We start from the raw sequence: 112914 nt of genomic DNA on the forward strand, positions 1-112914 counted from the left end.
GTAGGTGCCGCCCCGCACAGGGGCAACGCTAATAGACCACTAACAAATCAAGGAACGGCACGAAAGCCAGAACAAGGAAAAGCCAAAGCCCCAGGCAACCGAACAAACAAGCGCCGCGAAGGCAAATCAAAACCTTCAATTCCGGCTAGCAATAGCGCGCCGATCATTAGCAGCCCCAGCTGCCGACGAAGAACCAGAATCCGCCGTCTGCGAAGACCCCTTCCCCCATACAACGGAGTTGTCAACGGCATACAACCGGCAAGGCGCCGAACTCTGCTTCTGGCAATTAGCAATGGCAACAGACATCGGATTATCACCACCTTCCGCCCACGACCAGGCCCCCGAATCCGACACAGCAAAAGCCCGGCTAGGATACTGATGCAAGAAGTTGCGATAACCGTTACGCCCAGCTTCATCAACAAACGGAACAGAGTCGACCGCATCGACAGCAGCAAAACCGCTCGCCTTCGGCGCCGAAGGATCATCGACCCGATACTGCACGCCCGTAGGCATCCCAACGCGCGCAAGAAACGCCTCGACAGCAGGCCACCAGATCTGCACGCCATCGCGATCGCCCACCAGCCGATGTGCATCGTTCTTGTAATTGCCGAAATCCACCATCTTCGCGCTCGCGCCATGCGCGGCATACGCGGCATACATGCCGGCCACCAGCGGCGCGGTCCACACCGAATCGTTATCGCCGTACAACCACAGCGACGGCACCTTTGTCTTCTCGCCATAGGCGCCAAATGCATGCGTCAGATTGCCCTGCCAGTCGGTGCACGCGTCCTGCCGCAAGCCGCCCGAGAAATTGATCAAGGCTCGCACGCCCGATGCAGCCTCGGGGCCGTAAGCAATCGTCGCGAGACCGCCGTGCGAGGTGCCGGCCACGACGATGTGCGTGGCATCCACGTACGGCTGCTTCGACATGAAATCGATCGTCGCGGCCACGTCGCCAGCCTGGCCGATACCGTTGCGTTCGACGTCGCAGCCGTCCTGCTGATACGTGCCGTCCGAATGGCCGAAGCCCTGGCGGTTCGGCGCCACCACCACGTAGCCGCGGCGCACGAATTCGCGCGCGAACGGCCGCGGGTCGCTGCGTTCCTGCGTGCGTGGGTCGCCGGGAATCTTGCCGTGGTTGAAAACGATCATCGGAAACGGGCCTGCGCCGTCCGGTTTGTAGATCGTGGTTTCGAGTGTGACGGTGCCGGCAGCGTTAACCGGCACGCGGATGATCTGTTCGTTGAGGCCCGCGGTGGGCAGATAGACATCGTCGTCGAGTGCGATGCGCGGCACGTGCGCGCGAGTGAGAGGCCCCGCCTGGGTGTCGGCGAGCGGCTCGGCATGCGCGAGTGCGATGGCGCACATCGCTGCTGCACAAGTCACCGCGCACTTCGTCAGAACCTTGCTGAACACCATTGACGCACCTGCCTCAAAAACCTGCCCTTAACACCGTGACGTTTTGTCTGTCGAATATCGTCGCTGACAATTGCCTTTCATCGGCGTTTTCGACAAACAAAAACACACTCGCGTACGTAGTGCGGCAAGCGCACGCACGCTGATCGAGATCGCACGGGATGAACCCAAACGGCCGACGCGACCCCACGCGCCGATGATGAGCGTCACACATGCTGCCCGGAACCGCCGCCGAACCCTTGCTGGTGGGCTATCGGCAGCTGCCTGCGCATTTTGCGGAATCGGTATGGACCTGTTCTCGCAACGTGACGTCACAAACCTACGGCCTCATCCTGGCACGACAATTTTGTTTTGTGCAATAAAGGAGAACCCGCGACGCAATAATTGCCGGGTGCGGATCAGGGCGTGTTCGCCCCGACGGAAGGCCGAAACCGCCTGCCTCGCAGCGCTTGGCTGCCCGAAGTAATTTGTCGAAATATGCGCGCTGTGGTGTCGAGCCAACACGAAAAAAAGGCCCTCGTTTGAGGGCCATATGTGATGACGGTTTTATTGCGCACCGCCAAGCCGTGTAAGGCTTTCGAAGGTGCAGCTTATTCGTTTACGTCGCCGTCGACATAGCGCCAGCGTCCGTCCTCACCGCGTATGAAGCGGCTCAGTTCGTGCAGCCGGTGGGCGCGGCCACCCACCTTATATCGTGCGACGAATTCGACTGTCGCATGATCGGCGCTGGTTTCAGCGAAGGCTTTGATCTGCAGTCCGAGCCAACGTGGCGCGTCGGGGGCGGCAGGGTCGGCGTCGAGATCCGTGGGGCAGGTGTGCGGTGCCCAGGTCGCGCGCAAATAATCCGTTGCGCCCACAACATACGCGCTGTAACGCGAGCGCATCAGTTCGAGCGCGCGTGGCGCTGTTTCACCGCCATCGATATAGCGGCCACAGCATTGCGCAAAGCGCGGCGGTTTGGCGCCGCTGCGCTGATCGGGCGCGGCGCCGCCGCAGGGGCAGTCGGACGGTCGTTGCGTTGGCAACAATGGCTTATTCATCAGACTTTCAGGCAAGGCCGCGTGCGATCAAAATTTTCTGGATGTCACTGGTGCCTTCGTAGATCTGGCACACGCGTACATCGCGGTAGATGCGTTCTACAGGAAAGTCGCTCAGATAGCCGTAGCCGCCATGAATCTGCAAGGCGGCCGAGCAGATCCGCTCAGCGGCTTCGGATGCAAACAGCTTGGCCATTGCGGCTTCCGTCAGACAAGGTTGCCCGGCGTCTTTCAACGAAGCCGCGTGCCAGATCAACTGGCGCGCGGCTTCGAGCTGGGTCGCCATATCGGCGAGGCGGAATTGCACGGCCTGATGCGAGAACAACGGCTGGCCGAAGCTCTCGCGCTCCTTCGCATAGCCCAACGCCGCTTCGAACGCGGCGCGCGCCATGCCGACGCTTTGCGCGGCGATACCGATGCGCCCGCCTTCGAGCCCTGATAGCGCAATCCGATAACCTTCGCCCTCCGCGCCGATCAGGTTCGCGGCCGGCACGCGGCAATCTTCGAAAATAATCTGCGCGGTGTCCGACGAATGCTGACCGAGCTTTTCTTCAACGCGCGCGACGACATATCCCTTCGTATCGGTGGGCACGATGAACGCGCTGATGCCGCGCTTACCCGCCGCCTTGTCGGTCACGGCCATCACGATCGCGACGTTGCCGTTCTTGCCGCTCGTGATGAACTGTTTGACGCCGTTCAACACGTAGCTGTCGCCATCGCGTGTCGCGGTGGTGCGCAGCGCGGAGGCGTCCGAGCCCGCTTGCGGTTCGGTCAGGCAAAACGCGCCGAGCATCTCGCCGCGCGCGAGCGGCGTGAGCCAGTCGCGTTTCTGCGCGTCGTTGCCATAGGTCAGCAGAATGCTGCACACCGGGCAGTTGTTGACCGAGATCGCGGTCGAAGTGCCGCCGTCGCCCGCAGCGATTTCTTCGAGGATCAGCGCGAGCGCCAGCGCGTCCATGCCGGCGCCGCCGTAGGCTTCGGGCACCAGCACGCCATACGCGCCGAGCTCGGCGAGCTGGCGATGCACGTCCTTCGGAAAGGTGCGCTCGCGGTCCCATTGCGCCGCGTACGGCGTAACGGCTTCGCGCACGAACGTGCGCACCGCGTCGCGGACCATCTGATGATCCTGATCAAGCACCATGGCTCGGTCTCCTCATTAGTCTCCCCACTTGTCTCTTCACTCGCTTCTTCACCAGTCGAGCGCCGTGCCGTCGTATTGGTAGAAGCGGCCGTTGAATGCTTCATGTGCGGCCGCGGCCTGCGCAAGCACTTCACGCATGCCGGTGACGCTGCGCACCGGATCGATCGCCGCTTGCGCGCCACCCATATCGGTGCGCACCCAGCCAGGATGCAGCGAAATACAGGTTGCGCGCGTGGCGTCCAGTGACGCGATCTTCAGCGCGTCATTCAGCGCAGCCTTACTCGCCCGATACAGCCAGCCGGTCGTGCCGCTTGCGTCGCCGATGCTACCCATCTTGCTCGAGATCACCGCGAACACACCGCCTGCTTCTTCGACGAGGGGCAGCAGGATCGGCATCAACTGCATCGGACCGCGCACGTTGGTATGCATGACCTGGTCGAAGTCTTCCGCCGTAATCGTCTCGATGTCCTCGGTGCGCGGGCCGTACACGCCGGACACCAGTACCGCTGCGTCGAGCCGCTCGCCGTCGAGCTTCCAGCCGAGCGCGGCGATTTCTTCGGGTGCGGTGACGTCGAGTGAAAACGTCTCCGCGCCGAGCGCCTTCAGCGCGTCGAGAGCGGCGCCATCGCGCGCGGTGGCGAGCACGCGCCAGCCGCTCTTTATGTATTGCCGCACGAACTCCTGGCCGATGCCGCGCGATGCACCGACGATCAACACTGTCTTCATCGAATCACCTCAAGCTTGCAAACACCCGGTAACAGCGCGTCAAACCAGTTCTATGCCCATCGCGGTCGCTTCGCCGCCGCCGATGCACAGCGTCGCGACACCGCGCTTCAGACCGCGATTTTTCAACGCGCCGATCAGCGTGACGAGAATCCGCGCGCCCGATGCGCCGATCGGATGGCCGAGTGCGCAGGCGCCGCCGTTCACGTTGACCTTGTCGTGCGGCAGGTGATGTTCCTTCATCGCGGCCATCGTGACCACCGCGAACGCCTCGTTGACCTCGTACAGATCCACTTCGTCGGCGCGCCAGCCGTTCTTCTCGAACAGCTTGCGAATCGCGCCGACCGGCGCGGTGGTGAACTTCGCGGGTTCCTGAGCGAAGGTGGAGTGGCCGACCACGCGAGCAAGCGGCTCGACGCCGAGACGCTTCGCGGTCGATTCACGCATCATCACGAGCGCCGCGGCACCGTCGGAAATCGATGATGAATTCGCTGCCGTCACCGTGCCGGTTTTGCTGAACGCGGGCTTGAGCGTCGGAATCTTGTCGAGGTTCGCCTTGAACGGCTGCTCGTCGTGATCGATGGTCACGTCGCCCTTGCGGCTTTCCACCTTCACCGGCGCGATTTCCCACGTGAACGAACCGTCTTCATTCGCACGCTTTGCACGATTCAGTGACTCGACGGCGAATGCATCCTGCGCTTCGCGTGTGAAGTCGAACGAGGCCGCGCATTCCTCGGCGAAGGTGCCCATCAGACGGCCTTTTTCGTAGGCATCTTCGAGACCGTCGTAGAACATGTGGTCGATCACCTGGCCGTGACCCATGCGCATGCCGTTACGCGCTTTCGGCAACAGATACGGCGCGTTCGTCATGCTCTCCATGCCACCCGCGACGATTACGTCGACCGAGCCAGCGGCCAGCATGTCGTGCGCGAACATCGCCGCGCGCATACCGGAGCCGCACATCTTGTTGACGGTGGTGCTGCCGGTGCTCAAAGGCAAGCCTGCGCCCAGCGCGGCCTGACGCGCGGGCGCCTGGCCGAGGCCGGCGGGCAGCACGCAACCCATCACCACTTCATCGATCTGCTCGGGCTTCAACCCGGCGCGTTGCACGGCGGCTTCGATTGCAACCGAACCCAACTGCGGCGCGGTTAGCGTTGCGAAATCGCCCTGAAATGCCGCCATCGGCGTACGGGCCACACCTACGATTACGATCGGATCAGACTTTGTCTCGCTCATGTTTGTCTCACTCATGTGGGTTTCATTCATGCTTAAGTTGTTTGATCACACCTTCGACGATGGCCGGCACGTCGCCGAGCTGGGCCGCTTCGGCGGCCGCCGCATCGTTGTCTTCCTGGTACGCACCGCCGGCCGATACGGCCGCGATGCAGCGCTTATAGGTTGCATCGAGCGCCGTGGGGTCGTTGATTGTCATGCCGAGGTCGCGCACCTTGCCGTCATGCACGCCATACACCCAGCCGTGCACCGTGAGTTCCTGGCCACGTGCCCACGCGTCATTGATGATGGTGGTCCGGCATACGTTCATGACCTGTTCGATCGCATTCAGTTCGACCAGCCGCCGATGGCGCGCCTCGCCGAGCGGCCATTCTTCGATCAGCGCAGCATGCTTGGTGCGCACGTCCTGCACGTGATGCAGCCAGTTATCCGCGAGACCCACACGCCGGCCGTGCAGCGCCGCGCCGACGCCCGAGCAGCCATAGTGACCCACCACCATGATGTGTTTGACCTTCAGCAGATCGACGGCGAACTGGATCACCGACAGGCAGTTCAGATCCGTATGCACCACCACGTTGGCGATGTTTCTGTGTACGAACACTTCGCCCGGCGGCAGGCCGATGATCTGGTTGGCCGGCACGCGCGAATCGGAGCAGCCGATCCACAGATATTCGGGTGTCTGCTGGTGCGCGAGACGCGAGAAGTACTCCGGGTCTTCGGACAGCTTGCGGGCCACCCACGCGTCGTTATTGTCGAACAGATGGGCAAGCGGATTGGCAGCGGGAGAAGCGTTCGTGTTCATGTTGAGTCTTGGCGGTTGCTCGACCGATTGACCGGTCGATGTCGTTGCATAAGGTTCGGACGATGCATTCAACGATGCGGGCGGCGCATAGTGCTTACGCCACGCGCACGGTGCGTTCATCTGCCTGGTTCTCCGCTGGTCCGGACGCCGTATCGGCGAATCGTTCCGGATAGCGGATGCAGAAGCGCACGCTGCTGTCGTACGGGAAAACGTCGGGCAGTTCGCCTTTCAATAGATGATCCTTGTGCCGTTGCCACAGCGCTGGATCGAAGAAGTCCGCGTGATGTTGCATGAAGGACCGGCGCACGCGTGGATCGCCGAGCAGAAAGGTGCCGTATGTCTCCGGGAAAATGTCGTGCGGGCCGACCGAGTACCATGGCTCGCCCGACATTTCGTCTTCCTCGTAACGTGGCGCCGGCACTGCGCGCACGTTGCATTCCGTCAGGTATTCGATTTCATCGTAGTCGTAGAACACGACGCGGCCGTGACGCGTCACGCCGAAGTTCTTGTACAGCATGTCGCCAGGGAAGATGTTCGCCTGCATCAATTCCTTGATCGCGTTGCCGTATTCCTTGATGCCGTGCTCGACGTCCTCGTCGCTGCCGTTTTGCAGGAACAGATTGAGCGGCACCATCCGGCGTTCGATATACATGTGACGAATCACCAGGTTGTCGCCGTCGTATTCGATCAGGGACGGCACTTCCTTTTCGAGTTCGCGCAGCAGCGCTTCGTCGAGCCGCGAAATGGGCAGCGCGACGCTCGAATATTCGAGCGTGTCGGCCATGCGGCCCAAACGGTCATGACGCTTGACGAGCTGATACTTTCGCTTGATCTGCTCGCGCGTGGTTTCCTTCGGCGGCGGAAAGTGGTCCTTGATCAGCTTGAATACGTACGGAAACGACGGCAGCGTGAACACCAGCATCACGAGCCCCTTGATGCCGGGCGCGATGATGAACGGATCGCTGGAATGCTTCAGATGGTGCAGCAGATCGCGATAGAAGAGATTCTTGCCCTGCTTCTGCAAACCCACCGAGGTATAGATTTCCGCCTTCGGTTTGCCCTGCATGATCGTGCCGAGAAATTCGACGTACGCGGACGGCACTTCCATGTCCACCAGGAAGTACGAATGCGAGAAGCTGAAGATGATCAGCAACTGGTCGCGTTTGAGCAGCACCGTATCGAGTGCGAGTACGCCGGGCTTCACATGGCGCAGCGGCACCGCGAATGGCAGCAACAGATCGCCGTTGATGATCCGTCCAACGATATACGCCGACTTGTTCCGAAAAAACAGCGACGAAAGCACGTGAATCTGGAAGTTGGGCGCTTCATCGAACACGCCGAACGCATCGTGGATCGCTTGCATCACGCATTCGACGTCGCGCGTCAGATCCTCAAACGGAGGCTCCAGCTGGAAGTTCGTGACGATGCGCTCGAGCGTCGCGGCAAGACCGTCCTTGCCGGGGTAATACGCACGATAGGTCGGCTTCGCCGCCGGTTCGTCGTTCTCGATGTATTCGGTCGAGATCGCCGGGCGCACGAAAATGAAGTCGTTGTTGAAATACGAACGGTGCAGGATCTTGCAGCACACCGAATTGAAGAACGTCTCCGCGCACTCGGGCTGGCGGTGCGTGGTCAGGAGGCCGATGTAGTGGAGCTTGATCTGCTGCCACACTTCGTCGTCGATATTCTCGGCGTCGTATTCGTCTTCGAGCAGTTCGACGCATTCCTCGACACGATCGTCATACGAGGTGATGCGCTCGCGCGCCAGCGTTTGCAGCCCATGCCAGTCGGCAGCTTCGAACAGCGTTTTGGCATGGATCGCGGCGTCACGGAAGATGCGGTAGTGCCGATCGAATCCTTCGAGCATCGTCTGGGCGACGTCAAAGCCGATCTGTGACGACAGCAGTTTGGGAAAGTGATTCATGTCGGCCGTGCATTCATCCCATGTCGTGAAGACACCCGTGATTGTATCGTCCGGGTGCACTCGCGGCGCGTCGCGCCGTTCTCCGCTCAGGCGGACCTGGTCTCGCGTGAACCGCCTTCCAGCAACGCGCGCGCCTGAGTTTCGTATTGCGCGAGGTCTTCGAGCGTTGCGTTCAGATCTTCCAGTTGACGTTCGAGCACGTCGCGATGGCGCGCCACCGTAGCAAGGAAGGCCTGCAATTGCGGCACGGTGTCGGTCGGCGACTCGTAGACGTCGAGCAGATCGCGGATCTCCGACAATGTGAAGCCAAGCCGTTTGCCGCGCAGCGTGAGCTTCAGGCGGGTTCGATCGCGGCCCGAATAAACGCGCCGCAAGCCGCTCGATCCCTCACGGCTGGGCGAGAGTAAACCCTGGTCTTCGTAGAAGCGGATCGCCCGCGGCGTGACGTCGAATTCCCGCGCGAGCTCGGTGATCGTGTATTGCGTGTTCATCGGGGCATCCCGTAGCCGGGCAGAAAATCGGATTGAACGATAGAATCGACGTTTACGTTATCGTCAACTTGATCGAAACGCAACTACGGCGCAATACGGTACCGGCATGTCCCGGCCGGGCCGCAACCACGCCGTCCGGCATCGCATACCTCGCCATGCCGGATGGCCGACGGAGGAAGACAAGCACAATGAATGCACTCGAACATCAACTCGACTACCCGTTCAAGGACACCTTGCCCGAGGCGGGCCAGACGATGGAAGTCGCGCCCGGCGTCTTCTGGCTGCGCATGCCGCTGCCGTTTGCACTTGACCACATCAATTTGTGGCTGCTACGCGATGAGATCGATGGTCAACAAGGTTGGACGGTAGTGGACTGCGGTATTACGTCGGACACGATCAAGGAGAACTGGGAGAAAGTGTTCGACTCGATGCTCGACGGCCTGCCGGTGCTGCGCGTGATCGTCACGCATTGCCACCCGGATCACATCGGCCTTGCGCACTGGATCTGCAGCGGCGGCGACAAGAAACGCTGGGACGTGCGCTTGTGGATGACGCTTGGCGAATACATGCAGGCCCGCGTGATGGCGGCCGGCGACGGATCGAATGCGGGCGGCGAGGGCGCGGCGCGCCACTTCGCACGTCACGGCTTGAACGACGAGGCGTCGCTCGAGAAGCTGCGCAATCGCACGAGCTACTACTCGAGCCTCGTGCCGGCGATTCCTGGGCAGTACCGCCGCCTGCGCGAAGCCGATGGCGTGAAGATCGGCGGCAAGACGTGGCGCGTGGTAACGGGCTTCGGCCATTCGCCGGAACACTGCGCGTTGCATTGCGAAGAGACGGGCACGCTGATCTCCGGCGACATGGTGCTGCCGCGTATTTCGACCAACGTCTCGGTGTTCGACATGGAGCCCGAAAGCACGCCGCTCGCGCTGTATCTGGAATCGCTAGGTCGCTACGAGACGATGCCTGAAGACACGCTCGTGCTGCCGTCGCATGGCAAGCCGTTTCGCGGCGTGCGTACGCGGATCAAGCAATTGCGTGAGCATCATGACGCGCGTCTGGCTGAAGTGCGCGAGGCCTGTGCGGAGAAGCCGCAGAGCGCTGCGGATATCGTGCCGCTGATGTTCAAGCGCCAACTCGACATCCATCAGATGACATTCGCGATGGGCGAGGCGTTAGCGCACTTGCATCTGCTGTGGCTGGCCGGCGAGTTGAAGCGCACGCAGGACGCAGATGGGGTGATCCGGTTCTCGGCGTGATCGCGTCGACAGCTTGATATGTCGATAAAAAAGCCCGGTTGCGAAAAGCAACCGGGGTTTTTTTAATCGGCGAGACAGAGTCTTACTGCACCGCCACCGTCGCAAAGTTCTGCCGTCCGAACGGACTCACGTGATAGCCGCTCACGTTCGTACGCGTGATGGCCGCTGCGGTCGGGTAACCCAGCGGAATCCACAGCGCCTGATCGTGGATGATCTGCTGCGCCTGCTCATACGCCTTCGCGCGTTTGGCCTGATCGGGCGTGGTCTTGCCGTCGGCGATCAGCTTGTCCAGATCCTGATCGCAGAAGCGCGCGAAATTGATCCCAGACTTCACCGCATTGCAGCTGAAGAGCGGTGACAGATAGTTGTCCGGATCGCCGTTATCGCCGGCCCAGCCCATGAACAACGTGTCATGCTGGCCTTGTTTGGCCTGCTTGATCAGCTCGCCCCATTCGATCACCTTCACTTCCGCCTTCACGCCGATCTTCGCGAAGTCGGCTTGCAGCAGTTCGGCGCCGGCCTTCGGATTCGGGTTCAGCACGCTGCCGTTCGGACGCACCCAGATCGTCGTTTCGAAGCCGTTCGGATAGCCCGCGTCCGCGAGCAGTTTCTTTGCCTTCACCGGATCGTACGGCCACGCCTTGACGGCCTTGTCGTAGCTCCATGTGTTCGGCGGATACGGATTGACGGCCGGCGTCGCGGTGTTGTCGAAGATCGCCTTCAGGTAGGTGGTGCGGTCGAACGCCATGTTCAGAGCCGCGCGCACCTTCTGGTTGTCGAGCGGCTTCTTCTGCGTGTTCAGCGCGACGAAGGCGGTCATGAACGCGGGCGTCTGCACGATGGCGAGCGATTTGTCGCCCTTCGCTTCGGCGAGATCCTGCGGCTTCGGCGACAGCGCGATCTGGCATTCGCCGGCCTTCACCTTTTGCGCGCGCACCGTGGCGTCCGGCGTGATCGCGTAGATCAGGCGGTCGATCTTCGGTTTCGTGCCCCAGTACGTCGGGTTCACGTCGTAGCGGATCACCGCGTCTTTGGTATAGCTCTTCAATTCGAACGGACCGGTGCCGATCGGCTTCGCATTCAGGTCGACCTGTTTGCCGGCCTTGAGCAACTGGTCGGCGTATTCGGCCGAATAGATCGAGGCGAAACCCATCGTCAGGATCGACACGAAGGTGGCGTCCGGTGCGTTCAGTTCGAACTTGACGGTGTTGTCGTCAACCTTGCTGATCGACTTGATGAGCTTCGGCAAGCCCATCGACTGCGCGTGCGGGAAGCCGCTCGCGCCCGCCACCTTGTGCCACGGATTGCTGTCGTTGAGCATGCGGTCGAACGTGAAGACGACGTCGTCGGCATTCAGCGCGCGGGTGGGCTTGAAGTAGTCGGTGGTCTGGAATTGCACGTTCGGGCGCAGATGGAACGTGTAGGTGAGGCCGTCGGCGCTTACGTCCCATTTGTCGGCCAGTGCGGGCACGACTTTCTTCGCGGCCTCGTCGTACGAGACCAGCGAATTGAAGATCACGTCGGCCGACGCATTGGTCGTCACGAGCGAATTGAACTGCACGACATCGAAGCCGTCGGGGCTCGACTCGGTGCAGACGGTCAGCGGTTTGGCGAGCACGAGCGCGGGCGCCGTGAACAGTACGGCGGCTGCGAGCAGTTTGAAGCGCATAGGATCTCCCATAACAAGCGCAGTCAGGCAGTGCGTCTGGTTGTGTGGTTATGTTCCGTTGACGGGTGGCGACCGGTCTGGCCGTCGTCTTTATTGTGATACGTTTCCGGCGCTGGCGCATGCTTTGGCTGCTGCGCTACATGCACGTCCTCGCCTTCGCGAAAGCTTATCGAAGGGTGGTTGCGGCGACAACAATTTAATCCGCATATCCATATGGGTTGGCCGCGTTGCCGCTCATGACGCCGCCGCGCGCTGCATCAGGTAGCCGATGCCTTCGATCGCGCGCACGCCGTACCACGACACCAACTCCCCATCGATCAACTCAATGCGCTTGCCGGTCAGACGCGGATCACGCTTCAGCGTGTCGCAATGCGCTTGTGTGAAGCGATAGGGCTCGCTGGAGAGCAGTATGCGATCCACGCCGGCAAGCCACGGCGCGTGGTCGAAGTCGAGCACGGGATAACGAGCAGCACTGGTCGCGCCGCCTTCCACGTCGGGTAGCGTCTGCCAGTTCACGAGCCTCAGCATCGAGGCGATATAAGTGTCGCGCGCCACCGTCATCCATGGTTCTCGCCAGATCAGATACAACACGTTTTGCCTGGGAAACGGCTGCGCTGCGGCCTCGTGCAGACGTATTTCGAGCGCCTCGCTCAGGCGCTGAGCTTCCTGCTCGCGGTCGAAGATCGCGCCCAGCAACGCGTACAGCGAGAGATTGTCTTGCGGCGTCTGCGGATGGGTCACGACGATATGCGGCACGAACGCACGCAATTGCTCGACGGTATCGCGCTCGTTTTCGTCGATATTGACGATCAGATGGGTGGGGCGCAAAGCACGGATCGCATCGACATTCACAGCCTTGGTGCCGCCGACCTTGCGCACCTGCCGGACCTTGTCGTGGGGATGCACGCAAAAACCGGTGCGTCCGACGATCTGCCTGTCGAGCCCGAGAGCGAACAGCAATTCGGTGATGCTGGGCACCAGCGAGACGATGCGGGTATTGGCGCCGCCCATTTCGTGCGCGACGCCAGCTGCATCGACCGCACGCGGCTGCATGACTTACTCGGTGGCGGCGCGCGGTTTGCGCGGCGCGCGTTCGAAGGCGCGGTCGTAGAGCCAGCGCGGCAGCACGTGCAGCAGCATGGCCACGATGCGCATCTGCCATGGAAACACGGCAAACGCGGTTTGACGCTCGACCGCCCCGGCGACCTTCACCGCGAAGCGGTCGGCGTCCATCAGGAACGGCATGGTGTACGGGTTGTGCTCGGTCATCGGCGTGCGGATATAGCCGGGAGCGATCGTGACCACGCCGACGCCAAGCGGCCGCATCTCGACGCGCAACGCTTCCAGATACTTGAGCGCCGCCGACTTAGACGCGCTGTACGCGCCCGACCCCGGCAAGCCACGTACGCTGGCCACGCTGGCGATCCCGACCAGCGTGCCTTTCTTTGCCGCGACCATCGCGGCGGCGAACGGCTCAAAGGTGGCGACCATGCCGAAATAGTTGATATCCATCACTTCGCGGAACGTGCGCAGATCGCCGTGCCCGGTGAGCGCACCGCGGCTGATGCCGGCATTGGCGATCACCACGTCCGGCAAACCGTGCTGCGCGATGAACTGTGCGGCCGCTTCAGCGAGCGCCTCGGCGTCGCGGACGTCGACGGAATAGGTGGAGATGGAATTCTGTGGATGGGACTGCTGGAAGGCGGTGAGGGCGTCGCCGCGGCGGGCGACCAGGCCGAGAATCGCGCCGCGCCGCGCATATTCGGCGGCGAGCGCGAGGCCGATGCCACTCGAGGCGCCGGTAATGAAGACCTTCAGGGGGGAGCTCATTCCGGCGCCTTCGACATCACATCTTCTTGGCGCGGACCTGCTGCACCAGATAGTCGAGCACCTGGATCGTGCCCGGCAGGCTGTTGGTCGCAGCCGGACCGGTTTCATACTTGCCTTGCACGGCCAGCGTCGGCACGCCGTCGATCTTGTAGTCGTCCATCAACTTCTTGTCTTTTTGCAGCGCGCTTTGCGTCGAGAACGAGTTGTACGCGTCCATGTACTTCTTCGGATCGACGCCGTTCTTCGCGAGGAACTTGGCCTGATCTTCCGGCGTCAGCAGGTAGTTCTTGTTGACGTGGATTTCGTTGAAGACCTTCGGCGTGAGTTGCGTGGCGAGGCCGAGTGCGTCAAGCGCGTGGTACATCTTCGAGTGCGGAATGAAGTCGTCGCGGAAGGCAACCGGCACGCGCTTGAACACCACGTCCGGACCTTGCTTCTTCACCCATGCTTCGAGGTACGGGTTGAATTCATTGCAGTGCGGGCAGCCGTACCAGAAGAATTCGGTTACTTCGATCTTGCCGGCCGGCACGTCCGTAGGTTGCGGCGTGGACAGCACGGTGTAGTCCTTGCCGGAAACCGGTGCGGCCGGCGATGCATGCGCCGTGGCGGCAACCAGGCCCAGCGAGAGGAACAGAATGCTCAGCAGTTTTTTCATGTTGTGATAACCCAAGTAGGCGGTAAAACGGTGGCGCCACGCAAATGCCCGTCACCGTTTTTAATGTCGGCGTTAGACGCTCTAGTCGTCCGTTGTGCTTGTCGGTTGTGTTTGCCGGTTGAGCTTGTGACTCGCGCCGCACGCCGATAGTTCGGCGGCGGCGCGTTCCGGTAAATCACGGTTTGTTTATTGTTGGCTTATTGCTTCGTAAAGCGGATCACGGCTGTATCCACGCCCGCGTCGGACAGACGCTGACGGCTCGAATTCATGTCCTCGAACTTCGAGAACGGGCCGATCCGCACACGGTAGTACGTCACGCCGCCTGCATCGCGCTGCGTGACCTTCGATTCAAAGCCCTGGAAGGCGAGCCGCGCGCGCTGCTGCTCGGCGTCGGCCGAGGTCTTGTAGGCGCCCACTTGCAGGAAGTAACCGGTGTTCGCGTCGCCCGCTGTCGGCGCCGCGCCTGAACCCGGCTTGGCGTTGGCAGCCGTGGCGGACGACGTACCCTTCGGCGCGGAGCCTGCCGCGGTGGCGGCCGGTGCGCTTGCGCCTTGCGGCTTTTTCACCGTACCGGTGGCCGTGCCGTTGCCGTTGTCCTGCGCGGGTTTCGGTGCGACTGCCGTGCCGTTCGCATTGCCATTCGACGGCGGCACTTCAACGATCTGCGGCTCTTCCAGCATGCCCGACTGCGTCTGCGCATTGGTCTGGCCCGGCGCGGTGTTCGGCGGCGCCGGTTGCGCGGCTTGCGGCACCGGCTGGCCCGGCGTCTTGCCTTGCAGCGGACGGTTCGGGTCGTATTGCTGCGCCTGGCTCGCGCCGGTGTCGGGCGCCGCGGGCGGCGCGACCTTCGAGACGAACGGCGTAGGCGCACGGGTGATATACAGCGCCACCACTACCGCGATCGCGAGACCGACGATCAGGCCTAGCACGATGCCGAGAAAAGTCCCCCCGGTTTGTTTCGATTGCGATTGCTTTGTTGTGCGGCGTGGTTTTGCCATCGTATGAATCACCTGCAAAAAGAATCCTGGAACGGCCGTCGATTATAACGACGGCCGCATGCATGTTACGCCGGAGGACTTACATCTTGACGGGAGCGGAGACGCCGATCGTCGCGAGACCGTTGGCCAGCACCTGACGTGTGGCCGCAAGCAGCGCGACGCGTGCATTGCGCTCGGCGGCGTCGTCGACCAGCACGCGTTCGGCTCTGTCATTGTAGAACGAGTGGAATTCCCCGGCGAGGTCGCGCAGATAGAACGCGACCGCGTGCGGCGCGAGTTCGCCGGCGGCGTGCTCCAGCATGTCCGGGAATTCGGCGAGCTTGTTCAGCAGGGCCATGGCGCGTTCGCTGGTGAGCGGCGACACGTCCACCGTGGCCAGCGTGCTTTCGTCCGTGTTGTAGCGCGCCTTGCATTCCGCGATGACCGAGCAGATCCGCGCATGCGCATACTGCACGTAATGCACCGGATTTTCGTCGTTCTGTTTCAACGCCAGGTCGATGTCGAACACGAATTCCGTATCGGCCTTGCGCGAGATCAGGAAGAAGCGCACGGCGTCGCGGCCGCGGCGAATCGTCTCTTCGTCGATCAGGTCGACGGCGGCTTCCGAACCCGGCGTCGCGCCGCCCGACCATTCGATCAGGTCTCGCACGGTCACATAGCTGCCCGCGCGCTTCGAGATCTTCACCTCTTCACCGTTGCGCATCACCGTGACCATCTTGTGCAGGATATAGTCGGGATAGCCCTTTGGAATGCCGATGCCGAGACCTTGCAGGCCGGCGCGCACCCGCGCGATCGTGCCGTGGTGGTCCGAGCCCTGAATGTTGATGACCTTGGTGAAGCCGCGTTCCCACTTGGCGACGTGGTAGGCGACGTCCGGCACGAAGTACGTGTAGGTGCCGTCGGTCTTGCGCATCACGCGGTCTTTGTCGTCGCCGTCGTCGGTGGTGCGCAGCCACAGCGCGCCTTCCTGTTCGTAGGTTTTGCCGGCGGCGATCAGCGCCGCCACGGTCTTCTCGACCCGGCCTTCCTTGTACAGCGACGACTCCAGGTAGTACTCGTCGAACTTCACGCCGAAGGCCTGCAAGTCCATGTCCTGCTCGCGGCGCAGGTAGGCGACCGCGAAGCGGCGGATTGCTTCGAGGTCTTCGACGTCAGCCGCGCCCGTGACGGGTTCGCCGTCGCTCGCGGCAACCGTGACGCCGTTCAGATAGTCTTTGGCGATGTCGGCGATGTACTCGCCGTTGTACGCCGAGGCGGGCCAGCCTTCATCGCCCGGGGCGAGGCCGCGGGCGCGCGCCTGGGTCGACAGGGCGAGCGTCTGGATCTGCACGCCGGCGTCGTTGTAGTAGAACTCGCGGTGCACGTCCCAGCCTTGCGAGGCCAGCACGTTCGAGAGCGCGTCGCCGAGTGCGGCCTGGCGGCCGTGGCCGACGTGCAGCGGGCCGGTCGGGTTGGCCGAGACGAATTCGATCAGCACATGCTTGCCGGCTTCGCGCTGCGAACGGCCGAAGGCGTCCTTTTCAGCGAACACCGCGGCGATCACCGCCTGCTTGGCGGCGGCCGCGAGGCGCAGGTTGATGAAGCCGGGGCCAGCCACTTCGGCGGCTTCCACGAGACCCTTGGCTTGCGGTTGCGCGAGCAGCGCGTCGACAATCTGTTGCGCCAGCTGGCGCGGGTTGGCGCGCAGCGGCTTGGCGAGTTGCATCGCCACATTGCAGGCGACGTCGCCGTGCGCGGCGACCTTGGGGCGCTCCAGCGTGATCGTGGGCGACACGAAGGCGGCTTCGCTCGCGCCCTGGGTTGCGTCAGCAACCTGCTTCACCGTGTCGGCGAGCAGTGTTTCGAGGGTATGTTTATGTGCAGGCAGCATGCTTGTTGCGAGTCCAGTGAGGCAATCCGGTGATGCGGAAGAAGCGGCGGCCGCGCGCGAGGCGCAGCCGATTCGTCAGAAGCGTGGAAAGCGGCGCTGCACCGGCCGGGATGCGCCGGGCACGTCGGGGCGTCATCGGGCACGTAGCGTGCAACGCGTCTGGCGCGGTGTGCGGCGCGCTTTTCCGTCCAGACGGATTTTAGCAGGTGCTAATATGTTCAATGAGATGCCCACCAAGGGCCGTGGCCGCCGTGCCTGATCGGCGTGTCAACGTAACGCGCGCCGACGGTCGGCTTACAGCCGTTCGCGCGTCAATCCAACATAACGAAAAAGGGAACAGTCATGCTGATTACTTTCAAATGTCGCGCCGCGCCGGACGTGATGATGCTGGAAAATCTCGCTCAGTACCTGGTCGGCATTGTCGGCAAGCGCCTGGGTGAGCGTGGTGTCATCACCCACGACGAACTGAGCGTCGCGATCACGAAACTCGAATCGGCGATCAGCGTCGACAAACAGGAACGTGCCGAGCACGACGGCCATTTTCACGAAGGCGAAGACGGCCACGAGCATCATGAGATCCCGCCGGGACTCGCCCAGCGTGCGTATCCGTTCCTCGACATGCTGCGCGCCGCGCAGAAGGAAAACGCGGATATCGTCTGGGGTATCTGATCCCGCGGCGGTCCGCTGGCGGTGGAGTTCGCCGCGCTCGCGGCGCTGGTCGTGACGTGTCAATGAAAAGAGCCCGCATCTGCGGGCTCTTTGTTTTTCACGGGTCTTGCGGCCCGCCTGCCGAAACGGCTTACTGGCTGGCGGCGTCCGCCGGGGCAGCCGCCGGTGCCGACGCACCCTTCTTGGCTTTTTGCTTCTTGGGCTTCTTGACGTGCTTCACGGTGGGCGGCGAATACGAACTGACCGCGCTGGAGCCGGCCGGAGCGGCGGGCTGGGCCAGCGCCACCGAGGCGCCTGCGGCGAGCGAAACAGCAGTCAATAACAGCGTCAGCTTCTTCATACGATTTTCTCCGTTGACGATTGCAATTTGATAAGCCGACGCGTTTTGGCCGCGTCTGGCGGGTTGATGCCGTTTCAGTCTACAAAGCCGAAAATTACACTGCCGCAAATATTCAGCCTAGCGTGCCCGATATAGTAGGTCGCCCGCCCCGCAAGGCTTACAGCAAAGGCGCGAGCGCCCGCTCAGCGTCTGTTTTCGACAACGACATGCGTTTTGCGTAGTCTTCCAGCTGGTCCTGGCCGATCTTGCCAACCGAGAAATAGGTGCTGTCCGGGTGCGCCAGATAGAAGCCGGAGACGCTGGCCGCCGGCAGCATGGCCAGCGATTCGGTCACGCTCATGCCGATTTCAGTGGCTTGCAGCACGTCGAACATGTCGCGTTTCACGAGGTGGTCCGGACAGGCCGGGTAGCCCGGCGCCGGGCGGATGCCGTGGTACTTTTCGGCGATCAGGTCTTCGTTGGAAAGGGTTTCGGCGTTCGCGTAGCCCCACAGATCGCGCCGCACGCGAGCATGCAGTCCTTCAGCGAAGGCTTCGGCGAAGCGGTCGGCGAGCGCTTTGAGCATGATCGCGCTGTAGTCGTCGTGATCCTTTTCGAACTGCTTTTCCTTCACGTCCACACCCAGACCCGCTGTGACCGCGAACATGCCGATATAGTCGGCCACGCCCGAGTCCTTCGGCGCGATAAAGTCGGCCAGCGACCGGTTCGGGCGCATCACGCCGTCCACCACTGGCCGCACGCTTTGCTGGCGCAGGTTACGCCACGTGAGCGCGACTTCCGAGCGCGATTCGTCCGTGTAGATTTCGATGTCGTCGTCGTTCACCGTGTTGGCCGGCAGCAGCGCGATCACGCCGTTGGCCTGCAGCCAGCGGCCCTGAATCAGGCGCGCGAGCATCGACTTGCCGTCCGAGAACACGCGGCGGGCCGATTCGCCGACGATCTCGTCGTTCAGGATCGCCGGATACGGGCCGGCCAGGTCCCAGGTCTGGAAGAACGGACCCCAGTCGATGTAGTTCGCCAGCTCGTTCAGATCGTAGTTCTTGAACACGCGGCGGCCGATGAACTTCGGCTTGACCGGCTTGTAGCCGGCCCAATCGACCTTGGTCTTGTTCGCGCGGGCTTCGGCGAGCGTGACCATGGGCAGCGCTTTCTTGTTGGCGTGCTGGTCACGGATGCGGTCGTAGTCGGCTTTGAGGTCGTCGACGTATTTCGCTGCGCCTTCATCGGACAGCAGGCTCGACGCCACGGAGACTGAGCGGGAAGCGTCCGGCACATACACCACCGGTCCCTCATAGTGCGGCGCGATCTTGACCGCGGTGTGCACGCGCGAGGTAGTTGCGCCGCCGATCAGCAACGGGATCTTCTTCACGCGGAAATAGTCGTCGCGCTGCATTTCCGAGGCGACGTAGGCCATCTCTTCGAGGCTAGGCGTAATCAGTCCGGACAAGCCGATGATGTCCGCGCCTTCGACCTTCGCCTTGGCGAGAATGTCGTTGCACGACACCATCACGCCCATGTTGACCACTTCGAAGTTATTGCACTGAAGCACCACCGAGACGATGTTCTTGCCGATGTCGTGCACGTCGCCCTTCACCGTAGCGATGACGATCTTGCCCTTCGCGCGCACATCGGCGCCGGCTTCGGCCATCAGCTTCTTTTCTTCTTCGATGTACGGGATCAGATGCGCGACCGCCTGCTTCATCACGCGCGCCGACTTCACGACTTGCGGCAGGAACATCTTGCCCTGACCGAACAGGTCGCCGACGACGTTCATGCCATCCATCAGCGGGCCTTCGATCACATTGATCGGACGACCGCCGGCTGCGGTGATCTTCGCGCGCACTTCCTCGGTATCTTCGACGATGAAGTTGGTGATGCCGTGCACCAACGCATGCGACAGGCGCTTCTCGACGGGCTGGTTACGCCACTCGAGGTTCTCTTCCTTCTTCGCGGCGCCGGTCTTGAACTTGTCGGCGATTTCCAGCAGACGATCAGTGCCGTCTTCACGGCGGTTCAGCACGACGTCTTCAACCCGCTCGCGCAGCTCCGGGTCGAGGTCGGCATACACGCCGAGCTGACCGGCGTTGACGATGCCCATGTCCATCCCCGCCTGAATCGCGTGATAGAGGAACACGGTGTGGATCGCTTCGCGCACCGGATCGTTGCCGCGGAACGAGAACGACACGTTCGACACGCCGCCGCTGATCTTTGCGTAGGGCAGGTTTTCCTTGATCCAGCGCGTTGCGTTGATGAAGTCGACGGCATAGTTGTTGTGCTCTTCGATGCCGGTCGCAATCGCGAAGATGTTCGGATCGAAGATGATGTCTTCCGGCGGGAAGCCGACTTCGTTCACAAGGAAATCGTAGGAGCGTTTGCAGATCTGCGTCTTGCGTTCGAACGTATCGGCCTGGCCTTGCTCGTCGAAGGCCATCACGACCGCAGCCGCGCCGTAACGGCGAATCAGGTTCGCGTGGTGACGGAACGCTTCTTCGCCTTCCTTCAGCGAGATCGAATTGACGATTGCCTTGCCTTGCACACATTTCAGACCGGCTTCGATCACGTCCCACTTCGACGAGTCGATCATGATCGGCACGCGCGCGATGTCCGGTTCCGAGGCGATCAGATTCATGAAGCGGACCATCGCCGCTTTCGAATCAAGCATCGCCTCGTCCATGTTGACGTCGATGATCTGCGCGCCGTTTTCGACCTGCTGCCGCGCGACTGCGATTGCGTCGTCGAACTGGTCGTTCAGGATCATTCGCGCGAACGCCTTCGAGCCGGTCACGTTGGTGCGTTCACCGACGTTGATGAAGAGCGTCCCGGACGTAACGTTGAACGGCTCGAGGCCGGAAAGGCGCATGGTGTGATCGGTCATGGCGTAGGTGCGGTTCGGTTGCGTACGATTACTTGCGTCGGGTTCGATAGCGGACGTGCAGCGGATCAGGATCGAGTCGCCAGGCTCAGGCCGCGTCGCGGTATTGCGTCGGCCATTGACGCGGCTTCACTTCAGCCAGCGCTTTGGCAATCGCCGCAATATGCTCCGGCGTCGTGCCGCAGCAGCCGCCGGCGATATTCACGAGGCCTGCCTGCGCGAACTCCTTCAGCAATCCCGACGTATCCGCCGGCAATTCGTCGAAGCCCGTATCGCTCATCGGATTCGGCAAACCGGCGTTCGGATAGCACGACACATAGGTGTCGCACAGCTTGGCCAGTTCGGCGACGTACGGGCGCATCAGCGCCGCGCCCAGTGCGCAGTTCAAACCAAAGGTGAGCGGCTTGGCGTGACGCAGCGAGTTCCAGAAGGCCTCGACGGTTTGTCCCGAGAGAATCCGGCCCGATGCATCCGTGACGGTGCCCGAAATCATGATCGGCAGACGCTCGCCGGTGTCTTCGAACAGCTCGTCCAGCGCGAACAGCGCGGCCTTGGCGTTGAGCGTGTCGAAGATCGTTTCAACGAGGAACAGATCGCAGCCGCCGTCGAGCAAAGCCTTTGCCTGCTGGTAATACGCCGTGCGCAGTTCGTCGAATGTCACGTTGCGTGCGCCCGGATCGTTCACGTCAGGAGAAATGCTCGCTGTTTTCGGCGTCGGTCCGATCGCGCCGGCGACGAAGCGTGGCTTGTCGGGCGTCGAGTATTTGTCGCAGGCGGCGCGCGCCAGCTTCGCCGATTCGAGATTCATCTCGATGGCGAGGTCTTCCATTCCGTAGTCGGCTTGCGCAACCGTGGTCGCACCGAACGTGTTGGTTTCGATGATATCCGCGCCCGCCGCGAGGTACTGCTCGTGAATCTCGCCGATGATCTGCGGCTGCGTGATCGACAGCAACTCATTGTTGCCCTTGATGTCGCGTCCATAGTCCTTGAAGCGCTCGCCACGATAGCGGGCTTCGTCGAGCTTGTAGCGCTGGATCATCGTGCCCATTGCGCCGTCCAGAATCAGGATGCGCGACTTGAGCAGCGCGGGCAGCGCCGTGCCGCGTGTGTAGGCGGCGTCGGGACGGACTGGCGTGGCGGATTGAGCAGGCTGGTTCATGGCGGACGAGGGCTTGCGCCGGCTTTTTCGGGAAACCTGTCATTGTAGCCGCTGCGGGGCAGTCCCGCCCGGCGTGCGCTCAGCAGGCGGATGCGCGTGCCGCGGCAACGGTGGCATGGGCTGTGGTCGCAGCGGAAACAAACAGAGGAAATGACAAAGGAAACTACAAGGGAAACAAAACGGCCCAGCGAGGTGAAAGCCTGCTGGGCCGCGTTACTTCAACTGACCGCCTTATAAAGGCCGCCGGCTAAGCCGGTCGGCGCGGTCGATATATGTCGCCAAACCGTTACGTTTAACCCTTCAGTTAGTGAAGAATCACCGGTTGATGCATCAGGCTGTCGAATTGCCCGAGGAATTCGTCTACTTCATCCAGCGACGGTTCCTCTTCGATCAGCTTTTGCACATGCTCGCGGAAACGCGCTGCCATTGCACCATCAATGTAGATTTCGCGCTGCATGTTCTTGTCGACGATCTCGTAGCCGCCTGATTTCATGGCCAGCGGGCCTTCCTGCGGCGGAAACTCGACGACACAATAGTTGGGGCTGTTATAGATCATTTGCATGGCGACACTCCTTATTTCCGTTGGCTCCTGGCCATTCCTGCGCCATAGGTGGAGCTTGTGGTGTGGAATTCAAGGGGTGGGTCCGGATTGACGCTTGTACAGTTCCGAACCTACCGGTTAGACCGGCTTTCCAAGAAACGTTTCAAGCAGTGCAGCAAAACGGTGAGATTGCTCGATGGGCGCGAGATGAGCGGCATCGAGTAGTTCGAACTGCGCGCCTTGGATGGCGTCTGCTATTGCCTGCGGAGCAGCAGGTAGCGTGCCCGTGTCATGGCGGCCTCCCACGGCCAACGTCGGGCAACGAATTGTTCCCAGCTTACCGCGTAGATCGAAATCGCGCAGGGCTTCGCACGCCATGGCGTAGCCTTCTGGCAACGTATGGCTCAGCACGTCGCGAATCTGCTCGACTGCTTCGGGATGTGCTGCCTGGAAATCAGGCGTCAGCCAGCGGCTCAACGTCGCGGGCACGAGGGACGCCATGCCCTCCGTGCGCGCCGTTGCCGCACGTTGATCCCATATCGCGCGGCCTTCGGGCGGCGTGCCGCTCGTGGTGTCGGCAGCGGTCAGCGTGTCGACGCGCGACGGGTAGTCTAGCGTGAATTGCTGCGCGATCATGCCACCCATCGACATGCCGACGAGATGCGTGGTGGGTGCGCCGAGCGCATCGAGCAGCGCGGCGAGATCGCGGGACAGATCGGCGACGCTGAACGGTTCGCTCGATACCGCAGTCTTGCCGTGGCCGCGCAGGTCGTAGCGCAACACGGTGTACTCGTCGCGGAAATAGCCGGCGAGCTGGTCCCAGACAGACAGATCGCCGCCGAGCTGATGAATGAACGTCAGCCACGGGCCGCCGCCCTCATTGCTCAGGACATAGCGCGTCTCGATACCGTTGATTTTCACTTGCATGCAGGCTCCTTGAAGGGAACGCGGTGGAAAGAGCCGTTTGCGCGCTTCTCCCGCCTTCACTATACCTACGTGGCGGCCGCGCGAACGGTTGCGGTTCACGTGCGAGTGAGCCGCGTCGCGGAAGTTTCAGCGATCTGTTCGAGACCCTGCTCGGGTTCAGGGTTTTTCGGGCGCGTTGCCGGGCACGGTCGTATCGACCGAGGGGGTAGTTTCGGGCGTTGGTGCGGGTGGGTTGGCGGGTGATTGGTTTGCCGAATTGTCAGGCGAGGTATTGCCGGCGCCGCTGGTGCCATTAGAACCACTCGTGCTGTCAACGCCGCTGCCCGTACCGTCCGCATTGAGCTTGCCGCGCCACACCAGTTCGAATTGCGTGCCATTCGGCTCGGTCTGCATGATTCGCGCGGGCAGCCAGCCAAGCGAAGGCGCGAGCCAAACGTCGATGCGGCGCAGATCGCCGTCATGGCGAGGCAAGCGTTTGAAGTGGCGCGTCTCGAGGTAGCCCTGCGCGGTGCGGATGGTTTCGTCGCCGATCGTCTCGACTGGCCAGTTCTCGCCGCTGTTGTTATCGACCACAAAGAATTGCCGCGTCACGCCCGGCTTATAGGCGGCCGGGTCGCCGCGCACGAGGCTGGCGAGTTGCATCACCATGCTGAAACGGTCTTGCGCGCCGTCGGGCAGCGGCAGCGTGGTCGGGGTACGCGTGAAGGCGATATTTTTGTCGGTCCGATTGAAGATCGCCACGTCTTCCGGACGACGGCCGCGCTTTTCGATGTATTGATCCGGCGCGAGGCCGAATGCGTCGATGCGGCCATGGCTCGAATACACGAACGTGCCGACGAACGGCAACGGCACGGAGACGACCATTTCGTAACTCTGCGCGTTGCTGGTCCAGTGGATGGTGCCGGGCTGGTTGCGCACGCCGTTGTAGAACGTGTCGTACTGCAGTTCGCCTGATGGCGGAACGGAGAATTTCACGCCCGCGGCAGCGTGAGGCGCGCTCGCAGCAGCGGGTGCGCTGGCCGTGCCGGCGGCGGTTGCGCCCGCCTTGGCGTTGGTATCGGGTTGACTCGCTGCAGCCGATGCGCTCGCCGCGGCATCCGATGCGGCCGCGACCGCAGGTGCCTGCTTTGCCGGTTGCGTCGCCGTCAACACGTGTTCACGCGGCTTGCTTGCAACGGCCTTGTGCGCCGGAGCCGGCGTTACTGCTTGCTGCGCGTCGGTAGCGGGTTTGCGTTCGACACGCTCTGGTGTCAGCAGTGCGACCTGCACGGGAACATGCTCGTTGTCTGATGGATTCAGCGACGCGCGGTTGCGCTCGACCCATTGCGCCGCAATCCAGTGCAGAACGGCCACCGCCAGCAGAACCGCAAGCCATCGCCCCACCCGCAAACCGGCGCGCGGCCCGACGGGCGGCGTGCGATCAGAGCGTTGTGCGGTGGAAGGTGAGGACATAGGCGAATCGTCAGCGTGGCGTCGCACTATACCCGAGCTCATACGAGAGCTTTTGCGCACATTCGCGCAGCGCCGTATCGATCTCGCCGCCCCAGCGGATATCGAATGCACCCTCATGACCGAGCGCGACCAGGCCCAGCGCGAGATCACCGGTCGAGTCGAAGACCGGCATGCAGAACGCGTGGATGGTCGGCAGCAACATGCCTTCCACACGCGCTGCTTCGTGCTGCCGCACGTCCGTCAGCGCCCGTTCGACCTCGTCCCGCGTGCGCGGCCCGCCCATGTGTGACGAGCGGCGTGAATCGGCCAGTTCGCGCTCCAGCATCGCTGCGGTCTTGCTCGACGGCAGATAGGCGGCAAACAGCAGGCCGGTGGCGGAACTGAGCAGCGGCATCACATCGCCGAGCTTGAGCGAGGCCTTGGCCGGATGACTCGATTCCATCCAGTGGACCATCGTCGGCCCCTGATTGCCCCACACCGCGATGCCCACGGTCAGATCGAGCCGGTCGCGCAGTTCGGCAAGCGCAATGCGCGCGAGCTTCACGCCATCGACGCGCGCAAGCCGCGCGAGCCCCAATTGCAACGCAAAGCCGCCCAGTTCGTAGCGGCCCGACAGCGGATCCTGCGCCACCACGCCGAGGCGCAGGAAGCTCACCAGATAGCGGTGCGCTTTCGCCGGGCTCATACCGGCACGCTGCGCCAGATCGCGCAGCATCATCGCGCGCGGTTCGTGGGTGAGCACCTCGAGCAATCTGAAACCGACTTCGATCGACTGGATGCCCGAGCGCAGTTTTTCCTCGCCGGTCTCGACGCTTTCGTCGTCGGATTCGGGCGCGTCGAGCGGTTCCTGCGGTTCAGCGGAAGCGGAGTCGGTATCGGTGCGGATCGCGCCGGAGCGGGCAATTGGAGGCATGAGCGAGGCGCATCGAGCGCGTTCAAAAGACAGTGAGAGAGGCGTTAGACGCAAGGGCGCTTGGGCCGCGCCGATTCACCATCGTAGAATAGATTCCTTCTATCGTCACTAACGGTTCACTCCCCTATGAAACTTGCCACGCTGAAGGACGGCACGCGCGACGGTCAGCTGATCGTCGTGTCCCGCGACCTGCACACCGCGGCCGTCGCCGACGCGATCGCGCCCACCATGCAGCGCGTGCTCGACGACTGGGCCTTCTACGCGCCGCAATTGCAGGATCTGTACGATGCGCTCAACCAGGGCCGGGCGCGCAACACCTTCCCGTTCGACGCCAAAGAATGCATGGCGCCGTTGCCGCGAGCGTTCCAGTGGGCTGACGGTTCATCGTACGTGAATCATGTGGAGCTGGTGCGCCGCGCGCGTGGCGCGGAAATGCCGCCGGAATTCTGGACCGATCCGCTGATGTACCAGGGCGGCAGTGACGACTTCATCGGCCCGAAAGACGACGTGCTGTGCGCATCTGAAGAATTCGGCATCGACTTCGAAGCGGAAGTCGCCGTGATCACCACCGACGTGCCGATGGGTGCCACGCCCGACCAGGCGCTCAGGAGCGTGCGTCTGGTGACGCTCGTCAACGACGTCTCGCTGCGCAATCTGATCCCCGCCGAACTCGCGAAGGGCTTCGGCTTTTTCCAGAGCAAGCCGGCCACGTCGTTCGCGCCGGTCGCGGTGACGCCGGATGAACTCGGCGAAAGCTGGCGCGAAGGGCGCCTGCACCGGCCGATGATCGTGCACTGGAACAACAAGAAGGTCGGCCAGCCCGATGCCGGCACCGACATGGTGTTCCATTTCGGCCAACTGATCTCGCACGCGGCGAAAACGCGCAACCTGCGCGCCGGTGCGATTGTCGGCTCGGGCACGGTGTCGAACAAGGACGCTAAGCGCGGCTATTGCTGTATCGCTGAAAAGCGCTGCCTCGAGACCATCGAGCACGGCGCGCCGCAAACCGAGTTCATGAAGTTCGGCGATACCGTGAAGATCGAGATGTTCGACGAAGCCGGCAAGTCGATTTTCGGTTCAATCGATCAGGGCATCGCGCCGCTGGATTGATGCGCCGGTTTGGTGCGGACCGCGGCAATCAGGACCGCGCCACGTGCGCTTCATTGCTTACGAAAGGGTTTCGCCCGATGCCGCCGTCACGACGCGCCGCTACACTGACTGGCGCGGCGGCGGCCCCGGGATAGCGGCTGTCCGTTGATCGCGAAACCAATGCAAAACCATCGCGAAGCCGCACGTGAGCAGGACATAAGCAACGCATAAGTAACACCCAGCAGCACATCGGCGCTACATCAAAACGAAAAACCGAGGTGAGGAGACAGCATGCCGCCATTTGAAACCACCGAACGAGGAATCCAGGGCGCTCGCGTATTGAGCGTACGCGCAACACCATCGTGCCGCGGACTCGCCCGTCTTGCCGCCGCGCTGTGTGCCGCGTTGCCCGCCATCGCCATTGCGCAGGTGAAGATCGGCCTCGTGCTGTCGCTGACCGGGCCAGCAGCTTCGCTCGGTATTCCCGCGCGCGACACAGTCACACTGCTGCCCAAACAGATCGGCGGTCAGAGCGTCGAATACATCGTGCTCGACGACGCGTCCGACACCACGCAAGCCGTGCAGGACACGAAGAAGCTGATCTCCGAGAATCATGTCGACGCGATAATCGGCTCGTCGATCACGCCGAATTCGCTCGCGATGATCGACGTGGTGGCCGATGGCGAAACACCCATGATCTCGCTGGCCTCGTCGGCGAAAATCATCGACCCTGTGGATGCGAAACGCCACTGGGTATTCAAGACCCCGCAGACCGATGCGATGATGGCCTCGGCGATTGCCGCTCACGCCAGTACGCACGGCGTCAAAACGATCGCGTTCATCGGCCAGGGCGACGCGCTCGGCGAAACCTTCTACACCGAAGTCGCGAAGTTCGCGCAACTGCATCACATCAACGTGGTGGCGAGCGAGCGCTTCAATCGCACCGATCCGAGCGTGACCGGCCAGGTTCTGAAGATTCTTGCGACTCATCCGGATGCAGTGGTGGTCGGCGCGGCCGGCACGCCCGCCGCGCTGCCGCCGAAAACCCTCAGGGAACGCGGCTACAAAGGGCTGATTTATCACAATCACGGCGTGGGCAATAACGACTTCCTGCGGGTGTGCGGCGCCGACTGCAACGGCACGTTCCTGCCCGCGAGCCCGGTGCTGGTCGCCGCGCAACTGCCGGCGGACCATCCGGCCAAACGTCTCGCGCTCGACTACATCGCGCGCTTCGAGGCGTTGCGTGGACCGGGCAGCGTGTCGGCGTTCGGCTCGTACACCTGGGACGCCGGCATGCTGCTCAGCAACGCGGTGCCGATCGCGCTCAAGGTGGCCGCCCCCGGCACGCCGGAATTTCGCGGTGCGTTACGCGATGCGCTGGAAGCGACGCGTGGTCTTGCGGATACCAACGGCGTGGTCAACATGAGCGCCACTGATCACCTCGGACTCGATCAACGGGCGCGTGTAATGGTCGAGATCATGAATGCGAAGTGGGTTTATCAGCCGCATTGAAATTTTGCTGGGTTTGCGCGGGTCTAGCGCGGAATATGGCAAATGTGCCCTTAGCTTAGGGCGACGGTTTCAACCGACATACCGATAGACGGATTGCTCATCATGTCTCAGGCAACACACAGTAACGACGCGTTTTACGCGCACTACCACTCGCTGCAATTGCACCGCCATCCGCATGGCGTGCTCGAAGTCGTGATGAGCGGCGAGGGTGCGAACAAGAGCGGCCTCGCCACCGCTAATGCGCGAATGCACTTCGAACTCGCCGAAATCTGGCGCGATATCGATCGGGATCCCGACACGCGTGTCGCGATCATTCGCGGCGAGGGCAAGGGCTTTTCGGCCGGCGGCGACCTGCAACTGGTCGAAGACATGGCGACCGATTTCGACGTCCGCGCACGCGTGTGGCGCGAGGCGCGCGACCTGGTCTACAACGTGATCAACTGCAGCAAGCCGATCGTTTCGGCAATGCACGGTCCTGCGGTCGGCGCGGGGCTCGTGGCCGGGCTGCTCGCAGACATCTCGATCGCGACGAAGTCGGCGCGCATTATCGACGGCCATACGCGTTTGGGCGTGGCAGCCGGTGATCACGCGGCCATCGTCTGGCCACTCCTGTGCGGCATGGCCAAGGCCAAGTACTACCTGCTGCTGTGTGAGCCGGTGAGCGGGGAGGAGGCTGAGCGGATCGGCCTCGTGTCGCTCGCCGTCGACGAAAACGATCTGCGGCCCAAAGCCTTCGAAGTCGCGCAAAAACTCGCCAACGGCTCGCAAACGGCGATTCGCTGGACCAAGTACGCGCTGAACAACTGGCTGCGCTCGGCGGGGCCGGCGTTCGATACGTCGCTGGCACTGGAATTCATGGGCTTCGCCGGGCCGGATGTGCGCGAGGGCGTGAACTCGCTGCGTGAGCGGCGCGCGCCGGATTTTGGCGGCGCGGACCCGTGGAATGGGCAGCCGCGGCACACACCGGGCGGCGGCGCATCGGGCGGTGGGCGCTCCTGAAACAGGAGGCCGGCGCGTATTGCGCAAAGCCCCGCCGGTCGGCACTTGAGGTGCTGCGCGAGCGGGGCAAACATGGGGCAAGCAGCAGCCCAAACTAAGCGCGATTCGCAGCACCGCGCGCGGTATGATCGAATTCGAATCAAACGCGCGCGGGACGGCGCTATTTCCTTCCCTTTATGCAGCGAGGCGACAAGCATGACTGATACATCTGGCACCACGCCGCCCTTTCCGGGCTTTCCCGGTTTCCCGCCCGCTGAAATGCTCGAACGCATGTGGGGCATGATGCGTCTCTCGCCGTTCGGCTCGGCGTTTTCGGGCGCGCAGCCTGGCAGCAACCTCGGGCCGTCGCTGTCGATGATGTCCGACATGATGGCGCCGCTTACCAACGTCGAAGAACTCGATAAGCGCATCACCGATATGCGCGCGGTCGAGCAGTGGCTCAAGCTGAACCTGAACATGCTGCAGTCCGCCATTCAGGCGCTCGAAGTGCAGCGCGCCACGCTCGCGACGCTGCGTGCGTTCGGTGCGTTCGCGCAGTCGTCGATGGCGCAGCCGGCTTCCGCGGCTGCCGCGCCGAGTCCCTCGCCGACCGGCTGGCCGCACCCGGAAGCCACCGTGGCTTCGGCCAGTGCAAGCTCATCGGCCGCGCCCGAACCGGCAGCCGAAGAAGGCGAAGCCGCCGCGGCACCGCCGTTCGATGCCTCCGGCTGGTGGAATCTGCTGCAATCGCAGTTCAATCAGATTGCCCAGTTTGCGATGACGCAGCCAGGCGCCGCAGCGGAAGGTTCGGTAATGGACTCGCCAGAAGGCGCGGCGAGCGCTTCAGCATCGGCCGGCGAAGGGGCTGACGTGCCGGAGGGAACCGCAGCCAAAAAGCCTGCAGCGAAACGGGCAACGACGTCGGCTTCAACGGCCGCGAAGCGCGCAGGCAGCGCGAGCGCCGCTCCCCGAGCGACGAAAAAGGACATTTGACGGCGGGAGTGAAACGGGTCGGCGCGATCTGTGCGCCGACAGCGTGCACAGCCGTGCCGACCGGCGGCGCCAACGAAGTGAATTCGCCGCCTGTCATGGTTTTGACCCCGATCGTCCGCCACACTCCGTGAATCGGGCTGTTTATTGAGAGAAGTCAATCAGGCGCGGGAATTGCGTCTGCTAAGGCACGGGAACCGTAAAGTCAGCGTGCTATCATTGTGTAAGCTTCATTTGGCTTTTGGGCGTGCGCTGAAAACAACCCATGCGACCCGTCCTTGCGCCATTCGCCGCCGGTACCACCGGCGCAGAGCTGGACGGTGCGGATTCATCGCAGACTGGCTCGACCTCAGGCATAGGGTATCCCTCACCCACGGTTGGCCGCGCAGCGCGTAACTTCTGGTTAGCAGCGCCGCGCAAACGCCGGACTTCTTTGCTGCCCGGTGCATCTAGGCGGCCGATTACCGCGTAAAATTGAATGCTTGGCCGATAAACGGTGCACAAAACGGTGCGTTTCGTTCGTCATAAGCAAAAGTGCTACACGTAGTAGTTACAGACACAGACAGTATGCGCAGAACAGGGGTGGGACTATGAACACCATGCTTTATCCGGAACTTTATAAATCGCTCGAATCCGTTCGATGGGACATGGAGAAAGACATTCCCTGGGACAAGTTCGATGCATCGCTATTGACCGACGAGCAGGCAGCGACGATCAAGATGAACGCGATCACCGAATGGTCGGCGTTGCCCGCCACGGAAATGTTCCTCCGTGACAACCATCACGACAGCGATTTTTCCGCGTTCATGAGCGTGTGGTTCTTCGAAGAACAGAAGCATTCGCTGGTGCTGATGGAATATCTGCGCCGTTTCAAGCCGGAAATGTGCCCGACCGAAGAAGAACTGCACGCCGTGCGCTTCGAATTCGATCCGGCGCCGCCGCTCGAAACGCTGATGCTGCACTTCTGCGGCGAAATCCGCCTGAATCACTGGTATCGCCGTGCTGCCGAATGGCACACCGAGCCGGTCATCAAGGCCATCTACGAAACCATTTCGCGCGACGAAGCGCGTCATGGCGGCGCATACCTGCGCTACATGAAGAAAGCGATGGTGCAAACCGGCGACATCGCGCGTGCTGCGTTCGCCAAGATCGGCGTCCTGATGGCATCGGCGCGCCGCACGGAAAAGCCGCTGCATCCCACCAACCTGCACGTGAATCAGGCGCTGTTCCCGCGCGACACGATTCAATCGCGTCTGCCGGATCCGGAATGGCTCGAACGCTGGCTCGACGAGCAGATCCGTTTTGACGACGGTTGGGAAAAGAAGGTAGTCGAGCGGATTCTGCATAACCTGTCGATTCTGTTCGAGCGCACGTTCAACACGGCGCAGGAACTGAACCGTTATCGCAAGGAAGTCGTGCTGCGCCTGCAGGCCGATCAGAAATCGGCTGAACAGCCGGCTTGATGGGTTCAGGTTCGCGGTTTTAAAGTTTCAGGAACGGCCCGGCAGGCGTGAGCTTGCTGGGCCGTTTTGCTTCATGCCGTCCGGCGTGTATCGTGGCGGCACTTCTTTTTTCTTTTGCGACTCCGTCATGGCCGCTACTTTTGAACGCAAGATTTTTACGCGCGATGCGCTGGTGAAGCTCCGCGCTTCGATGTCCGCACCGGTTGTATTTACCAATGGTGTGTTCGACATCCTGCATCGCGGGCATGTGACATATCTGGCCGACGCCAAAGCACTCGGCGCTTGCCTGATTGTCGGCGTCAATAGCGATGCCTCCGTGCGCATGCTAGGCAAAGGCGATGACCGGCCGATCAATAACGAGGCTGACCGGATGGCTTTGCTGGCGGCGCTGGAGAGCGTCGATTATGTGGTTTGTTTTGGCGAGAAGACGCCCGTGGAGCTGATTTCGGCGCTGCGTCCGGATGTGCTCGTCAAAGGCGGCGACTACGACATGGATGTGTTGCCGGAGTCGGCCATTGTGCGGGGCTGGGGAGGCAAGGCTTTAGCGATTCCGTTCGAGCATGAACGCTCGACTACCGCGTTATTGAAGAAGGTTCGCGCGCAAGGGTGATCTTTACTGCGGCAGCGCAGATGCCGCGATCGGCGCCGTCGGCGCTGGGCCGCCTACCACGGCCTGGTCGGCGGCTTCGGCTGCCGTGACGGGCCGCACCTTCAACCACTCCGCATGGAGCTGGCGGTTCAGGTGGTTCGGCTCGCGGCCGCCGGCTGTGGGCGTCGGGCCGAATACGCCGCGCATCGCGACGAATGCCAGCATATTGGCAAGAAACAGGATGGCGATCAGCCAGCGCAGCATCGTTAGTATTCCCCGTTAATAAGTTCAGCCGCCGTTCTCGCGCTGCTATCCCGCCGTTGTCCGGAAGGTCGCGGCTCAGGCGTCGCGTTCCATCGCGTGCTCGGCCGCAATCAGCGCAAGCCCCGACAGCACCAGCGAATCGTGGCGAGTATGCGGCACTTTTAGCGCACTTGTCACTTCGTCCACGGCGCCGCCGCTTACCACCAGGCGCACCGGCACCTGCCATTCGTCCTGCAAGTCACGCCACATGCGTTCGATCAGACCGGCTTGCGCCAACGTGCATCCGGCCGACAACGAGCGCGGCGTGTCTGTCGCGAAGAATGGGCCGCGACGCTCGCGCTCAGACGGGGCGTCCTCATCGAGCAGGCCGCGCGCAGCATGGGCGTCGAGTGTCGGCAGTTGCGCCGTGTGCTCGCCGAGCGAGCGCATCATAAGAGTCCAGCCCGGCGCAATCAGGCCGCCGACAAAGCTACCGTCCGCACGCAGCGCTTCAAGCGTGGTTGCCGTGCCGAACGTTGCAATGAGCAGGTTCTCGCCGGGAAACGCCGCGTGCGCGCCGATCAGGCCCGCCCAGCGATCGCTGCCGAGCGCATGCGGCGTCGTGTAGCTATTGATCACGCCGCACTGCTGCGCAGAGGCGCGGATCGTCGTGCGCGGCAGTTGCGGCCAGTGAGCGTCGAGTAGCGCGGCAATCCGTGCCGCGACGCTTTCGCCCGCCACGTTGGATAACCATGCGCCGCTCGGTGTCGGCAACGTCGACCAGTCCGGCAGGTCAACGCCGCCGTGCGCGAGCGCGCCGGCTGCGATTTGCGTACCGTCCGGCTGCACCAGCGCCCACTTGACGCGGCTATTGCCCGCGTCGATCAACAGATAAGGCGCGCCGCTCGTCATGCCGTATCGTCGGCCAGACGCAGCGAGACGTCACCGGTCGCGACGGCGAGACGCCCGGCCGCCGTATTGAGCAGCAGTTGTCCGCGTTCGTCGACACCTGTGGCTACGCCGCGCGCCAGCTCTTTACCTTGCTCCAACAGCACGACTTCACGGCCTGCGTAGGCGTGCACCGCGTTCCAGCGCGTCTGGAACGGTGCGAAGCCTTCCGCGCCGAAGCGCTGCAGCGCGGGTTCGAGCGCGTTCAGTTCCGCGGCCAGCGTATCGGTGAGGTTCGCATTCGGCAGCGCGCGTTGCAGTGCGGTCGGTGTGGCGCCGCGCGCTTGCGCCGGCACGTTCGCGTTGAGTGCGCCGACCTTGGCGGCGAGATCGTCGGCACCCTTCACATTGGTGCCGATACCGATCACCACGGCGCTCGCTTCGTCCGTGCTCCATGCAGTTTCGATCAGGATGCCGGCCAGCTTGTCGCCTTCGAGCAGCACGTCGTTGGGCCACTTCAGCGCGATCTGCCCAGGACCCGCGACTGGTAACGAACGCAGCCCGTCAATCAGCGCCACGCCCACCGCGAGACTCAAACCCACCAGCCCTTCAAGCGGGCGCGGCAGCACACATGCCACCGAAAACAACAACGCATTGCCCGGTTCCGCATACCATGGGCGGCCACGACGGCCGCGGCCCGCGGTTTGCAGATACGCGACCCGCACGATCGGTCGCGGCAGTGCGCCGGCCTTGCGCGGCAATGCCTTGACGCGCGTCATCAGGTCGGCGTTGGTCGAGCCGGTTTCCTCGACGATTTCGATCGGCCAGTCGTGCGCATGCGCACCGAACAGCGCGACAGCGCGCTCACGGTCGATGCGCCAGTCGGAGGCCGCAGCGGCTTGGGGTGGGGTCTTGGAGGCGTTCATGTCTCATATTGTAGCCACTGCGAACGCCAGGAGTCCGTGAGCACGGTTCAAGCGCCGCGCCTTCGTTACAATGACCCCTAATCCGATAACCAGATTCCAGCGATCCTTGAACTACGACACTCCGCCCGGCCTTGAAGTCGCGGCCGGCAGCCAAGGCAAGATCGTCCGGCTTTCGGGCCAGTGGACGGCGCTCGCGCTCGCACGGGACAAGGCCACTGGCCACGTGATCCCGCTGTTGCACTCGCTGGCTGGCGCTACGGGCATCCGCCAGTGGGACCTGTCGCGTATCGACCGGATGGATCACGTCGGCGGTCAGGCGCTGTGGCGCGTGTGGGGCCACAAGATGCCCCCGGACACCACGCTCACCGATACGCAACGCGACATTTTCGAGCGCATCGCGCTGCTCGACACGGCGCGCGAAAAAGTCGAGCCGGTGGTCAAGTTCGATCCGTTCACCCGGCTGGGCCTCTCGATCTTCTCGTTCTTCGAGCACCTGTACGGCGGGTTCGGCATGCTCGGGCAGGTCGTGCTCGATCTTCTCGCGATCGCGCGCAAACCGAAAATCACGCCGTGGACCGAGATCTCCGCGAACATCTATAACGCCGGCGCCAAGGCGTTGCCGATCACCGCGCTGGTCGCGTTCCTGATCGGCATCGTGTTGAGCTATCTGTCGGCGCAGCAGCTGCGGCTTTTTGGCGCGAATCAGTACATCGTCAATATTCTTGGACTGTCGGTGATTCGCGAACTGGGGCCGGTGCTGTCGGCGATTCTGGTGGCGGGCCGCTCGGGCTCGGCGATTACCGCGCAGATCGGCGTGATGCGCGTCACCGAAGAACTCGACGCGATGCGTGTGATGGGCATCCCGCACGGCCTGCGGCTGATTTTGCCGCGCGTGGTCGCGCTCGGCGTCGCCATGCCACTCCTCGTGATGTGGACTAACATCATCGCGTTGACGGGCGGCGCGCTCGCCGCGAAGATCGTCCTTGGCATCGACATGAGCTACTTCGCGCGCGCCTTGCCGGGCGTGGTGCCGGTCGCGAACTTGTGGATCGGCCTTGGCAAGGGCGTTGCGTTCGGCATGCTGATCGCGATCGTCGGCTGTCACTTCGGCTTCCGTATCAAAGCCAATTCGCAAAGCCTCGGCGAAGGCACGACGACCTCGGTGGTGACCTCGATCACCATCGTGATTCTCGCGGACGCGGTGTTCGCGATCCTCTTCCAGAATGTGGGGCTAGGATGATCGCGCCACTCACCCAGGCCGTACGCGGCCAACCGATGCCCGAGATCGCGGAGCCGGTGATCGAGGTGATCGACATCACCAAGCGCTACGGCCGCAACATCGTGCATCAGCATCTGAATTTCGACGTGCGGCGCGGCGAGATCGTCTCGATCGTGGGCGGTTCGGGCTCGGGCAAGACCACGCTGGTGCGGCAGATTCTCGGCCTGGAGCGGCCGTCGTCGGGAACCATCAAGCTGTTTGGTCAGGACATTGCGACCATTTCGCCCGAAGACGCGCTGCTCACGCGCAGCCGCTCCGGGATGCTGTTTCAGCGCGGCGCGCTGTTCTCGTCGCTCTCGGTGTTCGACAACGTCGCGCAGCCCTTGCGCGAACTCGGCAAGGTGCCCAGCGACCTGCTGCGCGACATCGTGATGCTCAAGCTCGAAATGGTCGGCCTGCCGTGCAAGCACGCGTCGAAGATGCCGTCGGCGCTTTCGGGCGGGATGATCAAGCGCGTGGGCATTGCGCGCGCCATCGCGCTCGAGCCCGAGTTGCTGTTTCTCGACGAACCGACCGCCGGCCTCGATCCGCAGGCGTCGGATGAATTCGTCGAACTGATTTCCGCGCTGCATCGCGCGCTCGGTCTGACGGTGGTGATGGTCACGCACGATCTCGACACGATGATCGCGCTGTCCACCCGCGTCGCCGTGCTGGCGGATCGCAAGGTGCTGGTCGCCGCGCCGGTCGAAGAGGCGGCGGGCGTCGATCATCCTTTTATCCGGGAATATTTCCTCGGCCTGCGCGGGCGTCGCGCGCTGCAGGCGCTGCCGCCGGAACGCCGCGCGAAATTGCCGCGCGCCGCGCTCGAATCGGCATCGTCCGAATTGCCGCTGTGAACCAGGGAACCTGACAATGGAAAACAAATCACATGCCTTCTGGGCAGGGATCTTCACGGTGGCCTTGCTGGCTGCGATCGCAGTGGCGGCTTTTTTGTTCAACGTCGACCGTTCCGTGCGGGTGCCGTACGATCTGATTGCGCGCACCAACGTCACGGGGCTCTATACCGACGCGGCGGTGCGCTATCGCGGGCTCGACGTCGGCAAGGTGCAGTCGATCAAATTCGATCGGGATCATCCTGGGCAAATCCTGATCCGCATCCTCGTCGACACGCACGCGCCGATTACGCATTCCACGTTCGGCAGCCTCGGGTTCCAGGGCGTGACGGGTATCGCCTTCATCCAGCTGGATGACAGTGGGCGCGATCCGACGCCGCTCGCGTCGTCGGCGAAAGCGGTGGCGCAATTGCCGATGCGTCCGGGCTTGCTCGATCAATTGCAGCAACGCGGCGACGTTTTGCTGCGCAAACTCGAAAGAGTCACCGACGACGTCGACAATCTGTTGTCGCCGGAAATGGTCAGCCAGTTGCAGGGCACGGTAGCGAGCCTTCAGAAGGCCGCCGACGGCGTCGCCACGCTGACCCAGCAGATGGCGCCGGCAGCCGGCAAGCTGCCCGGCACGATCAACGCACTGGATCGCACGCTGGCGTCGACCAATCAGTTGATCACCAGTCTGAACCGTCCCGACGGGCCGTTCGAGACCAACCTGAACAAGGTCGGGACGGCGGCGCAGCAAGCGGGCGACGCACTGGTGTCGATGGACAGTTCGATCCAGGAGTTGTCGGCGCGCGTCGGTTACGACACGCTGCCGCGCGTCAATTCGCTCGCCGAAGACGTGCGCTCGGCGGCCCGTTCCGTGGACCGCGCTGCCGATACGTTCAGCACCAATCCGCGCAGCGTGCTGTTCGGTGCGCCGCGTTCGGCGCCGGGTCCTGGAGAGGCCGGTTTCTCATGGCCCGCCGCGCGCGCTGCTGCGCCCGGGGTTACACCCGCCGCCAAATGAAATGATTTGCAGGTTTTGAAGAAGGAAGATTGTCATGTCACGCTTGACCCACCGATTGTTGTCCTCTGGCGCCACGCTTGCGATGCTGCTCGCGTTCGGCGTGCTGGCCGCGGGTTGCGCCGGCACCCCCGCGGCGATCTCGGACATCCGCTACGACCTCGGGCCGCCGAACCCGGCGGCCTCGGCCGGCACGCAGCCGGCGGTGAAGGTGCTCGATGTCACCGCGCCCGACAACCTCGAATCCGACAAGCTGATTTACCGGCTCAGCTACGCCGACGCGCAGCAAACGGCGTCGTACGCGAATAGCCACTGGACCATGGCGCCGTCGCAACTGCTGACCCAGCGGCTGCGCGGTGCGCTCAGTTCGCGTGGCACCGTGCTGACCGGGGCCGACGGCGTGCACGCAGCGGTTCTGAAAGTCGATCTGAGCGAGTTCGAACAGGTCTTCGATAGCCAGTCGGAAAGCCACGCCGCGGTGACCGCGCGCGCCACGTTGACGCAAAACGGCAAAGTGATCGGCCAGCGCACCTTCCTCGCACGCGCGCCGTCCAGTTCGGCGGACGCCGCCGGCGGCGCTCAGGCGCTCGCCACGGCCAGCGACGACCTCGTCGCGCAGATCGGTGCATGGCTCGGCGTGCAGGCGCTGGTCGCCGCGCAATGACCGGCTCGCAGCGCAAAGAACGGAGCGCTGCATGAGCGTTAAGCCCTGGCAGCGCCGCCCGTCGGCGCTCGCCCGGCAGACGTTGGGGCTGTATACGGCGCTGATCGTCTACGGTTCGTGGTATCCGTTTTCCGGCTGGCGTTCGCTCGGCCTCGCTCCGTTTTCCTATCTGTCCGATCCCATGCCGCAGTACCTGACGGCGTTCGACGTCGTCACGAACGTGCTCGGCTATATGCCGTTCGGCGCGCTGGTGGTGCTCGCGGTGTATCCGCGCTGGCGGGGCACGCTGGCGGTCGCGTTGGCTTTCGTGCTCGGTGGCTTGCTGTCGGGCGTGATGGAAGCGGTGCAAACCTATCTGCCGACGCGCGTGGCCTCCAACCTCGACCTGGCCGCCAATGCGCTCGGTGCGCTGCTCGGCGCGGCGATCATGTCGCCGGCCACCGGCGCGTTGCTCGATCGCGGTTTGCTGCGGCGTGCGCGGCTCCTCTGGTTCGAGCGCGAAACGGCAGCGCTTGCCTGTCTCGTCGCCTTGTGGCCGTTCGCGACCATGTACCCGGCGCCGCGGCTTTTCGGTCTAGGCAACTGGCCGCGCGAGCTGTGGCTGCGTTTCGATTCGACGACGCAAGATGCCTTGCTCGCGTGGACGCCGACGGCCTGGCACGTCGGCGCGTGGCCGGCGCTGGTGGCCGCCTGGCTGCCGGACGACGCCTGGGAAGCCGTCATCACCACGCTCAATCTGTTCGCCGCACTGGCTCTCGCCTCGCTGCCGGTGCGCCGCCATGCGCCGCTCGTGCGCCTGTTGATCGTGTTTATCGTCATGACCTTGTGCGTGAAGGCGGGCGCGACCTTTCTGCAATCGCAATCCGGTCTTGCGTTCGACTGGGCGACGCCCGGCGCACTGATGGGGCTCGTGTGCGGCACCGTCGCCGCATTGCTGGCGCTGCGCTTGCGGCGCAGGTCGCGGGCGGCGCTCGCGGGATGCGCGCTGACGGTCGCGCTGGTGTTCGTCAATCTGCTGCCGGTCAATCCGTACTTCGATGCCGTACTGGCGGACTGGCGCCAGGGACGGTATCTGCACTTCAACGGTCTCGCGCACTGGATCGCGTGGATCTGGCCGTATGCGGCGCTGGTGTGGCTCGCCTATCTGGTTGAACAGGTGTGGCTCAAGCGGCGCGTGAGGGGCGCATGAAGCGCGCATGAAGCAGCGGCGGCGCATGCGTGCGGCCGTGCGTCAGCCGCTCAGCGACCGTCAGCCTCGCTCGCTATAATCGTCCGCACAACAGGCGCGCTGCGGCGCTTCCAGCGCCATTCCCACTCTTACAGTCTCGCCTCTCCGGACATCATGGATTCCTACTACAAGTACCACGTCTTCTTCTGTCTCAATCAGCGCGATCCCGGCGCGGAGCGTCCGAGCTGCGCGAATTGCAACGCGCAGGCGATGCAGGAACACGCGAAAAAGCGCGTGAAGCAACTCGGCCTTGCAGGCCCGGGCCAGGTGCGTATCAACAAGGCCGGCTGTCTCGAGCGTTGCGAACTCGGCCCGGCGCTCGTCGTGTATCCGGAAGGCGTCTGGTACACGTATGTCGACGAGAGCGACATCGATGAAATCGTCGATTCGCATCTTGTGAACGGCAAAGTCGTCGAGCGTCTGAAAATCGATCAATAAACCGCGCCATGAATGTACATACGAAGAAGTATCTGATCGACGGCCCGGTCGGCAAGATCGAAGTCGCGCTGGATCTGCCCGACGAGATGCGTGAGAACGGCGCCGCGCCGCGCGGCATCGCGCTGGTTGCGCACCCACATCCGCTGTTTGGCGGCACGATGGACAACAAGGTCGCGCAGACGCTCGCCCGCACGCTCGTGCAGTTGAACTACGTGACATACCGCTCGAATTTCCGCGGTGTCGGCGAAACGCAAGGCGAGCATGACGCCGGTATCGGCGAGCGCGACGATCTGCGCGCCGTGCTCGACCACATGCGCGCCCAGGCAGGGCAGCGTGATCTGCCCCTCGTACTGGCGGGTTTTTCGTTCGGCACCTTCGTGCTCTCGCACGTGGCCGCGAAGCTGCGCGAAGAAGGCCAGGCGATCGAGCGGATCGTGTTCGTGGGCACCGCGGCGAGCCGGTGGGAAGTCGCGCCTGTGCCGGAAAACACGCTCGTGATTCACGGCGAAATCGACGATACCGTTCCCATCCAGTCGGTTTTCGACTGGGCGCGGCCGCAGGAATTGCCGGTGGTCGTGATTCCGGGGGCAGAGCATTTTCTGCATCGCAAGCTGCACGTTCTGAAGCGGATCATCGTCGACGCGTGGCGCTAAGGGACACACGCGGGCACACGCGGGGACACACGCCGAGGGCGCCGCGCGTGTTTTCCGGGGTACAGGTATGGGCAAACGCAAATTAATCGCCGACCTTTGCTCAAAGATACCAGGATAGCGCGCGTATAATGAGCGCTCTTTTTTGGGCGCAGCATTGCCCACCCGGCAGTTCGCGCGACGCGTAGCTTCTTGCTCGTGCGCAGCGGTGCCGGATGCGAGGCGTGCTGCGCGAACCGATCGCGTCGCCGGAAGTCCAATGGGCGCCGCGCCGTTTTTACGGCCTGACGCTCGCCGACCGGCTCCTCCAATCTGTGCGCCCTGCGCGCGATGTATTTTTCCGCACGAATCGACCCTATGCGTTTCTCCACCTCCGGCCGCACGTCATTCCCGTCAGTTTCTTCTTTCGTTCCCACTACGCTTAGCCGTGCCGTGACCCTCGGCATCGTGCTGCCGGCAACGCTCGTTGCCAGCACGGCGTTCGCGCAGGTGCCGCCGCCCGCGGTGAATGCGCGCTCGTGGGTGCTTGTCGACGCCACCAGCAATCAGGTGCTCGCCTCGGGCAATGCCGACGAACGCGTCGAACCGGCCTCGCTGACCAAGCTGATGACCGCGTACCTCGTCTTCGAAGCACTGCAGACGAAGAAGATCACGATGGACCAGACGGTGATGCCGAGCGAAGCGGTACGCCGTGTGCGCACCGACGAATCGCGCATGTTCATCGAAGCGAACAAGCCGGTGACCGTGCACGATCTGGTGTACGGCATGATCATCCAGTCGGGTAACGACGCGGCGATCGCGCTGGCCGAACTGGTGGGCGGCAGCGAAGCGCAGTTCGTCAACATGATGAACACCGAAGCGCAGAAACTCGGCATGAAGAACACGCATTTCGCCGATGTGAACGGCATGCCCGACGCGCAGCACTACACGACCGCGGGCGACCTCGCGGTGCTGTCGGCGCGCCTGATTCGTGACTTCCCCGACTACTACAACATCTTTTCGGTCAAGGAATTCACGTACAACAAGATCAAGCAGCCGAACCGCAACCGTCTGCTGTGGATCGACCCGACGGTGGATGGCCTGAAGACCGGTCATACGCAAGCGGCCGGCTATTGCCTGATCGCCAGCGCGAAGCGTCCGCTGCCGGGTGCGGCCGACGGCTCGCGCCGTCTCGTCTCGGTGATGATGGGCGAGGTCAAGGAACACGACCGCGTGCAGGACAGCTTGAAGATGCTGAACTACGGCTACACCGCGTACGACACGGTGCGTCTGTACAAGGCGAACCAGGTGCTGGGCACGCCGCGCGTCTACAAGGGTGCGCAGGACACCGTGCAGATCGGCGTGAAGGGCGATCAGTACATCACCGTGCCGAAGGGCATGGGCGACAAGGTGAAGCCGCAGATCGAGCAGATCGATCCGCTGATCGCACCGATCGCGAACGGTCAGCAGGTCGGCACCGCGAAGCTCGTGGCCGACGGCAAGGTGCTGGCGCAATTCCCGATCGTCGCGTTGCAGGCTGTTCCGCAAGCCGGTGTGGTCGGTCGCGTGTGGGATTCGCTGATGCTGATGTTCAACAAGAAGAAGTAAGAGCTCGATTGCGATGACCGCTGTTTCCGATGTTTCGCTCGACCCGATCGTTTATCTGAACGGCGAGCTGGTGCCCTTGTCCGAAGCGCGCGTGCCGGTTCTCGACCGCGGCTTTATTTTCGGCGACGGCATTTACGAAGTCGCGCCGCTGTATCCGCATGCGAGCGGCCGTACGGCGTTTCGCTTCCGGCATCATCTGGCGCGCCTCGCGCGTTCGCTGGACAAGATCGGCATCGTCAATCCGTTCGACGACGCCGGCTGGCGCGAGCTGATCGACCGCGTAGTCGCGGCCAATGAAGCAGACGCCGGCCTGCGCGCCGATCAGGACGCGATTGCCTACGTTCAGATCACGCGGGGCGTGGCGAAGCGCGGTCACGCGTTCCCGGCCGGCATCCAGCCGACCGTGTTCGTGATGGTCACGCCGCTGAATCTGCCGGACGCTGCCCAGCGCGCGCAGGGCGTGCGCTGCGTTACCGCCGAAGACCGTCGCTGGCTCAATTGCGATATCAAATCGGTCTCGCTGCTCGGCAATGTTCTGATGGCGCAATACGCAGCTGAAAACGACGCGTTTGAGACGATCCAGTTTCGCGACGGCATGCTGACCGAAGGTTCGTCTTCGAATATCTGGATGGCGAAGGACGGCGTGTTGTATGCGCCGCCGCGCAGCCACAAGATTCTCGAAGGGATTCGCTACAGCCTGATCGAAGAGCTGACGGGCGAATGCGGCATTCGCTTCGAAGCGCGCGAGATCGCCGAAGCCGAGTTGCGTGCCGCCGACGAGATTCTGGTCAGCTCCGCCACCAAGGAAGTGCTGCCGGTCACGCAGCTGGACGGCCAGTCGGTCGGTAACGGCAAGCCGGGCGCGGTGTTTGCGGCGTTGTACGCGGCCTATCAGCGCGCCAAGGCCAAGGAAGCGCAAGAAGCGCAGCAAGGAGTAGAAAGTGAATCCAGCGAAAGAATCATTGCTTGAGTTTCCGTGCGACTTTCCCATCAAGATCATGGGCAAGTCGCATCCCGAGTTCGCCGAGACGATCGTCACGGTGGTTCGGCAGTTCGATAACGAAGTCGATCCTGCTCGCGTGGAAACGCGGCCGTCGAGCGGCGGCAATTACACCGGTTTGACGGTTACTGTGCGCGCGACCAGCCAGGCGCAACTCGACGATATTTATCGCGCGCTTACTGGTCATCCGATGGTGAAGGTGGTGCTTTAAGGCCAGCCAGGTCTGTGCCTACGGATGCCTTTGGATTACGGCGTGACGCGCAATGCGTCCGCCGGGAGATCGGCGCTTGCAGCAGAGCCCACCTCGCAAGCCTGCTCGAAAAGCTGTTTGAACCGTCCCACTTCTTCGAATACCCAAGCCCGGAACGCCTTGACACGCGCGGTTTCGAGCATCTGCGGCGGGCAGATGAAGTAGTACTGCCACGGGCTCGGTCCATCCACATCGAATAGCCGCACAAGGCGGCCTGCCGCGATCTCGTGCATCGCCAGAGAACGGCGCGTGAGCGCGACTCCCTGGCCGTCGATGGCCGCCTGCAGCAGGTTCGACGAATCCTGATACAACACACCGCGTTTCGGCTCAGGCCAGTCTGTGAGGCCGGCGGCGTCGAACCACGGGCGCCAGAGTTCGTCGTCCGAGCGCAGCAACTGAACCTTGGCCAGATCGGCCGGCGTTTGCGGCAGCTTGCCGCCGTTGAAATTCGGCGCGCAAGCCGGAAAGAAGATCTCCTCCAGCAGCAACTCCGCGTGCAGCCCCGAATATTTGCCGTAGCCGAAGCGGATCGCCACGTCGACGTCGTCGCGCGCGAAGTCCGTCAGCGCGTTGGTGGACAGCAGTTCGAGGTCCCACTGGGGATGCGCCTCGATAAAGCTGCCGATGCGCGGCGTCACCCAGCGCGCCGCAAACGAGGACAGCATGGACACGACGAGGCGCCGTTCGCGGTCGCCGGCGCGGACTTCACGGGTGGCGTCAGCCAGCGCCATTAACGCGGTGCGCACGCGCGTGGCATAGCGGCGGCCCGTATCCGTGAGCCGCACGCGCTTGCCGTCGCGGGCGAACAGTGCGATGCCCAATTCCTCCTCCAGCGCGCGAATCTGGTGACTGACGGCGCCGTGCGTGACGAACAGCTCGTCGGCGGCGCGCGAGAAGCTCTCGTGGCGGGCGGCGGCTTCGAACGCCTTGATGGCGTTCAGCGGAGGCAATTGCCGGAGATCCATCGCAATATTTCTCACATAGAGGTGAAAATAGATCGTTTTGCGTAAACCCTTGCTACGCCTAGGATTGTAGTCACGAAACGAATTTTGGCGAGGGCATCATGCGAGAAATTTCCTCTAGTATCGGCTTTGAAATCCGCAATGGCGAAACCATTCCTATGAAGGTAGCACGCAGCACCAAGCTGGTCGTGCATGGTGGTGCGGTGTGGGTCACGCGCAGCGACGATACCGAAGACTACTGGCTGCAGCCCGGCCACACGCTGCGGCTGCGGCGCGGTGAACGGCTGTGGTTGAGCGCCGAGGGCAGCACGCATGCGAAGGTCGCGTTTTCAGTGCCGACACGCTGCGATGAACGTGCGCTCAACTGGCTCGCGCGGGTGGGCGAACGGCTGGCGGCCCGCATGCGGGGGGGCTGGCGCACGGTGTGAGCGCTGGCGGCGCCGTGACGCGATGGCGGAGCGGCGCTGAAGTTGAACGGCGCTCAGGCGCGAAACGAAGCGCCCCGAGTCCCAAAGTGGGCGCGTCCGGCGGGGATGCCCAGATTTCGGTAAACTGTCGGGATCATGTGCACCACCCCGGTTTCCCCGTCTCCCTTGCCCGTCACGGCGCCGCTTACGCTGCGCTGGCTCGGCAACGAACCTTACGAAGCCAGTTTCGAAGCGATGCGCGCGTTCACCGACGCGCGCACCGCCGATACACCCGACGAGATCTGGCTGGTCGAACACCCCCCCGTCTTCACGCTTGGCCAGGCCGGCGACCCGGCGCATCTGCTGGCCGCCGACAGCGGCATTCCGCTTGTGAAAGTCGACCGGGGCGGGCAGATCACGTATCACGGCCCCGGACAGGTGGTTGCCTACCTGTTGCTGGACCTGCGCCGACGCAAGCTGATGGTGCGCGAGATGGTCACCCGGATCGAGCAGGCCGTGATCGACACCCTCGCGGCGTATAATCTCGCCGGAGAACGCAAGGCGGGCGCCCCCGGTATCTACGTGGCGCCCGGGCCGGACGCCGGGTTGCATGCCGGCGCCAAGATCGCCGCGCTGGGTCTGAAAATCCGCAACGGCTGCAGCTATCACGGCGCGAGCCTGAATGTGAACATGGACTTGCGGCCGTTTCTGGCCATCAACCCGTGTGGCTACGCGGGGCTCGAAACAGTCGATATGGCAACGCTGGGCGTTGCCGCCGGCTGGGACGACGTGGCCCGTACCTTTGCAGCACGCCTCACCGCAAACCTCGACGGCAGTCCCGCGGCCGTCGCCCAACCGCAGGCCGGTGCCCTCACCGCCTGACTGGACCGAACGAATGACTGACGTTACCGCGAACCTCGCAGCTTCTCCCGCTCCTGATGCCGTGCCGGCTCCCGCCGCTGCCTACGACGCCACCGCGAAGCAGAAAGCCCAAGCCAAAACCGCCCGTATTCCGATCAAAATCATCCCGATCGAAAAGCTGAAAAAACCGGACTGGATCCGCGTCAAAGCGGCCACCGGCAATTCGCGCTTTTCTGAAATCAAGCAGATCCTGCGCGAACACAATCTGCACACGGTGTGTGAAGAAGCGAGCTGCCCGAACATCGGTGAATGCTTTGGCAAGGGCACTGCGACGTTCATGATCATGGGTGACAAGTGCACGCGCCGCTGCCCGTTCTGCGACGTCGGCCACGGCCGCCCCGATCCGCTCGACGTGGATGAGCCGGGCAACCTGGCACGCACCATCGCCGCCCTGAAGCTGAAGTACGTGGTGATCACCAGCGTCGACCGTGACGATCTGCGCGATGGTGGCGCTGCTCACTTCGTGGAATGTATCCGTCAGACGCGAGAACTGTCGCCGGAGACGCGTATTGAAATTCTGACGCCGGACTTCCGCGGCCGTCTGGATCGCGCGCTCGGCATTCTGAATGCCGCACCGCCTGATGTGATGAACCACAACCTCGAAACGGTGCCGCGTCTGTACAAGGAAGCGCGCCCCGGTTCGGACTATGCGCATTCGCTGAAGCTGCTGAAGGATTTCAAGGCGCTGCATCCGGACGTCGCGACCAAGTCCGGCCTGATGGTCGGCCTCGGCGAGACCGAAGAAGAAATTTTGCAAGTGATGCGCGATCTGCGCGAGCACGACGTGGACATGCTGACGATCGGCCAGTATCTGCAGCCGTCGGAACACCATCTGCCGGTGCGCTCGTATGTGCATCCGGACACGTTCAAGATGTACGAGGAAGAAGCGTACAAGATGGGCTTTACGCACGCCGCTGTGGGCGCGATGGTTCGCTCGAGCTACCACGCCGATCTGCAGGCGCATGGAGCCGGGGTGGTTTGAATGGTTTAGTGTGTTGCCAGTTTGAAAATGCAAAGCCCGCACATGTTGCGGGCTTTGTTTTTTGGGCGCGGAAGTGGGTGGTTCAGCAGTTCTGCCCTGAGATCTGCCTGCGTTGCCTAGCGGTAGTAACGTGCGAGCAGACTGCAAGTAACGGATATCATTCCGCCGATGATCGTGAACGGGTAAAGAAAGAGGATGAAGCGATGGCGCAGTGCGCGGTCTTCGATGAGGCGGTCGATCAAATTGGGCATACTGGATCTCCGTGAGACTAGGATGAAAATTATAGATCAGAGCGCCGAATTTAGTTAGGTAAACGAATAATGAGATGCGGAAAAGGAGACTGCGACGACAACGGTTATGAGCAGCGAAAACCACATCAACCAACCATCACGCTCCTGTTCTCCCGCGTGACGCGCTGGGCGAGCCGCTGCATCGGCCGCACCCAGGCACACTAGTATTGACGCTGCGACGATAAAGAGCACGTGCCAGAGAAGTGCGGCCAACATGAGCGCTAACCTGCTGCGCGTCGGCGCTTCGCTCAACGCACCTCCAATCTCGTAGCATGCGCTGGCACACATCGAAATGACGACCCAGAAAAGCTGGCCATCCTGAATGGATCGCCGTGTAATACCTTTCGCCGCGTGCCGGTAGTAGCGCGAAAAGTTCAACAGAGGAAGTAATGCAATCGGCGCAAAAACAGGCACGCCGATATTGAAAAACAACCAGCTCAAGCGGCTAAGAAAATCGACCATAGGAATGCGAATTGAAGGCAATTCGCTGATCATGCCGTTGCCGCGGAAGCACGACAATCCGCCGAACGGCCAGCTTGCGCAAAGGCATCCCAATCCGTAACCCTTCGCTAGAACCCATCTACTGGCCACCGCAGCAGTCGCGCCGATCCAACTCAGCGTGAAAAGCAATGCTCGAACAGCGTCATTAGCAATCGTGGATTAATTGGAACCGTCCGCGGACAAACTCCCTATAGTCGAAAGCCTCCCAGACAACACACACTAAAGGGGTTTCTCGATGAACCGCTTGCTTCGTCCGCTCGCCGCGTTCGCTACGCTGCTCGCACTGTCCGCGCCGTTTTCTTCCGTTGCACACGCCGACACCAAAGAAGTCGTGATCGCGTATCAGGACATGGTCGTGCCTTGGCGTTATGCGCAGGCCACGGGCGAAGTCGAGAAAGCCACCGGCTACAAGGTCACCTATCGCAAGCTCGGTAGCGGCGCCGACGTGATCCGCGCGCTGGCTTCGGGCTCGGTACAACTCGGCGAAGCGGGGTCGAGTCCGATTGCCGCCGGACTGTCGCAGGGCGTCGATATTTCGCTGTTCTGGATTCTCGACAACATCAACGACGCCGAAGCGCTGGTCGCGCGAGACGGTTCCAATGTCACCAGTGTCGCGGGCCTGAAGGGCAAGAAGATTGGCGTGCCGTTCGTGTCGACTTCGCACTTTCATACGCTGGTTGCACTGCAGAGCGCCGGCGTGAATCCGTCGGATGTGAAGATCGTTAATCTGCGCCCGCCTGAAGTCGCAGCGGCGTGGGAGCGCGGCGACATCGACGCGACTTACATCTGGGACCCGGTGCTGGCGAAGGTGAAGAAGAACGGCAAGGTGTTGATCACGTCCGGGCAGGTCGCGCAGCAAACCGGCAAGGCGACGTTCGACGGCTTCGTCGTCGATCGCAAGTTCGCGAGCCAGAACGCCGAGTTCGTCGCGCGCTTCGTGAAGGTGCTGGCCGCGACCGATGCGAGCTATCGCGATCACACGTCGGCATGGACCGCGACGTCGCCGCAGGTCGAGGCGGTTGCGAAGGAGTCCGGCGCCACCGCGCAGGAAGTGCCGGCGAGCCTCGCACTGTATGCATTCCCGACGCCGGCTCAGCAGGCCTCGAATGCATGGCTTGGCGGCGGTGCACAATCCGGCGCGGCTAAATCGCTCGCCGCAACCGCTGCATTCCTGAAGACGCAAGGCACGATTCAGAACGTGCTGGCCGATTACTCGACCGGCGTCGATCCGCAATTCGTGCAGCGCACGGCGCATTAACTTTTTAAACGTGCTGACCCATCAGCATCATGGAGCATGGCGATGAGCGGTCTTGAGATACGGCGGCTGCACGTCGCCTACGAAGGCGCACGTGGCGCGGCGCCGCACATCGCGCTCGCTGACGTCGATCTGCACATTGAACCGGGTGAGTTCGTCGTCGCGCTGGGTGCGTCCGGTTGCGGCAAGACGACTTTGTTGAACTGCATCGCCGGTTTCATTCAACCGACCGAAGGCGAGGTGCGTCTGAACGGTGAACCCGTGCTTGGACCGGGCGCGGATCGCGGTGTCGTGTTTCAGAAATACGCGCTGATGCCCTGGCTCGACGTACTCGACAATGTCGCGCTCGGCCTGCGTTTTCAGCGCGTGCCGAAGGCGCAGCGCGAGCGTGTCGCGCTGGAGATGCTGGCGCTGGTTGGGCTTGAGAAGCATGCGCGCTCGCGGGTCTACGCGCTTTCGGGCGGCATGCAGCAGCGCGTGGGTATTGCACGCGCGCTGGCAAGCGATCCGCAAGTGCTGCTGATGGACGAACCGATGGGCGCGCTCGACGCGATGACGCGCGAGTCGATGCAGGAACTCGTGCTCGACGTTTGGGGCCGCACACGCAAGACGGTGTTCTTCATTACGCATAGCGTGGAGGAGGCGCTGTTTCTGGCGACACGCCTCGTTGTGATGACACCGGGACCCGGGCGCATCGCCGAGAGCTACGACCTGCCATTCGCGCAGCGTTTTCTCGAGACACGCGACGCGCGTGCGGTGAAGTCGTCGCCGGATTTCATCGAGTGGCGCGAACGGCTGGTGCGCCGTCTGCACGAACGGGGTGAGCGCAACCAGGACCAGGAAGAGGTGCTGTCGTGACGGTCTCACGTGAATCGTTGGGCACCGTGCCCCTGACCCAGACAAGCGAGCCGCCGCGGCGTAAAACACGGGCGGTACGTGGCTGGCGTTTGCCGGGCGAAGGCCCGACTGCGGCGTTGAGCGCGGTCTCGGTCACGACGCTCGCGGCGCTATGGTGGCTTGCCACGCATCTGCACTGGCTGCCGCCACTCTTCCTGCCGACGCCCGAGTCGGTTTGGGGCGCATTTCTGGACGCCTGGCACGGCCGTATTCAAGGCGGCTTGCCACTCTCGGAGCATCTCGCATGGAGTGCGCTGCGCGTGTTCGGTGCGTTCGCGCTGGCGGCGGTCACGGCGGTGCCGGTCGGAATCCTGATGGGCGTAAGCCGGGTTGCACGTGGCTTGCTCGATCCGCCTCTTGAGTTCTACCGACCGTTGCCGCCGCTTGCGTATTTGCCGCTGGTGGTGATCTGGTTCGGCATCGACGAGACCGCGAAGATCGTCGTGATCTATCTCGCCTGCTTTGCACCGATTGCAATGGCGGCGCGTGCCGGTGTGCGCAGCGCGACCATCGAGCAGATTCATGCGGCGTATTCGCTGGGTGGCCGCTTCGGGCAGATCGTGCAACATGTGGTTCTGCCCGCAGCGTTGCCCGAGATTCTGACCGGCTTGCGGATTGCCATCGGCTTTGGCTGGACCACCCTGGTTGCCGCCGAGATGGTCGCTGCCACTGCCGGCTTGGGTCAGATGGTGCTCAATGCGTCGAGCTTTCTGCGTACCGATGTGGTGGTGATGGGCATCGTGCTGATCGGACTGATCGCGTGGCTGTTCGATCTCGGCATGCGTGCTTTGGAGCGGCGGCTGGTGCCGTGGAAGGGCCGTGTGTAGCCGCCGCCCGCGCCGAGAGTCCGCGCAGTCTCAAGCAAACAGCTCAATCACCGGCCAGCCGCGTTCCGTGGCAATGGCGCGCAGGCGCGGGTCGGGATTGGTCGCGACCGGATGCGTGACGAGCTCGAGCAAAGGCACATCGTTGATCGAATCGCTATAGAACCAGCTCTGCGGAAAATCCTGCAGACGATGACCGAGCGAAGCCAGCCAGCTCTCGGTGCGCGTGATTTTGCCTTCACGGAAGGTCGGCACGCCGACGGCGGTTCCGGTAAAGCGCGCCAAAGGATCGCCGCCTTCGGTGCCGAGATCGATCCCCAGCAGATGTTCGAAGCCGAGTGCCTTGCCGATCGGTTTCGTAATGAACACGTTGGTGGCGGTGACGATGCAGCACAGGTCGCCCGCTTCAATATGACGTTGCACGAGTTCCCGTGCAGCCGGCAGGATCGCCGGCGCAATCACATCCCTCATGAACTGCGCATGCCACGCGTCGAGCTGTTCGCGCGAGTGGCGAGCGAGGGGCGCCAATGTGTAGTTCAGATAGGCGGCCATATCGAGCGTGCCGGCCACATACTGCCGGTAGTAATCGTCGATTTCTTCCGCGTGCTGCGCAGCGCCTTCTATGCCCAGTCCGGCGATGAAATGGGCCCACGCCTGATCGCTATCGAGCGGCAGCAGCGTATGGTCCAGGTCGAACAGCGCAAGGTTGCGGCTCATCCAGAGTCCTTGTGATGAAGTGGGCAAACGAAGTGATCGAGTGAATTGCGGTCCGGACGACGAGCCGGTACACAGCAATCCACGGTTCGGCACGAGCGTATATTTAAAAGCACAAAATTACAATAAGGCAAAAATGTGCAACACTACTGTCATAAACGCCCCGGGTGCCGGTTCACGCGGCATGCGGTTCGGGTCATGGCAGCAGGAACGGATGCGCAGTGCCTTATGTTGATTCTCCTTAACCTTCTGGCTGGTGTGGCGCTCCTCGTGTGGGGCTCGCACATCGTACGTACCGGCATCCTGCGCGTGCTCGGCGCCGATCTGCGTACTGTCCTCGGGCGCAGCACCAGTAGCCGCTGGCGCGCCTTCCTTTCTGGCGTTGGCGTCACAAGCCTCGTGCAAAGCAGCAATGCAACGGCGGTGATCGTCACCTCGTTCGCCGCGCAAGGTCTTCTGCCGCTCACCAGCGGCCTCGCCATCATGCTTGGCGCCGACGTCGGCACCGCACTGATGGCGCGGCTGCTGACTCTCGATCTGACATGGCTGTCGCCGATCCTGATTCTGTTCGGCGTGCCGCTCTTTTTGTCGCGCAAGCAAACCCGCACGGGCCAGGTCGGGCGTACGCTGATCGGGCTTGGCTTGATCCTGCTGGCGCTGCACCTGATCGTTGAAGCCGCCCAGCCGATGATGCAAGGCGCCGGCGTACGCGTGATGTTCGGCGCGCTGACCGGCGACACCATGCTCGACGCGCTGGTCGGTGCGGCATTTGCCATGCTGTCTTATTCGAGTCTCGCGGCGGTCCTGCTGACAGCAACGCTTGCCTCGTCGGGCGTGATCTCGCTCAAGGTGGCGCTGTGTCTCGTGATCGGTGCGAATCTCGGCAGCGGCTTGCTGGCGCTGATGGGCACCCTCGCGCAGAACGCGGCGGCGCGGCGTCTGGCCCTGGGTAGTCTGGCGTTCAAACTGGCCGGCGCGTTGCTGATCCTGCCGTTCGCGCCGCTGCTTGCACGCGGGCTGCCGGTGCTGATCGCGAATCCACGCGAAGCCGTGGTCGGCTTTCACGTGATCTACAACACACTGCGTTGCTGCGCATGTCTCTCGCTGATCGATCCGGTGGCGCGCATCTGCACGCGGGTGTTGCCGGACCGGCCGCAGCCCAACGGCGAACTGCGGCCACTGCATCTGGATGCCGCCGCGCTTTCCACGCCCACGCTCGCACTCGCGAACGCCGCACGCGAGGTGCTGCGCATTGGCGACATTGTGCGCACCATGCTCGATAACGTTGCGGGTCTGATCCATGAAAACAGCCTCGACAAGGCGCGCGAAACGGTCCGGATGGACGACGACGTCGACCAGCTCTACGCCGCGGTCAAAACCTATCTGACGCTGATCTCGCGCGAGCAACTCGACGAAGCCGATAGCCGCCGCTGGACCGACATCATCTCGTTGACGATTAACCTGGAGCATGCGGGCGACATCATCGAGCGGATCGTCGGCGATATCGAGGAAAAGAAGATCGCGCACCGGCTGTCGTTTTCGGAGGAGGGGCTGGGCGAACTGGACGACCTTCAGGCACGGCTCGTCAGCAATCTGCAGCTTGGCCTCTCGGTGTTTCTGAATAACGATCTGCGTTGCGCCGAGCGCTTGCTGGCGGAGAAAGAGCGCTTTCGGGATCTGGAGCGCGCGTATTCATACAAACATCTGGACAGACTCGCCGGACAAACCTTGCGCAGCATCGAGACCAGCGCGTTGCATCTGGATCTGATCAGCGACATGAAGCGGCTCAATTCGCTGTTCTGCTCGACGGCCTATCCGGTGCTCGAAGCTGCCGGCGCGCTGCGCGACACGCGCTTGCGCAAGCGCGTGCTCGACACGATGCATGTGAAGGAATAAGCGGCTTGCGCGGCGCGCTTGCGGCGCCCTAAGCCAGAACGATCTCTTCCAGCTTCTTTTTCAGCGCGGCAAAGTCGGCGGCTTCGGCCGCCTTTTTGTTGGTGACCAGCACATCGATCCGATCGACCGGACAGTACGAAATCCGGCTGCGTTGACCGATCTTGCTGTAGTCGGCGAGGATCACGACGCGGTCTGCGTTGGCGACCATGGCGCGCGCCACTTCGGTTTCAGCGTGATCGTAGTTGGTCGCGCCGTGCCGGTGATCGATGCCGACCGGCGAGAGCAGGGCCATGTCCGCACGATAGCGCTGGATGTCGAGCACAGTGGTCGCGCCGGTGGTCGCCATCGCCCGATCGCTGATCGAGCCGCCCAGCAGGATCACTTCGTTGGCCGTTTCCGTTTGATCCACGGCGCCACGCATTTTCAGCGCGACGTCGATGGAATTGGTGACGATCGTCAGGTTCGCCAGTTTGGCCAGTTCTTCAGCGAGCGCTGCGGTGGTCGTGCCCGCGTCGATGAAAAGTGTCTGGCCGCTCGCGATCAAACCGATGGCCGCCTTGGCAATCGCCGTTTTGGATTTGACGCGCGTGTGGGCGCGCTCGGCGATCGGCGCTTCGTCGGCGGGTTTGATCGCGCCGCCATGCACGCGCCGCAATTCACCGAGCGCCTCCAGGTCGAGCAGATCGCGCCGCACCGTTTCGCGCGATACCCCGAGGTCCGCCATGATCCGTTCGGTCGACACGCGTTGAAGCGTGGACAGCAACGCGCGAATTCTCTGATGACGGTCTTCCTGCCACATGCATTATTCCTTGGATGCGAACGCGCGTTCACACAGCTTGTTTTAATAGTGTCATCGTGGACATGGATGTGTGTCCGGACAATGACAAGCGTACTACTTTAGTCGAATTGTGTTGTATTTTTTTGGCAGCTTGCAAGTTTGTGTATTTAACCTTAGCCTTCGCAGATCGAAGCGCGGCGCATATTTCGAACATCAAATGTTCGAAAAGGAATTGAAATGTCCGATTTCGAGCATTTCGCGGCGTTTTTTGGCAATTTGATGGACACATGTCATTGCCATAATGGACCTTGGGATCTGCCGTCTGAACCATTTGCTGCTGAATGCGGCGCTGCCGGGACGCCGCACGGTTCGGCATCCTGACAATAAGATTGCAGCAGTGCGCGGCGTTGGCCGTGCGGCCAGCTATCGCAGCGTCGCCCATTGGCGCGATACTACGCGCGGGGCTCACGCGTAAAGGCTGCATGGCGCAGGTGTGGCATGACGGCAGTGGCAGCTGGGAACGTGTCGAGAGCATATTTAACCCGCTCTATCTGGAAGGTAACGAGACGTGGGAAACGGGATTGATCGCACCTTATCCGCAGACTGGCCGTATCCGAGGCTGGTTGCGCATCGCTGCGGCGGCACGCTGGCGCCGGAGAACACGCTGGCCGGTTTCGACGCATGCGTGCGCTACGGCTACCGCATGGTTGAGTTCGACGCCAAACTCTCTGCTGACAACCAGCTCTTTCTGTTGCACGACGACACGCTGGAACGCACCACCAACGGCCATGGCGCCGCTGCTGAACATACGTGGAACCAGCTGGCTGCGCTCGACGCCGGCGCCTGGTTCGGGCCGCAGTTCGTCGGCACGCATCTGCCGACGCTCGCCGAGGCCGCCGCGCGCTGTGCACAAGATGACATCGCCGCCAACATCGAAATCAAACCCTGCCCAGGGCGCGACGAGATCACCGGGCGCCTCGTCGCAAGCGGCGCGCTGACTTTGTGGCAAGGGCAAACGCCGCCACTGCTGTCATCGTTTTCGTTCGAGGCGCTGGCTGCTGCGCGCGAGGCGGCACCCTCGCTGCTGCGCGGCATGCTGTTCGAAGAGGTGCCGGCTGACTGGCTGCGCATCGTGCGGGAACTGGACTGCGTGTCGCTGCATGCGAGCCACCGGTACCTGACCGAGCCGCTCGTCACCGAGATCAAGGCGGCCGGATTGCGCGTGCTGGCCTACACGGTAAACGATCCCGAGCGTGCGCAGGTGCTCGCGCAATGGGGCGTCGACATGATTTGTACAGATCGCATCGATAAACTGGAACACGACATGTTTTCGGCGCCGGTGAATCCAGACTGAGCCGGACCGGGCATGGCGCGGGTGCGCGAGTGCGAGCTTGCACAGGTGTGCGCCCATAGAGCTAGAAATTAGAAATTTTCCAAACGTAGCAATTTCGGCAGAGGATGGGGATAACTATGAAGCGCACCGCGTTAGCTCGTTTACTTTCGATGTCGGCCGCTGCGGGTGTCGCCGCAGCCGGCGTGAGCAGCGCCTCGGCCGCGCCGCTCGACGCACTGGTCGCAGCCGCCAAGCAGGAAGGCCAACTCACCGTGATCGCGTTGCCGCACGACTGGTGCAACTACGGTGCACTGGTGGCCGGCTTTCAGAAGAAATACGGCATCAAGATCAACGAGCTGAATCCGGATGCGGGTTCGGGCGACGAAGTCGAAGCCATCAAGGCGAACAAGGGCAACAAGGGTCCGCAAGCGCCTGACGTTATCGACGTGGGTCTGTCGTTCGGTCCGACCGCGAAGGCCGAGGGTTTGCTGCAGCCGTACAAGGTCGCTTCGTGGAACTCGATTCCCAAAGAGTCGAAAGACGCCGATGGCTATTGGTATGGCGATTACTACGGCGTGCTGTCGTTTGAAGTGAACGCCGACATGATCGACAAGGCGCCGTCCGACTGGAGCGATCTGCTCAAGTCAGACTATAAGAACGCCGTCTCGCTGGCCGGCGACCCGCGCACGGCCAATCAGGCGATCCAGGCCGTGTTCGCAGCAGGTCTGTCGCAAAGCAAGGGCGATGTGAGCAAGGCGGACAAGGCCGGCCTCAAGTATTTCGCCGACCTGAACAAGAACGGCAACTTCGTGCCGGTGATCGGCAAGGCCGCATCGCTCGCGCAAGGCACCACGCCGATCGTCGTGCGTTGGGACTACAACGCGCTAGCCGATCGCGACACGCTGAAGGGCAATCCGAAGGTGCAGGTGGTGATTCCGAAGACGGGTGTGGTCGCTGGTGTGTACGTTCAGGCGATCAGCGCCTACGCACCGCATCCGAACGCCGCCAAGCTGTGGATGGAATACCTGTACTCCGACGAAGGCCAGATCGGCTGGCTGACCGGCTATTGCCACCCGATGCGCTATAACGAATTGGTGGCAGCGAAGAAAGTCCCGCAAGCGCTGCTCGACAAGCTGCCGCCGCCGTCGTCGTACAAGAACGTGGTGTTCCCGACGCTGTCCCAACAGGACGCCTACAAGGACACCATCACGAAGCACTGGGACGAAACGGTCGGCGCGAACGTCAAGTAATCGCCGCGGCGCACGCGGTTGCGGCGGCCATGCAGCAGCGAGCAATCGCAGGCTGCACACGCCGCCGCTTCTAACCGCAACGCGCAGTTTCAAAGATAGCGCGCCGCTCCATGAGAGCGGCGCGCCACGCGTTAGCCAGATTGCCTAAGGGTGAGCTATGAGCGCTTCATCGGATGCTGGATCGGTGCAGCCGGAATTGCTGGTTCCGCCTGTGCCCACGCCAACGCCTCGCGTCAACGGTCCGGGCCGCGCGTCGCAGTTTCTCGCCTGGATCGGCGTGGTGCCGTTTTTCACGTTCGCACTGCTGTTCCTGATTCTGCCGACCGGCTTTCTGATGGTTGGCGCATTTCAGGATCCACAGGGCCACTTCACGCTCGGCAACTTTCGCGACCTGCTCCAGCCCACGGTGCTGGACGCCTACTGGATCAGCTTCAAGGTGAGCGCCGCTTCCGCGCTCGGCGGCGCGTTGATCGGCTCGCTGCTCGCGTGGGCGGCGGTGCAAGGCAAATTGCCGGGCTGGATTCGTCCTACGTTGATGACGTTCTCCGGTGTCGCCTCGAATTTTGCCGGTGTGCCGCTCGCGTTCGCCTTCATCTGTACGCTGGGGCGCGTCGGCCTCGTGACCGTATTGCTGAAGAAGTACCTCGGCTTCAATCTGTACTCGACGGGCTTTAGCGTTCTGAGCTTCTCGGGGTTGACGCTGACTTACCTGTACTTCCAGATTCCCTTGATGGTGCTGATCGTCACGCCCGCGCTCGACGGCCTGAAGCGCGAGTGGCGCGAAGCCTGTGACTGCCTCGGCGGTACGGCCTTCCAATACTGGCGTCACGTGGCGTTGCCGGTGTTGTGGCCGAGCGTGCTTGGCGCGACGTTGCTGCTGTTCGCCAATTCGTTCGGCGCGGTCGCCACGGCTTACGCACTGACCGGCAGTTCGCTGAACATCGTCACGATTCTGCTGTACGCGCAGATTCGCGGCGACGTGATGCACAACCAGAACCTCGGCTACGCGCTCGCGCTCGGCATGGTGCTCGTGACGGGCTTGTCGAATGGCGGCTACATCTGGCTGCGTTCACGCGCTGAAAGGGGCCGTCGATGAAAAGCCAGTCGCGTGTGGGTGCATGGACCGCGATGATCGTCGGTTCGCTGTACTTTCTGATTCCGTTGCTCGCCACTTTCGAATTCAGCCTGCGCATGAAGCGCGGCGTGTACAGCTTCGAGGCGTATAGCGTCGTGCTGAGCGATCCGCGCTTTCAGGCCTCGTTCGGCTATTCGATCCTGATGGCGGTGCTGACGATCATTGTCGGCGTATTGCTGGTGGTGCCGACTGCGTACTACGTGCAGTTGCGGCTGCCGAAACTGCGGCCGGTCGTCGAATTCATCACGCTGTTGCCGCTGGTGGTGCCGGCGATCGTGATCGTGTTCGGTTATCTGCGCATCTACAACAGCAGTTCGATTCTGCCGCTCACGGCCAACGAGCGCGCGACCGACCTGTTGCTGGTGTTCGGTTACGTGACGCTCTCGCTGCCGTATATGTATCGCGCGGTCGACGCCGGTTTGCGCGCGGTCGATGTGCGCTCGCTCACCGAGGCCGCCGAATGCCTCGGGGCGAACTGGCCGACGATTCTGTTCAAGGTGATCTTCCCGAATATCCGCTCGGGCATTCTGTCCGGCGCGTTTCTCACCTTTGCGGTGGTGATCGGCGAGTTCACGCTGGCAAGTCTGCTCGACCGCCCCGCGTTCGGCCCGTATCTGCAATTGATCGGCGCGAACCGCGCGTATGAACCATCGGCGCTTGCGATCATCGCGTTTGTGATCACATGGGCGTCGATGGGTTTGATTCAGGTATTCGGCTCGGCACGCGCGCTTAGCGGCCAGAAAATTTGACGGACTAATTTGACCGACTAAGGCAGCGAATCATGGCATTCCTTGAGATCGAAAATCTGCATAAGTCCTTCGGGGCGAACACGGCGCTGCATCACTTCGACATGAAGATCGAGCGCGGCGAATTCATCACGTTTCTTGGGCCGTCCGGCTGTGGCAAGACCACGGTGCTGCGCATGATCGCCGGCTTCGAAACGCCGACGCGCGGCATCATCCGGCTGGATAACAAGGACGTGACGCACCTGCGTACCCGGCAGCGCAAGGTCGGCATGGTGTTCCAGTCGTATGCGCTGTTTCCGAACATGACGGTGGCCGATAACATCGGCTTCGGTTTGAAGATCACGCACCGTCCGCAGGCGGAGATCAAGAAGCGCGTCGAGGAGATGCTGCAACTGATCAAGCTGCCGCATCTCGGTGAACGCTATCCGTGGCAATTGTCGGGTGGCCAGCAGCAGCGCGTGGCGCTGGCGCGCGCGCTTGCCGGCAAGCCGCAGGTGCTGTTACTCGACGAACCGCTATCGGCACTCGACGCGAAGATCCGCATTTCCTTGCGGCAAGACATCCGTGCGTTGCAGCGCGAGTTGGGCATCACGTCGATTTTCGTCACGCACGATCAGGAAGAGGCGCTGTCCATTTCCGACCGCATCGTGGTGATGAACGAGGGGCGCGTCGAACAGATCGGCTCGCCCTCGGAGATCTACAACTATCCGCGCACGCGCTTTGTCGCGTCGTTCGTCGGCACGCTGAACATTCTGGCGGGGCATGTGATCGACCCGAAAACCGGCAAGATGGCCGTCGACGGTCAGGAGCTGACCACCACGCAAGAATTGCCGGCAGACGACGCGGGCAAAAAGCGCATGCTCGCCCTGCGCCCCGAAGCGATTGTGCTGGAACCGGCCGCGCCGGGTCGCAATACGCTGAACGCGACTGTCGAAGAAGTGAATTTCCTCGGCGCGGTGGTGCGCATCAGAACGCGCGTGAAAGACGCGGTGATTTCACTCGACGTGTTCAACGACCCGAATCGCGGCTTGCCCGAACGGGGTCAACCGGTATCGCTGGGTTTCTCGCACGAGAACTTGCTGGTGCTGGAAGAGGGTGGTGCATAGAAGCCGAACAGCCGTGTCTGAGGTGGGCGAAAACCCCGCGTACAGACCAGGTGGTTTCGGCTGAAACAGGCGAAAGCCGCAGCCCCAAAGGCTCTCCGGGTTTTCCCGGACTCGCGGCCCGTACGGATTCCGGATTCCCCGACACCCCTCGTCCGGATTTCCGGAATCCCGGACGGCGGGTGCTGTAACACGCCAAAAAACCTATAAAAATCAAAGCGATTCGCTTTGCATCAAGCTGGCATCGACCTTGCAATTTAGAAACCGCGGCCGCAACGGTCCGACAACTAAAGCAAGGAGACAACGATGTCTGATTTCCCCTCCCGGTATTTCTGAATTCGTCGTCTTGTCGCGGCCTAATGCCGTGCACAGGCGTGACGACTATTCGTTCGCATGATGCGCAGCGTGGCAGGCCTTGAGCTCACCCATATCGCAGGAAACATCGTGAAGAAACCTATCCACAAAGTGCTGTACGTCCAGGTGATCGTGGCGATCATCATCGGCATTGCGCTCGGCCATTTTTCGCCGGACTTCGCCGTCGACATGAAGCCGCTCGGCGACGGCTTCATCAAGCTGATCAAGATGGTGATCGGGCCGATCATCTTCTGTACGGTGGTGACGGGTATCGCCGGTATGGAAGACATGAAGAAGGTCGGGCGCGTCGGCGGTAAGGCGCTGCTGTACTTCGAAATCGTCTCGACGTTCGCGCTGGTGCTCGGCCTGATCGCGACCCACGTGCTGAAGCCCGGTGTCGGCTTTAACATCGATCCGGCCACGCTCGACGGCAAGGCGGTCGCCTCGTATGCCGCGAAGGCGCACGGCCAGACCACGGTCGATTTCCTGATGCACCTGATCCCGGACACGCTGGTATCGGCGTTCGCACAGGGCGAAATCCTGCAGATCCTGCTGATCGCGCTGCTGTTCGGCGCGGTGCTGGCCACGGCTGGTGAGAAGGGCAAGGTCGTCACGAACTTCATCGACGGGCTCTCGCATGTTCTGTTCGGCATTGTGCGCATCATCACGAAGCTGGCGCCGATCGGCGCCTTCGGCGCGATGGCGTTCACCATCGGCAAGTACGGCATCGGCTCGCTGCTGCCGATGCTCAAGCTGATCGGCACGTTCTATCTGACTTCGATCGTGTTCGTGGTGGTCGTGCTCGGCATCATCGCGCGTGCGGTGGGCTTCAACATCCTGCGCTTTGTCGCCTACATCAAGGAAGAGATGCTGATCGTGCTCGGCACGAGCTCGTCGGAAGCCGCGCTGCCGCAACTGATGCTGAAGCTCGAAAAGCTCGGCTGCTCGCGCTCGGTGGTGGGCCTCGTGGTGCCGACCGGTTACTCGTTCAACCTCGACGGCACCAACATCTACATGACGATGGCCGTGTTGTTCATCGCTCAGGCGACCAACACCGACCTCACGTGGACGCAGCAGCTCACGCTGCTGGCGGTGACGATGCTGACGTCGAAGGGCGCGAGCGGTGTGACGGGCGCAGGCTTCATCACGCTGGCCGCCACGCTCGCTGTGGTGCCGACCATTCCGTTGTCGGGCATGGTGCTGATTCTCGGTATCGACCGCTTCATGAGCGAATGCCGCGCGCTGACGAACATTGTCGGCAACGGTGTGGCGACGGTGGTGGTGTCGGCATGGGAAAAGGAACTGGACCGCAACAAGCTGAACGCTGCGTTGCGGGGTGACGTGGCGGTCAAAGAGCCGGCCGAGGCGTAAGCCAGGCAACCGTCACGAGCACGACTTCGGCCGCGGACGCCCACCTATGAAAGCGGCGACCGCGAGCCCGGACCCCGCGCCGTCAGCCGACGAAGCTTACGCCGGCGACGCGGCGCCTTATGCCACAATATCCGATCCTTACCGATCGGATATTGCCAACGTGACGCGCCGCCTGCTGATCCTCTTCGCGCTCGTCGCCGGGCTCGTGGTGGCGTGCGGGCTGACTTACACCATCGCGTGGCAGAGCGGGATCGACAATTTGCGGCGCAACGCCGCGGTGCGGGTCGATCGCACGACCAGCGCGCTGAAAAGCACGCTCGAGCGCTACGAATCGCTGCCTTATCTGCTGGCCGAGCATCCCATTGTGCAAGACGTGCTGGTCGATCCCAGCCCTGCCAACGTCGAACGCGCCAATCTCTATCTCGAAGACCTCAACCGTCACGCGCGGGCAACGGTCACCTACATCATTCCGCTCGACGGCTATTGCGTCGCCGCGAGCAACTGGCACGGGCCGGGCAGCTTCATCGGCGCCGGCTATCAATTCCGGCCGTATTTTCTCGATGCGGTGAAGGGTGGCGTGGGCCGCTTCTTTGGTATCGGCACGGTTTCGCAGGCGCCGGGTTATTACATCTCCCAGCCGGTGCGGCGCGACGGCAAGATCGTCGGCGTGGCCGTCGTCAAACTCGATCTCGAATGGTTTCAGGGCGCGGATGCGTCCGAGCCTCTGGTTGTCGCCGACGATCACGGCGTGATCTTTCTGTCGTCGGTGCCGGCGTGGAAATATCACACGATCCGCCCGTTATCGGGGCAAGTCGCCGATTCGATCTATCAGGCGCGCCAGTATGCGCAGCAACCGATCGCGCCACTGCCGGTGACGATCGAGCGCACGCTCGAAGGCAATGCGCAGATCGTGCGGATCGGCGGTGGCCGCTATGCACCGCGTTATCTGGCGTCGCGGCGCGGCATGGGCGAGCCGGACTGGCATCTGATTACGATGTCGCCCGTCGGTCCTGTCGACGCCGATGCGCGCAAGGCGACCATCGTGACGGGTTTCGGCTACGTGTCGCTGGTGTTGCTCGCGTTCTACTGGAGAATGCGTCGCGCCCGGGTGCGCGAAGTGATGCGCAGCCGTTCGCTGCTGCAAAAGGCCTACGCCGAACTGAACCGGCGAGTGGCGGAGCGCACCGCGGATCTCTCGCAGGCGAATGAGCAGTTGCAGAAAGAAGTCGCCGAGCGGACGCGCGCCGAGCAGGAACTGCGCGACGCGCACGACGAACTGATTCAGGCCAGCAAGCTCGCCGCGCTCGGTCAGATGGCGGCGGGCATCACGCATGAATTGAATCAGCCGCTTGCCGCGCTGCGCGGTTTCTCGGACAACACACGCGTGCTGCTCGAACGCGGCGATCAGGCGTCGGCGTTCGAAAATCTCGAAGCGATCGCGGCGCTCACCGAGCGCATGGGCAAGATCACCAATCAGTTGAAGTTGTTTGTCGGCCGCGCGCGGCCGCGCAGTGCGCGTGCGCCGGTCATGCGAGCGTTGCGCAACGTCATCGCGCTGCTGCAGAAACGCCTGCAAGGCGTGGAAGTCGAGTTCGCCTTGCTCGATGCCGGCACCGGCGTGCGCACGCCGCTGAATCTCGCCGACGATCCCGCCGATCTAGTTGCCAATTGCGACGATCTGCGACTTGAGCAGGTGTTGATCAATCTGCTCGGCAACGCGCTGGATGCAACGGCGGGGCTGATGCCGCCGCGCATTTCGATCGAGATCGAAACCGCTGAGTCGAGCGTGTCGTTCGCTGTGCATGACAACGGCCCAGGCATTCCGGACGACGTGTTGCCGCGTCTGTTCGAACCGTTCTTCACTACGAAAGAAATGGGTCAGGGGCTGGGGCTCGGCCTCGCGATTTCGTCGTCGATTGCGCGCGACTGCGGCGGCACACTGGTGGCGCGCAACGCGCCGGATGGCGGTGCATTATTCGTATTGACGCTGCGCCGCGCGCGCGTGCAGACGAGCTACACATCGGACCCGCTCACCACGGGTTCCTGAATCAGACGAGAACAACATGCTGAACGACGGCCTACAAGTGCTGTATATCGAAGACGACGAACTGGTGCGGCGCGCCAGCGTGCAGAGTCTGCAACTGGCGGGCTTCGAGGTGATCGGCCATGCGTCGGCGGAATCCGCGGCGAAGATGATTAGCGCGGACTTCTCCGGGGTGATCGTCAGCGATATTCGCTTGCCTGGCGCGAGTGGACTCGAATTGCTTGCGCAGTGCCACGAACGCGCGCCCGACGTGCCGGTGATTCTGGTTACCGGCCATGGCGATATTTCGATGGCCGTACAGGCGATGCGCGACGGCGCGTATGACTTCATCGAAAAGCCCTTCGCATCCGAGCGTCTGATCGAAACCGTGCGACGTGCGCTGGAGCGCCGCAAGCTGGTGCTGGAGAACCTCGCGCTGCGGCGTGAACTGGCCGGACAGAACACGGTGGCGCCGCGCATCATCGGCCGTAGTCCGGCGATCGAGCAGGTGCGGCGGCTGATCGCGAATATCGCGCCGACCGACGCCTCGGTGCTGATCAACGGCGACACCGGCGCGGGTAAGGAGTTGATCGCGCGCAGCTTGCATGAACTGTCGCCGCGCCGTGACAAACCGTTTATCGCGGTGAACTGCGGCGCGCTGCCGGAGCCGATGTTCGAGTCGGAAATGTTCGGCTATGAACCCGGTGCTTTCACCGGCGCGGCAAAACGCCGGATCGGCAAGCTCGAACACGCTTCGGGCGGCACGCTGTTCCTTGACGAAATCGAGAGCATGCCGCTCGCGTTACAGGTCAAGCTGCTGCGCGTGTTGCAGGACGGCGTGCTGGAGCGGCTCGGCTCGAATCAGCCGATTCGCGTGAATTGCCGCGTGGTGGCTGCCGCGAAGGGCGACATGGCCGAGCACGTCGCGGACGGCTCGTTCCGTCGCGATTTGCTGTACCGGTTGAACGTGGTGACGATTGCGCTGCCGCCGTTGGGTGAACGCCGCGAGGACATCGTGCCGCTCTTCGAACACTTCCTGCTGGATGCGGCCGTGCGTTATCAGCGCCCCGCGCCGATTCTCACCGACCGGCAGCGTGCCAGCCTGATGCAACGGGAATGGCCGGGGAATGTGCGCGAACTGCGCAATGCCGCTGACCGTTTCGTGCTCGGCGTCGCCGACGACCCCGTCATGTCTTTCGCCGACGACGGTGTAGCGACGCAACCCTTGAAGGAACGTGTCGAGCAATTCGAGCGGGCGGTGATCGCGGAGGCGTTGGAGCAGGCGGGCGGCGTAGTGGCGGTCGCGGCAGACAAGCTGCAGCTTGGAAAGGCAACGCTCTACGAGAAGATCAAGCGATATGGCCTCGCGGCCAAAGGCGAAGGGGAGCGGTGAGGATTTGAAGCGCCGGCGGCGAGGCGGTATGACCTCGGCGCCGGCGTGTTTGAATCTGGATGTTTTACTTCAGGCTTTTCGTGCGGCGATCAGGCAGCAATCAAGCCGCGTTCAGCGCTTTTTCCAGCAACTGGTCGAGTTCCGCGAATTGCGGTTCGCCGACATAGCGCTTCAGAATCTTGCCGTCCTTGTCGACCAGGAAGGTCGTCGGCGTGAGCTGCACGTTGCCGAACTGCTTGGCGGCCGAGCCGTCGTCCATGGCAACCTTGAACGGCAACTGGCGGGTTTGCGTGTAATTGGCCACGTACATCGGCGCGTCGTAGTTCATTGCGACGGCGACGAATTCGAGCCCTTTGCCCTTGAAGCGGTTATAGGTCTGGACCATCTGCGGCATTTCCTTCATGCAGGTGTCGCAGCTGGTCGCCCAGAAGTTGACCAGGTAGACCTTGCCTTTCAGATCGGCAGTGGAGACTTTCTGGCCCGAGAGCAACGTGAAGGTCGCATCGGGCACGCGCTGCTGGCCGGCGAACGCGAAATAGCCGGCAGTCGCAATCGCGATGGCCACGACGGCGATGATGATGGCGCGAAGCGGATTCGCGCGCCGTGCGGCAGTGGACGGGGTGGAGCTCATGAACGGAACCTCGAGAGTCGCGCAGAACGCGCGGAACAGTACGTGGATTTGGCCTGTTAAATCCGGTATTGCTTGGCCTTGCTATTGTAGCCCCATTCCGGCAACGCGGCAGCGGGCGGCCCGGGAGGCGATAATAGGACTTCACGTTCCTGTCAGTCCGATTTTCTGTCCCCATGCTCCGAACTGCTTTTCGCTTCCTCGCCCGAGTCTCGATCATCCCGTTTGGCCGCCCCTTTAGCCGTTCTCCACGTTTCGCCCTGACAGACGGTCGCCCGGCCGGCGTCGCTTTCCCCTTGCAGCGAGCGCGAGCAGTTCTCCGCACGGTGGCCTGCACGCTGGCGTTGGGCGGCGCGTTGGCAGCGTGTTCGCCGACCTTCGACTGGCGCACCATCATGAATAACGACAACGGCTACACGGTCGACTTGCCGGCCAAGCCGGACAACGATCAGCGCGCGGTCCAGATCGACGGCAAGCCGATGCAGATGGCGATGCAGACAGCCGAAGCCGGCGACGCCGTGTTCGCGGTCGGCACCGTGATGCTGCCGAGCGATGACGAAGCGACGCAACGCGCCGCCCTCGAATTCCTGCGCACGGGTCTCGCCCGTAACGTCGGCGCCGCGCCGGATGCGCACGCGGTGCAAATCCCGTTGGCCGCAGGCGGCAAGGTGCTGGGTCTGGAAATGAAACTGAGCGGCGAGGCTGGGTCGCAGCACGAAACGCGCACCGTCTATGCGCGGCTGGTCGCGCGTGGCCGGCATGTGTATCAGGCCGCGATCATTGCTTCCAAGCCCGTGCAGCAGGAACAGGTCGACCAGTTTTTTTCGTCGTTCCAGCTCTACTGAACGTTTAAAGCGGCATGTTTTTTGGCCGACTCGGTGCGCGACAAGTTTGTGGAAGACAGTGAAAGTTCCTTCGTAGCATCGCGTGCTAATTCCCGGTTTACGTTGAAGTTTTCCGGTTACTCACAGGTCCTGTGGATAACTCTGTTGAGAACTTCGCTTTTTTTGCCGTAGATGCCCATCCCGTGGGCATTCTGTCAGAGCGAGTCCGCTCCGGTCGTTCAAAAAAGTCCAATCGAATCAATGCCTTTTGGATGCATGCTTCCGTGCGCCTTTCAGATGTTTCAAAATCTATCTGGATCGCGTACATGTGCATAAGTCAAGTCTTGACAGCCGATTTTTCGCCTTATACCGACCCAAAAGCCCGGCGATATTGGATGGCTTCACCGACTTGTGCAGCGCTCGGCATGGCGGTGCCGGCGAGGTCGGCGATGGTCCGCGCTACCTTCAGAACTCTGTAGTAAGCACGCGCCGACCAGCCGAAGCGCTCGCCGGCCTGGCGCAGCAAAGCTTCTCCTTCCGCGTCGGGCCGACAGACCTCGTCCACTTCCCGTCCGCCCAGTTCCCGATTGGTTTTGCCTTGCCGGGCGAGTTGCCGCTCACGCGCGGCATTCACCCGCAGTGCGATCGCCGCACTGGACTCACCGGTGGTGGCGGAACGCGCCGACAGTTCCGCCGGCGTGAGCGCAGGAATCTCGAGCTGGATGTCGATCCGGTCGAGCAGCGGCCCGGACAGCTTGCGCAGATAGCGCGCCGCGATCTCAGGCGTGCAGCGGCAGCGGCCGTTGGGGTCACCGCGCCATCCGCAGGGGCAGGGGTTCATCGCCGCGATTAGCTGGCAAGCGGCTGGAAAATCCGCTTGCAAGGCGGCGCGCGAGATGGTGATGCGGCCGGCCTCGAGGGGCTCGCGCAAGGTCTCCAGTACATGGCGGTCGAACTCAGGCAATTCGTCCAAAAACAGCACGCCCAGATGCGCCAGGGTGATTTCGCCGGGTTGCGGCGGATTGCGCCCGCCGACCAGCGCCGGCCCGCTCGACGAATGATGCGGCGCGCGAAACGGCCGCTGCCGCCATTGCGAGGGCGTAAAGCCGGCCCGGCTGGCGGACAGCAACGCGGCCGAGCTGAGCGCTTCGTCATCGGTCATGGGAGGGAGCAGGCCTGGCAGGCGGGCGGCGAGCATCGATTTGCCCGCGCCAGGCGGCCCGACCAGCAAGACGTGGTGTCCGCCGGCCGCGGCCACTTCAAGTGCGCGGCGCGCGCCGCGCTGGCCGATCACGTCGGCCATGTCCGGAATGGCGGCGGGCGCGGTTTCGCTAAGGTCGGGGGCCACGACAGGGTAAAGCCGGGCGTCGGGCGCTCCGGCCAGATGTGCGCACAGCGACGGCAGATCGGTGGCGCCATAGACGTTGACACCCGGCACTAGCGCTGCCTCGGCCGCGCTCGCGGCGGGTAGATAAAGCTGCGGGGCAGATTGAGCGGACGTAACAGGCGTTGCCAGTCCGGCCGAAGTAATACAAGTACAAGTAGAAGCAGACACGCCCGCCACGCCGCCAGGAGAAGCAACGCTGCGGGCCGTTCCGCAGGCCATCGCGAAAGCCCCGCGCATCGGCCGCAGCGCGCCGGTCAGTGACAGTTCGCCAGCGAATTCACGATGCAGGAGCGACTCGGCCGGAATCTGCCCGCTCGCCGCCAGAATGCCCAAAGCAATCGGCAGATCGAAGCGGCCGGATTCCTTCGGCAAATCGGCGGGAGCCAGGTTGACCGTGATGCGCCTTACAGGGAAATCGAAGCTGCAGTTCTGCAGCGCCGCGCGCACGCGCTCGCGGCTTTCGCGCACTTCCAGATCAGGAAGGCCGACGATCGAAAAAGAGGGTAATCCGTTCGCGAGGTGGACCTCGACGGTTACTTCGGGCGCGCGGCCAGAGGCCGGCGCGCGACTGCGCACCACGGCAAGCGACATGTTTTCTCCCGTCGGACCGCGCGCAGATGGCGCGCGCAAATCCCCTAAAACGCTGATGACGTCACGGCTCGCTTGCCAGTGATGTGCAGCACTACGCAGCTAAAGCGCTGCGAGCCAAGCTTCAGGCTGCTGGCGTTGTGACCGGCAGTTTCTGTTCGAGCTCGGCGACGCGGCGCTCCAGTTCCTCGAGGCGCGCGCGAGTGCGCACCAGCACCTGGGTCTGCGTATCGAATTCCTCACGTGTGACCAGGTCGAGCTTGGAGAAGCCTTGCGACAGCATGGCTTTCACGTTGCGTTCGACATCTTTGGCCGGCGAGTTCTTGAACAGCTCGCTCATGCGGGCCTGAAAATCGTTAAAGACATCGTTCGGTTGTTTCATGGTGTTCCCCTTAATGCACAAAAAATGTGCATGTTTCATTGCGCCTGTGCTTTGTCACGTTGAATGGGCCGTCTTGGTGCATGGCCTGTTGCCTGCCGCTGCCGCATGAGCCCGTTTGGTGCGTGCTCAAACGTTAAAAGCCTTCGAACACTCTAGCAACGATCCATACGCCGCGCCACCGGTCCCCGCCAACGTTGGCCATCCGGCCAGGGCCGCTTGCGCTCCTTCTGCAGCATGCCCCGGACGAAGTCTGACACAACATGGCATGCGAGTTGCTGTTACTGCCCCGCGCGCACTGCCGGGTGCTTTTTACCGGCAGCGGAACGAGACCACGCGAACGGGTTACAGGGTACGCAAACAGGGTTACGCAACGGGTTACGCAACTTAGCGAGGGATTTCATGAAACTCATTACCGCAATCATCAAGCCGTTCAAGCTCGATGAGGCGCGCGAAGCCTTGTCGGCCATCGGCGTCTCAGGCATCACGGTGACGGAAGTCAAAGGCTTCGGTCGTCAGAAGGGCCACACGGAACTGTATCGGGGCGCTGAATACGTCGTCGATTTCCTGCCGAAGGTGAAGATCGAGGCGGCTGTCTCGGACGACATCGTCGACCAGGCGATCGAGGCGCTCGAACGCGCGGCACGCACCGGCAAGATCGGCGACGGCAAGATTTTTGTCACGCCGATCGAGCAAGTGATTCGGATTCGCACCGGGGAGACCGGCGCGGACGCTCTGTAATACCAAAAGATAGCGACACAGATAGCGACAAGAGGAAACGAAGATGCGCAAATTATTGATGTCCATGCTGATGGCCGGTTCGCTGCTCGCGGGCGGTATCGGCGCCGCCCTCGCGGACGACGCTTCCGCCCCTGCAGCCGCCTCGGCGCCTGCTTCCGATACGACGGCGAGCGCGCCGGCGCCTGACGCTTCGGCAGCGCCTGCTGCCGCCGCGGCTTCGGCACCGGCCGCTGATGCGTCCGCCGCACCGGCTGCCAGCGCCGCTGCAGCCGCGCCGGCAGCATCGGACGCCGCACCTGCCGCCCCGACCGCGCCGTTCTCGGTCGATTCGTCGAAGATCAATTCGGGCGACACCGCCTGGATGCTGACCTCCACCGCGCTCGTCCTGTTCATGACGATCCCGGGTCTGGCGCTGTTCTACGGCGGCATGGTCCGCAAGAAGAGCGTGCTCGCGATCCTGATGCAGAGCTTCGCGATCACCTGCCTGGTGTCGATCATCTGGGTCATCGTGGGCTACAGCCTCGCCTTCACGCCGGGCAACTCGTTCATCGGCGGCTTCTCGCGCTTCTTCATGGCGGGCATGAACTACATCAAGGGCGACAAGGCCACGACGCTGACCGTCAGCCACCTCGCACCGACGATCCCGGAAACGGTCTACGTCGTCTATCAGATGACGTTCGCGATCATTACCCCGGCACTGATCACGGGCGCGTTCGCCGACCGTATGAAGTTCTCGGCAATGCTCGTGTTCATGACGCTGTGGTCGATCATCGTCTACTCGCCGATCGCGCACATGGTCTGGGAACCGAGCGGCTGGCTGGCTAGCGCGGGCATCCTCGACTTCGCGGGCGGCACGGTGGTGCACATCAACGCCGGTATCGCGGCGCTGGTCTGTGCTCTGGTGCTCGGCAAGCGCGTCGGCTACGGCAAGGAAGCGATGGCGCCGCATAACCTGACGCTCACGCTGATCGGTGGCGCCATGCTGTGGGTAGGCTGGTTCGGCTTCAACGCGGGTTCGGCAGTGGCAGCAGACGGCCGTGCCGGTTTCGCGATGTTCGCAACGCAAGTGGCAACCGCAGCAGCAGCACTCGCATGGATGTTCGCTGAATGGGCAACCAAGGGTAAGCCGTCGGTACTCGGTATCGTGTCGGGCGCCGTGGCAGGTCTGGTGGCGATTACGCCGGCTTCGGGCTTCGTCGGTATGGCGGGTTCGCTGGTGATCGGTATCGCGGCAGGCGTGATCTGCTTCTGGTCGGCAACGTGGCTCAAGCACAAGCTCGGTTACGACGACTCGCTCGACGCGTTCGGCGTGCACTGCATCGGCGGTATCGTGGGTGCAATCCTGACCGGCGTGTTCGCGGTCAAGGACATCGGCGGCGCGGACGGCAGCGTCATCCTGCAAGCCAAGGGCGTGCTGACGACGCTGGTCTACAGCGGCGTGGTGAGCTACATCCTGCTGAAGGTGATCGATATGGTGATGGGCCTGCGCGTGACGGAAGAAGAAGAACGCGAAGGTCTGGACGTGAGCCTGCACGGCGAACACGTCGAATAAGGATTCCCCCCGCAAGTCTCAGGACTTGCGGATCAGAATCAAGCGCAGCGACTTTGGCCCGCCTTCATGGCGGGCTTTTTTCTTGACGCGTCTCTTGTGAACAGCAGTTTTCCCCGCCTATCATGGCGATAGCGAGAATGCATTCGCATCCGCTTGCGAATGGAGAAAGCGTCCCCAAATGGACAAAGCATTTGCTCTACAATCTTTTTTCTCCAGTCTGCGAGTGATCAATGGTTCCGCACCTAGTTACGGCGTTAAACGGCCCGCTGCTCGACCTCGAGCGGAAGATCCTCGACGCTACCCCCGCCATCGAACGCTGGTTCCGGCTCGAATGGCAGGAGCACACGCCGCCGTTCTACTGTTCAGTCGACCTGCGTAACGCGGGCTTCAAGCTCGCGCCGGTCGACACCAATCTGTTTCCCGGCGCATTCAACAATCTGCCGCAGGAAGTGCTGCCGCTCGCCGTGCAGGCCGCGATGGCGTCGATCGAAAAGATCTGCCCGGACGCGAAGAATCTGCTGGTGATCCCCGAGCGCCATACGCGCAACGCGTTTTATCTGGAGAATGTCGCCCGTCTGGCCGCGATCATGCGCCAGGCCGGCTTGAACGTACGTTTCGGCACGCTCGACGAAAGCATCGTCGGGCCGGTCACGATTGCACTGTCCGACGGCCAGAAGCTCGTGCTCGAACCGCTCGAGCGTTCGCAGCGGCGCCTCGGCCTGAAGAATTTCGACCCGTGCTCGATTCTGCTGAACAATGACCTGTCAGGCGGCATTCCGCCCGTGCTGGAAAATCTGCACGAGCAGTATCTGCTGCCGCCGCTGCATGCCGGCTGGGCCGTTCGCCGCAAATCGATGCACTTTTCCTGTTATGACGACGTCGCGAAGAAGTTCGCGAAGATGGTCGAGATCGATCCGTGGATGATCAATCCGTACTTCGCGCACGTTGAAGGCGTCGATTTCCAGGAGCGCACCGGTGAGGAAGCGCTAACGGATGCGATCGACGGTGTCCTGAAGAAGATCGCCAGGAAATATCGCGAGTACGGTATTTCCGAGAAACCGTATGTTGTCATCAAGTCGGATGCGGGCACTTATGGCATGGGCGTGATGACCGTGCACGACGCCTCGGAAGTGGCCGCGCTCACCAAGCGCGAACGCGCCAAGATGGCCGCCACCAAAGACGGCCTCGAAGTGCATGACGTGATCGTGCAGGAAGGCGTGTACACCTTCGAGCGGATCGGCGAAGAAGTCGCCGAGCCGGTCGTGTACATGATCGACCGTTACGTGGTGGGTGGCTTCTACCGCGTGCACGGCAGCCGCGAGCGCGATCAGAACCTGAACGCGCCCGGCATGCACTTCGTGCCGCTCGGCTTCGAGCACACGGCCTTGCCGGATGCGCACGCCAAGCCCGGCGCGGCGGTGCCGAACCGCTTCTATATGTACGGCGTGGTGGCGCGGCTCGGGTTGCTGGCCGCATCGGTCGAACTGGAAAAGACCGATCCGGAAGCAATTCAGGTTTAAGCCTCGCGAGATGGTCGATGGCGGCATGCGTGCCGCCATCGTCATTTTCAGCGACTATATTTGACGATCAATGCCAAGCCCTAAGGGCGCACCGGAATCCTCATGGACATTCTTTTCATTGCCGATCCGCTTACGCAGTTCAAGATCTACAAAGATTCCACCTACGCGATGATGGCCGAAGCCGCACGCCGCGGTCACACGCTCTACACGTGCGAGCCGAAACATCTGGCGTGGACCGGCGGCGACGTCGAGGCGAATGTGCAGCGCTTTGCGATTACCGGCGACGTGACCGACCTCCATCGCGACACGTGGTACGCCGCTGAAGCGGCCACGCCGAAATCGCTGAAGAGTTTCAGCGCGGTCGTGATGCGCAAAGACCCGCCCTTCGACATGGAATACGTGACGTCGACGTGGTTGCTGGAAATCGCCGAACGCGGCGGCGCGCGCATTTTCAACAAGCCGCAGGCCATTCGCGATCATTCGGAAAAGCTGGCGATCGGCGAGTTCGCGGAGTTCGTCGCGCCGACGTTGGTGACGCGCGACGCCGCCCGTTTGCGCGCCTTCCATGAAGAACACGGCGACGTGATCCTGAAGCCGCTCGACGGCATGGGCGGCATGGGCGTGTTCCGCGTGAAGGCCGACGGCATGAATCTCGGCTCGATCATCGAGATGCTGAGCCACGACGGCGCGCGCTCGGTGATGGCGCAAAAGTTCATCCCCGAGATCAAGGAAGGCGACAAGCGCATTCTCCTGATCGGCGGCGAAGCGGTGCCGTTTTCGCTCGCGCGAATTCCTCAGGGCAATGAAGTGCGCGGCAACCTCGCGGCGGGTGGGCTCGGCGTGGCGCGCCCGCTCACCGATCACGACCGCAAGATCGCGGACACGCTTGCGCCGGTGCTTGCCGCGCGTGGTCTGCTGCTGGTCGGGCTGGATGCGATCGGCGACTGGCTCACCGAGGTCAACGTGACGAGCCCGACGTGTTTCCGCGAGATCATGGATCAGACCGGTTTCGACGTCGCCGCGATGTTCATCGACGCATTGGAGCGAGCGGCCGCTTGAGGCGCAGCCCTTGAATGGCTGCGAAGCCCCCCAAACTGTGTAGTAAATCCGCATCAAGCGAAACACCAGCTTTGGCGAGAAAATGAGCCTGATACAATGCCCGCTCTTCCGCGCCAAGCCGAGTGGAAGGTGTCTGTCAGACGCCACTGGCATGGATTGCGGACTGTGAACGAGCCGTTTCCCGCCCTTGCCTCGGCGATATCAGGCACCGCGGGCCGCTCGTCGGGTGATGCGTTCCGGCCCTCACGACCCACGGCCAGTCGAGGGCGCTTACGAACCGGGCTTCGTCCCGGTCCACGGTTCGGGGCCGTTCTTTTGCAGTAAGGCTGACATGGCAGGCATTCTGATCATTGCGCACGCTCCGTTCGCCACCGCGTTGCGCGATTGTATTTCGCACATCTACGGTGGCTTGCCGGCTCGCATCGGCGTGATCGATGTATCGCCGGATTGCGATCCCGCACAGCAGGTCGCGTTCGCGCATTCGGAAATCGAGCGGCTCAAGGAAGAAAACGGCGCACTCGTGCTCACCGACATGTTCGGCGCCACGCCGGCGAATATCGCCGGGCGGCTCGCTTCGGTGCCGAACGTTCGTGTGCTGTGTGGCGTCAATCTGCCGATGCTGGTGCGCGCGGTCTGTTATCGCGCGACGCCGCTCGACACGCTGGTCGACAAAGCGCTCGCTGGAGCCACCAAGGGCGTACACGCAATCGGGCCGGCCACGCCGGCGCCGGTTGCGCCGCCCGCGGGGTCCAGTGACTGTTTGCCCGCTTTGCCGCCAGAGGCCGCCGCCGCTGACTGTTTGCAAGCGCTGCCGGCCGAGGCCGACCTGACTCAGAAAGCCGGCTCGACCGGGTTGTAAGCGGATCTCACGGCTTTAAACGATTGCGATTGGGTCGCGCCCAATCGCAGCTGGTTTGCAGTTTCACCTTTCACTACAACACTTACCCGCGCTTCGGACCATCACATGCTGCAACAGGAAACGACTATTGTGAACAAGCTGGGGCTGCACGCGCGCGCGTCGGCCAAGTTGACGCAACTCGCGGGCAACTACCAGGCGGAAATCTGGATGAGCCGCAATGGCCGCCGTATCAATGCCAAGAGCATCATGGGTGTGATGATGCTGGCCGCGGGTATAGGCAGCACGGTGCTCATCGAAACAGAAGGCACCGACGAAAAAGAAGCCATGGACGCATTGTTGAAACTGATTGCTGATAAATTCGGCGAAGGTCAGTGAATTCACGCGTTACCGTTGCCTGAAGCAAAATGCCGCGGCTGTCCGCGGCATTTTTTTTAGCGCGAGACAATCGCAGCTTGAGAAGCGCCTGCTCGCGGCGCGCGGGGGGTCGCGTTGCCGGAGCGCAAGTTCGCCGAAGGCGCATTGTTGTGGATGGTTACGGTATTTCGTGCTGCGCTGCACACAGCCCTAACGTATCTACAACGGGCGCGGAATTTATAATGGCCAGCAGAGTCTGAGAGCATTGCAGCGGTTTGCCGCGGCATCACACAACTAGAGGAGGTGCGCGTGTCCTTCACGCTGCATGGAATTCCCGTGTCACGCGGTATCGCCATCGGGCGGGCCTATCTGATCGCCCCGGCTGCACTTGACGTAGACCACTATTTGATCGAACCCGCCCAGATCGAGGGCGAGATCGAGCGCTTCCGCACGGCCCAGCAACATGTGCATTACGAGCTCGACACGTTGCGCGCCGATCTCGCGGCAGACGCGCCGAGCGAAATGGGCGCGTTCATCAACGTTCATTCAATGATCCTGAACGATGCAATGCTCGTGCAGGAAACTATCGACCTGATCCGTACACGCCGTTACAACGTGGAGTGGGCGCTGACCGAACAGCTCGAGCGCCTGTCGCGCCATTTCGACGATATCGAAGACGAATACCTGCGTGAGCGGAAAGCCGACATCGAACAGGTGGTGGAGCGCGTGCTGAAGGCGCTCGCCGGTGCTTCGGTGGCGCTGGTGGACGGCGTGCACGGTACCTGCGACGAGATGATCGTGGTCGCGCACGACATCGCGCCTGCCGACATGATGCAGTTCAAAACGCAAACGTTTCAGGGCTTCGTCACCGATCTCGGCGGACGGACTTCGCATACGGCGATTGTCGCGCGCAGCCTCGGCATTCCGGCCGCGGTCGGCGTGCAGCATGCGAGCCAGTTGATCCGGCAAGACGACCTGATCATTGTCGACGGAGATCACGGCATCGTGATCGTCGATCCCGCACCCATCGTGCTGGAAGAATATTCGTACCGTCAGAGCGAAAAAGCGTTGGAGCAGCGCAAGCTGCAACGCCTGAAGTTTTCGCCTACGCAAACACTTTGCGGCACGCGCATCGAACTGTGCGCGAACATCGAGTTGCCGGAGGACGCGCGCGCGGCGGTCGATTCGGGCGCAACCGGGGTGGGCCTGTTCCGCACCGAATTCCTGTTCATGAATCACAAGCACCAGTTGCCGGAAGAGGAAGAGCAGTTTGCGGCCTATCGTCGCGCGGTCGAGTTGATGAACGGCTTGCCGGTGACGATCCGTACGATCGACGTCGGCGCCGACAAGCCGCTCGATTCGATGGCTGGGGGCGACGGCTACGAAACCGCGCCGAACCCCGCCTTGGGGCTCAGAGCGATTCGCTGGAGCCTCTCGGAACCGCAGATGTTCCTGACGCAACTGCGCGCGATTCTTCGTGCGTCGGCGTTCGGCAAAGTGAAGATTCTGATTCCGATGCTCGCCCACGCGCAGGAGATCGATCAGACGCTCGATCTGATTCGCGAGGCCAAGCGTCAACTGGACGATGCCGGTATCGCCTACGATCCGAACGTGCAGGTCGGCGCGATGATCGAGATTCCGGCTGCCGCGATTGCATTGCCGCTGTTTCTCAAGCGGCTGGATTTCCTGTCGATCGGCACCAACGATCTGATCCAGTACACGCTGGCGATCGATCGCGCGGATAACTCGGTCGCGCACCTGTACGACCCGCTGCACCCGGCGGTGCTGCATCTGATCGCCTTCACGCTGCGCGAGGCGAAGCGGGCGGGGGTGCCGGTGTCGGTGTGCGGCGAGATGGCGGGCGACCCGGCATTGACGCGTCTGTTGCTCGGCATGGGCCTCACCGAGTTCTCGATGCACCCGAGCCAGTTGCTGGTGGTCAAGCAGGAAGTCCTGCGCTCGCATCTGAAGACGCTCGAGAAGCCGGTGGCCGACGTGTTGGCTTCGTTCGAACCGGAAGAGGTGCAGGCGGCGCTCAAGCGCGTGATACTGGCTTGAAACTGAAAATCCGGATTGGTGGGTTCAAATGAAAAACGCCGCACATATGTGCGGCGTTTTCCTTTTAGCGTCTTGCCTGCGTAGGCTCAGGCCTGATGCCGTTGCCCACATACCGGGCAATCCGGCTGACGCGCAATGCGCATCGTGTTCCATTCCATACGCAGCGAATCGAGCATCGTAAGACGGCCCATCAGCGGCGTGCCGATTTCGCCGATCACTTTCAGTGCTTCAGCCGCTTGCATCGAACCGATGATCCCGACCGTGGGCGCGAACACGCCCATCGTCGAGCACGCGACTTCCTCGAACGGTTGATCTTCCGGGAACACGCACGCATAGCAGGGCGACGCTGCATCGCGGAAATCGAAAGTGCTGATCTGGCCGTCGAAGCGCAAGGCCGCGCCTGAGACCAGCGGCACACCATGCTTCACGCAGGCGCGATTGATCGCGTGGCGCGTCGCGAAGTTGTCGGTGCAATCGAGCACGACTGCGGCGTGCGGCACCTCGCGATCGAGCCATGCATCGTCGACGCGTTCGGCCACCGCGTTCACTACCACCTCAGGATTGATCTGGGCGATTGCATCGCGCCCGGACTCCACCTTCTTGCGCCCGACAGACGCCGTCACATGCAAAATCTGCCGCTGCAGGTTGGTCAGGTCGACCGTATCTTCATCGACCAGCGTCAGACGGCCAACGCCTGCCGCCGCCAGATACATCGCTGCCGGCGAGCCCAGGCCGCCCGCACCGACAATGATCGCGTGCGCGTCGATAAAGCGCTGCTGCGCCTCGATGCCGATTTCGTCGACGAGGATGTGGCGGGAATAGCGGAGGAGTTGGTCGTCATTCATGGCGGGGCGCGTGGAGTGTCGCGCAATGAGATGCAGGACCGATGGCCTGCCGTGCGCGGTTTCGTTATTTTAATCGCGCGGGGGAGCGGGTGTTCTTGCTGGTGCCGGATATTACAACGGTACTGCTACGTGTCTTCGCAGCACGTTCCGCTGCGAAGACACGTTGGGTTTGCTGCTTAGTTGCTTTGCGTAGCAGGCGCCGAGGCCGGTGCCGATGCGCCCGGTACCGGCTGCGTCGGCTTCACCGCGACCGGCGCGGAGGCCGATGCTGCCGGCTTGTTCTGCGCGAGACGCCGCTCGGTCAGCGACTTCGATTCCTGCACCGGCTTGCCTTCCAGCTTGTTCAATGCCTGCGTCAGCATGAAGTCGTCGGTCGAACCGAACTCGACCGGCTTGCGCTCACGATCCTTCTGACGCTGTTCCGGCGTCTTCTTGTCGTTCTGCTCTTCAAGCTGGCGCAGTTGGTCCATGCGTTCCTGTTCGCGCTGTTCCGCTTCCTTCTTCTCGTTCGGATCCTGCGTGTTCGCCAGGTGGTTCGAGTAGTCGACTTCGCGGGTCACCAGTGCGTCGTCCGGATCGCCTTCCGCGTATTGATCGACCGCGATGTCAGGACGGATGCCCTTGTTCTGGATCGAACGGCCGCTCGGCGTGTAGTAGTACGCCGTGGTCAGACGCAGTGCCGTTTCAGCCGTCATTGGACGGACGGTTTGCACCGAGCCCTTGCCGAAGGTGGTCTTGCCGACGATCAGCGCACGATGCTGATCCTGCAGCGCGCCCGCGACGATTTCCGAAGCCGACGCCGAGTAGGCGTTGGTCAGCACGATCATCGGCACAGTCTTGAAGATCGGCGCTTCGTCTTTCAGCGGATCGCTGTCGAACGATTGCAGGCGGTAGTTATCGTACGTGTCGCGATAGACCTGCTTCGAATCCGGAATCTGGCCGTTGGTGGACACCACAACCGAATTCGGCGGCAGGAACGCGCCGGCAACACCAACCGCGCTTTGCAGCAGACCGCCGCCGTTATTGCGCAGGTCGAGCACGAGACCCTTCAGGTTCGGCTGTTGACGGGCGATGTCTTGCAGCTTCGCAGCCAGATCAGGCGTGGTGCGTTCCTGGAAGCTGGTGATGCGGACATACGCGTAGCCCGGCGCCAGAATCTTCATCTTGACCGATTGGACCTTGATGATCGCGCGCGTCACCGTGAGCGGGAACGTACGGTCGTCGGTCTTGCGGAAGATGGTCAGCGTGACCTTGGTGCCCGGATCGCCGCGCATCTGCTTGACGGCCTGGTCGAGCGTCATGCCGCGCACCGGCTTGTCATTGATGCGGGTGATCAGGTCGCCCGGACGGATGCCGGCGCGGAACGCGGGTGTGTCTTCAATCGGCGAGATCACCTTGATCAGGCCGTCTTCCGACGAAATTTCGATGCCGAGACCCGCGAAGCGACCCTTGGTCTGCTCCTGCAGTTCTTCGTAATCGGTCTTGTCGAGATACGACGAGTGCGGGTCCAAGCTCGACACCATGCCCTTGATCGCGGCGGTGAGGAGCTTTTTATCGTCGACCGGTTCGACGTACTCATGCTTGATTTGCCCGAAGACTTCGGCAAAGAGCCGGAGTTGGTCCAGCGGCAACGGTGCGACGGCGCTCGAGGCGGCGCTGGCGGGTTGCTGGGCCGAGGCGGAGAGTTGCAGGGTGGCAAATGCGCCGGTAGCAAGGCCCGCGGCAATCAGGCCGATATTTTTCAGGTTCTTTCGCATAGAGTCTGTTGCGGTCGGGAGCGCGTGGCAGCGTCGATAGAGATGGGGACGGACAAGTATAACTGCACACCCGCCCAGTCAGTGCGCAGCGCAGGCAATCGTGATTCGACAGCGCCGGCGGGCCCTGGTTCGTGAGCCGGCGCTCGCGCCGCTGAAGTAATGTGCAGTAACGGCAAGATGGCAGTGCGATGGCGCAATTGACAGCCGGCGGGCAGCGTATCCCGGTAGGTCTTGCCGATGGTACGGCCCGTTTGCCGGGCCCCCCGCTGCAAGTTTCCGCTGCAGACGGGAGCCGCGGCGGCCGGTGGCCCCGGTTTAGCCCGCCTTGCCCTGCTTGGCCACGGCGGCCTGCGCCTTTGCAATCGCGTCCTGGTCGCCCAGATAGTAGTGCTTGATCGGCTTCAGGTTTTCGTCGAGTTCATAGACGAGCGGCACGCCGTTCGGGATATTCAGGCCGACGATGTCGTCGTCCGAAATGTTGTCGAGATACTTCACCATGGCGCGGATCGAGTTGCCGTGCGCGGCGATCACGACCTTGCGGCCCGACTTGATGGCCGGCGCGATCGACTCGTTCCACAACGGCAAAACGCGTGCGACGGTGTCTTTCAGGCACTCGGTGAGCGGCAATTGCTCACGCGGCACCTTGGCGTAGCGCGGATCGTTGTAGGGTGCGCGTTCGTCCGACGGATCGAGCGCCGGCGGCGGCGTGTCGTAGCTGCGGCGCCAGACCAGCACCTGTTCGTCGCCGAACTTGGCGGCGGTTTCCGCCTTGTTCAGACCCGACAGCGCGCCGTAGTGGCGCTCGTTCAGGCGCCACGAGTGCACCACCGGCAGGTACATCAGATCCATCTGGTCCTGTACGTGCCACAGGGTGCGGATCGCGCGCTTGAGCACCGACGTGTAGGCGATATCGAACGAATAGCCCGATTCCTTCAGCAGCACGCCCGCCTGCTGCGCTTCACGATTGCCCTGCTCGGTGAGGTCGACGTCGACCCAGCCCGTGAAACGGTTTTCCTTGTTCCACGTCGATTCGCCGTGGCGGATGAGAACGAGTTTGTACATGAGATTGCCGGTCGGTAGTAAGGAAGCGGTAAAGCGCTGCGAGGGTCCTCTAGAGGAGCGCCGCCATCGCGTCAGACGGTTATTTTATAATGGGTGGATTGCCCTTTTCGATTTCTCTCTTTTTCGGCGGATTTTCCGTGAAGTTTTTCACTGATTACACAAACCTTGTACTGATCGCAATCGTCCTCATCTCCGGTGGGTTGCTGCTGTGGCCGACGATCAGCCGGCGTGGCCGCGGTGGCCTGTCGGCCGCTGAAGCCACCCAACTGATCAACCGGCGCAATGCGGCGGTCATCGATCTGCGTCCGTCCGCCGACTTTGCCAAGGGCCATCTGCCCGCGGCACGGCACCTTGAATTTGCAGAGCTGCAGGCGAAAGTCGCGCAACTCGTGAAGAACAAGAGCAACCCGGTGCTGCTGGTATGCCAGACCGGCCAGCAGTCGAACAAGGCAGCGCGTATCGTGCAGGATGCGGGATACGCCGAAGTCCATGTTCTCGAAGGCGGTGTCGACGCCTGGCAGAAAGCCGGTATGCCGGTTGTGAAACAAGGAGCAGCCAAGTGAACAAAGTCATCATGTACAGCACCCAGGTGTGCCCGTATTGCCAGATGGCCGAACGTCTTTTAAAGTCGCGCGGCGTCGAGCACGTTGAAAAGGTACTGATCGACAAGGACCCGGCCCGTCGTGAAGAAATGATGACCCGGACCGGTCGCCGCACAGTGCCGCAGGTGTTCATCGGCGAGACGCATGTCGGCGGGTACGACGATCTGTCCGCGCTCGATCGCGCGGGCGGTTTGATGCCTCTGCTCGAACCTGCCTGAACGAAGCTGCCTGACTGGTGCGCCGGCCGGCGCGTGAGTCAGTCGGGTGAAATACAAGTCGGCGCGTGCTGGCCCTTCAAGGACAACCTCGAGGGCCGGCGATGCGCCGCAACGATCTGGCGGCCCGTGGAGTCATGGGCCGCCGCCATGCATACCTATCAGGGAATCACTCAATCATGTCCGACGAGAATAACCAGCCGTTCTTCAACATCCAGCGCATCTACCTGAAGGACATGTCGCTCGAGCAGCCGAATTCGCCGGGCATCTTCCTCGAGCAGGAAATGCCGTCGGTCGAAGTCGAAGTCGACGTGAAGGCCGAGCGCCTCGCCGACACCGTGTTCGAAATCCTCGTGACGGGCACGGTCACGGCCAAGGTGTCGGACAAGGTTGCGTTCCTGATCGAAGCCAAGCAAGCCGGCATTTTCGACATCCGCAACATTCCGGCTGAACAGATCGATCCGCTGGTCGGCATTGCCTGCCCGACGATCCTGTTCCCGTACCTGCGCTCGAACATCGCCGACGCGATCACCCGCGCAGGCTTCCCGCCGATCCACCTCGCCGAGATCAACTTCCAGGCGCTGTACGAGCAACGTCTCGCGCAAATGGGCGGCCAGGAAGGCGCGGCGCAAAACGGCGTCACGCATTAAACGCGTCCGTTCGGTGCCGGCTATGAAGGTTGCTGTCCTCGGCGCCGGCGCATGGGGCACAGCCCTCGCCGGACATCTGGCCGCACGGCACGACACGGTGCTGTGGGCGCGTGAACCCGCGCTCATCGCCGATCTCTCCGCTTCGCACGAAAACGCCCGCTATCTGGCGGGCGTTGCGTTGCCGGCGTCCCTTCGCTATGAAGCCGATCTGAACGCAGCGCTCGACCACGCGCTCGCCGACGACGCGTTATGCGTCGTGGCGACGCCCGTTGCCGGTTTGCGGGGTTTGTTTCGGGCGATGCACGACGCGGGCAAAGTGCCGGCGCATGTGGTGTGGTTGTGCAAAGGATTCGAAGCCGACTCGCAGTTGTTGCCGCATCAGGTGGTCGCGGCTGAATTGCCGGGGCATGGCAGTAACGGCGTGCTGTCGGGTCCGAGTTTCGCTCGTGAAGTTGGACAGGGCTTGCCGGTCGCGTTGACGATCGCGAGCACGTCGGCGACATGCCGGGAGCGCACGGTTGCCGCGTTTCATCATGGCGCCATGCGCATCTATACCGGCGATGACATCGTCGGCGTGGAAGTGGGCGGCGCGGTCAAGAACGTGCTGGCGATTGCCACGGGTATTGCCGATGGCCTCGGCCTCGGTCTCAACGCACGCGCGGCGTTGATTACACGTGGTCTCGCTGAAATGTCGCGCCTCGGCGTGACGCTAGGCGGGCGGGCGGAGACGTTCACCGGTTTGACCGGGCTGGGCGATCTGATCCTGACCGCCACGGGTGATCTCTCACGCAATCGCACGGTCGGCGTTCAGCTCGCCGCGGGCCGTACGCTCGACGACATCCTCGGCGGCCTCGGTCACGTGGCCGAAGGTGTGCGTTGTGCGCAAGCTGTGTTGGCAATCGCTCGCGCTCATGCAATCGAGATGCCGATCACGCAGGCAGTCTGTGCTGTGCTGTTCGACGGCGTAGCGCCCCGCGACGCCGTCAGCGCCTTGCTGCGGCGCGATTCGAAAGCAGAATAAGTCTTGTCTTTCAGCCGTTTAGCGCGAAAAGCGCTGAACGGCTGCCCGCCATCGCTGTCCACGTTTTATCGACGCTTCGGACCAGCGAGGTTCTCATGCCCAGTTTTAACAATTGCACGCTAGAAGCGCGCGTGGTCGACATCACGACACTCGCCGTGGATGCGATCGTCAATGCCGCGAATACTTCGTTGCTAGGCGGGGGCGGCGTGGACGGCGCGATTCACCGCGCGGCCGGCAAGGAATTGCTGCGTGAGTGCGAAACGCTCGGCGGCTGCGCAACCGGCGATGCGAAAATCACCCGTGGCTACCAGTTACGGGCCAAACACGTGATCCATGCGGTCGGCCCGGTCTGGCAGGGTGGTGTGCGCGGCGAGGCGGACCTGCTTGCCTCCTGTTATCAACGCTCACTCGAAGTCGCGCATCAGGCGCATTGCACGAGCATTGCATTCCCCGCGATTAGTTGCGGCATCTACCATTTTCCTGCCAACGAAGCCGTGCAGATCGCCGTGGGCGCTGTGCTTGAAACTTTGCCACGCACCCCGAAAATCGAGCACGTGGTGTTCGCCTGTTTCGACGAAGCCATGCTCGCGCGCTACGAAGCCGAATTGAAGCGCCGTCAGGCGCCGCCGTCAAAGCCGGTCTGACGCCACGCTTCGAACACCACGACAGCGACCGTATTCGACAGATTCAGGCTGCGGTTGCCCGGTCGCATCGGCAGACGCACGCGTTGTTCATTGGCGAATTGATCGAGCACGGTGTCAGGCAGGCCGCGCGTTTCTGCGCCGAATACGAACCAGTCGCCGGATTGAAACGCATGCTCGTGAAACCGGCCAGAGCCACGGGTGGTGAAGGCGAACATCCGCGCCGGATCGGGCGCTTCCTTGGCGACGAACGCGGCCCAATCGGCATGCACGTTCATCTGCGCATACTCGTGATAGTCGAGACCGGCGCGGCGTAACTTGGCGTCGTCGAGCGGAAAGCCGAGCGGCTCGATCAGATGCAGCCGTGCGCCGGTGTTGGCGCACAGGCGGATAACGTTGCCGGTGTTCGGCGGGATTTCGGGTTCGACGAGAACGACATTGAACATGATGGCTTCTGATAGAGACTAGTTTTTCGGCGTACGCAGCGCGACGAAGTTGGTGACGCGCCGCGCACCGGCAGCTTTGAGCGTACGCGCCAGCGCTTCGAGGGTCGCGCCGGTCGTCATCACATCGTCGACGATGCCGACATGCAGACCTTGCACCGGTCTGGCGACCTTGAATGCGCGGCCCACGTTCAAGCGGCGCGCGTCCAGGTCGAGCCGCGATTGCGGCGCGGTGTGAATCACACGATGCAGCAAGGTGGCGTCGCTGCGCACATTCAGCGCGCGGGCCAGGGGCCTCGCAATCTGCCAGGCCTGGTTGTAGCCGCGCTCAGTAAGACGTTTGTTGGCCAGCGGCACAGGCGCGAGCACATCGGGCTTGTCCGTCGCGTCCACCCATGAATCCCCTGCGAGCCGCGCAAGGCGTTGCGCAAACTCGCGCGCCAGCATCAGCCGGGCACGGAATTTCAGCCCGAGCGCCAAGGCATCGAGCGGCTGGCGGTAATCGGCAAGAGCAAAGGTCGCCTCGAACGGCGGCGGCTCGCCGATGCAATCCGCACAGCGATATTGCGCGTGGCCCGCCCAGCGCGTTCCGGACAAAGGGACCGCGCACACCGTGCAGCGCAATCTGGCTTCGTTCCAGTACGCCTCGTCACAACCAGCACACAGCGTTTTATGCGACAAATTGCCGCACAGTGCGCACAGGTTCGGCAACGCAGCGTGCATCACATGCGGCCATGCCGAATATAAGCCGCGCGTGAAGCGTGCAAAAAGTGCGTTCGAGCCGCCGGGAGACGAGGAATTTTTTCGGAATGGCATGATTGGACCGCCCGTAAAGGCCTTTCACGCTGAATGGACGGAAGCGAACGAGTATACTTCGTGCTCTACGCCAGTACGACACCCATGCCCCCAACTACGTCTCAATCTGGCCGTCCGGCCTATGATTCCCGGCGCCTCAGGCAGATTTTCGACCGCCGTGCGGCGACCTTCGACCAGGTCGCGTTCCTGCCGCGCGAAATCGCGCAGCGCATGCGCGAACGCCTCGACTACATCAAGGTTGCGCCGTCGAGCGTGCTCGACGCCGGTTGCGGTGCGGGCGAAGACATCCCCGGATTGCGCGAACGCTTCCCCGAGGCGCCGGTGTTCGGCACCGACCTGTCGCACGGAATGCTCAGCCGCGCGTTGCGCCACGATTCCGGCGACATGAGCTGGCGGCGCTTTTTGCCGGCCACGCTCGGCAAGGCACTCGGCGCCCGTGGTCCGCGTTTCGCGCAGGCCGACTTCTCGGCGCTGCCGTTCGCGGCCGGCGCCTTCGAATTCATCTGGTCCAATCTCGCTCTCCACTGGCACTCGCGGCCCGATCTCGTGTTTCCCGAGTGGCAACGCGTGCTGAAAGTGAACGGCCTGCTGATGTTCAGCACGCTCGGCCCCGATTCGCTGAAGGAATTGCGCGGCGCCTACGCCGAGGTCGAGGCCGCACATGGCGTTGCCTCGCGCAAGCACGTGATCGACTTTGTCGACATGCATGACCTCGGAGACATGCTGGTCGAGAGCGGTTTCGAGATTCCGGTGATGGATCAGGAAACACTCACCATTACGTATAAGTCGCCCGAGTCGCTGCTCGCGGATGTGCGCCGTTGGGGCGCCTATCCGTTCGAGCGCGAGAGCACCTCGAATGCTGTCGCGCGTAGGCTGCACAAGGCTTTGCTGGCGGCGCTCGAAGCCCGCCGGCGCGCCGACGGCACGATCGCGCTGACCTTCGAAGTGATCTACGGCCACGCCTGGAAAGCCGTGCCGCGCACCACGGCCGAAGGGCATGGGATCGTGCGGCTCGAGGATATCGGACGAGGCTCGTCGAGGAATCGGTGAGGAATCAACGAAGCGGTAAAGAGGACATCTGTTATGTCTGAAATTACCGCTTCAAAAGACGCGTGAAAGCTGCGTCAAAACGGCGCGGAGGCTTGTCGCACCGGGCTTGTGGGCCGATTGAGGCTTGCTTGTGGATGCCATGGATCGCGCCTATAATGCGTCAGTTTGTCGCCCGGAGTTCCCACATTTGGGGCGGCAGGCCCGAGGCATAGGGCTGCAACATGAAGTGACGCGGCAGTAATCAAGTAGCTGGATTCTGCGGTCGCAAGCAATGGCCGCAGGCGGTGATCGGTGACGGTCGGCGGGAGGCAGCGATGGAAGCATCAGATCTGCTGGCGGATTCAGAACCAGTTCTCAAAGACTGGACGATGAAGCGCAACTGTTCGATATCACCGCGGCAGTTTGTATGTTTCTACGTGTCGCTTGCGTTGTTCTCGTTGGCAATTGCTTTCATGCTGGTTCTGGTCGGCGCCTGGCTGGTGTTGCCGTTCACCGGTATTGAATTGCTGGCGGTGGGCATCGCGTTTGCCATATATGCGCGTCATGCTGTCGATTACGAGCGCGTCCGGCTGTTTCAGAACCGGCTCGTGATCGAGCAGGTCAGCGCCGAGCGGCTCACGCAGTTCGAATTCAATCCGCGCTGGGTGCGGATCGAACCGGGCGCAACGCCGCGTGACCAGATCAAACTGGTCTCGCGCGGACAGACGATCATGATCGGGCAACATCTCGCGCAGTATCGGCGCGCGCAGTTCGCAGGCGAATTGCGCATGTGGCTCACGCGTTGTTAGACGTGTTGAGACGCGCGGCGTTCACGGGGAGCGCGAGACAGCCTGCCAGCGGGGTCGAGGGTTTGAATGGAAATTTTGGGTAAGGAAGCTATGAAAACAATCAAGCGAGCCCTCATGGGCGTGCTGGCGATGAGCGGACTGCTTTTCGCCGGGGCGGCCCTGGCAGTGGGCGATGTTCCGGGCGGCCCTGCCGTCAACGAGATCAATCTCCAGCCGCCGGCGACGAAAATCGCTGAGGAGCTCTACAGCCTCCACACGTTCATGCTGATCCTGTGCACGGTGATCTTCGTCGGCGTGTTCGCAGTGATGTTCTATTCGATGTTTGCGCACCGCAAATCGAAAGGCCATAAAGCTTCCCATTTCCACGAAAGCACTACCGTCGAAATCATCTGGACGATCGTCCCGTTCGTCATCGTCGTGCTGATGGCGCTCCCCGCCACCAAGACCGTCGTCGCGATGAAGGACACGACGAACGCCGACGTTACCATCAAGGTCACGGGCTACCAGTGGAAGTGGGGCTACGACTACGTGAAGGGTCCGGGTGAGGGCATCAGCTTCCTGTCCACGCTGGCCACGCCGCGTGCGCAAACCGATGGCCGCGAACCGATTTCCACCACGTACCTGCAGGAAGTCGACAATCCGCTCGTCGTCCCGGTCGACAAGAAAATCCGCATCATCACCACCGCGAACGACGTGGTCCACTCCTGGTACGTGCCGGCATTCGGCGTGAAGCAGGATGCGATTCCGGGTTTTGTGCGCGACACGTGGTTCAAGGCTGACAAGACCGGCACCTTCCGCGGCTTCTGTACGGAACTGTGCGGCAAGGAACACGCGTTCATGCCGGTGGTCGTCGAAGTGCTGTCCGCAGACGACTACGCGAAGTGGGTCGATACGCAGAAAAAGAAAATGGCCGCCGGCCAGGACGATCCGAACAAGACCTACACCATGGCTGAGCTGATGGAGCGCGGCGGTAAGGTGTACGCAGCGAACTGCGCGGTCTGCCACCAGCCGACCGGTAAGGGTGCAGGTGCATTCCCGGCGCTGGACGGCAGCAAGATCGCCAACGGTCCGATCGCCGAGCACGTGAGCCTGGTGCTGAAGGGCAAGAACGCGATGCCTTCGTGGGCGCCGACGCTGAACGACGTCGAAATCGCTTCGGTCATCACGTACGAACGTAATTCGTGGGGCAACCACACCGGCGACATTCTCCAGCCGAAGCAGATTCTGGACGCCCGTAACGGCAAGCTGCCGGAAGGCGGCGATCATCTGGCCAGCGCAGGCGCAGCAGCTAGCGGCGCAGAGGCAGCTTCGGGCGCAGCGTCTGCCTCTGGTGCAGAAGCCGCTTCGGCCGCCTCGGACACCACGGCTGCACTCCCGGCAAGCATCTACTTCGACACCGGCAAGAGCACGCTGCCGGCCGACGCGAGAGCGGCGGTCGACGCGGCCGCGGCCTACGCGAAAGCACACCCGGACGCCAAGTTCACGCTGTCGGGCTTCACCGACGCCACCGGCTCTGCCGAAGTCAACGCGAAGCTCGCGAAGACCCGTGCCGAAGCCGTGCGCGACGCGCTGAAAGCAGCCGGCATTGCCGAAGACCACATTATTTTGAAGAAGCCGGAAACGATCACGGGCGGCAGCGACGCAAAAGAAGCCCGGCGTGTCCAGATCAGCCCGGCTGCCTGACGTGTTCATGGTCAGCACCGCAGTATTCGCATTAGGAGATTGTCATGTCTAGCATCGGACACGATGTAACCGCGGGCCACGAGCACGTGCACGGCGACCATGCCCACGAAACGCCGCATGGCTGGCGTCGTTGGCTGTTCGCAACCAATCACAAGGACATCGGTACGCTGTACCTGATCTTCTCGTTCACCATGTTCCTCTCCGGGGGCGTGATGGCGCTGATGATCCGTGCCGAACTGTTCGAGCCGGGTCTGCAGATCATGCGCCCCGAGTTTTTTAACCAGTTGACCACCATGCACGGCCTGATCATGGTGTTCGGCGCGATCATGCCGGCCTTCGTCGGCTTCGCGAACTGGATGGTGCCGCTGCAGATCGGCGCATCGGACATGGCTTTTGCGCGGATGAACAACTTCAGCTTCTGGCTGCTGCCGGTGGCTGCGGTGTTGCTGGTCGGCTCGTTCTTCGCACCGGGCGGCGCGACCGCCGCGGGCTGGACGCTGTACGCGCCGTTGTCGACGCAAATGGGCCCGGGCATGGACTTCGCGATTTTCGCGGTCCACTTGATGGGTGCTTCGTCGATCATGGGCGGGATCAACATCGTTGTGACGATCCTGAACATGCGCGCACCCGGCCTCACGCTGATGAAGATGCCGATGTTCGTCTGGACGTGGCTGATCACCGCGTACCTGCTGATTGCCGTGATGCCGGTTCTGGCAGGCGCGATCACCATGGTGCTGTTCGATCGCCACTTCGGCACGTCGTTCTTCAACGCGGCAGGTGGCGGCGACCCGGTCATGTACCAGCACATCTTCTGGTTCTTCGGGCACCCCGAGGTGTACATCATGATCTTGCCGGCGTTCGGGATCGTGTCGCAGGTGATCCCGGCGTTCTCGCGCAAGCCGCTGTTCGGCTATAGCTCGATGGTTTACGCAACCTCGTCGATCGCGATTCTGTCGTTCATGGTCTGGGCGCACCACATGTTCGCAACCGGCATGCCGGTGACGGGCCAGCTGTTCTTCATGTACGCGACGATGCTGATCGCCGTGCCGACGGGTGTGAAGGTGTTCAACTGGGTCGCGACGATGTGGCGCGGTTCGCTGTCCTTCGAAACGCCTATGCTGTTCGCGGTCGGCTTCCTGATCGTGTTCACGTTCGGCGGTCTGTCGGGCCTGATGCTGGCAATGGCGCCGCTCGACATCCAGTATCACGGGACCTATTTCGTGGTGGCGCACTTCCACTACGTGCTAGTGGCGGGTTCTCTCTTCGCGTTGTTCTCCGGGTGGTACTACTGGTCGCCGAAGTGGACCGGCTGGATGTACAACGAAACGCGCGGCAAGATCCACTTCTGGGCGTCGATGTTCTTCTTCAACCTCGCGTTCCTGCCGATGCACTTTGTCGGTCTCGCGGGTATGCCGCGTCGCTACGCTGACTACCCGGCACAGTTCACCGACTGGAACCAGGTCATCTCGATCGGCGCGTTCGGCTTCGGTCTGGCGCAGGTGTACTTCCTGTTCGCAGTTGCACTGCCGGCCTACCGTGGCGGTGGCGAGCACGAGAAAGCGGGCGACAAGCCGTGGGACGGCGCAACGGGCCTCGAATGGACCGTGCCGAGCCCGGCTCCGTTCCACACGTTCGAAAACCCGCCGACCGTCGAGTAATCGGCGTTCAGCGAGCTTGCCGGTTCTGGCGGCGTGGTGTCAGTCGCCGCCAGAACCGGGCAGCCATGCGAGCAGTGGTGGCACCCTGTAGTGACGAAAGTATTCAGAAAATCGAGCATGACGCGCAATCCTCAAGAAAGACGTACGCCCGAGCAGGTTCGCGCGGGCAACCGGCGGATCGGTATCGTGATGTTTGTCATCGCCGCGGCTTTTTTTGCGAGCGTCATCATTCATCAGAAGTGGTTCCCCTGACGCGGTACGCGGGTGTTCGAGTCTGTGTGCAGGATTGTTGAGGATTGAGATGTCGACGCAACCGCCGGCCCAGGCCGATCGCTCTTTTAACCGTTCGATGCTGATCAAGCTGTTCATCGTCGCGTTGATGATGTTCGGTTTTGGTTTTGCGCTGGTGCCGATGTACCGCGCGATCTGTCAGATCACCGGCATCAACAACCTCGTGCAGCGTGATGCTACGGTGCGTGAGGCGAAGAATACGCAGGTCGACATGAGTCGCACGATTTCGATCGAACTCGATGCGAACGCGCGCGGTCCGCTCGGTTTCAAGCCAGAGCAACGTAGTCTCGACGTGCATCCGGGCGAAGTGACGACAGTGATGTACGAGGTCAGCAACGAACAGGCGCGCACGATTCAGGCGCAGGCCATTCCGAGCTACGCGCCGAAGCAGGCAACCGAGTATTTCAAGAAGATCGAGTGTTTTTGCTTTACGCAGCAGACGTTGACTGCGAACCAGACGAAGCGGTTGCCGGTGGTGTTTGTCGTCGACCCGAAGTTGCCGAAGGATGTGAAAACGATCACGTTGTCGTACACGTTCTTTGAGTTGAATACGCCGGCAGCGGCGACGGCCGGGAGCGCAGCACCCACGGCCAACACGGCGGCGACCACCGCCAACCCCGCCTGACGGCGCTGGCCGCAGGCGAAGGAAGAAGACGTTAATGAGCGATAACCACGGCAGCCCACGCAAGAGCAGTTTCGGCCAGTCGATGAAAGCCGTGTTCTGGTCGTTTTTCGGGGTGCGCAAGCGTCGTGATCTGGAGGCGGACGCAACGCAGTTGAACCCGTTGCATGTGCTTGCGGCAGCGCTGATCAGCGTAGCTATCCTGATCGGAGTGCTGATCCTGATCGTGCACGCCGTTGTAGGTTGAGCCGGCAGGCACACAAGTCGTACCGGGCGAAGCAGAGCCCACGAATTAGAGAGAAGCGGTGCGGTATCGACGCGCCGCCGAAGATACAGCCGGAGATTCCGGAACAACTGGACTGAAGTGGAGAATCAAGAATGAGCGGTCAAAACGAGAGCCCGTACTATTTCGTACCGCATCCGTCGCGGCATCCGATCAGCGCCGCGGTCGGATTGCTGGTCATGCTCGGATCGCTTGCGGCCTGGATCAACGAACATGAACTGGCGCCGATCGGCGTCGTCGTCGGCTTGCTGTGGCTGCTCTACACCTTGTGGCACTGGTTCGGCGACGCGATCGCCGAGTCGGAAGGCGGCATGTACGGCAAGAATGTCGACAAGTCGTACCGCTGGAGCATGAGCTGGTTCATCTTCTCCGAAGTGATGTTCTTCGGCGCTTTCTTCGGCGCGCTGTTCTATGCACGTGAAATCGCGCTGCATCAGCTCGGCAGCCTCGACTACAAGCTGATCTGGCCGGATTTCTCGGCGGTGTGGCCGAACAACGGTCCGGCAGCGCTGGTCTCGACCTTCAAGTCGATGCAGCCGTGGCCGGTGCCGACCATCAACACGGCGCTGCTGCTGTCGTCGGGCGCTACGTTGACGGTTTCGCACCACGCGCTGCGTGAAGATCATCGCAAGAAGGCGATCATCTGGCTGGCTGCTACGCTGGTGCTCGGCGTCTGCTTCCTGTTCCTGCAAGGCTTCGAGTATTTCCACGCGTACAACGAACTGAACCTGACGCTGGCTTCGGGCGTGTATGGTTCGACGTTCTTCCTGCTGACGGGCTTCCACGGTTTCCACGTGTTCCTCGGCGGTACGATGCTGGCCGTGGTGCTGGCGCGGATGATTCGCGGCCACTTCACTGCGGAGCATCATTTCGCGTTCGAGGGCGCCGCCTGGTACTGGCACTTTGTGGACGTCGTGTGGCTTGGGCTGTACGTCGTCGTGTACTGGCTGTAACGCAGTCTGGTCTGCATACGTACTGAAAACCGAGTGGTTTCCGGAACGTGTGCAGGTCGTTCGCGCATCGCCCATCAAGGGCGCGGCGCACGAGCAGTACGCAAGTCATGGAGCGCCGCCCTCGACCCTGTCAGGGCGGCGTTTTGTTTGGTGGGTTTATTGGCGCGAAGCTTTTTCTGCCGAGCTCAACGCCCGTAAGGAATACCGGTCGACTGAATCCAGCCCATCCAGTGAGCGAACAGGATGAACAGGAACAGCGAGATCGACAGACCCACCCGCGTGGCGAGCGACCAGACCATCCGCTTGGTTTTGCCCTTGTCATGCATCATGAAGTAAAGCGCGGACACCATGCTGGCGATAATCAGGACGAAGGCGATGGGAACGAGAATGTGCATGGAACCAACTGAAACCGGGAAGCGCAGAGGCAAGACGTTTATTATCGCACCGCGCGTCAGCGTCTGCCGTACGTTCAGGACGCCGTCGCATGCGCTGGTGCCGGAGTGTGTTCGATGAAGTTTCGCCTCGTTCCCGCGCTGCTGATTCTGCTGGTGATTGCAGTGACGGTGCGGCTTGGCTTCTGGCAGCGCGACCGTGCGCATCAGAAGGAAGCGCTCGAAGCCCAGATCACGCAGTTCGAAGACGCACCTGCGCGGCCTGTGAGCGCTACGCCGGTTGCACTCAAGGACATCGAATTCCATCGCGTGAAGGCGCGTGGGAGTTTCGTCGCGGACAAAGTCGTCTATCTGGATAATCGCCCGTATAACGATCAGCCGGGTTTTTACGTCGTGATGCCTTTTAAACTGGCCGACGGCGGTTACGTGCTGGTCAATCGCGGCTGGCTGCCGCGCAACATGAACAATCGCGAGACCATCGCGCCATATGTCACGCCGCAAGGCGAGATCGAAATTGAAGGCATTGCGCGTGCAGATGCATCGCGCGCTTTCGAGTTGGGGCAGGGCGGATCAGCCGCGCATCAGAAGATCCGTCAGAATCTGGATACGGCGGCCTACGCCGCGGAAACCGGGCTGCCGCTGCAATCGTTCGTGATCCAGCAATTGAGCGACGACGGTGACAAGCTGGTGCGCGACTGGCCGGCGCCGACCACCGGCGTTGAAACCAACTACGGCTACATGTTCCAGTGGTGGGGCATGGCGGCCGCGGCTCTGGTCTTCGGTTTGTACGCCGCGCGCCGCGCCGCGAAGAAAGAGCACGCTCCGAGCGTGTAACGCATCGCCTGCGGTTTCGTGCCCTGAGAGAAGAGCTCGAAGCCGCGCAATCATTGAAAGAGGTCCTGTAGTGTCGACGCAATCTCCCCGTTCGCCGCAAGCCGGCAAACCCGCAGCTCCGAAAGTGATGGCAGATCAACCCAATGGCGCGGGATCGTGGAAGCGCGGCCGCTGGATGCTGCTATTGCTGGCGATCATCTGTGCAGCACCGATAGCCGTGTCGTATTTCGTCTATTACGTGGTCAAGCCGGCCGGCGGCAGCACGAACTACGGCGCGCTGATCGAACCGCAGCGGCCGATTCCCGAATCGATCGTCGTGACGGGGGAAGACGGCAAGCCGCTCAAGCTCGCGTCGCTGCGCGGCCACTGGCTGATGATCTCCGTCGACAACAGCGCGTGCGACAAAGCGTGCGCCACCAAGCTGTACTTCATGCGACAAATCCGCGCAGCTCAGGGCCCGGAACGCGAGCGCGTCGTCGAAGTGTGGCTGCGCACCGATGCAGGCAACGTCTCCGACGTGATACAAAAGGCCTATCCCGACACCGACATGCTGATCGCCAACCCGGCGCAGGTGTCCGCATGGCTGCCGACCGATACCGGCACCCAGCTCACCGACCACATCTACCTGGTCGATCCGAATGGCAATCTGATGATGCGTTTTCCGAAAGATCCGAACCCCAGCAAGATCAAGGGCGACCTGACCAAGCTGCTCAAGTGGTCGAGGATCGGCTGACGCCGCAACCAGGGTAAGAAAGATGTTCGTACTGCAACTGGCCCTGATCGGCTTGTGTATCGCGTTGTTGCCGCTGTCCTATGTGTGGGTCAAGGCCGACGACAACAAATTCCGCAAGCTGGTGTGGCTCACCACTTTCCTGACGCTGGACCTGGTGATGTTCGGCGGCTTTACGCGTCTCACCGATTCTGGTCTCGGCTGCCCGGACTGGCCTGGTTGCTATGGCACGTCGTCGCCGTTCATCGCGCACGCCGCGATTACCGCCGCGCATCAATTGATGCCGACCGGACCGGTCAGCATGACGAAGGCCTGGATCGAGATGATCCACCGTTACTTCGCGATGGCGATCGGCGTGCTGATCATCGCGCAGACGTTGATCGCGTGGACGGCTCGTATCAAGCGCCGTCCGCTGCATGTGTCGCCGTGGTGGCCGACTTCCCTGCTGCTGCTGATTCTCGTGCAGGGTGCGTTCGGCGCATGGACCGTGACCATGAAGTTGCAACCGATCATCGTGACAACCCATTTGCTGCTCGGCCTCGCATTGCTCGGCACGCTCGGCTGGCTGGCCGCGCGCCAAACGCCATTGCCGGCCTACGAGCCCGAAGCCGCGCGCTGGCGAGCGGCGGCGATCGCCGGTCTCGTACTGCTGGTGGTGCAGATTGCGTTGGGCGGCTGGGTCAGCACGAACTACGCGGTGCTCGCGTGCACGGACTTCCCGACCTGCAACGGCCAATGGGTCCCGACGATGGATTTCGCGCACGGCTTTCACCTGTGGCGCGCGCTCGGTATGACCGGTGACGGCGACATGATCACTCAAGATGCGCTGGTCGCGATTCACTGGACCCACCGCACGTTCGCGATCGTCGTGGTCGCCTATCTGGTGTGGTTTGCGCTGAAACTGCGCCGATTCGAGTCGCTGAGGCGGCCGGCAAACGGCGTGTTGCTGGTGGTGCTGATCCAGTTCATCACCGGTCTGTCGAACATCGTCCTGCAATGGCCGTTGCCCATTGCGGTCGCGCATAACGGGGGCGCCGCGATCCTGCTGCTTCTACTCGTTATGTTAAACTTTCGAATCGCTTATAGCCGTCCCGGCCGCGCCGTGTTGCCTGCGCGCGATGCCGCGCCAGCGTGACCCCACATGGACAGCACAACTCTCTCCCAAACGCCCGGTAGCCGGGTCTCCCAGTACATCGCCCTGACGAAGCCGCGCGTCACGCAGCTCGCTGTGTTTTGCGCAGTCATCGGCATGTTTCTGTCGACGCCCGGCATGGTGCCGTGGACCGTCCTGATCGGCGGCACGGTTGGCATCTGGCTGCTGGCCGGTGCGGCGTTCGCCATCAATTGCCTGATGGAACAGAAGATCGACGCGAAGATGCGTCGCACGTCGTGGCGGCCGTCCGCGCGCGGCGAAATCACCACCCCGCAAATTCTGCTGTTTTCGGCCGTGCTCGGCGGGCTCGGCATGTGGACGCTCTACACGTTCGCTAATCCGCTGACCATGTGGCTCACGCTTGCCACCTTCGTCGGCTATGCGGTTATCTATACGCTGCTGCTCAAACCGGCCACGCCGCAGAATATCGTGATCGGCGGCGCGTCCGGCGCGATGCCACCGGCGCTCGGTTGGGCCGCCGTCACTGGTCACGTGCCGGGCGACGCATGGATTCTCGTGCTGATCATTTTCGTGTGGACGCCGCCGCATTTCTGGGCGCTCGCACTGTATCGCCGCAAAGACTACGAAAACGCCGGTCTGCCGATGCTGCCGAACACGCACGGCGAGAAATACACGCGCCTGCATATTCTGCTGTACACGGTGATTCTGTTCGCGGTCACGATGATGCCGTTCATCTCCGGCATGAGCGGCGTGGTGTACCTCGCGGCGGCCGTGTTGCTCGGCGCCGTATTCCTCGCGTATGCGTGGAAGATCTATCGGGACTATTCCGACGATCTGGCGCGCAAGACCTTCCGTTACTCGATCGTTTATCTGTCGCTGCTCTTCGCCGCGCTGTTGATCGACCACTATGCGCGCGTCGTGATCGGCGCGTAACACCCATGCTTACACAACGCTTTGTGCGCACGGCGCGTGCCGCCGCGCGTGTCACCGTGATCGCTTGCGCACTCGGCGGCGCGTTGCTGGTGGCCGGCTGCGGCAAGCAGCCGCCGGCGTTCCAGAACCTCGACATCACCGGCAACACGCAGTTCGGGAGCGACTTCTCGCTGCCCGACACGACCGGCCAAGTCCGCACAATGGCGGATTACAAGGGCAAGGTCGTGGTGCTGTTCTTCGGCTATACGCATTGTCCGGACGTCTGCCCGACCACGATGGCTGAGCTTTCGCAAGCGCTGCAGCAACTCGGCCCGGAAGACGCGAAGCGCGTGCAGGTGCTGTTCGTCACCGTCGATCCCGACCGCGACACGCCGGCTCTGCTCGGGCAATACGTGCCGGCGTTCAATCCGACGTTCGTCGGCTTGCGTCCGGCGGACCAGGCGCAGCTCACCAAGATCACGAAAGACTTCCGCGTGTACTACGCGAAAGTGCCGGGCAAGACAGCTGATAGCTACACGATGGACCACACGGCAGCAAGCTATGTATTCGACCCGGACGGCAAGCTGCGTTTATTCGCGCGTGACGGCCAGGGCGCCACGCCGTGGGTGCACGATATCAAGCTGCTGCTCGATTAATGCGTTGATGCAGACGGGCGCGTGCATCTGCCGCGCGCCCGTATTCAATTTCCTTCGCAGTTATCCTCAAGCCGGCATCGGCAAATTCATTCCCGGCGCGAGGCGCGTCGCCTTGAACTCCGTCACCTCGTAACGCGCGAGCTTCTGTTCGGCGAACGGGTCGCTGGCGAGAATCTCATCCAGCTTATCGCGCTCGATGCGCACCGCCAGAATGATGCCGCCGTCGCGCGGCACCTTCGGTCCGGCGGCCACAAATACGCCTGCTTCGAACTGTTGTGTCAGAAACGCGCGATGTGCTTCGAGTGCGTCGTCGACGCGGTCGAGGGGGGCGGTGTAGATGAGATTGATGACGTACATGAGCGTTCTCGTAAGCGAACAAGTGGGCCGCGTGGGTTTGCGGGCAATGATCTTCGATTATCTGTCAGCAGCTAGTTCGTTGCGCGCGACCTACGGAGCTTAGTGCCTCGCTCCGGCTACGGTGAGTGTGTTTCGCATCTACAGCGCCATTGCAGGTGCATAACCATATGCGATCGTGATATTTCCCATCTCGCCGGGCGTATGAGACCATTTACGGTCCAGTTGGCGGCGCGTTCACAAGATGCCTGCCGCCGGCTTCCACCCGAATCTGACATCGATCAGAACAAGCGAGAATTACATGCAGCGCAGAAACATCCTCAAAGCCCTCTCGGCAGTAGTCGCCAGCGCGGCGATCGTCACCAGCTTCGGCGCACACGCCGACGACAAGGTCATCAAGGTCGGCACCATCGGCGGCCCGGATGCGCAAATCTGGGAAGTCGTCACGAAAGTGGCGAAGCGCGAAGGCCTGAATGTGAAGGTCGTCGAATTCAACGACTACGTGCAGCCGAACGCCGCGCTCGATGCCGGCGATCTGGATGCCAACAGCTTCCAGCACCAGCCGTACCTCGACAGCCAGGTCAAGCAGCGTGGCTACAAGATCGTCAATGCGGGCCTGACGTACATTTCGCCGCTCGGTATCTATTCGAAGAAGCTGAAGTCGCTGAAGGATCTGGCGCAGGGCGCGAAGATCGCGGTGCCGAACGATCCGTCGAACGAGAACCGCGCGCTGCTGCTGTTGCAGACGCAAGGCGTGATCAAGCTGAAGGCCGGTGCGGGCACGAACGGCAATAACGCCACGGCGCTCGACGTCGCCGAGAATCCGAAGAAGATCAAGCTGCTCGAACTCGACGCGGCACAACTGCCGCGCTCGCTGTCGGATGTCGACGCGGCCGCGATCAACACGAACTTCGCGCTGGCCGCCGGTCTGCAGCCGACCAAAGACGCGATCGCGCTCGAAGATATCCACAGCCCGTACGCGAACCTGATCGCCGTGCGCACGCAGGACAAGGACAAGCCTTGGGTCAAGAAGCTGGTCGCGGCTTACCAGTCGGAAGACGTGCGCCAGTTCATCAAGACGCAGTTCAAGGGTTCGGTGGTGCCGTCGTTCTAAGCGACACCCGTCAACCTGCTTCGCAAAGCAAAAACGCTACGGTGACAAACCGTGGCGTTTTTTGTTTGTACGTCGCGCATTCGTTGCCGGGACTACAACTCCAACTCCCACCGTTCGATCATCAGATCCTTGCCGAAGCGCCGTTCCTCCGTCGTACAGACGAGTTCGAAGCCGGCGCGCTCGCATAGCCGGCGCGGCTCATTGAGCGTGCTGGCCGTGGTCAGCGTGAGTTTTGTGTACCCTGCGCGTCGCGCGAAGCGCACGCATTCGTTCATCAATTGCGTGCCGATGCCAAGACGCTGCACGTCCGGCTCGACCCACAAGAGCCGCGCGCCCGCCACGGTCGTCGAGATTCCGACGATGCACACCGAGCCGACCACCATGCCGTCCTGATCGGCAACCCAGCACATCTCGCGCACGGGATCGTTGCGCTGCGAGTAATCGGCGACGACGCGCGCGAGCAGCCCTTCGAACGATTGATCCCAGCCGTATTGCGCGGCGAACCACTGCGCCTGTCGATGCACGAGCCAGCCGCACTCGCCGGCGCGTGGCTGCCGAAGGGTCACGAGTTCATGCTGCGGCTTGCTGTCGAGCAGGCGCTCGATCACCTTCATCGCGGCGATCAGATGTTCCTGGGAAAGCGCGGTGAGGCCATTCAGCAGCGCCGTTACTTCGTCGATCGCCGCCGTATCGAGCGGTGCATAGGCCGCGTGGCCGTTGTCTGTGAGGGCGATTAACGACTGGCGCGCATCCGTGTCGGAGGGGCGCCGCGTAATCAGGTTGCGTCGCTCGAAACTGGTCAGAAGGCGGCTGAGGTAGCCGCTATCGAGGCCGAGATTGCGCCCGAGCACCGAGGCTGTCTGCGCGCGTCCGCGGGACAGTTCGTGTAGAACGCGTACTTCCGTCAGCGAGAAGGCACTCTTTGCCAGATGCTCGTGCAGAGCGCCGATGAGCTGGGTATAGAAGCGGTTGAAATGGCGGACGGCCTGAGCGCGCCGCAGCGCCTCGGAATCTGTCAAATGCTGCTCCCCGGGGGAATTTTTTTGGCTAGCTACGCATCACTATATTGGAACGGAACCCATTAAAAAAGCCGCGCTGCCACGGAGCGTCCCTAAGTGGTATCAGAAAGGTATGGATTTTAGGGCGTCTATCCGGCCGGGAAGAGAACCACTATGGACCACCTGGATGCCGTCCGGCATCTCGAATACGGGTAAATCCCGATCCCTGTAAACCGCTCTCCGAAGCGCTCAAATCACCCTCCGACGCTTATCCAGCAAGGCTTTTCGCCAATCTATACCAGCATGGGACCAGTTGATTGACTGGTATTATGTTGGTTATATAATGGGCTCTCATTTTCGTAGGCCGCATTCTTCTAGACGACCGCCGGAGCCCCATGGAAACTCGCTGGTCCGCACTGATGCCTGACGCTCGCAACGTCACGCCGCTCTATCTGCAGCTCGCGCGCAATCTGGCGACGGCGATCCACTGCGGCGTGTGGTCGGCGGGTGAAGCGCTGCCTTCGGAGCGCACGCTTTCGGATGCGATCGGCGTGTCGCGCATCACCGCGCGTAAGGCGATCGAGCTTCTGGTCGAACAAGGCTTGATCCGGCGGGCGCGGGGCGCAGGGAGCTTCATCACGCCGCGCGTCGAAGACCCGCTGTCGCGGCTCACCGGTTTCACGAAGAAGATGCAGCAACGCGGGTTCCGGCCGGATTCGGTGTGGCTCGAGCGCGATATCCGCGCCGCCAACCGTGATGAGCTGGTGCACCTCGGCCTGTCGCCCGGTGCGGCGGTGACGAGCCTGCGGCGTCTGCGGCGCGCGGATGGCATCGTGATGGCGGTCGAGCATTCGGCGCTGCCCGCGGCGATCGTGCCTGATCCGCTGGCCATCGGCGTGTCGCTTTATAGCTATCTCGAACAACGTGGCGCTGCCGTCGTGCGCGCCTTGCAGCACTTTCGCGCGGTCAATGCTTCGAGCGAAATCGCCTCGTTGATGGATATCGAACCGCGCTCGGCGCTGCTGGTCATTACCCGTATCGGGTATAGCGCGGACCAGCGTGCGATCGAACTGACCGACACGTATTGCCGCGACGATTACTACGACTTTGTCGCTGAATTGCGCACCTGATTGGCGCGCCTGAGCGGGCAGCCGTCACGTGCGGCATAGCCGAACGCAATTCAGTCACACCCCGCATTACGCCTCACCAGAGAGACTCATGCTGACCGGAAACATACTCACCACCGATGGGTGGATTCACGGCACGCTCGAATACGAAAACGGCCGCATCACGGCACTGACCGGCGAACGCATCGATCCGGCGAAGAATGACGCGCCGTACATCCTGCCCGGTTTCATCGATCTGCACGTGCATGGCGGTGGCGGCTCCGACGTGATGGAAGGCGGCGACGCGATCGAAACGATCAGCCGCACCCATGCTCGCCACGGTACGACCAGCCTGCTCGCCACCACGATGACCGCGCCGCGCGACGAGCTGATGAATGTCGTCGCGGGTCTGGGCAACAACGCGCGCATTCGCACGCCAGGCGGGTCGCGTGTGCTTGGCGTGCATCTGGAAGGTCCGTACATCAACCCCGGCAAGCTCGGCGCGCAACCAGACGCGGCCGTATCGGCCGTGATGGACGAAGTGCTGAAGTATCTGTCGATCGCGCCGATTCGCGTGGTCACACTGGCGCCGGAAATCGCCGGCCACATGGAGATCATCTCCGAGATGGCGGCGCGCGGCGTACGCGTGCAGCTCGGCCATTCGCTCGGCACCTACGACGACGCCGTCGCCGCACTCAAGCACGGCGCCTGCGGCTTCACGCATCTGTTCAACGCGATGTCGCCGCTGCATCACCGCAATCCCGGCCTCGTCGGCGCCGCACTCGCGCACGCCGAATTCGCCGAAATCATTCCCGACTTGCTGCACGTCCACCCGGGCGCGATCCGCGCCGCGTTGCGCGCGATTCCGCGTCTCTACGTCGTGACGGACAGCACCTCGGCGACCGGCATGCCCGACGGCGAATACCGCCTCGGCAGCCAGCATGTGACGAAGTGCCTCGGCGGCGTGCGTCTCGCCGACGGCACGCTCGCCGGCAGCACGCTGACGATGGATCAGGCGCTGCGCAATCTCGTATCGATCGGCTTGCCGATCGCCGATGTTTCAAACCGTTTGTCGCGCTACGCCGCCGACTACCTCGGCATCGAAGACCGCGGCCGCATCGCGCGCGGTGCGTGGGCCGATGTGGTCGTGTTCGATCGTGAACTGGCGTTGACCGCGACTTACGTCGAAGGAGAATCAATTGTCGAATATGCTTAAAGAGGCGCAGGCGTCCGCTGAAACGGTCGCCGCGCAGCTCAGGGATACCTCGCGCGTGGAAGCATTGGCGGCGAAGCTCGCCCAGCAACCGCGCCACGTTGCGCTGACAGTCGCGCGCGGCAGCTCGGACCATGCGGCGAGCTACTTCGCGAGCCTGACGATGAGCCGCCTCGGTGTACCGGTTGCCTCGCTGCCGATGTCGGTCGCGACGCTCCAGCAAGCGCCGCTGCAAGTGCGCGATCAACTTGCGCTGGCGTTCTCGCAGTCGGGCAAGAGCCCGGACCTGGTCGGCACGATGGAAGCGTTGCGCAAGGCCGGCGCGTTGACAGTGGCCGCGGTGAATGCGCCGAACTCGCCGCTGTCGGACGCTTGCGAGTTTCACCTGCCGCTCGTGGCCGGCCCGGAACTGAGCGTCGCGGCGACCAAGAGCTACATCGCCATGCTGTCGATCTCCGCGCAACTGGTCGCTCATTGGCAGAAAGACGAAGCGCTGCTCGGTGCGTTGAACACGCTGCCTGACGCGTTGCAAGCCGCCGGCAAGCTTGATTGGTCGAAGGCTGTGGATGAACTGCGTGGCGTCGAACGCATGATCGTGATTGGCCGCGGTCTGGGCCTTGCGATCGCGCAGGAAGCTGCACTCAAATTGAAAGAGACCTCCGGCATTCAGGCCGAAGCGTTTTCGAGCGCGGAAGTGCGGCACGGTCCAATGGAGTTGATCGACCGCGACTACCCGCTGCTGGTCTTCGCACCGCGTGGTCCCGAACAAGCCGGCTTGCTGCAACTCGCGCGCGACATGCAGGCGCGCGGCGCCCGCGTACTGCTCGCCGCGCCGGCCGACGTGCCGGAAGCGACCCTGCCGCTCGCCACCACCGCTCATGCGGCGCTCGATCCGATCGCCGCAATCCTGTCCTTTTATGTGATGGCTGCCGGCCTTGCCGCCGCTCGCGGGCGCAATCCTGACGCGCCACGCCATCTCAACAAAGTCACCGAAACTCACTGACGAGAAATCAGATGCGACGTGTCGAGGAGTCCCGCTTGATGAGCCATTCTGAAGGCCATATTGTTTTGCTCGCGCCGATGACCGGTCCGGTCGTGCCGCTGGCGAACGTGCCCGACCCTGTGTTTTCGGGCGGCATGTTCGGCGACGGCATCGGCATCGATCCGCTCGAGGGGCGACTCGTCGCGCCGTGCGACGGCACCATCACCCATCTCGCCCGCACCGGTCACGCAGTCACGCTTGCGACGGCCGAAGGCGTCGAGATTCTGTTGCACATCGGCATCGATACGGTCGAACTGAATGGCAAGGGCTTTGCGCCGATGGTCGCGCAAGGCGCCCATGTGCGCACCGGCGACATCCTGATCGAATTCGATCAGGACCAGGTCGCGCTGAATGCGCCGAGTCTCGTCTCGGTGATCGCGATTGCCAATTCGGATGCGTTTGAGATTGTCGAGCGTGTGCAGAACGGCATGCTGAAGGCAGGCGAAACGCCGTTGCTGGTGCTGCGCGCTCGCAGCGGCGAAGCGGCGGACGCATCGCGCCAGGCGAGCGCCACCAACGTGACCGAAGAAGCCCGTCAGCAAGTCACGCTGGTCCACGCGGGTGGTCTGCATGCACGGCCGGCGGCGCGCGCTCGTGAAGCGGCGCGCGGTTTCGATGCCCGTGTCGAAGTACGTTACGAAGGGCGCAAGGCGGCGATCGAGAGCGTGGTCGGTTTGCTCGGTCTTGGCGCTGGCGAAGGTGCGACTGTCGAGTTGCTCGGCGTTGGTCCGCAAGCTCAAGCTGCGATCGAAGCGATTGCACACGAATTGACGCGTGAAGCGCACGGTGAAGTCGAAGAGAAGCCGGCGCGACAAAGTTCGCCAGCGCCGCAAACGGTCGCGCGCGCTGCGGGCGAAACGCTCGCGCCGAATACGCTCGCGGGTGTGTGCGCGTCGCCGGGCGTCGCGGTCGGCAAACTGGTGCGTTGGGATGATGCGGATATTGATCCGCCGGAAAAGGCGAACGGCACGTCGGCGGCAGAGAGCCGGCTGCTCGACAAGGCGATTGCCACCGTCGACGCCGACCTCGGTACGACAGTGCGCGATGCGTCGCAACGCGGCGCGGTGGGTGAGGCGGGCATTTTCGCGGTGCATCGCGTATTGCTCGAAGATCCGACGCTGGTCGATGCCGCGCGCGATCTGATCAGTCTTGGCAAAAGCGCCGGGTTTGCATGGCGCGATGCGATCCGCGCACAGATCGCCATCCTGACGAATATCGAAGACGCGTTGCTCGCGGAACGTGCCGCCGATTTGCGCGACATCGAAAAACGCGTGTTGCGTGCGCTCGGTTATACGAACGCCGCGGCACGCACGCTGCCGGAAGAGGCCGTGCTCGCGGCTGAAGAGTTCACGCCGTCGGATCTGTCCTCGCTGGATCGCGCGCGCGTCACTGCGCTGGTGATGTCGCGTGGCGGCGCCACTTCGCATGCGGCAATCCTCGCGCGTCAGGCCGGCATTCCGGCGTTGGTGGCAGTCGGCGATGCATTGCACGCGATCCCTGAAGGTACGCAGGTCGTGGTGAACGCCACCACCGGCCGCGTCGAATTCGCGCCGACTGAGCTCGACGTCGAACGCGCGCGTCTTGAGCGCAGCCGCCTCGCCGGTGTGCGCGAAGCGAATCGCCGTACGTCGCAACAGGCAGCCGTGACGTCCGATGGCCGCGCGATCGAAGTCGCCGCAAACATCGCCACGCTCGACGACGCGAAAACTGCCGTCGACAACGGCGCCGATTCCGTCGGCCTGCTGCGCACCGAATTGCTGTTCATTCACCGCGCCTCGGCGCCGACCGTCGACGAACATCGCCAGAGCTATCAGGCCATTGTCGAAGCGTTGAGCGGCCGCACCGCGATCATTCGCACGCTGGATGTGGGCGCGGACAAGGAAGTCGATTACCTGACGCTGCCGCCCGAACCGAATCCGGCGCTCGGCCTGCGCGGCATCCGCCTCGCACAAGTGCGCCCGGATCTGCTCGACGATCAGTTGCGCGGCCTGCTCGCGGTGCAACCGCTCGGCGCGGTACGCATCCTGTTGCCGATGGTGACGGATGTCGGCGAGTTGATCCGCATCCGCAAACGCATCGACGAATTCGCTCGTGAATCGGGCCGTACCGAACCGATCGAAGTCGGCGTGATGATCGAAGTACCGTCGGCCGCGTTGCTCGCCGATCAACTGTCGCAACACGCGGATTTCCTCTCGATCGGCACCAACGATCTGACGCAATACACGCTCGCCATGGACCGTTGCCAGGCCGATCTCGCAGCGCAAGCGGACGGCTTGCATCCTGCGGTGCTGCGCCTGATCGCAGCAACCGTGCAGGGCGCGAACAAGCATGGCAAATGGGTCGGCGTATGCGGCGCACTGGCGGGCGATCCGCTGGCCATGCCGCTGCTCGTCGGCCTCGGCGTGACCGAACTTTCGGTGGATCCGGTGTCGGTGCCGGGCATCAAGGCGCGGGTGCGCAACCTCGATTATCAGCTGTGCCGTCAACGTGCCCAGGATGTCCTGGCGCTCGAATCGGCGCAGGCGGTAAGAGCAGTAAGCCGCGAAACCTGGCCTTTGGACTGAACCCCACACGGTCCGCAACCAGCTTCGCTCAGTAACCACGTAAAGCTAGAACTCAACGACGACTGTCGACAACGAGACAAGGATTGGAGGTGTCAATGGATGGGAATCCGTTTCTGAAGATTCAGCGCCTGGGACGCGCGCTGATGCTGCCGATAGCAGTGCTGCCGGTTGCCGGCCTGCTGCTGCGGTTGGGCCAACCCGATGTGTTCAACATCAAGATGATCGCCGACGCCGGCGGCGCGATCTTCGACAACCTGCCGTTGCTGTTCGCAATCGGCGTGGCGGTTGGCTTCGCGAAAGACAATAACGGCGTGGCGGGTCTCGCGGGTGCGATCGGCTATCTGGTCGAAATCGCGGTGATGAAGGACATCAACGACAAGCTCAACATGGGCGTGTTGTCCGGGATCGTGGCGGGTATCGTCGCGGGCTTGCTGTACAACAAGTACAAAGATATCAAGCTGCCAGACTACCTCGCATTCTTCGGAGGGAAACGCTTCGTGCCGATTGTCACCGGCGTGGTCTGTCTGGTGATAGGCATTGTGTTTGGCTATGTATGGCAGCCGGTGCAAGGCGTCATTGATACGGCCGGCCATTGGCTGACCACCGCAGGTGCGCTTGGCGCGTTCGTGTTCGGTGTGCTGAACCGCTTGCTGCTTGTCACGGGTCTGCATCACATTCTCAATTCGCTGACGTGGTTCGTGTTCGGCACCTTCACGCCGCCGGGTGGCGCGCCGGTGACGGGCGACCTGCATCGCTTCTTCGCGGGCGATCCGACTGCGGGCACGTTCATGACGGGCTTCTTCCCGGTCATGATGTTCGGTCTGCCGGCCGCGTGTCTCGCGATGTATCACGAGGCACCGAAAGAACGTCGCGCGATGGTGTTCGGCTTGCTGGCTTCGATGGCGCTTACCTCGTTCCTGACGGGCGTGACTGAGCCGATCGAATTCAGCTTCATGTTCCTCGCGCCGGTGCTGTATGCCATCCATGCGGTGCTGACGGGCTTGTCGCTGGCGATCTGCTCGGCGCTCGGGATTCATCTCGGCTTTACCTTCTCGGCTGGCTTTATCGACTACGTGCTGAACTACGGCCTGTCGACCAAGGGCTGGTGGGCGATTCCGATCGGCCTCGTGTACATGGTCGTGTATTACGGACTGTTCCGCTTCTTTATCCGCAAGTTCAACATGGCAACGCCGGGTCGTGAACCTGCTGCCGAAGAAGAACAGATCGAGTCGTTTGCGGCTGGCGGTTTCGTGTCGCCGGTGGCGGGTGCCGCCGTGCCGCGCGCACAGCGTTATATCGCCGCGCTGGGTGGCGCGTCGAACCTGTCGGTGGTGGATGCTTGTACGACGCGATTGCGTCTGTCGGTGGTGGATGCCAACAAGGTTTCGGAAAGCGAACTGAAGACGATCGGCTCGCGTGGTGTCCTCAAACGCGGTTCGACCAACGTGCAGGTGATTATTGGACCGGAAGCGGACATCATCGCTGATGAAATCCGCACGGTGATCGCACAAGGCGGTGGCGATGCCGTGAAGCCGGTGGCTGCTGCTGCGCCTGCTGTCGCTGCGGCTCCTGTGGCTCCTGTGGCTCCCGTGGCGACCGCAAGCGGTGCTAAGGGCGGTCCGCTCGATCCGGATCCGTTGCGTTGGCTCGCCGTGTTCGGCGGCGCGGGCAACGTCGTGTCGCTGGATGCCGTGGCGGCCACGCGTCTGCGGATCGTGGTTCGCGATCCGTCTGCGGTTGATCGTCAACGTCTTGCTACGCTCGATACGGCGTGGGTTTCGGCCGATACGTTCCACATCGTCGTTGGCGACGCAGCACAGCGCTACGCTGCACAACTGGCGACGCGTCTGTCGCCCGATACGGGTGCCGGTACGGCGCCGCAGCTGGCGTAATGCAACGTTGAGGAGCGGCCTGCGCCGCTCCATTGTTAAGCTTCTGTTCCGATGAAGCAGCAATAAAAAAGCGGCACCTTGATTCAAGGTGCCGCTTTTGCGTTTGCCGGCTTGAGCCTAACGGCGCGCGACCAGTAACAGATCCATCAACGTGCCTTCTGCTTACCCGCTTCCAAAGGCCGGCGCGTTTCCAGCCACATCACATTGATAATGCCGAAGGCCAACGCCACGCCAATGCCAAGAAGCCAACTGAAATACCACATCACAAACTCCTGTTATCCGTATTCCTGATCAATACATAGAATGGTGATTTTCTTCGAGCGCCGCGGCGGTCACCTTGCCTCGCATCACGCGATACACCCAGCTCGTGTAGATCAGGACGATCGGCAGGAAAATGATTACGGCGATCAGCATGATCTGCAGCGTCATGCGGCTCGAGGTCGAATCCCATACGGTCAGGCTGCTGCGGCCGTCGAGCGAGGAGGGCATGATGAACGGGAACATCGAGAAGCCCGCCGTCAGGATCACGCCGATGATCATCAGCGAGGTCGACAGGAAGGCGCTCTTTTCAAAACGCGAGCGCGCCAGCAACAAGGCAAGCACGCCACCCACGAGGCCCGCCACCGGCGCGATCACCATCCACGGATAGTTTGCGTAGTTGGTGAGCCACAAGCCGGGCGCGCCGATCACGTTCTTCAGCAGCGGGTTGGCCACCGTATCGAGCGGCGCGGCGTCGACGATCTGATAGCCGCCGATCATCGTGGCGATCAATGCGCCGGCAAGCAGGAATAGCACCACGGCGGCGAGCGAAGCGATCCGCAGCGCGAGCGATGCACGCTCGGCGACGACGTCGTCCGCCTTCATCTTCACGAAGGCCGCACCGTGCGCGGCCAGCATCGACACGCTAACGAGTCCGCACAGCACGGCGAACGGGTTGAGCAGAGCGAAGAAACTGCCGTGATACGTAACGCGCAGATCGGTGTCGAACGAGAACGGCACGCCTTGCAGCAGGTTGCCGAACGCCACGCCGAACACCAGCGCCGGCACGAAGCCGCCGACAAACAGCGCCCAATCCCACGCACTGCGCCAGCGCGGGTCTTCACGCTTGCTGCGGTAGTCGAAGCCGACCGGCCGGAAAAACAGCGAGAACAGCACCAGCAGCATCGCGAAGTAGAAGCCGGAGAACGACGCGGCGTACACCAGCGGCCACGCGGCGAACATCGCGCCGCCCGCAGTGATGAGCCACACCTGATTGCCTTCCCACGTTGCGCCGACCGTATTGACGACGATGCGTCGCTCGGCGTCGGTCTTCGCGATGAACGGCAGCAGAATCGCCGCGCCCATGTCGAAGCCGTCGGTGAGCGCGAAGCCGATCAGCAGCACGCCGATCAACACCCACCAGATCAGTTTGAGGGTTGCGTAATCCATGATGATCTTTCCCTTGGAACAGAGTGGCGGCGAATCATGCGGCCGTGTTGGTCGGCAGCGACTGATTCAGCGGCTGTTGTTGTTCGTGGTGATAGCGCCCCGTGTGCAGTGACGAAGGCCCGAGCCGCGCGTACTTGAACATCAGCATGATTTCGATGATGAACAGCACCGTGTAGAAAACGACGAAGCCGGCAATGCTCAGGTACAGATCCCCCGGCGTCAGACTCGATGCGGACAATGCGGTCGGCAGAATGCCGGCAATGGTCCACGGTTGACGGCCCACTTCAGCAACGATCCAGCCGAATTCAGCGGCGAGCCACGGCAACGGAATCGCCCACACAGCCCAGCGCAGGAACCAGCGGCGTTTCTCTAGGAGCAGGGAGCGCTGAGCGCAAAACCAGAACGCCAGCACGAAGGTCGCAAGGAAGAGGATGCCGAGGCCGACCATCAGTCGGAACGAGAAGAATACGGGCGCTACCGGGGGAATCGTTTTCTTGGCGGCCTGCACGATCTGATCCGGCGTGGCGTCGGTGACGTTCGCGGTGAACTGCTTGAGCATTAGGCCGTAGCCGAGGTCTTCTTTGTGCGCGTCGAAGGCGGCTTTGGCTTCGTCCGTGACATCGCCTTGCTTTAGCTTTTGCAGTGCGGCGTAGGCGAGCATGCCGTTCTTGATGCGCACTTCGTTTTGCGCCATCAGTTCTTTCAGGCCGACCACCGGTTCGTCGATCGAGCGCGTGGCGATGAGGCCGAGCGCATACGGGATCCGGATCGCATAGTCGGTGCGTTCTTCCTTCTGGTTCGGAATGCCGATGATCGTGAAGGGCGCCGGTGCGGGCGCCGTTTCCCATTCGGATTCGATGGCGGCCAGCTTGACCTGCTGAACTTCACCGGTGCGGTAGCCGGATTCGTCGCCGAGCACGATCACGCACAGTGTCGAGGCCAGGCCGAAGCCGGCGGCAATGGCGAACGAGCGCAAAGCGAATTCGGTGTCGCGGCGCTTCAGCAGATACCACGACGACACACCGAGCACGAACATCGAAGCGGTCACATAACCGGCCGATACGGTGTGCACGAACTTCACCTGCGCGACCGGATTGAATAGCACCGAGAAGATGCTGTCGAGTTCCATGCGCATGGTCTGGTAGTTGAAGGTAGCGCCGACCGGATTATTCATCCAGCCGTTGGCCACCAGAATCCACAGCGCCGACAGATTCGAGCCGAGCGCGACGAGGAACGTGACGCTTACGTGCTGCACTTTCGAGAGCCGCTTCCAGCCGAAGAAGAAGAGGCCGACGAAGGTCGATTCGAGGAAGAACGCCATCAACCCTTCAACGGCCAGCGGCACGCCGAAGATGTCGCCGACATAGTGCGAGTAGTACGACCAGTTGGTGCCGAACTGGAATTCCAGCGTGAGGCCGGTGGTGACCCCCATCGCAAAGTTGATGCCGAACAGCTTGCCCCAGAACTGGGTCATGTCTTTGTAGATCTGCTTGCCGGTCATCACATAGACGGACTCCATGATGACCAGCAACCAGGACAGACCGAGCGTGAGCGGCACGAACAGAAAGTGATAAAGCGCCGTGATGGCGAACTGGAGGCGCGACAGTTCTACGACTTCGCTAACGGGCATGTTGACCACCTTGGGACGGATGCGAGGCAGGCACGGACAGCAGCGCCTGCGCGACTTGTTCAGGCGGCAGCGACATATGCTCCGCCTGCGGATGATTGAAGAACGCGTACTTGAGCACCATCAGTAATGCGAATTTGATGGCGAGGACGATGGCGATATCCCGCGCCAGCGTCGGACCGCGCGCCCAGGCAGCGAGCCGTTTGCGCAGGCTCGAGCGAGGGGTGCTATGGCGATTCAGGGCTATGGTCATGATCGGTAGAAGGCAACTTCACACCGGCTTAACCGGCTGGATCCAGGCCGGTTCGGAGGCTTGGCGAGTTCATCCCGATTCTAGGAGCAATGACCTAGTGCGCGTAAGTTCGGCACTGCGGCATTGGGTCGCGAACGTCACGCCGTCGGGACAGTATTGCTATGGGGTTTGTGATACGTCAAGAAACACGTGTTTGGTGGGCATGTTCTTGAGTGAGTGCGCGTGCGTCTTCGATCGAGCGCTGGCATTGTCGAGTGGGCACAAAAAAGCCCTGCCTTCTTGCGAGGGCAGGGCTCTGCAGCTAAACAGTGTGCGCCAGACGAGCCGGCACGACTCAAGCTTTAAGTGTTACGCATATTCAGTCAACGCGCCGCGCATTTTCTTCATTGCGCTTGCCTCGATCTGGCGGATGCGTTCGGCCGACACGCCGAATTCGTCGGCCAGTTCGTGCAGCGTCGAGCCGCCCGAACCGTCGTCCTCCACCTTCAGCCAGCGAGCCTCGATGATGCGGCGACTGCGGGCGTCCAGCGCGTCCAGCGCGCTCGCGATACCGTCGCTTTGCAGCTTGTCGCGCTGACGCGAAGCCAGCACGGCTGTCGGCTCGCTATGCGAGTCGGCAAGGTAGGCGATCGGCGCGTACGACTCTTCGCCGTCTTCGACCTGACCTTCCAGCGCGATATCGCCGCCGGACAAGCGCGTTTCCATCTCGGCCACTTCTTCACGCTTCACGTTCAGCTCTTTGGCGAGACCTTCGATCTCGTCCGGCGTGAATGCGCCGAGACCCTGTTTGTGGCTGCGCAGGTTGAAGAACAGCTTGCGCTGCGCCTTGGTGGTGGCGACCTTCACCATCCGCCAGTTACGCAGAATGTATTCGTGGATCTCAGCCTTGATCCAGTGCATGGCGTACGACACGAGGCGCACGTTTTGCTCGGGGTCAAAGCGCTTCACGGCCTTCATCAGGCCAATATTGCCTTCCTGGATCAGGTCGGCATGCGGCAGTCCATAACCAAGGTAATTGCGCGCGATCGATACGACCAGCCGCAGGTGCGACAGGACGAGACGGCGTGCGGACCCAAGGTTGTCCTGCTCGCGAAATTCGGTGGCGAACTGGCGTTCTTCCGCCGGCGTCAGCATCGGAATCCGATTTACGGCCTGGATGTAGGCGTCGATATTGCCCAGTTGACCGGGCAGCAGCGAGGAATGCGAGAGCGCCAGCGCACCTGCCGAAGCGGCCTTAGCCGACGACGGGCTCAAAGTACTCGGAAGGGTCATTGCATGGCTCACGTAGGAAACTCCTTTGGAATCAGACAAAAGCGTGTTCAGTTAAAACGACTCCAGCGTTGGATGTTAGCACTCTGATTTGCCGAGTGCTAATACTTAGAGGCCGTAGGGGCATCCAAGTTCCGTAAATTCCTATTGAAATTTAGGTTTTGATAGCCATGGAGGGCTCTGTCGGCAAGTGCGTGTGCGCCGTAGAATTTACCTAACACATTCCTTTCGGTCTTATAAGTGACCGACTTTTTCTAAAACCGAAGTGACTAATTGCGGAAATTCAACATTCTTCAGACAATCCACGAAATCAGGATTGTCTTTAGAATAGGCGGAACAATTCGAAGGTAATCAGCGTTCGACTAGGTCGGGTGTTCGATGAACAACAAAAAAAATGTTTGGCGTGGTCTGGCTCTAAAAGGTTTGTCGGCGGCTTTGCTACTTGCCTGCTCCGGAGTGGCGGCAGCCGACCAGTTCGGCGTGCAGATCGCCGGCGGTCTCGGAGATCACCACATTAAAAAACTCGATCTCGGCCTGGTCTGGGATCCGAATCTGACGTGGTGGCAGATCGGCGATTGGCACTTTTCGCTGATCGGCGAAGCGCACGTGGCCTGGTGGCACACCGACGAAGGCAATGTGCACGAGAACATCGGCGAGATCGGTGTGACGCCTATCATTCGCTTCATCGACGGAGCGGGTGCGATTCGCCCTTACATCGAAGCAGGTGCCGGTATCCGCCTCCTGTCGAGCCCGAGAATTTCTACTGACCTCACGCTCGCGACCGCGTTCCAGTTCGCCCCCATGGCGGGAGTCGGCCTGCAATTCGGCAGTCACCAGCAGTACGAGGCGGGCTACCGCTTCCAGCATATTTCCAATGGCGGTATCAAAGAGCCGAATCCTGGTATAAATTTCCACCAGCTATATTTGCAATATAACTTCTGACGACCGTGGCCACGTTCGGCTCACCGGTGCAAGGGGCTGAGCAATGGCGGCAAAGATAATCGAAGCGATTCGCGGGCTCGAGCGCGAGCGCTTCCGTGCGATGGTCGACGGCGACGGGCAGTCGCTCGATGCGCTGCTCGCGGACAACGTGAGCTATGTCCATACGAACGGCAAGCGCGAAACGAAGCGACAGTTCATCGACGGTATTACCGCTGGGCGCCGCCGCTATCGGCAGATCGAGGTGCAGTCGCAAGATGTGCTGCCGGTGGGGCGCGAGACCTGCGTCGTCACGGGGCGCGCGCTGATCGAAATGGAAGCGAACAATGGCGCGCTGCTGTTTCCGATTGCGTACACGGCGATTCACACACAGGAAGACGGGCAATGGCGTCTGATTGCCTGGCAGGCGACGCGTTGCGCGATCGAGTGAGCTTTTTGAGCTCACTCCGTTTCGCCAGTCGCAGTGGGTGAGCGCCTTGTGA

113 protein-coding genes are annotated in these 112914 nt (G+C 62.3%); 68 read left to right on the forward strand and 45 right to left on the reverse strand.

Annotated features, from left to right (window positions below):
• Positions 1 to 135: 135 nt before the first annotated feature.
• The 8 genes from M0D68_RS22435 to M0D68_RS22470 all read right to left on the reverse strand — a co-directional run bounded on the left by M0D68_RS22435 (position 136) and on the right by M0D68_RS22470 (position 8767).
• Positions 136 to 1419, reverse strand: coding sequence for a dienelactone hydrolase family protein (locus M0D68_RS22435; RefSeq protein ID WP_093645734.1), 1284 nt, complete (start codon positions 1417 to 1419; stop codon positions 136 to 138).
• A 587-nt stretch (positions 1420 to 2006) separates the two neighbouring features.
• Entirely contained in the window at positions 2007 to 2456 is a 450-nt protein-coding gene (locus M0D68_RS22440) for a YchJ family protein (protein ID WP_266225372.1), read from the reverse strand.
• 7 nt (positions 2457 to 2463) lie between these two features.
• Complete coding sequence (locus M0D68_RS22445) at positions 2464 to 3594, reverse strand: acyl-CoA dehydrogenase family protein (RefSeq protein ID WP_200660286.1); 1131 nt, start codon at positions 3592 to 3594, stop codon at positions 2464 to 2466.
• Between the two features lie 48 nt (positions 3595 to 3642).
• Entirely contained in the window at positions 3643 to 4320 is a 678-nt protein-coding gene (locus M0D68_RS22450; RefSeq protein WP_093645726.1) for an SDR family oxidoreductase, read from the reverse strand.
• Between the two features lie 39 nt (positions 4321 to 4359).
• A complete protein-coding gene (locus tag M0D68_RS22455) occupies positions 4360 to 5568 on the reverse strand; it encodes an acetyl-CoA C-acetyltransferase (protein WP_200564104.1) in 1209 nt (402 codons plus the stop codon).
• 7 nt (positions 5569 to 5575) lie between these two features.
• A complete protein-coding gene (can, locus tag M0D68_RS22460; protein ID WP_093645740.1) occupies positions 5576 to 6352 on the reverse strand; it encodes a carbonate dehydratase in 777 nt (258 codons plus the stop codon).
• A 94-nt stretch (positions 6353 to 6446) separates the two neighbouring features.
• On the reverse strand, positions 6447 to 8276 hold the full coding sequence (gene aceK / locus M0D68_RS22465; RefSeq protein WP_266225374.1) for a bifunctional isocitrate dehydrogenase kinase/phosphatase: 1830 nt from the start codon (positions 8274 to 8276) through the stop codon (positions 6447 to 6449).
• Between the two features lie 86 nt (positions 8277 to 8362).
• Positions 8363 to 8767: a MerR family DNA-binding transcriptional regulator gene (locus tag M0D68_RS22470; RefSeq protein ID WP_054035656.1), complete on the reverse strand. Its 405-nt coding sequence runs from the start codon at positions 8765 to 8767 to the stop codon at positions 8363 to 8365.
• 188 nt (positions 8768 to 8955) lie between these two features.
• Between M0D68_RS22470 and M0D68_RS22475 the strand changes: the two genes are divergently transcribed.
• A complete protein-coding gene (locus tag M0D68_RS22475) occupies positions 8956 to 10026 on the forward strand; it encodes an MBL fold metallo-hydrolase (RefSeq protein WP_266225376.1) in 1071 nt (356 codons plus the stop codon).
• A gap of 82 nt (positions 10027 to 10108) precedes the next feature.
• Here M0D68_RS22475 and M0D68_RS22480 read toward each other — a convergent pair whose 3' ends face one another.
• From M0D68_RS22480 to argS, 6 genes are all read right to left on the reverse strand, one after another.
• Positions 10109 to 11695 carry an ABC transporter substrate-binding protein gene (locus tag M0D68_RS22480; RefSeq protein ID WP_093645716.1) on the reverse strand — a complete coding sequence of 529 codons (1587 nt, stop codon included), beginning with the start codon at positions 11693 to 11695 and terminating at the stop codon, positions 10109 to 10111.
• Between the two features lie 234 nt (positions 11696 to 11929).
• On the reverse strand, positions 11930 to 12748 hold the full coding sequence (locus tag M0D68_RS22485; RefSeq protein ID WP_266225377.1) for a cobalamin-binding protein: 819 nt from the start codon (positions 12746 to 12748) through the stop codon (positions 11930 to 11932).
• 3 nt (positions 12749 to 12751) lie between these two features.
• Positions 12752 to 13525, reverse strand: coding sequence for an SDR family oxidoreductase (locus M0D68_RS22490; protein ID WP_211706116.1), 774 nt, complete (start codon positions 13523 to 13525; stop codon positions 12752 to 12754).
• Positions 13526 to 13541: 16 nt separating this feature from the next.
• The gene (locus tag M0D68_RS22495; protein WP_093645709.1) at positions 13542 to 14180 is read right to left on the reverse strand and encodes a thiol:disulfide interchange protein DsbA/DsbL; all 639 of its coding nucleotides are present in this window, start codon (positions 14178 to 14180) and stop codon (positions 13542 to 13544) included.
• Between the two features lie 197 nt (positions 14181 to 14377).
• Positions 14378 to 15196, reverse strand: coding sequence for an SPOR domain-containing protein (locus tag M0D68_RS22500; RefSeq protein WP_093645706.1), 819 nt, complete (start codon positions 15194 to 15196; stop codon positions 14378 to 14380).
• Positions 15197 to 15257: 61 nt separating this feature from the next.
• On the reverse strand, positions 15258 to 17048 hold the full coding sequence (gene argS, locus M0D68_RS22505) for an arginine--tRNA ligase (protein WP_093645704.1): 1791 nt from the start codon (positions 17046 to 17048) through the stop codon (positions 15258 to 15260).
• Positions 17049 to 17390: 342 nt separating this feature from the next.
• Between argS and M0D68_RS22510 the strand changes: the two genes are divergently transcribed.
• The gene (locus M0D68_RS22510) at positions 17391 to 17717 is read left to right on the forward strand and encodes a DUF1840 domain-containing protein (RefSeq protein ID WP_093645699.1); all 327 of its coding nucleotides are present in this window, start codon (positions 17391 to 17393) and stop codon (positions 17715 to 17717) included.
• 130 nt (positions 17718 to 17847) lie between these two features.
• On the opposite strand, the gene M0D68_RS22515 is transcribed toward M0D68_RS22510, so the two are convergent.
• From M0D68_RS22515 to M0D68_RS22545, 7 genes are all read right to left on the reverse strand, one after another.
• The gene (locus M0D68_RS22515) at positions 17848 to 18057 is read right to left on the reverse strand and encodes an acid-shock protein (RefSeq protein ID WP_093645696.1); all 210 of its coding nucleotides are present in this window, start codon (positions 18055 to 18057) and stop codon (positions 17848 to 17850) included.
• A 157-nt stretch (positions 18058 to 18214) separates the two neighbouring features.
• Complete coding sequence (gene metH / locus M0D68_RS22520; protein ID WP_266225477.1) at positions 18215 to 20980, reverse strand: methionine synthase; 2766 nt, start codon at positions 20978 to 20980, stop codon at positions 18215 to 18217.
• A gap of 37 nt (positions 20981 to 21017) precedes the next feature.
• Positions 21018 to 22088 (reverse strand): homocysteine S-methyltransferase family protein, encoded by a 1071-nt coding sequence (locus M0D68_RS22525; protein ID WP_266225379.1) that lies wholly within the window; start codon positions 22086 to 22088, stop codon positions 21018 to 21020.
• Positions 22089 to 22392: 304 nt separating this feature from the next.
• Positions 22393 to 22650 (reverse strand): DUF3567 domain-containing protein, encoded by a 258-nt coding sequence (locus M0D68_RS22530; protein ID WP_007179533.1) that lies wholly within the window; start codon positions 22648 to 22650, stop codon positions 22393 to 22395.
• Between the two features lie 117 nt (positions 22651 to 22767).
• Entirely contained in the window at positions 22768 to 23556 is a 789-nt protein-coding gene (locus M0D68_RS22535) for an alpha/beta fold hydrolase (protein WP_266225380.1), read from the reverse strand.
• A 156-nt stretch (positions 23557 to 23712) separates the two neighbouring features.
• Positions 23713 to 25008, reverse strand: a complete 1296-nt coding sequence (locus M0D68_RS22540; protein ID WP_266225382.1) for a DUF3108 domain-containing protein — start codon at positions 25006 to 25008, stop codon at positions 23713 to 23715.
• A 10-nt stretch (positions 25009 to 25018) separates the two neighbouring features.
• Positions 25019 to 25921, reverse strand: a complete 903-nt coding sequence (locus tag M0D68_RS22545; protein ID WP_093645682.1) for an IclR family transcriptional regulator — start codon at positions 25919 to 25921, stop codon at positions 25019 to 25021.
• Positions 25922 to 26047: 126 nt separating this feature from the next.
• Between M0D68_RS22545 and M0D68_RS22550 the strand changes: the two genes are divergently transcribed.
• The 6 genes from M0D68_RS22550 to rfaE2 all read left to right on the forward strand — a co-directional run bounded on the left by M0D68_RS22550 (position 26048) and on the right by rfaE2 (position 32563).
• Positions 26048 to 27031: a fumarylacetoacetate hydrolase family protein gene (locus M0D68_RS22550; protein WP_093645679.1), complete on the forward strand. Its 984-nt coding sequence runs from the start codon at positions 26048 to 26050 to the stop codon at positions 27029 to 27031.
• A gap of 270 nt (positions 27032 to 27301) precedes the next feature.
• A complete protein-coding gene (locus M0D68_RS22555) occupies positions 27302 to 28522 on the forward strand; it encodes an ABC transporter substrate-binding protein (protein ID WP_211702857.1) in 1221 nt (406 codons plus the stop codon).
• Between the two features lie 102 nt (positions 28523 to 28624).
• Positions 28625 to 29521 (forward strand): enoyl-CoA hydratase/isomerase family protein, encoded by an 897-nt coding sequence (locus M0D68_RS22560; protein ID WP_211702858.1) that lies wholly within the window; start codon positions 28625 to 28627, stop codon positions 29519 to 29521.
• Between the two features lie 195 nt (positions 29522 to 29716).
• Positions 29717 to 30493 carry a PhaM family polyhydroxyalkanoate granule multifunctional regulatory protein gene (locus M0D68_RS22565; RefSeq protein WP_211702859.1) on the forward strand — a complete coding sequence of 259 codons (777 nt, stop codon included), beginning with the start codon at positions 29717 to 29719 and terminating at the stop codon, positions 30491 to 30493.
• 587 nt (positions 30494 to 31080) lie between these two features.
• A complete protein-coding gene (locus M0D68_RS22570) occupies positions 31081 to 31953 on the forward strand; it encodes a ferritin (RefSeq protein ID WP_054035670.1) in 873 nt (290 codons plus the stop codon).
• Between the two features lie 127 nt (positions 31954 to 32080).
• Positions 32081 to 32563: a D-glycero-beta-D-manno-heptose 1-phosphate adenylyltransferase gene (rfaE2, locus tag M0D68_RS22575; protein WP_054035671.1), complete on the forward strand. Its 483-nt coding sequence runs from the start codon at positions 32081 to 32083 to the stop codon at positions 32561 to 32563.
• 3 nt (positions 32564 to 32566) lie between these two features.
• Here the strand turns inward: rfaE2 and M0D68_RS22580 are convergent, their stop codons facing one another.
• From M0D68_RS22580 to M0D68_RS22590, 3 genes are all read right to left on the reverse strand, one after another.
• A complete protein-coding gene (locus M0D68_RS22580) occupies positions 32567 to 32806 on the reverse strand; it encodes a hypothetical protein (protein ID WP_093645669.1) in 240 nt (79 codons plus the stop codon).
• Between the two features lie 75 nt (positions 32807 to 32881).
• Positions 32882 to 33697: a type III pantothenate kinase gene (locus tag M0D68_RS22585; RefSeq protein ID WP_266225385.1), complete on the reverse strand. Its 816-nt coding sequence runs from the start codon at positions 33695 to 33697 to the stop codon at positions 32882 to 32884.
• On the reverse strand, positions 33694 to 34599 hold the full coding sequence (locus M0D68_RS22590) for a biotin--[acetyl-CoA-carboxylase] ligase (protein WP_266225387.1): 906 nt from the start codon (positions 34597 to 34599) through the stop codon (positions 33694 to 33696). Before M0D68_RS22590 ends, M0D68_RS22585 begins: the two co-directional genes overlap by 4 nt.
• A 106-nt stretch (positions 34600 to 34705) precedes the next feature.
• Here M0D68_RS22590 and M0D68_RS22595 point away from each other — a divergent pair, with 106 nt between their 5' ends.
• From M0D68_RS22595 to M0D68_RS22640, 10 genes are all read left to right on the forward strand, one after another.
• The gene (locus M0D68_RS22595; protein ID WP_093645661.1) at positions 34706 to 35839 is read left to right on the forward strand and encodes an ABC transporter permease; all 1134 of its coding nucleotides are present in this window, start codon (positions 34706 to 34708) and stop codon (positions 35837 to 35839) included.
• Complete coding sequence (locus M0D68_RS22600; protein ID WP_266225388.1) at positions 35836 to 36714, forward strand: ABC transporter ATP-binding protein; 879 nt, start codon at positions 35836 to 35838, stop codon at positions 36712 to 36714. Before M0D68_RS22595 ends, M0D68_RS22600 begins: the two co-directional genes overlap by 4 nt.
• Before the next feature lie 16 nt (positions 36715 to 36730).
• Positions 36731 to 37717, forward strand: a complete 987-nt coding sequence (locus M0D68_RS22605) for an MlaD family protein (RefSeq protein ID WP_093645656.1) — start codon at positions 36731 to 36733, stop codon at positions 37715 to 37717.
• A gap of 34 nt (positions 37718 to 37751) precedes the next feature.
• Entirely contained in the window at positions 37752 to 38378 is a 627-nt protein-coding gene (locus tag M0D68_RS22610) for an ABC-type transport auxiliary lipoprotein family protein (RefSeq protein WP_093645654.1), read from the forward strand.
• 31 nt (positions 38379 to 38409) lie between these two features.
• The gene (locus tag M0D68_RS22615) at positions 38410 to 39567 is read left to right on the forward strand and encodes a VanZ family protein (protein ID WP_266225391.1); all 1158 of its coding nucleotides are present in this window, start codon (positions 38410 to 38412) and stop codon (positions 39565 to 39567) included.
• Between the two features lie 153 nt (positions 39568 to 39720).
• A complete protein-coding gene (locus M0D68_RS22620) occupies positions 39721 to 40044 on the forward strand; it encodes a ferredoxin (protein WP_054035677.1) in 324 nt (107 codons plus the stop codon).
• An 8-nt stretch (positions 40045 to 40052) separates the two neighbouring features.
• Entirely contained in the window at positions 40053 to 40697 is a 645-nt protein-coding gene (locus M0D68_RS22625) for an alpha/beta hydrolase (protein WP_266225393.1), read from the forward strand.
• A gap of 354 nt (positions 40698 to 41051) precedes the next feature.
• Entirely contained in the window at positions 41052 to 42281 is a 1230-nt protein-coding gene (locus M0D68_RS22630; protein ID WP_200651357.1) for a D-alanyl-D-alanine carboxypeptidase family protein, read from the forward strand.
• Positions 42282 to 42294: 13 nt separating this feature from the next.
• Positions 42295 to 43251 carry a D-amino acid aminotransferase gene (locus M0D68_RS22635; RefSeq protein ID WP_266225394.1) on the forward strand — a complete coding sequence of 319 codons (957 nt, stop codon included), beginning with the start codon at positions 42295 to 42297 and terminating at the stop codon, positions 43249 to 43251.
• Complete coding sequence (locus tag M0D68_RS22640) at positions 43223 to 43492, forward strand: DUF493 family protein (RefSeq protein WP_054035680.1); 270 nt, start codon at positions 43223 to 43225, stop codon at positions 43490 to 43492. The genes M0D68_RS22635 and M0D68_RS22640 overlap by 29 nt, the downstream gene beginning before the upstream one ends.
• 35 nt (positions 43493 to 43527) lie before the next feature.
• On the opposite strand, the gene M0D68_RS22645 is transcribed toward M0D68_RS22640, so the two are convergent.
• Positions 43528 to 44496 carry a transcriptional regulator GcvA gene (locus M0D68_RS22645; RefSeq protein ID WP_093645641.1) on the reverse strand — a complete coding sequence of 323 codons (969 nt, stop codon included), beginning with the start codon at positions 44494 to 44496 and terminating at the stop codon, positions 43528 to 43530.
• A 98-nt stretch (positions 44497 to 44594) separates the two neighbouring features.
• On the opposite strand from M0D68_RS22645, the gene M0D68_RS22650 reads away from it, so the two are divergent.
• From M0D68_RS22650 to lipA, 3 genes are all read left to right on the forward strand, one after another.
• Positions 44595 to 44921, forward strand: coding sequence for a DUF2917 domain-containing protein (locus M0D68_RS22650; RefSeq protein WP_093645639.1), 327 nt, complete (start codon positions 44595 to 44597; stop codon positions 44919 to 44921).
• A 135-nt stretch (positions 44922 to 45056) separates the two neighbouring features.
• Positions 45057 to 45782: a lipoyl(octanoyl) transferase LipB gene (gene lipB / locus M0D68_RS22655; protein ID WP_266225395.1), complete on the forward strand. Its 726-nt coding sequence runs from the start codon at positions 45057 to 45059 to the stop codon at positions 45780 to 45782.
• A 13-nt stretch (positions 45783 to 45795) separates the two neighbouring features.
• Entirely contained in the window at positions 45796 to 46803 is a 1008-nt protein-coding gene (gene lipA / locus M0D68_RS22660) for a lipoyl synthase (protein ID WP_054035853.1), read from the forward strand.
• 116 nt (positions 46804 to 46919) lie between these two features.
• On the opposite strand, the gene M0D68_RS22665 is transcribed toward lipA, so the two are convergent.
• Complete coding sequence (locus M0D68_RS22665) at positions 46920 to 47054, reverse strand: hypothetical protein (RefSeq protein ID WP_266211018.1); 135 nt, start codon at positions 47052 to 47054, stop codon at positions 46920 to 46922.
• Positions 47055 to 47108: 54 nt separating this feature from the next.
• A complete protein-coding gene (locus M0D68_RS22670) occupies positions 47109 to 47588 on the reverse strand; it encodes a hypothetical protein (RefSeq protein WP_244179548.1) in 480 nt (159 codons plus the stop codon).
• 241 nt (positions 47589 to 47829) lie between these two features.
• Here M0D68_RS22670 and tauA point away from each other — a divergent pair, with 241 nt between their 5' ends.
• From tauA to M0D68_RS22685, 3 genes are read left to right on the forward strand one after another with little or no spacing between them, the layout of a single operon-like run.
• Positions 47830 to 48852 (forward strand): taurine ABC transporter substrate-binding protein, encoded by a 1023-nt coding sequence (gene tauA / locus M0D68_RS22675; RefSeq protein WP_266225398.1) that lies wholly within the window; start codon positions 47830 to 47832, stop codon positions 48850 to 48852.
• Positions 48853 to 48894: 42 nt separating this feature from the next.
• Positions 48895 to 49707 carry a taurine ABC transporter ATP-binding protein gene (locus M0D68_RS22680; RefSeq protein WP_093645630.1) on the forward strand — a complete coding sequence of 271 codons (813 nt, stop codon included), beginning with the start codon at positions 48895 to 48897 and terminating at the stop codon, positions 49705 to 49707.
• 32 nt (positions 49708 to 49739) lie between these two features.
• On the forward strand, positions 49740 to 50573 hold the full coding sequence (locus tag M0D68_RS22685) for an ABC transporter permease subunit (protein WP_244864158.1): 834 nt from the start codon (positions 49740 to 49742) through the stop codon (positions 50571 to 50573).
• Between the two features lie 30 nt (positions 50574 to 50603).
• Here the strand turns inward: M0D68_RS22685 and M0D68_RS22690 are convergent, their stop codons facing one another.
• A complete protein-coding gene (locus tag M0D68_RS22690) occupies positions 50604 to 51287 on the reverse strand; it encodes an HAD family phosphatase (RefSeq protein ID WP_093645625.1) in 684 nt (227 codons plus the stop codon).
• A gap of 225 nt (positions 51288 to 51512) precedes the next feature.
• Here M0D68_RS22690 and M0D68_RS22695 point away from each other — a divergent pair, with 225 nt between their 5' ends.
• Positions 51513 to 53180 carry a Na/Pi cotransporter family protein gene (locus M0D68_RS22695; protein ID WP_093645623.1) on the forward strand — a complete coding sequence of 556 codons (1668 nt, stop codon included), beginning with the start codon at positions 51513 to 51515 and terminating at the stop codon, positions 53178 to 53180.
• Between the two features lie 28 nt (positions 53181 to 53208).
• Here M0D68_RS22695 and M0D68_RS22700 read toward each other — a convergent pair whose 3' ends face one another.
• Positions 53209 to 53979 (reverse strand): DeoR/GlpR family DNA-binding transcription regulator, encoded by a 771-nt coding sequence (locus tag M0D68_RS22700; RefSeq protein WP_266225401.1) that lies wholly within the window; start codon positions 53977 to 53979, stop codon positions 53209 to 53211.
• A gap of 216 nt (positions 53980 to 54195) precedes the next feature.
• Here M0D68_RS22700 and M0D68_RS22705 point away from each other — a divergent pair, with 216 nt between their 5' ends.
• From M0D68_RS22705 to M0D68_RS22745, 9 genes are all read left to right on the forward strand, one after another.
• Entirely contained in the window at positions 54196 to 54339 is a 144-nt protein-coding gene (locus M0D68_RS22705; protein ID WP_167378521.1) for a hypothetical protein, read from the forward strand.
• Between the two features lie 187 nt (positions 54340 to 54526).
• On the forward strand, positions 54527 to 55312 hold the full coding sequence (gene ugpQ / locus M0D68_RS22710) for a glycerophosphodiester phosphodiesterase (RefSeq protein ID WP_266225402.1): 786 nt from the start codon (positions 54527 to 54529) through the stop codon (positions 55310 to 55312).
• A gap of 116 nt (positions 55313 to 55428) precedes the next feature.
• On the forward strand, positions 55429 to 56541 hold the full coding sequence (locus M0D68_RS22715; RefSeq protein WP_093645616.1) for an ABC transporter substrate-binding protein: 1113 nt from the start codon (positions 55429 to 55431) through the stop codon (positions 56539 to 56541).
• A gap of 157 nt (positions 56542 to 56698) precedes the next feature.
• Positions 56699 to 57637 carry an ABC transporter permease subunit gene (locus tag M0D68_RS22720; protein ID WP_093645614.1) on the forward strand — a complete coding sequence of 313 codons (939 nt, stop codon included), beginning with the start codon at positions 56699 to 56701 and terminating at the stop codon, positions 57635 to 57637.
• The gene (locus M0D68_RS22725; protein WP_093645611.1) at positions 57634 to 58425 is read left to right on the forward strand and encodes an ABC transporter permease; all 792 of its coding nucleotides are present in this window, start codon (positions 57634 to 57636) and stop codon (positions 58423 to 58425) included. Before M0D68_RS22720 ends, M0D68_RS22725 begins: the two co-directional genes overlap by 4 nt.
• 32 nt (positions 58426 to 58457) lie before the next feature.
• The gene (locus M0D68_RS22730) at positions 58458 to 59528 is read left to right on the forward strand and encodes an ABC transporter ATP-binding protein (RefSeq protein ID WP_054035689.1); all 1071 of its coding nucleotides are present in this window, start codon (positions 58458 to 58460) and stop codon (positions 59526 to 59528) included.
• 441 nt (positions 59529 to 59969) lie between these two features.
• A complete protein-coding gene (locus tag M0D68_RS22735) occupies positions 59970 to 61250 on the forward strand; it encodes a dicarboxylate/amino acid:cation symporter (RefSeq protein ID WP_093645738.1) in 1281 nt (426 codons plus the stop codon).
• 46 nt (positions 61251 to 61296) lie between these two features.
• The gene (locus tag M0D68_RS22740) at positions 61297 to 63297 is read left to right on the forward strand and encodes an ATP-binding protein (RefSeq protein ID WP_266225404.1); all 2001 of its coding nucleotides are present in this window, start codon (positions 61297 to 61299) and stop codon (positions 63295 to 63297) included.
• A 16-nt stretch (positions 63298 to 63313) separates the two neighbouring features.
• A complete protein-coding gene (locus M0D68_RS22745) occupies positions 63314 to 64666 on the forward strand; it encodes a sigma-54 dependent transcriptional regulator (protein ID WP_200651366.1) in 1353 nt (450 codons plus the stop codon).
• A 100-nt stretch (positions 64667 to 64766) separates the two neighbouring features.
• Here M0D68_RS22745 and M0D68_RS22750 read toward each other — a convergent pair whose 3' ends face one another.
• Positions 64767 to 65297, reverse strand: a complete 531-nt coding sequence (locus tag M0D68_RS22750; RefSeq protein WP_093645606.1) for a TlpA disulfide reductase family protein — start codon at positions 65295 to 65297, stop codon at positions 64767 to 64769.
• A 173-nt stretch (positions 65298 to 65470) separates the two neighbouring features.
• On the opposite strand from M0D68_RS22750, the gene M0D68_RS22755 reads away from it, so the two are divergent.
• A complete protein-coding gene (locus M0D68_RS22755; protein WP_266225406.1) occupies positions 65471 to 66139 on the forward strand; it encodes a hypothetical protein in 669 nt (222 codons plus the stop codon).
• 343 nt (positions 66140 to 66482) lie between these two features.
• Here the strand turns inward: M0D68_RS22755 and M0D68_RS22760 are convergent, their stop codons facing one another.
• Together M0D68_RS22760 and M0D68_RS22765 are read right to left on the reverse strand one after the other, a co-directional pair.
• Positions 66483 to 68096, reverse strand: coding sequence for a YifB family Mg chelatase-like AAA ATPase (locus M0D68_RS22760; RefSeq protein ID WP_266225408.1), 1614 nt, complete (start codon positions 68094 to 68096; stop codon positions 66483 to 66485).
• Positions 68097 to 68217: 121 nt separating this feature from the next.
• The gene (locus M0D68_RS22765) at positions 68218 to 68475 is read right to left on the reverse strand and encodes an accessory factor UbiK family protein (protein WP_093645600.1); all 258 of its coding nucleotides are present in this window, start codon (positions 68473 to 68475) and stop codon (positions 68218 to 68220) included.
• Between the two features lie 399 nt (positions 68476 to 68874).
• On the opposite strand from M0D68_RS22765, the gene M0D68_RS22770 reads away from it, so the two are divergent.
• The 7 genes from M0D68_RS22770 to ptsP (M0D68_RS22800) all read left to right on the forward strand — a co-directional run bounded on the left by M0D68_RS22770 (position 68875) and on the right by ptsP (M0D68_RS22800) (position 76615).
• Positions 68875 to 69213 carry a P-II family nitrogen regulator gene (locus M0D68_RS22770; protein WP_006048089.1) on the forward strand — a complete coding sequence of 113 codons (339 nt, stop codon included), beginning with the start codon at positions 68875 to 68877 and terminating at the stop codon, positions 69211 to 69213.
• Positions 69214 to 69256: 43 nt separating this feature from the next.
• Positions 69257 to 70765, forward strand: a complete 1509-nt coding sequence (locus M0D68_RS22775; protein WP_211702870.1) for an ammonium transporter — start codon at positions 69257 to 69259, stop codon at positions 70763 to 70765.
• Positions 70766 to 70995: 230 nt separating this feature from the next.
• Positions 70996 to 72285: a glutamate--cysteine ligase gene (gene gshA, locus M0D68_RS22780; RefSeq protein WP_266225409.1), complete on the forward strand. Its 1290-nt coding sequence runs from the start codon at positions 70996 to 70998 to the stop codon at positions 72283 to 72285.
• Positions 72286 to 72387: 102 nt separating this feature from the next.
• Positions 72388 to 73344 (forward strand): glutathione synthase, encoded by a 957-nt coding sequence (gene gshB, locus M0D68_RS22785; protein WP_175051985.1) that lies wholly within the window; start codon positions 72388 to 72390, stop codon positions 73342 to 73344.
• A gap of 331 nt (positions 73345 to 73675) precedes the next feature.
• Complete coding sequence (locus M0D68_RS22790; protein WP_093643774.1) at positions 73676 to 74203, forward strand: PTS sugar transporter subunit IIA; 528 nt, start codon at positions 73676 to 73678, stop codon at positions 74201 to 74203.
• Between the two features lie 105 nt (positions 74204 to 74308).
• Positions 74309 to 74578: an HPr family phosphocarrier protein gene (locus M0D68_RS22795; protein WP_054035732.1), complete on the forward strand. Its 270-nt coding sequence runs from the start codon at positions 74309 to 74311 to the stop codon at positions 74576 to 74578.
• A 288-nt stretch (positions 74579 to 74866) separates the two neighbouring features.
• Positions 74867 to 76615, forward strand: coding sequence for a phosphoenolpyruvate--protein phosphotransferase (ptsP, locus tag M0D68_RS22800; RefSeq protein WP_093643772.1), 1749 nt, complete (start codon positions 74867 to 74869; stop codon positions 76613 to 76615).
• A gap of 86 nt (positions 76616 to 76701) precedes the next feature.
• Here ptsP (M0D68_RS22800) and M0D68_RS22805 read toward each other — a convergent pair whose 3' ends face one another.
• From M0D68_RS22805 to gpmA, 3 genes are all read right to left on the reverse strand, one after another.
• Positions 76702 to 77460: a molybdopterin-synthase adenylyltransferase MoeB gene (locus M0D68_RS22805; protein ID WP_200651368.1), complete on the reverse strand. Its 759-nt coding sequence runs from the start codon at positions 77458 to 77460 to the stop codon at positions 76702 to 76704.
• Positions 77461 to 77636: 176 nt separating this feature from the next.
• Entirely contained in the window at positions 77637 to 79217 is a 1581-nt protein-coding gene (locus tag M0D68_RS22810) for a S41 family peptidase (protein WP_093643768.1), read from the reverse strand.
• 315 nt (positions 79218 to 79532) lie between these two features.
• Entirely contained in the window at positions 79533 to 80279 is a 747-nt protein-coding gene (gene gpmA, locus M0D68_RS22815) for a 2,3-diphosphoglycerate-dependent phosphoglycerate mutase (protein WP_054035739.1), read from the reverse strand.
• 137 nt (positions 80280 to 80416) lie between these two features.
• Here gpmA and M0D68_RS22820 point away from each other — a divergent pair, with 137 nt between their 5' ends.
• From M0D68_RS22820 to M0D68_RS22840, 5 genes are all read left to right on the forward strand, one after another.
• Complete coding sequence (locus tag M0D68_RS22820; RefSeq protein ID WP_054035864.1) at positions 80417 to 80842, forward strand: rhodanese-like domain-containing protein; 426 nt, start codon at positions 80417 to 80419, stop codon at positions 80840 to 80842.
• Positions 80839 to 81099 (forward strand): glutaredoxin 3, encoded by a 261-nt coding sequence (gene grxC / locus M0D68_RS22825; RefSeq protein ID WP_054035740.1) that lies wholly within the window; start codon positions 80839 to 80841, stop codon positions 81097 to 81099. The genes M0D68_RS22820 and grxC overlap by 4 nt, the downstream gene beginning before the upstream one ends.
• 176 nt (positions 81100 to 81275) lie before the next feature.
• On the forward strand, positions 81276 to 81746 hold the full coding sequence (gene secB / locus M0D68_RS22830; protein ID WP_054035743.1) for a protein-export chaperone SecB: 471 nt from the start codon (positions 81276 to 81278) through the stop codon (positions 81744 to 81746).
• 22 nt (positions 81747 to 81768) lie between these two features.
• Entirely contained in the window at positions 81769 to 82767 is a 999-nt protein-coding gene (locus M0D68_RS22835) for an NAD(P)H-dependent glycerol-3-phosphate dehydrogenase (RefSeq protein ID WP_200651369.1), read from the forward strand.
• Between the two features lie 95 nt (positions 82768 to 82862).
• Positions 82863 to 83411 carry an O-acetyl-ADP-ribose deacetylase gene (locus tag M0D68_RS22840; RefSeq protein ID WP_211702872.1) on the forward strand — a complete coding sequence of 183 codons (549 nt, stop codon included), beginning with the start codon at positions 82863 to 82865 and terminating at the stop codon, positions 83409 to 83411.
• Here the strand turns inward: M0D68_RS22840 and trmL are convergent.
• Both trmL and M0D68_RS22850 read right to left on the reverse strand, forming a co-directional pair.
• The gene (gene trmL, locus M0D68_RS22845) at positions 83384 to 83854 is read right to left on the reverse strand and encodes a tRNA (uridine(34)/cytosine(34)/5-carboxymethylaminomethyluridine(34)-2'-O)-methyltransferase TrmL (RefSeq protein ID WP_154564601.1); all 471 of its coding nucleotides are present in this window, start codon (positions 83852 to 83854) and stop codon (positions 83384 to 83386) included. The genes M0D68_RS22840 and trmL overlap by 28 nt on opposite strands.
• 18 nt (positions 83855 to 83872) lie before the next feature.
• The gene (locus tag M0D68_RS22850) at positions 83873 to 84667 is read right to left on the reverse strand and encodes a ComF family protein (protein ID WP_093643761.1); all 795 of its coding nucleotides are present in this window, start codon (positions 84665 to 84667) and stop codon (positions 83873 to 83875) included.
• Positions 84668 to 84751: 84 nt separating this feature from the next.
• On the opposite strand from M0D68_RS22850, the gene M0D68_RS22855 reads away from it, so the two are divergent.
• The 8 genes from M0D68_RS22855 to M0D68_RS22890 all read left to right on the forward strand — a co-directional run bounded on the left by M0D68_RS22855 (position 84752) and on the right by M0D68_RS22890 (position 91995).
• Positions 84752 to 85717, forward strand: a complete 966-nt coding sequence (locus tag M0D68_RS22855) for a methyltransferase domain-containing protein (protein ID WP_093643759.1) — start codon at positions 84752 to 84754, stop codon at positions 85715 to 85717.
• 314 nt (positions 85718 to 86031) lie between these two features.
• Positions 86032 to 86505: a DUF2244 domain-containing protein gene (locus M0D68_RS22860; protein ID WP_063494650.1), complete on the forward strand. Its 474-nt coding sequence runs from the start codon at positions 86032 to 86034 to the stop codon at positions 86503 to 86505.
• 66 nt (positions 86506 to 86571) lie between these two features.
• Positions 86572 to 88188, forward strand: coding sequence for a cytochrome c oxidase subunit II (gene coxB, locus M0D68_RS22865; RefSeq protein ID WP_093643757.1), 1617 nt, complete (start codon positions 86572 to 86574; stop codon positions 88186 to 88188).
• Between the two features lie 44 nt (positions 88189 to 88232).
• A complete protein-coding gene (ctaD, locus tag M0D68_RS22870) occupies positions 88233 to 89846 on the forward strand; it encodes a cytochrome c oxidase subunit I (protein ID WP_093643755.1) in 1614 nt (537 codons plus the stop codon).
• 117 nt (positions 89847 to 89963) lie between these two features.
• Positions 89964 to 90098, forward strand: a complete 135-nt coding sequence (locus tag M0D68_RS22875; protein WP_093643753.1) for a cytochrome oxidase small assembly protein — start codon at positions 89964 to 89966, stop codon at positions 90096 to 90098.
• Positions 90099 to 90147: 49 nt separating this feature from the next.
• Positions 90148 to 90762 carry a cytochrome c oxidase assembly protein gene (locus M0D68_RS22880; RefSeq protein WP_093643751.1) on the forward strand — a complete coding sequence of 205 codons (615 nt, stop codon included), beginning with the start codon at positions 90148 to 90150 and terminating at the stop codon, positions 90760 to 90762.
• Positions 90763 to 90796: 34 nt separating this feature from the next.
• Positions 90797 to 91006: a DUF2970 domain-containing protein gene (locus M0D68_RS22885; protein WP_093643748.1), complete on the forward strand. Its 210-nt coding sequence runs from the start codon at positions 90797 to 90799 to the stop codon at positions 91004 to 91006.
• 131 nt (positions 91007 to 91137) lie between these two features.
• Positions 91138 to 91995 (forward strand): cytochrome c oxidase subunit 3, encoded by an 858-nt coding sequence (locus M0D68_RS22890; RefSeq protein WP_093643746.1) that lies wholly within the window; start codon positions 91138 to 91140, stop codon positions 91993 to 91995.
• 185 nt (positions 91996 to 92180) lie between these two features.
• Here M0D68_RS22890 and M0D68_RS22895 read toward each other — a convergent pair whose 3' ends face one another.
• A complete protein-coding gene (locus tag M0D68_RS22895) occupies positions 92181 to 92390 on the reverse strand; it encodes a twin transmembrane helix small protein (protein WP_007179452.1) in 210 nt (69 codons plus the stop codon).
• A gap of 114 nt (positions 92391 to 92504) precedes the next feature.
• On the opposite strand from M0D68_RS22895, the gene M0D68_RS22900 reads away from it, so the two are divergent.
• From M0D68_RS22900 to M0D68_RS22920, 5 genes are all read left to right on the forward strand, one after another.
• On the forward strand, positions 92505 to 93221 hold the full coding sequence (locus M0D68_RS22900) for an SURF1 family protein (protein WP_200651373.1): 717 nt from the start codon (positions 92505 to 92507) through the stop codon (positions 93219 to 93221).
• Positions 93222 to 93348: 127 nt separating this feature from the next.
• A complete protein-coding gene (locus tag M0D68_RS22905; RefSeq protein ID WP_234487628.1) occupies positions 93349 to 93954 on the forward strand; it encodes a cytochrome C oxidase subunit I in 606 nt (201 codons plus the stop codon).
• 22 nt (positions 93955 to 93976) lie between these two features.
• Entirely contained in the window at positions 93977 to 95086 is a 1110-nt protein-coding gene (locus tag M0D68_RS22910) for a heme A synthase (protein WP_266225419.1), read from the forward strand.
• Positions 95087 to 95092: 6 nt separating this feature from the next.
• Complete coding sequence (cyoE, locus tag M0D68_RS22915; RefSeq protein ID WP_054035767.1) at positions 95093 to 95998, forward strand: heme o synthase; 906 nt, start codon at positions 95093 to 95095, stop codon at positions 95996 to 95998.
• Between the two features lie 5 nt (positions 95999 to 96003).
• Complete coding sequence (locus M0D68_RS22920) at positions 96004 to 96633, forward strand: SCO family protein (RefSeq protein WP_266211006.1); 630 nt, start codon at positions 96004 to 96006, stop codon at positions 96631 to 96633.
• Positions 96634 to 96699: 66 nt separating this feature from the next.
• Here the strand turns inward: M0D68_RS22920 and M0D68_RS22925 are convergent, their stop codons facing one another.
• A complete protein-coding gene (locus M0D68_RS22925) occupies positions 96700 to 96990 on the reverse strand; it encodes a YciI family protein (protein WP_211702879.1) in 291 nt (96 codons plus the stop codon).
• Between the two features lie 298 nt (positions 96991 to 97288).
• On the opposite strand from M0D68_RS22925, the gene M0D68_RS22930 reads away from it, so the two are divergent.
• Complete coding sequence (locus M0D68_RS22930; RefSeq protein ID WP_093643784.1) at positions 97289 to 98101, forward strand: MetQ/NlpA family ABC transporter substrate-binding protein; 813 nt, start codon at positions 97289 to 97291, stop codon at positions 98099 to 98101.
• A 92-nt stretch (positions 98102 to 98193) separates the two neighbouring features.
• Here the strand turns inward: M0D68_RS22930 and M0D68_RS22935 are convergent, their stop codons facing one another.
• Complete coding sequence (locus M0D68_RS22935; RefSeq protein WP_211706140.1) at positions 98194 to 99120, reverse strand: bifunctional helix-turn-helix transcriptional regulator/GNAT family N-acetyltransferase; 927 nt, start codon at positions 99118 to 99120, stop codon at positions 98194 to 98196.
• 374 nt (positions 99121 to 99494) lie between these two features.
• Between M0D68_RS22935 and M0D68_RS22940 the strand changes: the two genes are divergently transcribed.
• The 5 genes from M0D68_RS22940 to nagE all read left to right on the forward strand — a co-directional run bounded on the left by M0D68_RS22940 (position 99495) and on the right by nagE (position 106916).
• Positions 99495 to 100229 (forward strand): GntR family transcriptional regulator, encoded by a 735-nt coding sequence (locus tag M0D68_RS22940; protein ID WP_054035773.1) that lies wholly within the window; start codon positions 99495 to 99497, stop codon positions 100227 to 100229.
• 88 nt (positions 100230 to 100317) lie between these two features.
• Positions 100318 to 101421, forward strand: a complete 1104-nt coding sequence (gene nagA, locus M0D68_RS22945; RefSeq protein WP_266225420.1) for an N-acetylglucosamine-6-phosphate deacetylase — start codon at positions 100318 to 100320, stop codon at positions 101419 to 101421.
• A complete protein-coding gene (locus tag M0D68_RS22950) occupies positions 101414 to 102421 on the forward strand; it encodes an SIS domain-containing protein (RefSeq protein ID WP_266225479.1) in 1008 nt (335 codons plus the stop codon). The genes nagA and M0D68_RS22950 overlap by 8 nt, the downstream gene beginning before the upstream one ends.
• 38 nt (positions 102422 to 102459) lie before the next feature.
• A complete protein-coding gene (gene ptsP, locus M0D68_RS22955; RefSeq protein WP_266225422.1) occupies positions 102460 to 105024 on the forward strand; it encodes a phosphoenolpyruvate--protein phosphotransferase in 2565 nt (854 codons plus the stop codon).
• 95 nt (positions 105025 to 105119) lie between these two features.
• Positions 105120 to 106916 (forward strand): N-acetylglucosamine-specific PTS transporter subunit IIBC, encoded by a 1797-nt coding sequence (gene nagE, locus M0D68_RS22960; protein WP_266225424.1) that lies wholly within the window; start codon positions 105120 to 105122, stop codon positions 106914 to 106916.
• A gap of 146 nt (positions 106917 to 107062) precedes the next feature.
• Here nagE and cydX read toward each other — a convergent pair whose 3' ends face one another.
• The 5 genes from cydX to rpoH all read right to left on the reverse strand — a co-directional run bounded on the left by cydX (position 107063) and on the right by rpoH (position 111508).
• Complete coding sequence (gene cydX, locus M0D68_RS22965) at positions 107063 to 107179, reverse strand: cytochrome bd-I oxidase subunit CydX (protein WP_093643722.1); 117 nt, start codon at positions 107177 to 107179, stop codon at positions 107063 to 107065.
• 28 nt (positions 107180 to 107207) lie between these two features.
• Entirely contained in the window at positions 107208 to 108344 is a 1137-nt protein-coding gene (cydB, locus tag M0D68_RS22970) for a cytochrome d ubiquinol oxidase subunit II (protein WP_054035782.1), read from the reverse strand.
• A gap of 34 nt (positions 108345 to 108378) precedes the next feature.
• On the reverse strand, positions 108379 to 109974 hold the full coding sequence (locus tag M0D68_RS22975) for a cytochrome ubiquinol oxidase subunit I (protein ID WP_093643720.1): 1596 nt from the start codon (positions 109972 to 109974) through the stop codon (positions 108379 to 108381).
• Positions 109964 to 110224: a cytochrome oxidase putative small subunit CydP gene (cydP, locus tag M0D68_RS22980; protein ID WP_266225426.1), complete on the reverse strand. Its 261-nt coding sequence runs from the start codon at positions 110222 to 110224 to the stop codon at positions 109964 to 109966. Before cydP ends, M0D68_RS22975 begins: the two co-directional genes overlap by 11 nt.
• A 348-nt stretch (positions 110225 to 110572) precedes the next feature.
• Positions 110573 to 111508 carry an RNA polymerase sigma factor RpoH gene (gene rpoH, locus M0D68_RS22985; protein ID WP_093643716.1) on the reverse strand — a complete coding sequence of 312 codons (936 nt, stop codon included), beginning with the start codon at positions 111506 to 111508 and terminating at the stop codon, positions 110573 to 110575.
• Between the two features lie 363 nt (positions 111509 to 111871).
• Between rpoH and M0D68_RS22990 the strand changes: the two genes are divergently transcribed.
• Both M0D68_RS22990 and M0D68_RS22995 read left to right on the forward strand, forming a co-directional pair.
• On the forward strand, positions 111872 to 112435 hold the full coding sequence (locus M0D68_RS22990) for an acyloxyacyl hydrolase (RefSeq protein ID WP_266225427.1): 564 nt from the start codon (positions 111872 to 111874) through the stop codon (positions 112433 to 112435).
• A gap of 43 nt (positions 112436 to 112478) precedes the next feature.
• A complete protein-coding gene (locus tag M0D68_RS22995; protein ID WP_093643712.1) occupies positions 112479 to 112862 on the forward strand; it encodes a nuclear transport factor 2 family protein in 384 nt (127 codons plus the stop codon).
• Positions 112863 to 112914: the final 52 nt, after the last annotated feature.

Source organism: Paraburkholderia sp. SEWSISQ10-3 4 (assembly GCF_030464785.1).
Classification (GTDB): Bacteria; Pseudomonadota; Gammaproteobacteria; order Burkholderiales; family Burkholderiaceae; genus Paraburkholderia; species Paraburkholderia aspalathi.

Bases quoted from the DNA above. Each gene is read 5' to 3' on its own strand.
- M0D68_RS22435 (WP_093645734.1), bottom strand. From the start codon at position 1,419: ATGGTGTTCAGCAAGGTTCTGACGAAGTGCGCGGTGACTTGTGCAGCA.
- M0D68_RS22440 (WP_266225372.1), bottom strand. From the start codon at position 2,456: ATGAATAAGCCATTGTTGCCAACGCAACGACCGTCCGACTGCCCCTGC.
- M0D68_RS22445 (WP_200660286.1), bottom strand. From the start codon at position 3,594: ATGGTGCTTGATCAGGATCATCAGATGGTCCGCGACGCGGTGCGCACG.
- M0D68_RS22450 (WP_093645726.1), bottom strand. From the start codon at position 4,320: ATGAAGACAGTGTTGATCGTCGGTGCATCGCGCGGCATCGGCCAGGAG.
- M0D68_RS22455 (WP_200564104.1), bottom strand. From the start codon at position 5,568: ATGAGTGAGACAAACATGAGCGAGACAAAGTCTGATCCGATCGTAATC.
- can (WP_093645740.1), bottom strand. From the start codon at position 6,352: ATGAACACGAACGCTTCTCCCGCTGCCAATCCGCTTGCCCATCTGTTC.
- aceK (WP_266225374.1), bottom strand. From the start codon at position 8,276: ATGAATCACTTTCCCAAACTGCTGTCGTCACAGATCGGCTTTGACGTC.
- M0D68_RS22470 (WP_054035656.1), bottom strand. From the start codon at position 8,767: ATGAACACGCAATACACGATCACCGAGCTCGCGCGGGAATTCGACGTC.
- M0D68_RS22475 (WP_266225376.1), top strand. From the start codon at position 8,956: ATGAATGCACTCGAACATCAACTCGACTACCCGTTCAAGGACACCTTG.
- M0D68_RS22480 (WP_093645716.1), bottom strand. From the start codon at position 11,695: ATGCGCTTCAAACTGCTCGCAGCCGCCGTACTGTTCACGGCGCCCGCG.
- M0D68_RS22485 (WP_266225377.1), bottom strand. From the start codon at position 12,748: ATGCAGCCGCGTGCGGTCGATGCAGCTGGCGTCGCGCACGAAATGGGC.
- M0D68_RS22490 (WP_211706116.1), bottom strand. From the start codon at position 13,525: ATGAGCTCCCCCCTGAAGGTCTTCATTACCGGCGCCTCGAGTGGCATC.
- M0D68_RS22495 (WP_093645709.1), bottom strand. From the start codon at position 14,180: ATGAAAAAACTGCTGAGCATTCTGTTCCTCTCGCTGGGCCTGGTTGCC.
- argS (WP_093645704.1), bottom strand. From the start codon at position 17,048: ATGCTGCCTGCACATAAACATACCCTCGAAACACTGCTCGCCGACACG.
- M0D68_RS22510 (WP_093645699.1), top strand. From the start codon at position 17,391: ATGCTGATTACTTTCAAATGTCGCGCCGCGCCGGACGTGATGATGCTG.
- M0D68_RS22515 (WP_093645696.1), bottom strand. From the start codon at position 18,057: ATGAAGAAGCTGACGCTGTTATTGACTGCTGTTTCGCTCGCCGCAGGC.
- M0D68_RS22525 (WP_266225379.1), bottom strand. From the start codon at position 22,088: ATGAACCAGCCTGCTCAATCCGCCACGCCAGTCCGTCCCGACGCCGCC.
- M0D68_RS22530 (WP_007179533.1), bottom strand. From the start codon at position 22,650: ATGCAAATGATCTATAACAGCCCCAACTATTGTGTCGTCGAGTTTCCG.
- M0D68_RS22535 (WP_266225380.1), bottom strand. From the start codon at position 23,556: ATGCAAGTGAAAATCAACGGTATCGAGACGCGCTATGTCCTGAGCAAT.
- M0D68_RS22540 (WP_266225382.1), bottom strand. From the start codon at position 25,008: ATGTCCTCACCTTCCACCGCACAACGCTCTGATCGCACGCCGCCCGTC.
- M0D68_RS22545 (WP_093645682.1), bottom strand. From the start codon at position 25,921: ATGCCTCCAATTGCCCGCTCCGGCGCGATCCGCACCGATACCGACTCC.
- M0D68_RS22550 (WP_093645679.1), top strand. From the start codon at position 26,048: ATGAAACTTGCCACGCTGAAGGACGGCACGCGCGACGGTCAGCTGATC.
- M0D68_RS22555 (WP_211702857.1), top strand. From the start codon at position 27,302: ATGCCGCCATTTGAAACCACCGAACGAGGAATCCAGGGCGCTCGCGTA.
- M0D68_RS22560 (WP_211702858.1), top strand. From the start codon at position 28,625: ATGTCTCAGGCAACACACAGTAACGACGCGTTTTACGCGCACTACCAC.
- M0D68_RS22565 (WP_211702859.1), top strand. From the start codon at position 29,717: ATGACTGATACATCTGGCACCACGCCGCCCTTTCCGGGCTTTCCCGGT.
- M0D68_RS22570 (WP_054035670.1), top strand. From the start codon at position 31,081: ATGAACACCATGCTTTATCCGGAACTTTATAAATCGCTCGAATCCGTT.
- rfaE2 (WP_054035671.1), top strand. From the start codon at position 32,081: ATGGCCGCTACTTTTGAACGCAAGATTTTTACGCGCGATGCGCTGGTG.
- M0D68_RS22580 (WP_093645669.1), bottom strand. From the start codon at position 32,806: ATGCTGCGCTGGCTGATCGCCATCCTGTTTCTTGCCAATATGCTGGCA.
- M0D68_RS22585 (WP_266225385.1), bottom strand. From the start codon at position 33,697: ATGACGAGCGGCGCGCCTTATCTGTTGATCGACGCGGGCAATAGCCGC.
- M0D68_RS22590 (WP_266225387.1), bottom strand. From the start codon at position 34,599: ATGAACGCCTCCAAGACCCCACCCCAAGCCGCTGCGGCCTCCGACTGG.
- M0D68_RS22600 (WP_266225388.1), top strand. From the start codon at position 35,836: ATGATCGCGCCACTCACCCAGGCCGTACGCGGCCAACCGATGCCCGAG.
- M0D68_RS22605 (WP_093645656.1), top strand. From the start codon at position 36,731: ATGGAAAACAAATCACATGCCTTCTGGGCAGGGATCTTCACGGTGGCC.
- M0D68_RS22610 (WP_093645654.1), top strand. From the start codon at position 37,752: ATGTCACGCTTGACCCACCGATTGTTGTCCTCTGGCGCCACGCTTGCG.
- M0D68_RS22615 (WP_266225391.1), top strand. From the start codon at position 38,410: ATGAGCGTTAAGCCCTGGCAGCGCCGCCCGTCGGCGCTCGCCCGGCAG.
- M0D68_RS22620 (WP_054035677.1), top strand. From the start codon at position 39,721: ATGGATTCCTACTACAAGTACCACGTCTTCTTCTGTCTCAATCAGCGC.
- M0D68_RS22625 (WP_266225393.1), top strand. From the start codon at position 40,053: ATGAATGTACATACGAAGAAGTATCTGATCGACGGCCCGGTCGGCAAG.
- M0D68_RS22630 (WP_200651357.1), top strand. From the start codon at position 41,052: ATGCGTTTCTCCACCTCCGGCCGCACGTCATTCCCGTCAGTTTCTTCT.
- M0D68_RS22635 (WP_266225394.1), top strand. From the start codon at position 42,295: ATGACCGCTGTTTCCGATGTTTCGCTCGACCCGATCGTTTATCTGAAC.
- M0D68_RS22645 (WP_093645641.1), bottom strand. From the start codon at position 44,496: ATGGATCTCCGGCAATTGCCTCCGCTGAACGCCATCAAGGCGTTCGAA.
- M0D68_RS22650 (WP_093645639.1), top strand. From the start codon at position 44,595: ATGCGAGAAATTTCCTCTAGTATCGGCTTTGAAATCCGCAATGGCGAA.
- lipB (WP_266225395.1), top strand. From the start codon at position 45,057: ATGTGCACCACCCCGGTTTCCCCGTCTCCCTTGCCCGTCACGGCGCCG.
- lipA (WP_054035853.1), top strand. From the start codon at position 45,796: ATGACTGACGTTACCGCGAACCTCGCAGCTTCTCCCGCTCCTGATGCC.
- M0D68_RS22665 (WP_266211018.1), bottom strand. From the start codon at position 47,054: ATGCCCAATTTGATCGACCGCCTCATCGAAGACCGCGCACTGCGCCAT.
- M0D68_RS22670 (WP_244179548.1), bottom strand. From the start codon at position 47,588: ATGATCAGCGAATTGCCTTCAATTCGCATTCCTATGGTCGATTTTCTT.
- tauA (WP_266225398.1), top strand. From the start codon at position 47,830: ATGAACCGCTTGCTTCGTCCGCTCGCCGCGTTCGCTACGCTGCTCGCA.
- M0D68_RS22680 (WP_093645630.1), top strand. From the start codon at position 48,895: ATGAGCGGTCTTGAGATACGGCGGCTGCACGTCGCCTACGAAGGCGCA.
- M0D68_RS22690 (WP_093645625.1), bottom strand. From the start codon at position 51,287: ATGAGCCGCAACCTTGCGCTGTTCGACCTGGACCATACGCTGCTGCCG.
- M0D68_RS22695 (WP_093645623.1), top strand. From the start codon at position 51,513: ATGTTGATTCTCCTTAACCTTCTGGCTGGTGTGGCGCTCCTCGTGTGG.
- M0D68_RS22700 (WP_266225401.1), bottom strand. From the start codon at position 53,979: ATGTGGCAGGAAGACCGTCATCAGAGAATTCGCGCGTTGCTGTCCACG.
- M0D68_RS22705 (WP_167378521.1), top strand. From the start codon at position 54,196: ATGTCCGATTTCGAGCATTTCGCGGCGTTTTTTGGCAATTTGATGGAC.
- M0D68_RS22715 (WP_093645616.1), top strand. From the start codon at position 55,429: ATGAAGCGCACCGCGTTAGCTCGTTTACTTTCGATGTCGGCCGCTGCG.
- M0D68_RS22720 (WP_093645614.1), top strand. From the start codon at position 56,699: ATGAGCGCTTCATCGGATGCTGGATCGGTGCAGCCGGAATTGCTGGTT.
- M0D68_RS22725 (WP_093645611.1), top strand. From the start codon at position 57,634: ATGAAAAGCCAGTCGCGTGTGGGTGCATGGACCGCGATGATCGTCGGT.
- M0D68_RS22730 (WP_054035689.1), top strand. From the start codon at position 58,458: ATGGCATTCCTTGAGATCGAAAATCTGCATAAGTCCTTCGGGGCGAAC.
- M0D68_RS22740 (WP_266225404.1), top strand. From the start codon at position 61,297: ATGAAAGCGGCGACCGCGAGCCCGGACCCCGCGCCGTCAGCCGACGAA.
- M0D68_RS22745 (WP_200651366.1), top strand. From the start codon at position 63,314: ATGCTGAACGACGGCCTACAAGTGCTGTATATCGAAGACGACGAACTG.
- M0D68_RS22750 (WP_093645606.1), bottom strand. From the start codon at position 65,297: ATGAGCTCCACCCCGTCCACTGCCGCACGGCGCGCGAATCCGCTTCGC.
- M0D68_RS22755 (WP_266225406.1), top strand. From the start codon at position 65,471: ATGCTCCGAACTGCTTTTCGCTTCCTCGCCCGAGTCTCGATCATCCCG.
- M0D68_RS22760 (WP_266225408.1), bottom strand. From the start codon at position 68,096: ATGTCGCTTGCCGTGGTGCGCAGTCGCGCGCCGGCCTCTGGCCGCGCG.
- M0D68_RS22765 (WP_093645600.1), bottom strand. From the start codon at position 68,475: ATGAAACAACCGAACGATGTCTTTAACGATTTTCAGGCCCGCATGAGC.
- M0D68_RS22770 (WP_006048089.1), top strand. From the start codon at position 68,875: ATGAAACTCATTACCGCAATCATCAAGCCGTTCAAGCTCGATGAGGCG.
- M0D68_RS22775 (WP_211702870.1), top strand. From the start codon at position 69,257: ATGCGCAAATTATTGATGTCCATGCTGATGGCCGGTTCGCTGCTCGCG.
- gshA (WP_266225409.1), top strand. From the start codon at position 70,996: ATGGTTCCGCACCTAGTTACGGCGTTAAACGGCCCGCTGCTCGACCTC.
- gshB (WP_175051985.1), top strand. From the start codon at position 72,388: ATGGACATTCTTTTCATTGCCGATCCGCTTACGCAGTTCAAGATCTAC.
- M0D68_RS22790 (WP_093643774.1), top strand. From the start codon at position 73,676: ATGGCAGGCATTCTGATCATTGCGCACGCTCCGTTCGCCACCGCGTTG.
- M0D68_RS22795 (WP_054035732.1), top strand. From the start codon at position 74,309: ATGCTGCAACAGGAAACGACTATTGTGAACAAGCTGGGGCTGCACGCG.
- M0D68_RS22805 (WP_200651368.1), bottom strand. From the start codon at position 77,460: ATGAATGACGACCAACTCCTCCGCTATTCCCGCCACATCCTCGTCGAC.
- M0D68_RS22810 (WP_093643768.1), bottom strand. From the start codon at position 79,217: ATGCGAAAGAACCTGAAAAATATCGGCCTGATTGCCGCGGGCCTTGCT.
- gpmA (WP_054035739.1), bottom strand. From the start codon at position 80,279: ATGTACAAACTCGTTCTCATCCGCCACGGCGAATCGACGTGGAACAAG.
- secB (WP_054035743.1), top strand. From the start codon at position 81,276: ATGTCCGACGAGAATAACCAGCCGTTCTTCAACATCCAGCGCATCTAC.
- M0D68_RS22835 (WP_200651369.1), top strand. From the start codon at position 81,769: ATGAAGGTTGCTGTCCTCGGCGCCGGCGCATGGGGCACAGCCCTCGCC.
- M0D68_RS22840 (WP_211702872.1), top strand. From the start codon at position 82,863: ATGCCCAGTTTTAACAATTGCACGCTAGAAGCGCGCGTGGTCGACATC.
- trmL (WP_154564601.1), bottom strand. From the start codon at position 83,854: ATGTTCAATGTCGTTCTCGTCGAACCCGAAATCCCGCCGAACACCGGC.
- M0D68_RS22850 (WP_093643761.1), bottom strand. From the start codon at position 84,667: ATGCCATTCCGAAAAAATTCCTCGTCTCCCGGCGGCTCGAACGCACTT.
- M0D68_RS22855 (WP_093643759.1), top strand. From the start codon at position 84,752: ATGCCCCCAACTACGTCTCAATCTGGCCGTCCGGCCTATGATTCCCGG.
- M0D68_RS22860 (WP_063494650.1), top strand. From the start codon at position 86,032: ATGGAAGCATCAGATCTGCTGGCGGATTCAGAACCAGTTCTCAAAGAC.
- coxB (WP_093643757.1), top strand. From the start codon at position 86,572: ATGGAAATTTTGGGTAAGGAAGCTATGAAAACAATCAAGCGAGCCCTC.
- ctaD (WP_093643755.1), top strand. From the start codon at position 88,233: ATGTCTAGCATCGGACACGATGTAACCGCGGGCCACGAGCACGTGCAC.
- M0D68_RS22875 (WP_093643753.1), top strand. From the start codon at position 89,964: ATGACGCGCAATCCTCAAGAAAGACGTACGCCCGAGCAGGTTCGCGCG.
- M0D68_RS22880 (WP_093643751.1), top strand. From the start codon at position 90,148: ATGTCGACGCAACCGCCGGCCCAGGCCGATCGCTCTTTTAACCGTTCG.
- M0D68_RS22885 (WP_093643748.1), top strand. From the start codon at position 90,797: ATGAGCGATAACCACGGCAGCCCACGCAAGAGCAGTTTCGGCCAGTCG.
- M0D68_RS22890 (WP_093643746.1), top strand. From the start codon at position 91,138: ATGAGCGGTCAAAACGAGAGCCCGTACTATTTCGTACCGCATCCGTCG.
- M0D68_RS22895 (WP_007179452.1), bottom strand. From the start codon at position 92,390: ATGCACATTCTCGTTCCCATCGCCTTCGTCCTGATTATCGCCAGCATG.
- M0D68_RS22900 (WP_200651373.1), top strand. From the start codon at position 92,505: ATGAAGTTTCGCCTCGTTCCCGCGCTGCTGATTCTGCTGGTGATTGCA.
- M0D68_RS22905 (WP_234487628.1), top strand. From the start codon at position 93,349: ATGGCAGATCAACCCAATGGCGCGGGATCGTGGAAGCGCGGCCGCTGG.
- M0D68_RS22910 (WP_266225419.1), top strand. From the start codon at position 93,977: ATGTTCGTACTGCAACTGGCCCTGATCGGCTTGTGTATCGCGTTGTTG.
- cyoE (WP_054035767.1), top strand. From the start codon at position 95,093: ATGGACAGCACAACTCTCTCCCAAACGCCCGGTAGCCGGGTCTCCCAG.
- M0D68_RS22920 (WP_266211006.1), top strand. From the start codon at position 96,004: ATGCTTACACAACGCTTTGTGCGCACGGCGCGTGCCGCCGCGCGTGTC.
- M0D68_RS22925 (WP_211702879.1), bottom strand. From the start codon at position 96,990: ATGTACGTCATCAATCTCATCTACACCGCCCCCCTCGACCGCGTCGAC.
- M0D68_RS22930 (WP_093643784.1), top strand. From the start codon at position 97,289: ATGCAGCGCAGAAACATCCTCAAAGCCCTCTCGGCAGTAGTCGCCAGC.
- M0D68_RS22940 (WP_054035773.1), top strand. From the start codon at position 99,495: ATGGAAACTCGCTGGTCCGCACTGATGCCTGACGCTCGCAACGTCACG.
- nagA (WP_266225420.1), top strand. From the start codon at position 100,318: ATGCTGACCGGAAACATACTCACCACCGATGGGTGGATTCACGGCACG.
- M0D68_RS22950 (WP_266225479.1), top strand. From the start codon at position 101,414: ATGCTTAAAGAGGCGCAGGCGTCCGCTGAAACGGTCGCCGCGCAGCTC.
- ptsP (WP_266225422.1), top strand. From the start codon at position 102,460: ATGAGCCATTCTGAAGGCCATATTGTTTTGCTCGCGCCGATGACCGGT.
- nagE (WP_266225424.1), top strand. From the start codon at position 105,120: ATGGATGGGAATCCGTTTCTGAAGATTCAGCGCCTGGGACGCGCGCTG.
- cydX (WP_093643722.1), bottom strand. From the start codon at position 107,179: ATGTGGTATTTCAGTTGGCTTCTTGGCATTGGCGTGGCGTTGGCCTTC.
- cydB (WP_054035782.1), bottom strand. From the start codon at position 108,344: ATGGATTACGCAACCCTCAAACTGATCTGGTGGGTGTTGATCGGCGTG.
- M0D68_RS22975 (WP_093643720.1), bottom strand. From the start codon at position 109,974: ATGCCCGTTAGCGAAGTCGTAGAACTGTCGCGCCTCCAGTTCGCCATC.
- cydP (WP_266225426.1), bottom strand. From the start codon at position 110,224: ATGACCATAGCCCTGAATCGCCATAGCACCCCTCGCTCGAGCCTGCGC.
- M0D68_RS22990 (WP_266225427.1), top strand. From the start codon at position 111,872: ATGAACAACAAAAAAAATGTTTGGCGTGGTCTGGCTCTAAAAGGTTTG.
- M0D68_RS22995 (WP_093643712.1), top strand. From the start codon at position 112,479: ATGGCGGCAAAGATAATCGAAGCGATTCGCGGGCTCGAGCGCGAGCGC.